Source organism: Colwellia asteriadis, assembly GCF_039523295.1.
GTDB lineage: Bacteria > Pseudomonadota > Gammaproteobacteria > Enterobacterales > Alteromonadaceae > Colwellia > Colwellia asteriadis.
In genome coordinates this window covers 1-115,343 of record NZ_BAAAFA010000005.1, presented here as the reverse complement: position 1 = coordinate 115,343, position 115,343 = coordinate 1, and the positions used below count along the sequence as shown (strand labels likewise).

Annotated in this window: 105 protein-coding genes, 8 tRNA genes, 2 pseudogenes and 1 riboswitch; of the genes and pseudogenes, 53 read left to right on the top strand and 62 right to left on the bottom strand. The window is 38.3% G+C overall.

The window, feature by feature from the left end:
- Positions 1-183: 183 nt before the first annotated feature.
- Positions 184-1,485: a CinA family nicotinamide mononucleotide deamidase-related protein gene (locus ABD005_RS08455; RefSeq protein WP_343816938.1), complete on the bottom strand. Its 1,302-nt coding sequence runs from the start codon at positions 1,483-1,485 to the stop codon at positions 184-186.
- A 136-nt stretch (positions 1,486-1,621) separates the two neighbouring features.
- On the opposite strand from ABD005_RS08455, the gene ABD005_RS08450 reads away from it, so the two are divergent.
- Both ABD005_RS08450 and dapA read left to right on the top strand, forming a co-directional pair.
- Positions 1,622-2,020: a hypothetical protein gene (locus tag ABD005_RS08450; RefSeq protein ID WP_252738928.1), complete on the top strand. Its 399-nt coding sequence runs from the start codon at positions 1,622-1,624 to the stop codon at positions 2,018-2,020.
- A gap of 62 nt (positions 2,021-2,082) precedes the next feature.
- Positions 2,083-3,003: a 4-hydroxy-tetrahydrodipicolinate synthase gene (gene dapA / locus ABD005_RS08445; RefSeq protein ID WP_343816936.1), complete on the top strand. Its 921-nt coding sequence runs from the start codon at positions 2,083-2,085 to the stop codon at positions 3,001-3,003.
- 55 nt (positions 3,004-3,058) lie between these two features.
- On the opposite strand, the gene ABD005_RS08440 is transcribed toward dapA, so the two are convergent.
- On the bottom strand, positions 3,059-4,006 hold the full coding sequence (locus ABD005_RS08440; RefSeq protein WP_343816935.1) for an RluA family pseudouridine synthase: 948 nt from the start codon (positions 4,004-4,006) through the stop codon (positions 3,059-3,061).
- A 155-nt stretch (positions 4,007-4,161) separates the two neighbouring features.
- Here ABD005_RS08440 and ABD005_RS08435 point away from each other — a divergent pair, with 155 nt between their 5' ends.
- Positions 4,162-4,506, top strand: a complete 345-nt coding sequence (locus ABD005_RS08435) for a ribonuclease E inhibitor RraB (protein ID WP_215980629.1) — start codon at positions 4,162-4,164, stop codon at positions 4,504-4,506.
- Positions 4,507-4,538: 32 nt separating this feature from the next.
- Positions 4,539-4,754, top strand: a complete 216-nt coding sequence (locus ABD005_RS08430; protein WP_343816933.1) for a hypothetical protein — start codon at positions 4,539-4,541, stop codon at positions 4,752-4,754.
- A gap of 12 nt (positions 4,755-4,766) precedes the next feature.
- Here ABD005_RS08430 and ABD005_RS08425 read toward each other — a convergent pair whose 3' ends face one another.
- Both ABD005_RS08425 and purL read right to left on the bottom strand, forming a co-directional pair.
- Positions 4,767-5,453, bottom strand: a complete 687-nt coding sequence (locus ABD005_RS08425; protein WP_343816931.1) for a nitroreductase family protein — start codon at positions 5,451-5,453, stop codon at positions 4,767-4,769.
- 464 nt (positions 5,454-5,917) lie between these two features.
- The gene (purL, locus tag ABD005_RS08420) at positions 5,918-9,892 is read right to left on the bottom strand and encodes a phosphoribosylformylglycinamidine synthase (protein ID WP_425544889.1); all 3,975 of its coding nucleotides are present in this window, start codon (positions 9,890-9,892) and stop codon (positions 5,918-5,920) included.
- Positions 9,893-10,160: 268 nt separating this feature from the next.
- Here purL and mltF point away from each other — a divergent pair, with 268 nt between their 5' ends.
- Positions 10,161-11,648 (top strand): membrane-bound lytic murein transglycosylase MltF, encoded by a 1,488-nt coding sequence (gene mltF / locus ABD005_RS08415; protein WP_215980626.1) that lies wholly within the window; start codon positions 10,161-10,163, stop codon positions 11,646-11,648.
- A 210-nt stretch (positions 11,649-11,858) separates the two neighbouring features.
- Complete coding sequence (locus ABD005_RS08410; protein WP_289847623.1) at positions 11,859-11,984, top strand: hypothetical protein; 126 nt, start codon at positions 11,859-11,861, stop codon at positions 11,982-11,984.
- 29 nt (positions 11,985-12,013) lie between these two features.
- Here ABD005_RS08410 and ABD005_RS08405 read toward each other — a convergent pair whose 3' ends face one another.
- From ABD005_RS08405 to ABD005_RS08385, 5 genes are all read right to left on the bottom strand, one after another.
- Positions 12,014-16,276, bottom strand: a complete 4,263-nt coding sequence (locus tag ABD005_RS08405; protein WP_343816929.1) for a response regulator — start codon at positions 16,274-16,276, stop codon at positions 12,014-12,016.
- Positions 16,277-16,528: 252 nt separating this feature from the next.
- Positions 16,529-17,056, bottom strand: a complete 528-nt coding sequence (gene tadA, locus ABD005_RS08400) for a tRNA adenosine(34) deaminase TadA (protein WP_343816927.1) — start codon at positions 17,054-17,056, stop codon at positions 16,529-16,531.
- Positions 17,053-18,210, bottom strand: a complete 1,158-nt coding sequence (gene hemW, locus ABD005_RS08395; RefSeq protein WP_343816925.1) for a radical SAM family heme chaperone HemW — start codon at positions 18,208-18,210, stop codon at positions 17,053-17,055. Before hemW ends, tadA begins: the two co-directional genes overlap by 4 nt.
- Before the next feature lie 37 nt (positions 18,211-18,247).
- A complete protein-coding gene (gene rdgB / locus ABD005_RS08390) occupies positions 18,248-18,847 on the bottom strand; it encodes an RdgB/HAM1 family non-canonical purine NTP pyrophosphatase (RefSeq protein WP_215980622.1) in 600 nt (199 codons plus the stop codon).
- A 244-nt stretch (positions 18,848-19,091) separates the two neighbouring features.
- A complete protein-coding gene (locus tag ABD005_RS08385; protein ID WP_343816922.1) occupies positions 19,092-19,961 on the bottom strand; it encodes a LysR family transcriptional regulator in 870 nt (289 codons plus the stop codon).
- Between the two features lie 115 nt (positions 19,962-20,076).
- Between ABD005_RS08385 and ABD005_RS08380 the strand changes: the two genes are divergently transcribed.
- The 6 genes from ABD005_RS08380 (at position 20,077) to ABD005_RS08355 (ending at position 26,380) form a co-directional block, all read left to right on the top strand.
- The gene (locus ABD005_RS08380; RefSeq protein WP_343816920.1) at positions 20,077-20,646 is read left to right on the top strand and encodes a cytochrome b; all 570 of its coding nucleotides are present in this window, start codon (positions 20,077-20,079) and stop codon (positions 20,644-20,646) included.
- Between the two features lie 100 nt (positions 20,647-20,746).
- Positions 20,747-21,334 carry a YceI family protein gene (locus tag ABD005_RS08375; protein WP_343816918.1) on the top strand — a complete coding sequence of 196 codons (588 nt, stop codon included), beginning with the start codon at positions 20,747-20,749 and terminating at the stop codon, positions 21,332-21,334.
- Positions 21,335-21,812: 478 nt separating this feature from the next.
- Entirely contained in the window at positions 21,813-22,160 is a 348-nt protein-coding gene (locus ABD005_RS08370) for a winged helix-turn-helix transcriptional regulator (protein WP_343816917.1), read from the top strand.
- Positions 22,150-23,121, top strand: a complete 972-nt coding sequence (nudC, locus tag ABD005_RS08365; RefSeq protein WP_343816915.1) for an NAD(+) diphosphatase — start codon at positions 22,150-22,152, stop codon at positions 23,119-23,121. The genes ABD005_RS08370 and nudC overlap by 11 nt, the downstream gene beginning before the upstream one ends.
- A gap of 151 nt (positions 23,122-23,272) precedes the next feature.
- A complete protein-coding gene (locus tag ABD005_RS08360) occupies positions 23,273-24,649 on the top strand; it encodes a DNA recombination protein RmuC (protein ID WP_215980616.1) in 1,377 nt (458 codons plus the stop codon).
- 162 nt (positions 24,650-24,811) lie between these two features.
- On the top strand, positions 24,812-26,380 hold the full coding sequence (locus ABD005_RS08355) for a M28 family metallopeptidase (protein WP_343817182.1): 1,569 nt from the start codon (positions 24,812-24,814) through the stop codon (positions 26,378-26,380).
- Positions 26,381-26,509: 129 nt separating this feature from the next.
- Here ABD005_RS08355 and ABD005_RS08350 read toward each other — a convergent pair whose 3' ends face one another.
- The 3 genes from ABD005_RS08350 to ABD005_RS08340 form a co-directional block, all read right to left on the bottom strand.
- Positions 26,510-26,830: a hypothetical protein gene (locus ABD005_RS08350; protein WP_343816913.1), complete on the bottom strand. Its 321-nt coding sequence runs from the start codon at positions 26,828-26,830 to the stop codon at positions 26,510-26,512.
- Positions 26,831-27,037: 207 nt separating this feature from the next.
- Positions 27,038-27,667 carry an outer membrane beta-barrel protein gene (locus ABD005_RS08345; RefSeq protein ID WP_343816911.1) on the bottom strand — a complete coding sequence of 210 codons (630 nt, stop codon included), beginning with the start codon at positions 27,665-27,667 and terminating at the stop codon, positions 27,038-27,040.
- Positions 27,668-27,839: 172 nt separating this feature from the next.
- Positions 27,840-29,183 (bottom strand): sodium-dependent transporter, encoded by a 1,344-nt coding sequence (locus ABD005_RS08340; protein WP_343816909.1) that lies wholly within the window; start codon positions 29,181-29,183, stop codon positions 27,840-27,842.
- 197 nt (positions 29,184-29,380) lie between these two features.
- Between ABD005_RS08340 and ABD005_RS08335 the strand changes: the two genes are divergently transcribed.
- Both ABD005_RS08335 and ABD005_RS08330 read left to right on the top strand, forming a co-directional pair.
- A complete protein-coding gene (locus tag ABD005_RS08335; protein ID WP_215980611.1) occupies positions 29,381-30,073 on the top strand; it encodes an MBL fold metallo-hydrolase in 693 nt (230 codons plus the stop codon).
- Positions 30,066-30,920: an ion transporter gene (locus ABD005_RS08330; protein WP_343816907.1), complete on the top strand. Its 855-nt coding sequence runs from the start codon at positions 30,066-30,068 to the stop codon at positions 30,918-30,920. Before ABD005_RS08335 ends, ABD005_RS08330 begins: the two co-directional genes overlap by 8 nt.
- A gap of 66 nt (positions 30,921-30,986) precedes the next feature.
- Here ABD005_RS08330 and ABD005_RS08325 read toward each other — a convergent pair whose 3' ends face one another.
- On the bottom strand, positions 30,987-31,433 hold the full coding sequence (locus ABD005_RS08325) for a YaiI/YqxD family protein (RefSeq protein ID WP_343816905.1): 447 nt from the start codon (positions 31,431-31,433) through the stop codon (positions 30,987-30,989).
- Positions 31,434-31,865: 432 nt separating this feature from the next.
- On the opposite strand from ABD005_RS08325, the gene ABD005_RS08320 reads away from it, so the two are divergent.
- Positions 31,866-32,258 carry an MGMT family protein gene (locus tag ABD005_RS08320; RefSeq protein WP_343816903.1) on the top strand — a complete coding sequence of 131 codons (393 nt, stop codon included), beginning with the start codon at positions 31,866-31,868 and terminating at the stop codon, positions 32,256-32,258.
- Between the two features lie 150 nt (positions 32,259-32,408).
- Here the strand turns inward: ABD005_RS08320 and ABD005_RS08315 are convergent, their stop codons facing one another.
- Positions 32,409-32,897: an Hsp20 family protein gene (locus ABD005_RS08315; RefSeq protein ID WP_343816902.1), complete on the bottom strand. Its 489-nt coding sequence runs from the start codon at positions 32,895-32,897 to the stop codon at positions 32,409-32,411.
- Between the two features lie 192 nt (positions 32,898-33,089).
- Positions 33,090-33,737 (bottom strand): thiol peroxidase, encoded by a 648-nt coding sequence (gene tpx / locus ABD005_RS08310; protein ID WP_343816901.1) that lies wholly within the window; start codon positions 33,735-33,737, stop codon positions 33,090-33,092.
- 172 nt (positions 33,738-33,909) lie between these two features.
- Between tpx and ABD005_RS08305 the strand changes: the two genes are divergently transcribed.
- A complete protein-coding gene (locus ABD005_RS08305) occupies positions 33,910-35,055 on the top strand; it encodes a response regulator (protein ID WP_343816899.1) in 1,146 nt (381 codons plus the stop codon).
- 51 nt (positions 35,056-35,106) lie between these two features.
- Positions 35,107-35,553 (top strand): annotated as a pseudogene (locus ABD005_RS08300) (diguanylate cyclase); the annotation flags it as partial.
- 129 nt (positions 35,554-35,682) lie between these two features.
- On the opposite strand, the gene lnt reads toward ABD005_RS08300, so the two are convergent.
- From lnt to miaB, 5 genes are read right to left on the bottom strand one after another with little or no spacing between them, the layout of a single operon-like run.
- On the bottom strand, positions 35,683-37,308 hold the full coding sequence (gene lnt / locus ABD005_RS08295; RefSeq protein WP_343816897.1) for an apolipoprotein N-acyltransferase: 1,626 nt from the start codon (positions 37,306-37,308) through the stop codon (positions 35,683-35,685).
- The gene (locus tag ABD005_RS08290; protein WP_215980604.1) at positions 37,301-38,176 is read right to left on the bottom strand and encodes a CorC family transporter; all 876 of its coding nucleotides are present in this window, start codon (positions 38,174-38,176) and stop codon (positions 37,301-37,303) included. The genes lnt and ABD005_RS08290 overlap by 8 nt, the downstream gene beginning before the upstream one ends.
- 25 nt (positions 38,177-38,201) lie before the next feature.
- A complete protein-coding gene (ybeY, locus tag ABD005_RS08285; RefSeq protein ID WP_343816894.1) occupies positions 38,202-38,687 on the bottom strand; it encodes an rRNA maturation RNase YbeY in 486 nt (161 codons plus the stop codon).
- Positions 38,687-39,805 (bottom strand): PhoH family protein, encoded by a 1,119-nt coding sequence (locus ABD005_RS08280; RefSeq protein WP_425544888.1) that lies wholly within the window; start codon positions 39,803-39,805, stop codon positions 38,687-38,689. The genes ybeY and ABD005_RS08280 overlap by 1 nt, the downstream gene beginning before the upstream one ends.
- A gap of 44 nt (positions 39,806-39,849) precedes the next feature.
- Complete coding sequence (miaB, locus tag ABD005_RS08275; RefSeq protein ID WP_215980602.1) at positions 39,850-41,292, bottom strand: tRNA (N6-isopentenyl adenosine(37)-C2)-methylthiotransferase MiaB; 1,443 nt, start codon at positions 41,290-41,292, stop codon at positions 39,850-39,852.
- Between the two features lie 261 nt (positions 41,293-41,553).
- Between miaB and ABD005_RS08270 the strand changes: the two genes are divergently transcribed.
- Positions 41,554-42,780, top strand: coding sequence for an FAD-dependent oxidoreductase (locus tag ABD005_RS08270; protein WP_343816892.1), 1,227 nt, complete (start codon positions 41,554-41,556; stop codon positions 42,778-42,780).
- A gap of 299 nt (positions 42,781-43,079) precedes the next feature.
- On the opposite strand, the gene ABD005_RS08265 is transcribed toward ABD005_RS08270, so the two are convergent.
- From ABD005_RS08265 to lolB, 16 genes are all read right to left on the bottom strand, one after another.
- Positions 43,080-43,163, bottom strand: a tRNA-Leu gene (locus tag ABD005_RS08265).
- A 62-nt stretch (positions 43,164-43,225) separates the two neighbouring features.
- Positions 43,226-43,300 (bottom strand) — tRNA-Gln (locus tag ABD005_RS08260).
- 43 nt (positions 43,301-43,343) lie between these two features.
- Positions 43,344-43,420, bottom strand: a tRNA-Met gene (locus tag ABD005_RS08255).
- A gap of 60 nt (positions 43,421-43,480) precedes the next feature.
- Positions 43,481-43,565 (bottom strand) — tRNA-Leu (locus ABD005_RS08250).
- A 43-nt stretch (positions 43,566-43,608) separates the two neighbouring features.
- Positions 43,609-43,683, bottom strand: a tRNA-Gln gene (locus tag ABD005_RS08245).
- Between the two features lie 40 nt (positions 43,684-43,723).
- Positions 43,724-43,798, bottom strand: a tRNA-Gln gene (locus tag ABD005_RS08240).
- Positions 43,799-43,842: 44 nt separating this feature from the next.
- Positions 43,843-43,927, bottom strand: a tRNA-Leu gene (locus ABD005_RS08235).
- A 51-nt stretch (positions 43,928-43,978) separates the two neighbouring features.
- Positions 43,979-44,055, bottom strand: a tRNA-Met gene (locus ABD005_RS08230).
- Positions 44,056-44,272: 217 nt separating this feature from the next.
- Entirely contained in the window at positions 44,273-44,614 is a 342-nt protein-coding gene (locus ABD005_RS08225; RefSeq protein ID WP_215980600.1) for a DUF3718 domain-containing protein, read from the bottom strand.
- Between the two features lie 193 nt (positions 44,615-44,807).
- Positions 44,808-45,899 (bottom strand): redox-regulated ATPase YchF, encoded by a 1,092-nt coding sequence (gene ychF, locus ABD005_RS08220; protein ID WP_215980599.1) that lies wholly within the window; start codon positions 45,897-45,899, stop codon positions 44,808-44,810.
- A 136-nt stretch (positions 45,900-46,035) separates the two neighbouring features.
- Positions 46,036-46,620: an aminoacyl-tRNA hydrolase gene (gene pth / locus ABD005_RS08215; protein WP_215980598.1), complete on the bottom strand. Its 585-nt coding sequence runs from the start codon at positions 46,618-46,620 to the stop codon at positions 46,036-46,038.
- A 33-nt stretch (positions 46,621-46,653) separates the two neighbouring features.
- Positions 46,654-47,268 carry a 50S ribosomal protein L25/general stress protein Ctc gene (locus tag ABD005_RS08210; RefSeq protein ID WP_215980597.1) on the bottom strand — a complete coding sequence of 205 codons (615 nt, stop codon included), beginning with the start codon at positions 47,266-47,268 and terminating at the stop codon, positions 46,654-46,656.
- 469 nt (positions 47,269-47,737) lie between these two features.
- A complete protein-coding gene (locus tag ABD005_RS08205; RefSeq protein ID WP_343816888.1) occupies positions 47,738-48,889 on the bottom strand; it encodes a DUF418 domain-containing protein in 1,152 nt (383 codons plus the stop codon).
- 499 nt (positions 48,890-49,388) lie between these two features.
- Entirely contained in the window at positions 49,389-50,333 is a 945-nt protein-coding gene (locus ABD005_RS08200) for a ribose-phosphate pyrophosphokinase (RefSeq protein ID WP_215980653.1), read from the bottom strand.
- Positions 50,334-50,477: 144 nt separating this feature from the next.
- Positions 50,478-51,386, bottom strand: a complete 909-nt coding sequence (gene ispE / locus ABD005_RS08195; RefSeq protein ID WP_343816886.1) for a 4-(cytidine 5'-diphospho)-2-C-methyl-D-erythritol kinase — start codon at positions 51,384-51,386, stop codon at positions 50,478-50,480.
- A 49-nt stretch (positions 51,387-51,435) separates the two neighbouring features.
- On the bottom strand, positions 51,436-52,125 hold the full coding sequence (lolB, locus tag ABD005_RS08190; RefSeq protein WP_343816884.1) for a lipoprotein insertase outer membrane protein LolB: 690 nt from the start codon (positions 52,123-52,125) through the stop codon (positions 51,436-51,438).
- 357 nt (positions 52,126-52,482) lie between these two features.
- Between lolB and hemA the strand changes: the two genes are divergently transcribed.
- From hemA to kdsA, 7 genes and pseudogenes are all read left to right on the top strand, one after another.
- Positions 52,483-53,751 carry a glutamyl-tRNA reductase gene (gene hemA, locus ABD005_RS08185; RefSeq protein ID WP_343816882.1) on the top strand — a complete coding sequence of 423 codons (1,269 nt, stop codon included), beginning with the start codon at positions 52,483-52,485 and terminating at the stop codon, positions 53,749-53,751.
- A 104-nt stretch (positions 53,752-53,855) separates the two neighbouring features.
- Positions 53,856-54,944, top strand: coding sequence for a peptide chain release factor 1 (prfA, locus tag ABD005_RS08180; RefSeq protein ID WP_215980592.1), 1,089 nt, complete (start codon positions 53,856-53,858; stop codon positions 54,942-54,944).
- Between the two features lie 14 nt (positions 54,945-54,958).
- Positions 54,959-55,819 (top strand): peptide chain release factor N(5)-glutamine methyltransferase, encoded by an 861-nt coding sequence (gene prmC, locus ABD005_RS08175; protein ID WP_343816880.1) that lies wholly within the window; start codon positions 54,959-54,961, stop codon positions 55,817-55,819.
- Between the two features lie 238 nt (positions 55,820-56,057).
- A complete protein-coding gene (locus ABD005_RS08170; protein ID WP_215980590.1) occupies positions 56,058-56,423 on the top strand; it encodes a SirB2 family protein in 366 nt (121 codons plus the stop codon).
- 19 nt (positions 56,424-56,442) lie between these two features.
- Positions 56,443-57,294: a SirB1 family protein gene (locus ABD005_RS08165; RefSeq protein WP_215980589.1), complete on the top strand. Its 852-nt coding sequence runs from the start codon at positions 56,443-56,445 to the stop codon at positions 57,292-57,294.
- A 28-nt stretch (positions 57,295-57,322) separates the two neighbouring features.
- Positions 57,323-57,479: pseudogene (locus ABD005_RS18215) on the top strand (DUF819 family protein); the annotation flags it as partial.
- 35 nt (positions 57,480-57,514) lie between these two features.
- A complete protein-coding gene (gene kdsA / locus ABD005_RS08160; RefSeq protein WP_343816876.1) occupies positions 57,515-58,357 on the top strand; it encodes a 3-deoxy-8-phosphooctulonate synthase in 843 nt (280 codons plus the stop codon).
- Between the two features lie 82 nt (positions 58,358-58,439).
- Here the strand turns inward: kdsA and ABD005_RS08155 are convergent, their stop codons facing one another.
- Positions 58,440-58,718, bottom strand: coding sequence for a hypothetical protein (locus tag ABD005_RS08155; protein WP_215980587.1), 279 nt, complete (start codon positions 58,716-58,718; stop codon positions 58,440-58,442).
- A 315-nt stretch (positions 58,719-59,033) separates the two neighbouring features.
- On the opposite strand from ABD005_RS08155, the gene ABD005_RS08150 reads away from it, so the two are divergent.
- The 4 genes from ABD005_RS08150 to rlmM are packed head-to-tail and all read left to right on the top strand — an operon-like array spanning position 59,034 to position 62,152.
- Complete coding sequence (locus ABD005_RS08150; RefSeq protein ID WP_215980586.1) at positions 59,034-59,966, top strand: transcriptional regulator GcvA; 933 nt, start codon at positions 59,034-59,036, stop codon at positions 59,964-59,966.
- The gene (locus ABD005_RS08145; RefSeq protein ID WP_343816873.1) at positions 59,966-60,643 is read left to right on the top strand and encodes an alpha/beta family hydrolase; all 678 of its coding nucleotides are present in this window, start codon (positions 59,966-59,968) and stop codon (positions 60,641-60,643) included. Before ABD005_RS08150 ends, ABD005_RS08145 begins: the two co-directional genes overlap by 1 nt.
- The gene (locus ABD005_RS08140) at positions 60,630-61,043 is read left to right on the top strand and encodes a DUF423 domain-containing protein (RefSeq protein ID WP_215980584.1); all 414 of its coding nucleotides are present in this window, start codon (positions 60,630-60,632) and stop codon (positions 61,041-61,043) included. The genes ABD005_RS08145 and ABD005_RS08140 overlap by 14 nt, the downstream gene beginning before the upstream one ends.
- Entirely contained in the window at positions 61,040-62,152 is a 1,113-nt protein-coding gene (gene rlmM / locus ABD005_RS08135; protein ID WP_343816871.1) for a 23S rRNA (cytidine(2498)-2'-O)-methyltransferase RlmM, read from the top strand. The genes ABD005_RS08140 and rlmM overlap by 4 nt, the downstream gene beginning before the upstream one ends.
- Before the next feature lie 159 nt (positions 62,153-62,311).
- Here the strand turns inward: rlmM and ABD005_RS08130 are convergent, their stop codons facing one another.
- From ABD005_RS08130 to ABD005_RS08110, 5 genes are all read right to left on the bottom strand, one after another.
- On the bottom strand, positions 62,312-63,319 hold the full coding sequence (locus ABD005_RS08130) for an isocitrate dehydrogenase (protein WP_215980582.1): 1,008 nt from the start codon (positions 63,317-63,319) through the stop codon (positions 62,312-62,314).
- A gap of 420 nt (positions 63,320-63,739) precedes the next feature.
- A complete protein-coding gene (locus ABD005_RS08125; RefSeq protein WP_343816868.1) occupies positions 63,740-64,144 on the bottom strand; it encodes a DUF3192 domain-containing protein in 405 nt (134 codons plus the stop codon).
- A gap of 32 nt (positions 64,145-64,176) precedes the next feature.
- Positions 64,177-65,049, bottom strand: coding sequence for a flap endonuclease Xni (gene xni, locus ABD005_RS08120; RefSeq protein WP_343816866.1), 873 nt, complete (start codon positions 65,047-65,049; stop codon positions 64,177-64,179).
- A 3-nt stretch (positions 65,050-65,052) separates the two neighbouring features.
- Positions 65,053-66,399, bottom strand: a complete 1,347-nt coding sequence (gene ppnN, locus ABD005_RS08115) for a nucleotide 5'-monophosphate nucleosidase PpnN (protein ID WP_343816864.1) — start codon at positions 66,397-66,399, stop codon at positions 65,053-65,055.
- Between the two features lie 72 nt (positions 66,400-66,471).
- Positions 66,472-68,109: a GGDEF domain-containing protein gene (locus ABD005_RS08110; protein WP_343816862.1), complete on the bottom strand. Its 1,638-nt coding sequence runs from the start codon at positions 68,107-68,109 to the stop codon at positions 66,472-66,474.
- Positions 68,110-68,385: 276 nt separating this feature from the next.
- Between ABD005_RS08110 and ABD005_RS08105 the strand changes: the two genes are divergently transcribed.
- Positions 68,386-70,188: a M61 family metallopeptidase gene (locus ABD005_RS08105; RefSeq protein ID WP_343816860.1), complete on the top strand. Its 1,803-nt coding sequence runs from the start codon at positions 68,386-68,388 to the stop codon at positions 70,186-70,188.
- Between the two features lie 124 nt (positions 70,189-70,312).
- Here the strand turns inward: ABD005_RS08105 and queF are convergent, their stop codons facing one another.
- Positions 70,313-71,182, bottom strand: a complete 870-nt coding sequence (gene queF, locus ABD005_RS08100) for an NADPH-dependent 7-cyano-7-deazaguanine reductase QueF (protein WP_343816858.1) — start codon at positions 71,180-71,182, stop codon at positions 70,313-70,315.
- A gap of 54 nt (positions 71,183-71,236) precedes the next feature.
- On the opposite strand from queF, the gene syd reads away from it, so the two are divergent.
- Positions 71,237-71,824, top strand: coding sequence for a SecY-interacting protein (syd, locus tag ABD005_RS08095; RefSeq protein WP_343816856.1), 588 nt, complete (start codon positions 71,237-71,239; stop codon positions 71,822-71,824).
- 76 nt (positions 71,825-71,900) lie between these two features.
- On the opposite strand, the gene ABD005_RS08090 is transcribed toward syd, so the two are convergent.
- Positions 71,901-72,251, bottom strand: a complete 351-nt coding sequence (locus ABD005_RS08090; protein ID WP_343816854.1) for a hypothetical protein — start codon at positions 72,249-72,251, stop codon at positions 71,901-71,903.
- A gap of 182 nt (positions 72,252-72,433) precedes the next feature.
- Here ABD005_RS08090 and ABD005_RS08085 point away from each other — a divergent pair, with 182 nt between their 5' ends.
- The 6 genes from ABD005_RS08085 (at position 72,434) to ABD005_RS08060 (ending at position 76,773) form a co-directional block, all read left to right on the top strand.
- On the top strand, positions 72,434-72,808 hold the full coding sequence (locus tag ABD005_RS08085; RefSeq protein ID WP_215980573.1) for a DUF3192 domain-containing protein: 375 nt from the start codon (positions 72,434-72,436) through the stop codon (positions 72,806-72,808).
- Positions 72,809-73,012: 204 nt separating this feature from the next.
- Positions 73,013-73,684 (top strand): GNAT family N-acetyltransferase, encoded by a 672-nt coding sequence (locus ABD005_RS08080; protein ID WP_425544892.1) that lies wholly within the window; start codon positions 73,013-73,015, stop codon positions 73,682-73,684.
- Between the two features lie 62 nt (positions 73,685-73,746).
- Entirely contained in the window at positions 73,747-74,367 is a 621-nt protein-coding gene (locus ABD005_RS08075) for a DUF1294 domain-containing protein (protein WP_343816850.1), read from the top strand.
- 192 nt (positions 74,368-74,559) lie between these two features.
- On the top strand, positions 74,560-74,751 hold the full coding sequence (locus tag ABD005_RS08070) for a DUF3185 family protein (RefSeq protein WP_215980570.1): 192 nt from the start codon (positions 74,560-74,562) through the stop codon (positions 74,749-74,751).
- Between the two features lie 447 nt (positions 74,752-75,198).
- Positions 75,199-75,552, top strand: coding sequence for a hypothetical protein (locus ABD005_RS08065; RefSeq protein WP_343816848.1), 354 nt, complete (start codon positions 75,199-75,201; stop codon positions 75,550-75,552).
- A gap of 861 nt (positions 75,553-76,413) precedes the next feature.
- On the top strand, positions 76,414-76,773 hold the full coding sequence (locus tag ABD005_RS08060; protein ID WP_343816846.1) for a hypothetical protein: 360 nt from the start codon (positions 76,414-76,416) through the stop codon (positions 76,771-76,773).
- Positions 76,774-76,897: 124 nt separating this feature from the next.
- On the opposite strand, the gene trpA is transcribed toward ABD005_RS08060, so the two are convergent.
- Genes trpA through ABD005_RS08030 form a run of 6 tightly spaced genes read right to left on the bottom strand, consistent with a single transcriptional unit; the run spans position 76,898 to position 83,803 of the window.
- Complete coding sequence (gene trpA, locus ABD005_RS08055; RefSeq protein ID WP_215980565.1) at positions 76,898-77,746, bottom strand: tryptophan synthase subunit alpha; 849 nt, start codon at positions 77,744-77,746, stop codon at positions 76,898-76,900.
- Positions 77,746-79,008 carry a tryptophan synthase subunit beta gene (gene trpB / locus ABD005_RS08050; protein WP_343816843.1) on the bottom strand — a complete coding sequence of 421 codons (1,263 nt, stop codon included), beginning with the start codon at positions 79,006-79,008 and terminating at the stop codon, positions 77,746-77,748. Before trpB ends, trpA begins: the two co-directional genes overlap by 1 nt.
- A 1-nt stretch (position 79,009) precedes the next feature.
- A complete protein-coding gene (trpCF, locus tag ABD005_RS08045; protein ID WP_215980563.1) occupies positions 79,010-80,425 on the bottom strand; it encodes a bifunctional indole-3-glycerol-phosphate synthase TrpC/phosphoribosylanthranilate isomerase TrpF in 1,416 nt (471 codons plus the stop codon).
- Between the two features lie 4 nt (positions 80,426-80,429).
- Positions 80,430-81,479 (bottom strand): anthranilate phosphoribosyltransferase, encoded by a 1,050-nt coding sequence (trpD, locus tag ABD005_RS08040; protein ID WP_343816841.1) that lies wholly within the window; start codon positions 81,477-81,479, stop codon positions 80,430-80,432.
- Entirely contained in the window at positions 81,466-82,125 is a 660-nt protein-coding gene (locus ABD005_RS08035; protein WP_343816839.1) for an aminodeoxychorismate/anthranilate synthase component II, read from the bottom strand. The genes trpD and ABD005_RS08035 overlap by 14 nt, the downstream gene beginning before the upstream one ends.
- Positions 82,118-83,803, bottom strand: coding sequence for an anthranilate synthase component 1 (locus ABD005_RS08030; RefSeq protein ID WP_343816837.1), 1,686 nt, complete (start codon positions 83,801-83,803; stop codon positions 82,118-82,120). The genes ABD005_RS08035 and ABD005_RS08030 overlap by 8 nt, the downstream gene beginning before the upstream one ends.
- Positions 83,804-84,172: 369 nt before the next feature.
- Between ABD005_RS08030 and rnm the strand changes: the two genes are divergently transcribed.
- The 7 genes from rnm to ABD005_RS07995 all read left to right on the top strand — a co-directional run bounded on the left by rnm (position 84,173) and on the right by ABD005_RS07995 (position 90,399).
- On the top strand, positions 84,173-85,078 hold the full coding sequence (rnm, locus tag ABD005_RS08025; protein ID WP_215980559.1) for an RNase RNM: 906 nt from the start codon (positions 84,173-84,175) through the stop codon (positions 85,076-85,078).
- Between the two features lie 73 nt (positions 85,079-85,151).
- On the top strand, positions 85,152-85,772 hold the full coding sequence (locus ABD005_RS08020; protein ID WP_215980558.1) for an L-threonylcarbamoyladenylate synthase: 621 nt from the start codon (positions 85,152-85,154) through the stop codon (positions 85,770-85,772).
- A gap of 120 nt (positions 85,773-85,892) precedes the next feature.
- Positions 85,893-86,987, top strand: coding sequence for a 23S rRNA pseudouridine(2605) synthase RluB (gene rluB / locus ABD005_RS08015; protein WP_343816835.1), 1,095 nt, complete (start codon positions 85,893-85,895; stop codon positions 86,985-86,987).
- A 42-nt stretch (positions 86,988-87,029) separates the two neighbouring features.
- Positions 87,030-88,172 carry a ribonuclease D gene (rnd, locus tag ABD005_RS08010; protein WP_343816834.1) on the top strand — a complete coding sequence of 381 codons (1,143 nt, stop codon included), beginning with the start codon at positions 87,030-87,032 and terminating at the stop codon, positions 88,170-88,172.
- Positions 88,173-88,411: 239 nt separating this feature from the next.
- Positions 88,412-88,708 carry a YcgL domain-containing protein gene (locus ABD005_RS08005; protein WP_215980556.1) on the top strand — a complete coding sequence of 99 codons (297 nt, stop codon included), beginning with the start codon at positions 88,412-88,414 and terminating at the stop codon, positions 88,706-88,708.
- A gap of 2 nt (positions 88,709-88,710) precedes the next feature.
- Positions 88,711-89,766, top strand: a complete 1,056-nt coding sequence (locus ABD005_RS08000) for a lytic murein transglycosylase (RefSeq protein WP_343816832.1) — start codon at positions 88,711-88,713, stop codon at positions 89,764-89,766.
- A gap of 114 nt (positions 89,767-89,880) precedes the next feature.
- Positions 89,881-90,399 (top strand): YcgN family cysteine cluster protein, encoded by a 519-nt coding sequence (locus ABD005_RS07995; RefSeq protein WP_343816830.1) that lies wholly within the window; start codon positions 89,881-89,883, stop codon positions 90,397-90,399.
- A 16-nt stretch (positions 90,400-90,415) separates the two neighbouring features.
- On the opposite strand, the gene ABD005_RS07990 is transcribed toward ABD005_RS07995, so the two are convergent.
- Positions 90,416-91,486 (bottom strand): ABC transporter substrate-binding protein, encoded by a 1,071-nt coding sequence (locus ABD005_RS07990; RefSeq protein WP_343817177.1) that lies wholly within the window; start codon positions 91,484-91,486, stop codon positions 90,416-90,418.
- 301 nt (positions 91,487-91,787) lie between these two features.
- Here ABD005_RS07990 and ABD005_RS07985 point away from each other — a divergent pair, with 301 nt between their 5' ends.
- Positions 91,788-93,128 carry a DEAD/DEAH box helicase gene (locus ABD005_RS07985; protein WP_343816828.1) on the top strand — a complete coding sequence of 447 codons (1,341 nt, stop codon included), beginning with the start codon at positions 91,788-91,790 and terminating at the stop codon, positions 93,126-93,128.
- A gap of 10 nt (positions 93,129-93,138) precedes the next feature.
- A complete protein-coding gene (locus tag ABD005_RS07980) occupies positions 93,139-93,789 on the top strand; it encodes a hypothetical protein (protein WP_343816826.1) in 651 nt (216 codons plus the stop codon).
- A 156-nt stretch (positions 93,790-93,945) separates the two neighbouring features.
- Here ABD005_RS07980 and ABD005_RS07975 read toward each other — a convergent pair whose 3' ends face one another.
- Positions 93,946-94,863, bottom strand: a complete 918-nt coding sequence (locus tag ABD005_RS07975; protein ID WP_343816824.1) for a GGDEF domain-containing protein — start codon at positions 94,861-94,863, stop codon at positions 93,946-93,948.
- Positions 94,864-95,260: 397 nt separating this feature from the next.
- Here ABD005_RS07975 and ABD005_RS07970 point away from each other — a divergent pair, with 397 nt between their 5' ends.
- The gene (locus tag ABD005_RS07970) at positions 95,261-97,228 is read left to right on the top strand and encodes a monovalent cation:proton antiporter family protein (protein ID WP_343816822.1); all 1,968 of its coding nucleotides are present in this window, start codon (positions 95,261-95,263) and stop codon (positions 97,226-97,228) included.
- A 36-nt stretch (positions 97,229-97,264) separates the two neighbouring features.
- Here ABD005_RS07970 and ABD005_RS07965 read toward each other — a convergent pair whose 3' ends face one another.
- The 10 genes from ABD005_RS07965 to ABD005_RS07920 all read right to left on the bottom strand — a co-directional run bounded on the left by ABD005_RS07965 (position 97,265) and on the right by ABD005_RS07920 (position 107,927).
- Positions 97,265-98,416 (bottom strand): patatin-like phospholipase family protein, encoded by a 1,152-nt coding sequence (locus tag ABD005_RS07965; protein ID WP_215980548.1) that lies wholly within the window; start codon positions 98,414-98,416, stop codon positions 97,265-97,267.
- 157 nt (positions 98,417-98,573) lie between these two features.
- The gene (locus tag ABD005_RS07960) at positions 98,574-98,933 is read right to left on the bottom strand and encodes a DUF3718 domain-containing protein (RefSeq protein ID WP_252738924.1); all 360 of its coding nucleotides are present in this window, start codon (positions 98,931-98,933) and stop codon (positions 98,574-98,576) included.
- Positions 98,934-98,991: 58 nt separating this feature from the next.
- A riboswitch (cyclic di-GMP riboswitch) is annotated at positions 98,992-99,088 on the bottom strand.
- A gap of 76 nt (positions 99,089-99,164) precedes the next feature.
- On the bottom strand, positions 99,165-99,821 hold the full coding sequence (locus tag ABD005_RS07955; protein WP_343816818.1) for a 3-oxoacid CoA-transferase subunit B: 657 nt from the start codon (positions 99,819-99,821) through the stop codon (positions 99,165-99,167).
- Between the two features lie 2 nt (positions 99,822-99,823).
- Positions 99,824-100,561, bottom strand: a complete 738-nt coding sequence (locus tag ABD005_RS07950; RefSeq protein WP_343816817.1) for a CoA transferase subunit A — start codon at positions 100,559-100,561, stop codon at positions 99,824-99,826.
- A 35-nt stretch (positions 100,562-100,596) separates the two neighbouring features.
- Positions 100,597-101,529, bottom strand: a complete 933-nt coding sequence (locus ABD005_RS07945) for a hydroxymethylglutaryl-CoA lyase (protein WP_343816815.1) — start codon at positions 101,527-101,529, stop codon at positions 100,597-100,599.
- A 2-nt stretch (positions 101,530-101,531) separates the two neighbouring features.
- Positions 101,532-103,595 (bottom strand): acetyl/propionyl/methylcrotonyl-CoA carboxylase subunit alpha, encoded by a 2,064-nt coding sequence (locus ABD005_RS07940; protein ID WP_343816814.1) that lies wholly within the window; start codon positions 103,593-103,595, stop codon positions 101,532-101,534.
- A 5-nt stretch (positions 103,596-103,600) separates the two neighbouring features.
- Entirely contained in the window at positions 103,601-104,458 is an 858-nt protein-coding gene (locus ABD005_RS07935; RefSeq protein WP_425544891.1) for an enoyl-CoA hydratase/isomerase family protein, read from the bottom strand.
- 69 nt (positions 104,459-104,527) lie between these two features.
- On the bottom strand, positions 104,528-106,144 hold the full coding sequence (locus tag ABD005_RS07930; protein WP_343816811.1) for a carboxyl transferase domain-containing protein: 1,617 nt from the start codon (positions 106,142-106,144) through the stop codon (positions 104,528-104,530).
- Between the two features lie 145 nt (positions 106,145-106,289).
- Complete coding sequence (locus ABD005_RS07925) at positions 106,290-107,459, bottom strand: isovaleryl-CoA dehydrogenase (RefSeq protein WP_343816809.1); 1,170 nt, start codon at positions 107,457-107,459, stop codon at positions 106,290-106,292.
- Between the two features lie 66 nt (positions 107,460-107,525).
- On the bottom strand, positions 107,526-107,927 hold the full coding sequence (locus ABD005_RS07920; protein ID WP_343816807.1) for a MerR family transcriptional regulator: 402 nt from the start codon (positions 107,925-107,927) through the stop codon (positions 107,526-107,528).
- A 358-nt stretch (positions 107,928-108,285) separates the two neighbouring features.
- Between ABD005_RS07920 and ABD005_RS07915 the strand changes: the two genes are divergently transcribed.
- The 6 genes from ABD005_RS07915 to ABD005_RS07890 all read left to right on the top strand — a co-directional run bounded on the left by ABD005_RS07915 (position 108,286) and on the right by ABD005_RS07890 (position 114,655).
- Positions 108,286-109,485, top strand: a complete 1,200-nt coding sequence (locus ABD005_RS07915; RefSeq protein WP_343816806.1) for an acetyl-CoA C-acyltransferase — start codon at positions 108,286-108,288, stop codon at positions 109,483-109,485.
- 152 nt (positions 109,486-109,637) lie between these two features.
- Positions 109,638-110,795 (top strand): acyl-CoA dehydrogenase family protein, encoded by a 1,158-nt coding sequence (locus ABD005_RS07910; RefSeq protein ID WP_343816805.1) that lies wholly within the window; start codon positions 109,638-109,640, stop codon positions 110,793-110,795.
- A gap of 67 nt (positions 110,796-110,862) precedes the next feature.
- Positions 110,863-111,651 carry an enoyl-CoA hydratase gene (locus ABD005_RS07905; RefSeq protein WP_343816804.1) on the top strand — a complete coding sequence of 263 codons (789 nt, stop codon included), beginning with the start codon at positions 110,863-110,865 and terminating at the stop codon, positions 111,649-111,651.
- Positions 111,652-111,735: 84 nt separating this feature from the next.
- On the top strand, positions 111,736-112,902 hold the full coding sequence (locus ABD005_RS07900; RefSeq protein ID WP_343816803.1) for an enoyl-CoA hydratase/isomerase family protein: 1,167 nt from the start codon (positions 111,736-111,738) through the stop codon (positions 112,900-112,902).
- 53 nt (positions 112,903-112,955) lie between these two features.
- Positions 112,956-113,852: a 3-hydroxyisobutyrate dehydrogenase gene (gene mmsB / locus ABD005_RS07895; RefSeq protein ID WP_343816801.1), complete on the top strand. Its 897-nt coding sequence runs from the start codon at positions 112,956-112,958 to the stop codon at positions 113,850-113,852.
- A gap of 32 nt (positions 113,853-113,884) precedes the next feature.
- Complete coding sequence (locus tag ABD005_RS07890; protein ID WP_215980534.1) at positions 113,885-114,655, top strand: SDR family oxidoreductase; 771 nt, start codon at positions 113,885-113,887, stop codon at positions 114,653-114,655.
- The last annotated feature ends 688 nt before the right edge of the window (positions 114,656-115,343 follow it).

The following is a 115,343-nucleotide window of genomic DNA, read 5'->3' as shown; positions in this document are numbered from 1 at the left end:
CTGATACTAAATAATTAGTTATATTTTAATACGTTAAAGTTACGTCAGTATAAGCTAATTATGAATATTTTAGTTTAATATATAAAGAATTAATGAACTAAGCAATATTTGTGCTTTATTAATCAATTGACTTTTTTATATTAGTTCAATTTTTACAGATATTCCTAACTTATTGTGCTTAAGTTATTGCTTTGCTTGAAAAGCACGCTCTTTAATATAACAAGGCGTTTGTGTTGTCTTATTTAATTTTCTTCTGATGAGGTCTAAGGTAATATTGGCTGAGTAGTGCTGAAACTTTTGCCGAGTGTAAGGTAATAACAAACACTCACTTTGTATAGCTTTTTTACTGCCCCAAGCGATCCAAATCGTACCTACAGGTTTATCTTCACTGCCGCCATCGGGACCTGCAACACCTGAAACCGCAATAGCTAAATCAGCAGAAGATTTAGCTAACGCACCTTGTGCCATAGCCTCTACAACTTGTTGACTTACTGCGCCGTATTGTTCGATGAGTTTTGAAGGTACATCAAGCATTTCTGACTTAGCTTTATTACTATATGTTACATAACCAGCCTCAAAACAAGCTGAAGCGCCACTTACACTAGTAATTAAGCTTGCAATTAATCCACCGGTACATGATTCTGCGGTTGTGATTGTTAACTGCTTCTCGGTGAGTTTTTTCACTAAATGCTCAGCTAATGTAAAAGGTTTTTCTTTTACTTGTGCAATAAAATTATCGCCAAGTACCCTTAATAGCTTTTCTTGCCATAAATCTTTTAATTGAGTGGCTTCTTGGCTGTAAGTTGATAGTTTAACTTCAAGTAAAGGGCTACCCGCACGAAACCCTATTTCAATACTTTCGGGCCAATCGGGTAGTGCTTCATTGATGAGTTTTTGCAATGATGACTCGCCGATACCAAAGACTTGTAAACGAGTAACATCACAAATTAAATTATCGGGTAATTGTTGTTTAATATGCGGCTTTATTTGTTCTGCGAGCATGATTTTTAATTCACTTGGCACTCCGGGCGTGCAATAAACAATACAATTTTGAAAAATTAGGGAAAAGCCAACAGCGCTGCCGTTGCGATTGCTGATAATATCACAGCCTTTAGGGAGCATAGTTTGTTTTAAATTGGGCGCATTTAGTTCAGAGTTACGCTTATTACACCACGCAGTTACATGAGCGAGAGCTTCTGGATGCTCTGTTATGGTGGTATTTGTAGCTTTGGCTAAGGCTTGAGCAGTTAAGTCATCAATCGTTGGCCCTAAGCCACCATTAATAATTAAAATATCAGCTTGGTGAGTTATTGTTATTATTTCAGCAACCAGTAAATTGAGATCATCGGCAACCGTTGTTTTTTTACTAATGGTTAACCCCAGCTCTTTAAGCTCGTGAGCGATCATGGCGGAATTACTATCAACAATATCACCGGTCATTAATTCATTGCCGGTTAGCAAAAGTTGTACTTGGGGAGCTGACATTTTTATTCCTTTCTAATTATCTTGTAATCTGGGTTCAGATTACTTAACTATACATTGTTTTTATCATGGATAACCTAGATTGGCACTAGATTTTAGTTTACTCTACAGGTCTTTATATATCAGCAATGACTCCATTATGATGACAAAAACACCTAAGCAATATGCTCGCTCATTATTGTGTGGTTGTTGGTTTAGCACAAATACCACCAATGAAGGGCTAAAAAGTACCGAATATTCAGAGATTTTACCTGATGGTAGCTTTGAGTTTACTTTTTCTCGCTTTGATAGCAACAACCAGCTTATTGAAAAAGTTACTGAGCTAGGTGATTGGGGATTGGTAGGTGATATTCACTTTACAATTACTAAAGATGAAGTTATTGATGAGCAACTTTATGCTGCTGATTTGAATGATGAAGGTAACTATCAGGCGTATCGAGTATTACAGCTCAATCATCAAATTTTCGAATATCAACATATTCTCACGAATGAAACCTATATTATGCGGCGCGTTGTTGATAACATTGGGCATTGTTAATTTATAACCAAGTATTGGTTATTCTCCCCGAAAGCTAAAAACATTAAATATTAGAGAACGTAATGAAACGATTACAAGCAGCAAGTTTAATTACCGCAATTAAAACACCATATGATGACAAAGGTGAAATATGTTTAACAACTTATGATGCCTTAGTAGCCCAACAAATAGCTGCAGGCGTTGATGGTATTATTGTTGGCGGTACAACAGGTGAAGGGCACTTACTTAGCTGGGAAGAGCACATTATATTAATTGCTCACAGTGTTCATAAGTTTGGCAAAGACCTCATTATAGTAGGGAATACTGGAAGTAATAATACGCGTGAAGCTATCAAGGCAACCATTAACGGATTTTCTGTGGGTATGGATGCGGCATTACAAATAAACCCTTATTATGGCCGTACCTCTATGGTTGGGGTCAGTGAGCACTTTAAACAGTTATTAGCGATAGGGCCAGCATTTATTTACAATGTTCCTGGTCGTACTGGTCAAGATATTACACCAGATATTATTGAACCATTATCAAAGCATGAAAACTTTATTGGCGTAAAAGAGTGTGCGGGTAATGAACGTATTGCTTATTATGAAAAGCAAGGTATTGCTTGTTGGTCTGGTAATGATGATGAAAGTTATGTTGGACGACATACTCATGGCTCTCATGGCGTTATTTCTGTTACCTCAAATATTGTGCCTGGCTTGATGCGCCAATTAATGGATAAAGACAATTTAGCTGAAACAGCAAAGTTAAACCAACAACTTCAAGGGTTAATGCAATGGCTTTTTTGTGAGCCAAACCCTATTGCAATCAATACCACATTAATGATGACAGGCGCGGTACCAAAAAACTTCCGCTTACCGTATCAGGCGTTAACATTAGCGCAAAGACAGCAAGGTTTTGAGTTATTAAAGGTGTTAGAAACTAAAGCCTTGGTTGGCGATAGTTTATCGCTACTCGATGATAGCGACTTTAACTACTGTATTTAAGCTTAACGTGTAAATTACAATCACAGTAGTTTAATTGATGAACATAACGCCTCACCTATAAGTGGGGCGTTAACGTTTCAGGCAACTCAAAAAAGTATTCTTTATTAACTACAGGGGAGCCTTTAGCGAGTAAAGGGCAGTTAAAGCGTAAACTTACCGCACACAGCTGTAAATTTTGAGCTTCATCTTCGGTGGCCTTACCATGTAATCGATCACCAACCACTGGCATGCCGATGCTGGCGGCATGAATTCGAATTTGATGTTTACGACCGCTATCAATTTTTACTTCAATCAGTGATTGATCACGCGCTTGATCATAAGCCAAGCAGGTAAATGTACTGCGTGATTTTTTACCATCAATTGGCATCTCAATTATTTCGGGTTGCACTTTATTATTATGATTACCGTGCACAATAATATGATAGGTTTTTTCTAAGGCGTGGTGTTCAAACATTGCCGATAAGGCTCGGGCAGCTTTTTTAGTATGAGCAATTAATATTAACCCTGTTGCAGCTCTATCTAAACGATGAACAATAAAAGCAGGGCGCTCATCAGGTAAGTTAGTTTGTGCAAATCGAGCAATAGTACAATGATCACTCCATTTTGATCCCTGTGACAACATACCATAAGGTTTATACCAAACGCTGTAGTCGGTTAAGTCGGCGATTAAAAGAGCTTTGGGCACAGCGCTTGAAAGTACGTTGCGATTAAAGTAAAAATGAAGCTGATCACCAATATTTAGTATTTTTTTCACTCTGCGTAAGCGCTGTGTTTGCTTTTTGTTTTTTATGGGGGTTAACCACAAGGCTCCTTTCGATATTGCCTGTTTGATTTCTGTTTTTGATAAGCCAATCTTTGTTGATAAACATTGCGCTTCTAAGATATTAATAGCGCTACTGTTTTCTGAGGTTACGATAATGTGCCATTCAAACTTGTCATTATTGTCTGTGACGATGATAGGCGTAGTCTTTTGATGATTCATATGAGCGTTATTTACAGACATAAGTAATAGCGTAACAAGGATAATCTCCCTATTTTACTAGGTTTCTCTGCTTATCAAAGCTAAAATAAGCAAATAGTAAAATTAATTATCGATAAGTTGTTATACATAACAACTTATCGATTAAAGCCAAATAAAACCCATGAAGAGAAAATAATATGAACCGTGATGAAGTGCTTTTTCCTGAAGATGAAATAGGAAATACCTTATGGCAAATGCAGCAAAGTGGCGAAGATTTAACAATTGAGCGTGAAATAGAGTTTTCAGTGTTATTTCCAACGCAAGCGTTAGCACTACAGTTTGGGCAGTTGTTGTTAGAGAATAATCAAAAGCTGTCTTTTACTCCATTTGAAGCTAATGAGTCATTGCCTTGGGAAATAACGGCTTACCCTTGTATGCCGGCTAGTTATATCAATATTAGTGGTTATCGCGAACTATTAGAAACGAGTGCAGCTCCCTTGAAAGGGCAGTTTGATGGTATGTACTTTACGGCAGCTAAGTAACCTGAGTTCAGGTTAAGTAATATTGAGGTTATATGAGTATCGATCTTAAACAGTTTGCCGCTTTACAAAAAAATAGCAAAAACTCTTTCTTTGCCCAAAAAAAGCTATTGCAACAAGTTATGTCGGGAAAAACTGTACTTTGCGCTACATGTCAGCAACCTTTAAAATTACTAACACCAGCGCAAGCTGAGCCAACCGGTGTTAGCTGCGCTAAAGGTTGTACCGATATTGCCTTAGATTTTGCTTAAACCTATCAGCGTTTATAAAAAAGTAGCGATATCGGTTAAAGATTTTTTCACTTGGGCGTGCGCCGGTATGGTTGCATCTGCAGCAGGGTAGCCGGCAATAAGTAGCATATAAGCACGCTCGTTATCGCCGCGCTGACATACTTTATTTAAAAATGACATATGTTTTGGTGTGTGAGTTAAGGTGGTTAATCCTGCATTATGTAATGCCGTAATTAAAATTCCGGTCGCGATACCGACAGACTCGTGCACGTAGTAATTTGTTTTTTTATCTTCTTCATTGTCGGTATTAGTGATCCCGCCTTTCTTTTGGCTAAATATCGCAATTAGCCAAGGGGCATGCTCTAAATAAGGTTTATTGGCATCAGTTCCTAAATCTTTCAGTGCATTAAGCCACTCTTCTCCTGCGCGACCTTCGTAAAAACCACGTTCATGGTGCTCGGCTTGCTCTCTAATTTGCTTTTTTATCTCGGCAGAGCTCACGGCAACAAAATGCCAAGGTTGATGGTTAGCACCACTTGGTGCTGTACCAGCAGCCTTTAAGCAATTTTCAATAATTTCTTTACTTACTGGGCGATCACTAAAGCTGCGAATAGAATGGCGACGCTTTATGTCGTTATAAAAGCTTTGTGAGCGTTCAAGCATTTCTGCTTCTGGGTATTCAATGTAATCGCTAAGGGGAGAGCAGTCATGTTCCTGCATAAGGGAATGTCCTTTTTGTTTTAGTTATGATTATGCGCTCTTTACAATATTTTAACGACTTTCAAAAGGCAACAAAAAGACAATAAAAAACCGACAAACCTCAGAGAGGTTGTCGGTTCATTAATCTGATTAACGTATATTCAAAGTTAATCAGAACATCTTGAAGTTGATTAGGTTAGTTTCACGAAGGAAGCGCAGAGTTGCGTTAGTCAATACTCCGTACATCCTGTACTTCGCCTTACAGGCCGCCTTTGGAGTTCAAATTATTTCCCGAATAATTTGTGAATACTTCCCACGATGAAATTACCGTTAATAAAAAACCGGAAATCTCTTAACAGAAATTTTCCGGTTTAAATTTATTGTTCATTTTGCAGTTAGCTGCTCAAGGTTCAAAGAAGAAGGACGGAGTTGACGCATGTCAATGAGTACTTCTGATGTAGAACCTTGTTCAGCTAGCAATAAAATTAACCTATAAATGCGCGGGCGTTACGGAACATGCGCACCCAAGGCGAATCTTCACCCCAGCTATCTGGGTGCCAAGAGTTAGCAACTGTTCTAAATACACGCTCAGGATGTGGCATCATAATAGTTACGCGGCCATCGGTAGTGGTTAACGAGGTAATACCGTCAACTGAGCCGTTCGGGTTAGCTGGGTAGGTTTCAGTCACTTCACCGTAGTTATTTACATAACGCATTGAAACCGTACCTGAGTTGTTTGCTGCATCAATTGCTGCATCAGATTTAAACTCAGCATGACCTTCACCGTGAGATACGGCGATTGGCATACGTGAGCCTTCCATACCTTTAAATAATACAGATGGGCTTTCTTGAATTTCAACTAATGAGAAACGTGCTTCAAAACGCTCAGATTTGTTTTGTACAAAGTGAGGCCAGTGATCTGAGCCAGGAATGATGTCTTTCAAGTTAGACAGCATTTGACAACCATTACAAACACCTAATGAGAAAGTATCTTCACGTTCGAAGAAAGCTTTAAACATTGCACGGGCATTTTCATTAAATAAGATTGATTTCGCCCAACCTTCACCAGCACCAAGTACGTCACCGTAAGAGAAACCACCACAAGCAACTAAACCGTTAAAGTCGGCTAAATCAGCACGGCCAGATAAAATATCAGACATATGTACGTCAATAGCAACAAAGCCAGCACGATCAAATGCAGCCGCCATTTCTACATGAGAGTTAACACCTTGCTCACGTAAAATAGCAATACGTGGATTGTTACCACTAATCGCATCTTTAGCAATTAAATCAGCAACAATATCTTCGTTAATATCAAATGTTAACTCAGTGTTTAAACCTGGGTCTTCAGTATCAAACTTAACGTCATGCTCTTGCTGTGCACATTCTGGGTTATCACGAAGTGACTGCATTCTGTAAGTTGTTTGCGCCCACACTGTACGGTAGTAAGTACGAGAGTTTTCAAGTACCACTTCACCATCACGAGAGAAACGAATAGTATCTTCGTTGTTTAACGTACCAATATCAGTGCAATAATCTAAAATTCCGTGCTCAGCTAAAATAGCGTGAATAGCATCAACATCGTCTGCAGCAATTTGAATTACGGCGCCTAACTCTTCATTAAATAGTGTTGCTAAGTCGTCACTTGCACCGTTTGATAGTTTAGAAATATCAATATCAACACCTGTGTGACCAGCAAAAGCCATTTCAGTTACGGTTGTGAATAAACCACCATCAGAAATATCATGGTAAGCAATAAGCTTTTCAGCACGAACAAGTGCTTGCATGGCATTGAAGAAGCCTTTTAATACTTCTGCACTGTCAACGTCAGGTGTTTCATTACCAAGCTGTTTGTAAACTTGCGCTAAACATGAGCCACCTAAACGCTTTTTGCCTTTTGATAAATCAATAGCCACAAGACGCGTCTCTTTATTAGAGCCGCCTTTATCTGAACGTAGTTCAGGTGTTACTGTTTTACGGATATCTTCAACAACGCCAAAGGCAGTGATAACAAGAGAAAGAGGAGACGTTACTGATTTTTCAACACCGTTTTCTTCCCACTGTGTTTTCATTGACATTGAGTCTTTACCTACAGGAATAGTTAATCCTAGGGCAGGACAAAGCTCTTCACCAATGGCTTTAACGGCTTCATATAAACCGGCATCTTCACCTGGGTGACCCGCTGGCGACATCCAGTTAGCAGAAAGCTTAATGCGGTTTAGTCTATCACCGTCAGGACCTGCAATATCAGTACCGGCAATGTTAGTTAGTGACTCAGCTACCGCTAAACGCGCTGAAGCGCCAAAGTTTAATAACGCAACAGGTGTACGTTCACCAAGTGACATTGCTTCACCGTGGTATGAGTCTAAAGCTGAGGCGGTAACACCACAGTCAGCCACAGGAACCTGCCAAGGACCAACCATTTGATCACGGTTAACCATACCTGTTACCGAGCGATCGCCAATGGTAATAAGGAATGTTTTTTCAGCGACGGTTGGTAAGCTTAAAATTCTGTCGGCAGCGTCACTTAATGTAACGCCATTTAAATCTAGTGAGTCACCAACAGCTTTTGCTGAGACAACATCTTTAATGATTTTAGGCGTTTTACCTAAAAGTACATCTAATGGTAAATCGATTGGTGTATTAAGTGCTTTGTCATCAGCGAAATGTGAATCTGTTACGGTTAAGTGCTCTTCTTCTGTAGCACGGCCAACGACAGCAAATGGTGCACGTTCACGTTCACAAATGGCGGTAAATTGTGCTAATTGCTCATCTGAAACAGCTAATACATAACGTTCTTGAGATTCATTACACCAGATTTCATGAGGTGCCATGCTACGTTCATCGTTTGGTACGTTGCGTAGTTCAAAAACACCGCCACGACCGCCATCTGATACCAACTCAGGGAAGGCATTTGATAAACCACCAGCGCCAACATCATGAATAAATAAAATAGGGTTTTTATCACCTAGTTGCCAACATTTATCGATAACTTCCTGACAACGGCGTTCCATTTCTGGGTTTTCACGTTGTACCGAAGCAAAATCTAAATTTTCAGCCGATTGACCTGATGCCATTGAAGAAGCAGCACCGCCACCTAAACCAATGTTCATCGCTGGACCACCTAAAGCAATTAGGTTAGCGCCAACAACAATGTCACCTTTTTGTACGTGTTCATCGCGAATATTGCCTAAACCACCGGCAAGCATAATTGGCTTGTGGTAACCACGTACTTCTTTACCGTTGAATGAGTTAACTTCTTCTTCGTAAGTACGGAAATAACCAAGAATAGCAGGGCGACCAAATTCGTTGTTAAACGCTGCGCCACCTAACGGGCCTTCCATCATAATATCGAAAGCCGTTACAATACGACTTGGCTTACCAAAGTCAGTTTCCCACGGTTGAACAAATTCAGGAATACGTAAGTTAGATACTGAAAACCCTACTAAGCCTGCTTTAGGTTTTGAACCAACACCAGTAGCACCTTCATCACGAATTTCGCCACCTGAGCCAGTTGCAGCACCAGGGTAAGGAGAAATAGCGGTAGGGTGGTTGTGTGTTTCAACCTTCATTAATACTTGAATATCTTCATGGTTGTAGCCATAAACGTTAGTTTCAGGATTAGGGAAGAAACGACCGCCTTTATTACCCACCATTACTGCAGCGTTATCTTTATAAGCGCTTAGTACAAAGTCTGTATTAACTTCATGGGTGTTGCGGATCATTTTAAATAATGATTTTTCTTGCTTAACACCGTCTATAGTCCAGTCAGCGTTAAAAATTTTATGACGACAATGCTCAGAGTTTGCTTGAGCAAACATGTAAAGTTCAATATCGTGCGGGTTACGGCCTAGTTTAGTGAAGTTTTCAAACAAATAATTAACTTCATCGTCAGCTAAAGCTAAACCTAATTCAATATTGGCATTAATTAACGCTTCTTTACCACCACTTTCAATATCAATAGCGGTTAATTTGCCTGGCTCTGCGCTTGCGAATAATTGACTTGCTTGCGCGAAATCATTAAAAACACTTTCCATCATGCGATCATGAAGTAACGCATTTAACTGTACTTCTTGTGCTGTGGTTAATTGTGCACCGTTATCTAGGGTAATGTAATAAGCAATGCCGCGCTCTAAACGCACAACGCTATTTAAGCCACAGTTATGTGCTATATCGGTAGATTTTGATGACCAAGGTGAAATAGTACCCGGACGAGGGGTGACTAATAAGAACAAACCAACAGGTTGATGCTCTTCAATTGTTGGACCATAAGTAAGTAATTGCTGTAAAACGTTCTCTTCGCTAGTACTTAACTCTTGATTAAGCTGGGCGAAATGGGCAAATTCAGCATAAATATCGCTAACAGGCAGTTGTAACTGCTCACATTGAGCTAATAATTTTTTAACTCTAAAATCAGAAAGTGCTGGAGCGCCACGAAGGTTTTTAATCAACATCGTCATAGGGTAATCACCAAGTTTTATGTAAGGTTTTGATTAGTTTTTACTGTAAGCAAAGCTCGAGTTAACACTAACCGAAAATTTCGCGCGTATTATAGTTGAAAAATGCGCTTTTGTTAATGGAAAATGCATCGTAAATAACTAAGAAAAAAAAGTACTTGGCTAACAAAGCAATACACGACACAATTGCAGGATGAAAATACAGCTTTTACTAACAAAATTGTCGATTAAACTTCACTTAATTAGGCTAGCTAAGCGAGCATTTACCTTAATGTTTGCCTTTACTTTATTGATGCTGACTGGTTGTGATAAAGAAAATAAGTCAGCGAGCTTAACCCGTATTCTTGAACGTGGTTATATTAACGTAGGGACGATTTATGGGCCGACCAATTATTACCTGCATGCTGATGAAGTGATTGGTTTTGAATATGAACTGGCAAAAAAATACGCCGACTCAATTGGTGTTGAGCTAAAAATAGTACCAAGCTACAGTGTCGACGAATTATTTATTAAGCTTAATACTGGCGAAGTGGATGTGCTTGCTGCTGGTTTAGCTATAACAAATAAGCGCCATCAGCGCTTTCGTTTTGCGCCGAGTTATCAACATGTCAGTCAAAAGTTAGTCTTTAAGCAAGGTAAAGTCAGACCGAGAAAAGTCAGCGATCTTACCGGTAAGTTAATGGTAACTTCTGGTTCGAGCTATGTTGAAAACCTTGAGTATTTAAAATTTACTCATCAAGATCTTAATTGGTTAGAAACTAACGAATTTGATAGCGAAGAGCTACTTGTTAAGGTGCTCAACGAAGAGATTGATTATACGGTAATTGACAGTAATAGCTTAGCGATTAATCGCCGTTATTACCCAGAAATTAGTATTGGTTTTAGTATTCAGCAACCTGAGCCGTTAGCTTGGATGGTCAGTAAGCATAGTAAAGATGATCTGTTAGCGAGTCTCATTGAGTTTTTTGGTCAAGTTCATCATGACGGCACTTTACTTGCCTTAGATGATAAATATTACGGACACATCGAAGACTTTGACTATGTAGATACTCGTACTTTTATTAAAGCGATAGATAAAACACTACCTAAGTTTCAGCCCTTATTTGAAAAATATGCGCAAGACCTTGATTGGCGCTTACTCGCGGCCATTAGCTATCAAGAATCTCACTGGCGTCCTAAAGCACGCTCTCATACTGGGGTACGTGGCATGATGATGTTAACGTTAGCCACGGCAAAACAAATGGGAGTTGTCAGTCGCTTAGATACCGAGCAAAGTATTCGAGGTGGCGCTAAATACTTCAGGCGTATGATTAACAGAATACCAGACAGAATACCTTCACCAGACAGAGTTTGGTTTGCATTAGCCTCATATAATGTTGGCTTTGGGCATTTAAATGATGCGCGTATTATTACGCAGCGCCAAGGTGGCGATCCAGATCGCTGGGTTGAAGTAAAAAAACGCTTACCGTTATTACAACAGAAGAAATACTATAAAAATACTAAATATGGTTATGCGCGCGGTGAAGAGCCGGTACGTTATGTTGAAAACATTAGGCGTTATTACGATACTTTAACTTGGTTGGATGATAAGGCAAAAGCTGAGCAAGAGAAGTTATTGGAAGAAGCTGAGCGTGCGGTGACTATATCTGATAGCAGTAATAGCTCAGTCAATAGTGAAACGGTTAATAGCGAGCCATTAAAAAGTTCAACACAAGATGAAACAGGTAATGATGTTGAGGTAGAAACCAGGACGAATTAATTATCAGGTTACAAAATGTTTTTTAATTAAAGCCCTTTACAACACTGTGGTGAATAATCTGAGCTGTTTATTTTGACTTATGTCATAAAGTTGTCATAGTTGATTGGCATGATGAGCATATTGATATGAGCCTTTAACACTTATGGTATATTTTAGGTTTTTACATCAATAATTTATCTATTACTAATAATACCCAACTAGGTGATTAATATGAGAATTAAAAAACAGCTGCGTAGCAGTCATCGAAGAAAGCAGTTAAGTCGTCAACAACATAAAATGGTTAACCGTCGTCAATTTTACTTTAACCAAAGCACCCTTGAAGAAAACAACCATTAAATCTTGGTTAGCTTTACGCTAACGTTGATTTAGTGCGTTATTTGCGCCTCCTTTAACAGTTTTGTTAAGTTATTATACTCACACACTAGCTGAGTTATTAATGCCTTTGTTTCTACGCTTTTTGCTTCCTTCGCATATTTATTAAACTTCTTTGCTAAAGCCGATAGTTTTTTAGCACTAATATTGGCGGTCATCCCTTGTATTTTATGGCTGACTTCTTGTTGTTGAAGTAAATCATCTTTTGCTACGCTTTGCTCTAGTTCATTGATAAGACTAGGGGTTTCTTCAAGGAATAGTGCGAGTAACTTTTGTTGAATCGCGTCGTTGTAGGTTAGGCGTTTAGCAAAATCATCGCTATCCCAAGTTAAATCAATATTAGTATCTTGAGAGATATTATTGTTAGTAGTCTCATTGTCAGTGGGCACAGTATTTTGCTTTTGAGAGAGGAGTGCGGTTTTATCTTCTATTACTTCCTGTTCGGCCATAGGCGCTAAACTAATACTTTTCGGGTGATACTCGCCTAAGCCGTCATCAATAAATTGCGGCATAAGGTGCATTAAAATTTTCTCTTTTAATGAGACGGAATTAATTGGCTTACTAAGGTAATCTGTCATACCAGCAGCGAGACACTTTTCTTTGTCTCCGGCCATAGCGTTAGCAGTCATGGCAATAATCGTAATATCTTTATTGATTTCACCAGACTTACCTGAGCGAATTGCTTTGGTCGCTTGATAGCCGTCCATTTCTGGCATTTGGCAGTCCATCAGTACAATATTAAAAGGAGTATCTTCATTTGCTGCCTTTAATGACGCTAGTGCTTCTAGGCCATTAGCGGCTATATCGGGTGTAATACCTAAATCTTCAAGTATATGGCGGGCTACTTCTTGATTTATACGGTTATCTTCAACCAGTAGCAACCTACAGTGGGTTAGCTTTCTTATTTCATCATCAGTATTTTGTGTAATACTATTGTTTTCAATGTCTTGCAAATAGTGGTGAGTTATTAATGGTGTTTGCTCGTTCGAGGTTTCATTCTTAGCTAAACATAGTTGTAATGCTTTAAGTAAGTCTCCCGTCACCGCAGGTTTTGGGAAATAAGCGCTAAAACCACGGCTTGCAAAATAGCTGGCATCACCACGAGTTGCCATTGACGTCATCATAACGAGTTTAATATGAGCGAATTTAGGTGTTTCTGTTATTTTCTTAGCAAGCATAGCACCATTCATTTTAGGCATATGCATGTCTAAGAAAGCTATTTTTATTGGGGACTTTTCTTTACTTTTAACTCCAGCGGAAGAGCCTTCTTGCTCTAGTATTACCGATTGATTGAGTAATTGAAGTGCACTTTCGCCACTGTCAGCTTGATGCACATTTGCTCCCCACAACTCTAGTTGCTCTTTGAGTACAAGTAAGTTAGTTGTATTATCATCTACGATTAGAATTTCAGTATTGTTGATAGGGGTTGAGGGCATAACCTCATAAGCGTGATCTGACTCCGATAGCTCAATAGTGAAAGTAAATGTTGAACCTTTATTCAATGTACTCTCAACGCTAATATCACCATTCATCATGGTGCATAACTGCTTACAAATAGCTAATCCTAGGCCTGTACCGCCGTATTGCCTTGTAGTTGAAGCGTCAACTTGTGTGAATGACTCAAAAATAATAGCTACTTTTTTTTCTGGAATTCCTATGCCAGTATCAGTTACTTGGCATTGCAGAAGCAATTTATCACTATTTGCTTCTTTCTTGACTAAGGCTGCAGTAATAACAATTTCACCTTGCTGAGTAAACTTTATCGCATTGCTGGTGAGGTTATGTAAAATTTGTCTTATTCTACCAGGGTCGCCTTTGACATGGCTTTGCTCTATGCCTCTGTTATCTAAAATGATTTCTATATTTTTTTCTTGACCTTTTAATGCAATAGACTCAACAAACTCACCAAATAATTTTCTTAAATCAAAGTCAATAATTTCAAGATCTAATTTACCCGCTTCTACTTTTGAAAAATCAAGAATATCATTAAGTAAATTGAGTAGCGCCTCAGCGCTTGAGTTGGCTAAATTCACACGATGAAGCTGCTCGTCGCTTAACGGGTTGCGCTTGAGTAAACCTAGCATTCCTAAAATCCCATTCATTGGTGTGCGAATTTCATGGCTCATACTGGCTAAAAACTCTGCCTTGTGGCGCGTAGCTTCTTCAGCTATTTCTTTTGCCGCAATATGTTGACGCTCTACTTCTTTACGTTCTGTTACATCGAAATTAACACCAATAATTTGATTTGTTTCACCTGCATCATTTTGCTTGGTTAGCGCCATTGCTTTTATATATCTTATATTGCCATTGTCTTGAATTACTCTAAATTCATGCTCAAATGAACTTTTATTTTTAATGGCATTATTGATGGCGCTGACGGAATCTTCTAAGTCATCAGGGTGTACAGCACTTTTCCAATCTGTGATAGTGTTATTAAATTTGGTTTTGTCATAACCATAGATAATAAACATTTGATCATCCCACTCTAACCTATCGCTAAGAATGTCATATTGCCAAATACCAATATTTGCTGCATGAGTGGCTAAGCTCATTCTTTCATTCACTTCAATTAACTCTTTTTGATGAGCCTCTTTTTCAAGCTCAAGAAGGGCTTCTTTTGATGTATCACGAATTACACCCGTAAATATTATACCTTCTTCATTTTCGGCTTTTGATATCGCTAAGTGTATAGGGAACATCTCGCCTGATTTCTTCTTGGCGGTTAACTTTCGTCCAATACCAATAATACCTGCTAGGCCGGTAGCAAGATAATTCTTAATATATTCATCATGTTTAATGCTGTGATTTGTTGGCATTAATATACTAATGTTTTCTCCGACTACTTCGACTTCAGAATAGCCAAACATCAGCTGAGCAGCGGCATTGAATGAGGTAATGATGCCTTGCTCATTAATCGTAATAAATCCCTCTGCGGTACTATTAAAAATAGCGGTGATTTTGTTGGCTGCTTGCTTTGCTAATAAAGCTGAATGTTGTTGCTCTTTTAAAGCGCTTTGCATTTGAATAAGCAGGTTATGAAAACAACGTGCTAATACGCCCACTTCGCTGTTGCTATCTAGGGGGAGTTTTTGGACACTCGTGTTTTCTTCTAAGGCGCTAATGTTTTCGGTAATTTGCTGTAATGGCGTGGTTATTTTTTTAGCTAAGAATATGGCGATAACTAAAGTAACTAGGGCTAGTATTCCACCTATCAATATACTTTTAACTTTCAACGATTGTAACTTTAACTCTATTTCAGAAGTGTCTTTTAATACCAGTAAGTTAAGCGGGTGAGCACCACTGAATTTATTTAATGCTAAGTGGCGAAAGTGACCAAGATAGCTTTTGTTATCAATGTTCACACGAGTTAAAGACATTTCTGCTAAGTTATTTTCAACAACATTTTTTAAGCTAGGAAAATCATTTTGTAGTAAATGCCGCTCACCTAAATCAAACCCAAAGGTTTTAGTATTATCAGGATGATAAATGAAGTCTCCGGCTTGGTTGGTTAAATAAAAGGATAGTTGCCCCAACATTTTTTCTTTAAGGGTTAAAAAAAACTGATTAAAGTCGAGGTTAATAACAATTATGCCAAAAAACGCTTGTGTGCTTTCGTCAAACACAGGAGTAGCAATACGTAATACGGGTTTGAAAGGGAGCTCGATTCGACCATGGTTTTTTGCCAGCTCTATTTTAGAAAAGTAAACCTCCTCGTCACTTCGTTTCATTGTTGCTTGAAAGTAAGGACGAGTTAATTTTTCTTGTAATGCTTGTTCAGGAGTGATCTTTTGCGGTACATCACTGCGGACATTCGCTAGCTCTAAGCCATTGTTAGCTAAACCAATATAACGAACTTGGTAATAGTAATCTTTATGAGCAATAAACTCCGAGAATATTTGTTCTAACCTACTGCGCCACAATCGCGAGTTTTCTTTATTACTATTTTTTATCGCCGTTATCATCTCTTGAATAGGTGGTGTTTTACTTAAAAAAAGCGTATCTGAATAAGCTTGGCTATAAAGTTGCTCAATAATTGGCTCGACTAAGCTGGTTTCAATTGCTAACTCATGTTCAGTTTGTTTGGTTAATAACTTCTCTGTTTCAAAGTAGAAGAAAAAACTAATAAAAATAGTGGCAATTAATACAACTGCAAACGACATAATAGGTATTTGTTTACTAATAGGGTATTTAGCCCTACCTATCGTCAGTAGCTTTTCTGTATCGTTAGTAGATAGTTGTTGTTTTGATAACTGCATTTATATTATGTATTCGTGTGTTGTTTTTAGTTATTGTGGTTTGTTCGCAGTTATGCACAGGCAGCGCCATACATGCTCATAGAACTTATACAAGGTTAATCTTTATAAGTTAGCACAAGAAATAAGATTAGCTATCAATTACTTAAAAATAAATTACTTAGCGGTATTTTACACCGCTGGGGGAAGTTCGTTTACATGTCTTTGAGAGTAAAATAGCGGGTGAGTAACGTTGAAGCTCGAAGAGTGTGCGTGTTATTTTTTATTTTTAAGTGCTTTCTTCTCAGCACGTCTGCGTTTGAAAAAGTTTGACAATAATTGACTACATTCAGCTTGCATTACACCGATACTCGTTTCAATTTGATGATTAAGTTGTTCATTATTAGTGAGGTTTAAAGCGCTACCCGCTGAGCCTGTTTTTAAGTCAGGGCTGGCGCAAACTAAACGCTTTATTCTGCTGTGTACTAATAAACCAGCACACATAGGGCAGGGCTCTAATGTTACGTACAACGTGCAATCAATTAAACGGTAGTTGTTAAGCTGTTTTCCTGCTTCTCGTATCGCTAACATTTCAGCGTGTGCAGAGGGGTCGTTAGTCATAATTGACTGGTTAAACCCTCGGCCAATTATTTCTCCTTGGTACACGACAACCGCCCCTACAGGAATCTCATTATGTTGTTCGGCTTGTTGTGCTAATGCATAAGCTTGCTGCATAAAGTACACATCATCTTTTTCATGATTGTCACTAGCCACATTTAATGGTTTTTTATTTAATTCACTCATAAGAAAAGTTCTAATAAATCGTTTAAAAAACGTTGTCCGGTTTTGGTAACTTGCCAAAGTACTATGCCGTTGTGATTGCTAGACTCCATTAAGCCTTTTTGTTGCGCGATGAGTAAGGTTGGTTCAATGGTTTCAATACCTAGCCCGGTTGTATTTTGGTAGTCGATTACATTAAAGCTGGTATGTAGTCTGAGTTGGTTCATCATAAACTCAAACGGACGTTCACTTTTATCAACCTCAGTTAAATGATCAAGATGTTCACGGTGTTGATCAAGGTAGCCTTTCGGGTGTTTTACTTTAACGGTTCTATATATTTTTTGCGCTATGGTGTCGGTAACCTTACCGTGAGCACCACAACCAATACCTAAGTAATCACCAAACTGCCAATAGTTAAGATTATGTTGGCATTGATAACCTTTTTTAGCGTAGGCTGATATTTCATATTGAATATAACCCGCTTCGGTTAATAGTTTTACGCCTTGGTCTTGAATCTCCCAAAGAATATCGTCTTGTGGCAGCGTTGGCGGTTTAGAATGAAAAGCAGTATTAGGCTCTATGGTGAGTTGATACCACGATATATGGGTTGGATTAAGGCTAATCGCGGTTTTTAAATCATCTAATGCATTGTCTATAGATTGATTTGGTAAACCGTGCATTAAGTCTAAATTAAAGCTACTCACACCACACTTTGTCGCTAAATCGGCCGCTTTTTTCGCTTGATTACTGTCATGAATACGACCGAGCTTGATGAGCTTATCTGAGGCAAAACTTTGTACGCCAATAGATAAACGAGATACGCCGGCGTTAAAAAAACCAACAAACTTGTCTGCTTCAACCGTGCCGGGGTTCGCTTCTAAGGTTATTTCAATATCAGCTTTATGTGTAAAGCGGGCGAGTACTTGTGTTAACAAAGACTCAATCGCCTCTGGTGAAAACAAACTTGGGGTGCCGCCACCAATAAAAATAGAGTGCAAAGGGCGATCTGTTAAGTTAAAGCGTTGAATATCGGCATCTAAGTCTTCAATGAGTGCTCCAACATAAGCTTGCTCTGGAATAGTATTTTTCAGTGCGTGAGAATTAAAATCACAATAAGGGCACTTTTCAACACACCAAGGGATATGAATATATAAAGATAATGGTGGTGCTTTTAACATGAATAAAGAGCTCTTGAGGTTGTGAATGATTAATAACTTACTTTAAGCGCTGCACTAACTGCTGTAATGCTTGCCCGCGATGACTGAGTTTATTTTTAATATCTCGTGGTAACTGTGCAGAGGTCATTTGTAACTTTTCTTGGAAAAAAACGGGATCATAACCAAAACCTTGATCACCTTGTTTTTCACGGCAAATGCTTCCTTCCCAAACCCCATGACAAATAATAGGCGTTGGATCTTGTGCGTGTTTCATATAAACCAAAACACAATGAAAACGAGCACTGCGTTGATCATCAGGTGTATTTTCTAAAGCATTAAGCAGTTTATTTGTATTATCTTCATCTGTTACATTACCTTGAGTTATATCTTGTGCGTAACGCGCTGAATAAACTCCTGGCGCACCTTGTAAGGCATCAACTTCTAAACCTGAATCATCTGCTATTGCTGGTAAGCCAGTAATACTTGCAGCATGGCGGGCCTTAATAATAGCGTTTTCAACAAATGTAGTACCCGTTTCAGCAACGTCAGGCACATTAAAGTCACTTTGTGGCACAATGCTAATGCCTTGCTCAGCGAGTAATTGAGCTAACTCGTTTACTTTTCCTTGATTACCAGTAGCTAAAACGATTGTTGTCATAGTAGAAAGTACCTTACGTTAACGGGGCGTTTACTTATTACAGTTTGTACATTATAAATAGCTGAAAATTTTTATAAGTATATTTTCTAAGCGTATATTTAACATGCGTATAAATTAAAGCCGCTATTCTACCTTAGATGCCGCCTTATCGCGAAGCATTGTTAGCGATAAACAGAGTTGGTTAATGTGTATCATTCTTTTAATTTTATTAAAGTGTAATCTTGATGATACATTGCAAAAAATCTTAACGTGTCGTTGTTAAGAAGTCATACAAGCAGGTGATACGAGCACTGCGTTTTAAATCCTTATGATAAACAAACCAAATTGACTCATCTTTTTTAGGTAAATCTAAAGGTACAAGGCAAAGGGTAGGGTCTGTTAATGCTTGATATTTAGCTAAGGGACCAATGCCTACACCATTAATAATGGCTTGATAAATATCAGGAAAATTATTGCTTTGAAATGCAATTCTATCTTTATCTATGTGTCCAAGAACATATTGAACAAAGGGGATACGGTGCTTTTCAACAGAAGGTAATACCCATAAATGTTCATTCAGATCAGCAAGTGTTGCTGGTATGCCATATGTTTCAACATAGTCAGAACTTGCGTAATATTGAGTATTTAATGGCATCAATTCTTTGACAATTAAATCGACACCGTTTGGTCTAGGCCCAGCGCGTAACGAGATATGTGCTTCACCAGAGTCTAGGGCGATAATCGTATCGGTCGAGATCAGCTTAATACGAATGTTAGGGTATTCTTGTAAAAACAGCTTTAATTTCAAAGTAAGTACCGGAGAGTATGAACTTACAGTGGTAATTCTAAGCTCACCACTAATATCCCCTTCAACATGTTGGAGTTTGTTTTCTAAGCTAGCAAACTTAGCTAATAGCTCAGGCATTTCATCCATAAGAATAAAGCCCGCGTCGGTTAACTTATAACCTCGTTGATGACGAATAAAAAGCTTAACGTTTAGCGCTTGCTCTAGTTGGTTAATACGCCTTAGTACCGTTGAATGGTTAATATTTAGAGACTTACCAGCCTTGCTGAGGCTCCCATCAAGGGCTACTTGATATGCTGTTTTATAATCATCCCATGAAATATTCTTCATTTAAATTCTTTAGTTGTGCAAATATGCACAACAGTTTCGCATTTATAGTTATATTTTGCTAGCTATAACTTGGTTATGATATGGCAATGTAAACAACTCGGGATAAGGAGCGGGTATGTTAAAAAACTCACCAAATGGCTATGGTTTGATTGCAATTGTTATTCATTGGCTCATGGCAATTACGATATTTTCAGTTTTTGGCTTAGGTCTATATATGGTGGAGTTAACCTATTACGACACTTGGTATAAAGGCTCGTTAGATTTACATAAAAGCATTGGTATGACTTTATTTATAGTGCTATTACTGCGTATGGTTTGGCGCTTCGTTAATGTTACTCCACAAAGCGCAGACAATAATGCCAGTCGTTTTGAAAAGGGTCTTGCGCATTACGGACACATTTTTTTGTATATTTTAATGGCAGTATTAATGTTAAGTGGTTATTTAATTTCAACGGCTGATGGCCGAGCAATTGATGTATTTGGTGTTGTTTCAATACCCGCAATACCGTTTAGTTTTGAAAACCAAGAAGATATAGCCGGTGAGATTCATGAAATACTGGCTTGGGCACTTATTGTATTAAGTGCAGGGCATGCTTTAGCCGCACTTAAACATCATTTTATAAATAAAAATAATACCTTAGTGCGTATGCTTAAAGTACTACCCAGTAATAAATGCTTAAAGTAAGAGCAAAGTAAATAAACAGCAATGCCGTTAGTGTGAAATAGCACGTAACGATAAATTATTAATGCACAATCAATATACAACCAAACGAAAGGAAAACTTTATGAAAAATACAGTATTAGCAAGTGGCTTATTATTAAGTACGTTATTTAGTAGCGTGGTAGCACATAGTGTACAAGCGGCTGACTATAAGGTTGATGTAGAAGGCGCTCATGCTTTTGTTGAATTTAAAATTAAACATTTAGGCTATAGCTGGCTATTAGGAAGATTTAACCATTTTGACGGCGACTTTTCATATGATGCAAAGAGCCCTAACCAAGCGAAAATTAACATTGAAATTGACACTAACAGTATTGACTCTAATCATGCTGAACGTGATAAACACCTAAGAGGTAATGACTTTTTAGATGTTAAAAAATTTCCTAAGGCGACTTTTGTTAGTAAAAGCATCAAGTTTAGCGATGCTGAAAATGCGGTTGTAACAGGTGACTTTACGTTAAAAGGTGTCACTAAAACGATTTCATTTGATGTAGTAAAAGTGGGCGAAGGTCAAGATCCGTGGGGCGGTTACCGCGCTGGTTTTTCAGGGACAACTAGCTTGAAGTTGACAGACTATAATATTAGCTACAATTTAGGTCCAGCATCGACCCATGTTGAAATGGGCTTACACATTGAAGGTATAAGGCAGTAAGTAAAAAAAGCCCCTGTAATACCCTTATGGTGGAAGGGGTTTTTTTGTTTTTATTGTCCATTGCTACAAGTTAGTTAGCATTGGTCAGTATGGCTAAGGTAGCTACCTAAATAACTTACTTTATTTAGGTAGCTTTGCTCCTTGAGTTGTTGCTTTTATTACATCCTCTAACCGTCAAGCACCTTTTTCGTATACAAATATAATCCGCTCAAATGCATCCTCAAAAGTATACTTATTATCTTCTTTAAGTGGCGTTACTTGGCTGTAATTTAAACGACTTCTTGTTTAAAAAAAACATTTTACTTCAAATAAAAGTACTTTTTTAAGTTAACTAATTGTTATTAAAAATAATTATAGATGTTGGCTTATATGTAAACTCTCCGTAAGTTGAATACCCTTGTGCTACTATATTAGTAGCAACCTAGCTACTAATATAGTAGCATCGTTATTGTCGGTAATTTAATAACAGAGGAATATTATGTCGATCCCCATACCCGGAGAACAAGTTCGTGGCTCTAAAACAGGTAAACCTATTATGGCATTACTCGATTTATTGGGGCGTACATGGGCTTTAGGAGTTATATGGCAGCTCAGTAAAGGCAGTGCAACTTTTAGGGATTTGCAGCAGCGTTGTGAACAAATATCGCCGAGTTTATTAAACACACGTTTAAAAGAGTTAAAAGCCCTAAGCTTGGTTGAGTCAACCTCGTTAGGTTATCAACTAACACCGACGGGAGTTGAGCTATTCGCGATTATTACTCCATTAGGTCAATGGTCTGAGTATTGGGCGCAGCAAATAAATCAGGAAAAAGTAGATGATATATAGCAATATGCCTCTTGATAGGTGTACTAATCAACGTAAAAATAAGCGCTGGTTAACAGCTCAATTCAATCATCCTAATACCTTATTTTGTATTGTAAATAATGATATGGGGCTTTTTAGCTGCGACGAAAATAGCACCAAAGCGGTATATTTAACTCAACAGCAACTCAGTAACTTATCTCTGAGTAGTTGCATTTATTTAGGCAAGAAAATTGATACTAATGCGGGTAGCAGTGTAAACAGCAGTGCTGATAGTAGTAGAGCTAGCAATATAGTCAAAGAGTCCGATCAGTCTTTTTTCGCTGTTAACTTAGAGAGTTTACATTTTTCAACACAAGACAGCTTAGCTGTATTAGGACAATGGCAATCATTAAGACAAGTTACCGCTAATTTATCTGCTGCTGATGCCGCCATTCAAGCGTTAGCAAAAGCGTTAATACACTGGCATAACACTCACCAATATTGCGGAAAGTGCGGTAATATCAATCGTTCAACAGAGGCGGGACACGCGCGGCGCTGTAGTGAGTGTCGTAATATGTCATTCCCTCGTACGGATCCTGCGGTTATCATGCTCGTTGAACATCAATTTTCTGATGGTGTTGCCCGCTGTTTGTTGGGGCGACAAGCAAGCTGGAAAGCTGGCATGTATTCAACACTGGCAGGTTTTGTTGACCCTGGTGAGACCCTAGAAGAAGCGGTTATTAGAGAGGTTGGCGAAGAAACAAAGGTTGTGGTTAGCAACCCACAATATATTACCTCACAACCTTGGCCTTTTCCTGCTTCTATTATGCTCGGTTTTACAGCCGTTGCGACATCAACAGCAATAGATATTAGTGAAGATGATTTAGAAGATTGCCAGTGGTTTTCCCGAGAACAGCTCGATAATGTTCAAACCGGCAGTCGAGATTCTATTTCATCCTACTTAATTCATGCTTGGAAAAATAAAAAAATAGGTCAATATTAATGTGATTTCATGAGGAGTAAGTGAGAGTGGTAATGACAAATTGCTATTATCTCAGCTTAAAATTTGATACTGTTAATAAATACAGTGCTTTTGTTGTTGATTAACGTTATTTATTAAGCACTGCGTACTTTCTTCTATATAGGATCAAATCATGACATCTTCTGTTATGCAGCAATTATTGAGCTCCCCTTTATCACCATTCTTGTTTTGCGCATTATTTTTTATATTATCCATTGTGTTACTTTGCACAGTGCTCATCAAACAAAGTAGGCAACGTAATGAGCTAATAGCGTTATATAACCAACAACAACTCAATTGTCTTGAGTTAGTTAAACAATATGGACAAAGCGCCGAAGCTAATTTTTTACAACAGCTTGTACAAATTCAAGAAAAGCAAAAGTTGCAATTAGCGAATACTTTTGAGCAACAAATGGCTGATTTACGCATTAAGCTATTACGCCAGTTTAGTGAGCAAAAAGATCAACTGAACCAAAATCAAAATCAATCGCTTGACCAGTTATTACAACACCTTAATAGCGCAACACAAACCAATCGCGAAGAATTAGCAAAGTCATTAAGCCAAAGTAGCGAACAAATGACAAAACGTATTGATAGTCTTACCGAGTCAACCGACAAGCGTTTACAAGAAATTAGCGGTCAAGTAGAAAAACGCTTAAGTGAAGGTTTTGAAAAAACCACAAAAACCTTTAGTGATATTCTGCAGCGTTTGGCTTTGATTGATGACGCCCAGAAAAAAATTACAGAGCTTTCAAGTAATGTCGTGAGTTTACAAGAAGTGCTAAACGATAAACGCTCGCGCGGTGCTTTTGGTGAAGTGCAACTTAATAGCTTGATTCGCAATGTACTGCCTGAGCAAAGCTTCAAATTACAGCACACTTTATCAAATGGGAAAATTGCCGATTGCGTATTATTTTTACCAAAGCCTACTGGTAATGTGGTAGTGGACTCTAAATTTCCCCTTGAAAGTTACCGTAAAATGATGGACTTAGAGGTTGCGGAGTTAGATCGAAAAGTTGCAATGCGTCAGTTTAAACTTGATATTAAAAAGCATATTAATGACATTAGTGATAAATATTTAATTGATAATGAAACGGCTGATGGCGCCATTATGTTTATTCCCGCAGAAGCTATTTTTGCTGAAATTCACGGTCATCAAGCTGACTTAGTAGAATACGCGAATAAAAAACGCGTATGGATGGCATCGCCAACTACGTTAATGGCTATACTTACTACCGCAAGGTCGGTGTTAAAAGATGAAGCCACGCGTCAACAAATTCATATTATTCAAGCACACTTATCTGACTTAGGGCAAGATTTTAGCCGTTTTAAAAGTCGCTTTGCCAATTTAGCGAAACATATAGACCAAGCAGCGGTTGATGTGCAGCAAATTCATACTTCAGCGAATAAAATTTCCAACCGCTTTGAAAAAATAGAAAAGGTTGAGTTGACACCAAAGAATAGCAAAAGTTCTGAGTTAAAACTGGCTAAGCTGAGTCAGGGTGATTAACACCTGCTGAACTTACTAGCTTTGACGACAAGCTTAAAAACATACTGGTTAACTTACACTAGACGTTTTATACTGTTTCGTCTGATTTATCGAGAAAGTATTATAACAATGAATAAACTTAAAAATTCACTACTGGTTGGCACAACTGCGTTCATCGCTGTTATGTCAGGCACAGTATCGGCAAACTCTTTTGAAAAAAGCTACAACAGCATTAATGCTGAGCAACTAACCGAACATGTTCAAGTGTTATCTTCAGATAAGTTTGGTGGCAGAGCGCCGTCAAGTGAAGGTGAAACATTAACGCTTAACTACTTAACTGAGCAGTTCAAAGCGATTGGTTTTAAGCCAGGCAATGGTGACAGCTTTTTACAAGAAGTACCGTTAGTCTCAATTGAAGCCTCACCTGAAATGGTATTAAGTATTGGTGGTAAAGATTACCAGTACAAAACTGATATGGTGATGGGCAGCAGCCGTATTACAACCTTATCTGAATTGAAAAACTCTGATTTAGTATTTGTTGGTTACGGTATTAATGCGCCAGAATACAACTGGAATGATTATGAAGGCTTAGATGTTAAAGGTAAAACCGTGGTCATGCTAGTTAATGATCCTGGTTATGCTACACAAAACCCGGACTTATTTACCGGTAATGCTATGACTTATTACGGTCGCTGGACTTATAAGTATGAAGAAGCCAGCCGTCAAGGCGCAGAAGGCGCTATTGTTATCCACGAAACTGCTCCGGCGTCATACGGTTGGGATGTGGTAAGAAATTCTTGGTCTGGTCCACAGTTTGGTTTTCAACGTGATGATTTAAATAAAGGTCGTGTTGCTGTTGAAGGTTGGATTAATAGTGAAGTTGCCACAGAGTTATTTGCTAAAGCAGGTTTGAATTTCGAACAAGCGAAAGTAAAGGCGGCTCAAGGTGGATATAACGTTGATATGGGCAATTTAACAGCCTCTGTTACGGTAAAAAACACTATTAAAAAGTCAATCTCTAATAACTTTATTGCCACTTTACCGGGCAGTAAAAAAGCAGATGAACATATCATTTATACCGCGCATTGGGATCACTTAGGCACAGATTTGAGTAAAAAGGGCGATCAAATTTACAATGGGGCAGTTGATAATGCCACTGGTACTGCGGCATTAATTGAAGTGGCCGAAGCGTTTACTAAACTCGATAAACAGCCTGATCGTTCAATTACCTTTTTAGCGGTAACAGCAGAAGAACAGGGCTTACTTGGCTCTAAATTTTATGCAGCTAACCCAGTAATAGCACCGAAGAAAACGGTAGCTAATATTAATATGGATGCGTTAAATGTTAATGGTCGTAGTAAAGATGTCGCTGTTTATGGTTTAGGTCAATCAGAGCTTGATAATTACTTAACTAAAGCGGCTAAAAAGCAAAACCGTATTATTTCAGGTGATCCTCGTCCAGCCAGTGGCATTTATTACCGCTCAGATCACTTTGCCTTTGCCAGTGTTGGTATTCCAGCATTGTATGCAAAAGGTGGTAAACAAGCGGCAGATGCAAAAACTGCAGAGCTAAGAAAAACTTTAGATGCTAAGTTAGCCAAATGCTACCACGGTTTATGTGATGAGTACTCAAGTGATTGGGACTTGTCTGGGGCTGTAGAAGATATGCAGTTATTCTTTGATATCGGTTATGTGTTATCAAATAACGGTCAATGGCCACAATGGAGTAAAACTTCTGAATTTAAACGTTAAATTTAACGAAGAAGTTAGTAAAATAGCTGCTAGAGAAACCATTTTTTAAGCCGAGATCAGGTTAGCTAGCACTTATTATTACATTGATAAATAAAAAATCCTGCACGCATTTGCCTGCAGGATTTTTTATTACGAATTTTTAGCTAATACTTGCTTTAAGCTTTTCAGTAATAGCGTATCTAAAACCTCATTAGTAACCACTCTTGAAATCAGTAAAGCGATAAATACAGCGATAACCATTAGCACAATAGAATAGCCCCAAAGTAAGTAAGTGGCGGTATTGAGCAAGGCAATAAAGAAAATAGGAAAAGCAAAAGTAATTAACGTAAATGGGTTTATCACCCTGTTATCGATAACGTCATTACGTGCTTGTGATAGTAATGAAAATTGTTGATCTCGAGGTAAGCTTTTAATTTCATTAAAATAGTCGATGTATGCTTTAATGTTCATAATGTCCTTATTCTCTTCATCCGTTTAATTCATTGGCTCGGTAATTATTAGTTTATGTTTGATTGAATTCATAGCAGGGCGTACATTACGTTTTTGTGTTTTGCATTAAGATAAATACACAATCCCTATTATTTAAGATACACCCTCTAAAATTATGCTACTTCACTCATATAATGAGCTCGATTTCCAACCATTTAATCATATGAACTAAAAGCGAAAAAGTACAGATAGGCCTAAGTTTTTTGTGGCAATATGAGCTATTTCTGTAGTTTCATAATCTAATGAAAGAGCCACAGAATTATTAAAGGCGTATGCAATACCTAACCCTGTTGTGAGAGATACACCGGTATCTGACTTTTTTTGAGTATCAAGCTCGTTGGAGCTGTTAGTTAAAAAAGTAAAATCGTTATCCCATAATAAGGCACCTAAATGTGCTTTTAAAAATAAATTGTCTGTTATTGGGTAGGTGCCGACTGCTCGTATATCAAGACCCATTGTATCAAAGCTACCTTGGTGAAGTGTTTTCATGGTGCCATTTGCTTGTTCTTCGGTAACTGAGAAATTAGCGCTCCCAAATGATGCTAAAGCACCTTCTATTGCAAGGTAGCGATTAAACTGATGACCTGCAAATAGCTTCCAACCCGTTTTTGAGGTGCTTTCGTGGTATTCAAGCGGTGATAAAGCGCTAGTATCAACTTGAGGGTGAAAATTGATATCATCGTAACTACTATTTTGTAAGCTAACACCAAAGTATGTAAATTGATTTGCATTGTTGGCAAAGACGTTAAGTGATAAGCAACTTAGTGATGTAATAAGTATTGTTTTGAGAGATTTCATTTCTATCCTTGGAGTAAAATTAAGAGCTTGTCGTAGCATTAAATAAATGAGTATTGTAATTATACCTGGGCTTATATCTGGGCTTATATCTAGCGATATTTTGCTCAAAGAGCCTTTGGGTGACTATTACTGATAACCGCTAAATTTATAGCGGTTATCAGTATTGTTAATCTTATTGTTGAAAAGCAACGTGCACAAAAACAATGAGTAGTAATACCGGACAAATAAAGCGTAGGTAAAACCCTAATAGTTTCAGTTTAGGTTGTGCTTTAAGGGTTGCTAAATTGGTGAGTTTATTACCGCGTTGCCAAATCCAGCCAACCACAATGAAATAAAATAGCGACATTAAAGGCTGTAATATTGTCGTTAATATTTGAATCACTAAGCCAAAGAGTTGATCGAAAAATGCAATGAGTAGCATACTTGCGACAAAAACAATCGTCGAAATTATCCATGTTGCGCGTTTACGATTCATCTGTTTATCTTCAACTAAATACGCTACCGGAAGCTCTGTTGAAGAAATAGTCGAAGTTAATGCGGCAATAGCTAATAGCGCAAAAAAGGCAAAAGACACTAATAAACCACCTGTGCCCATTGAGCTAAATAGGGTCGGTAAAATATTAAAAATTAATTGTGCTTTGTCAATTAGCTTACCATCAGCGAAAACCTCTTGCCCGCCATGCTGAGCAACAAATAATGCCGGTATAATTAATAGTCCAGCAATAAAAGCGATAAAAGTATCGAGCAACGTTATTGAAATAACTAAGCCACCGAGGTTTTTGTCTTTAGGAATGTAAGAGCCGTAAGCCATCATCGCACCAACGCCAATAGCAAGTGAGAAAAAAGCTTGTCCCATTGCCGAGACAATTAATGTTGGCTCTGTTATTTGGCTGAAATCAGGTTGTAAGTATAAAGTTAAACCTGCTTGAGCGCCGTCTTGTTGTAAAATATAAACAATTAAGCCAAGTAGCATAACAAGCAGTAATGGCATTAGTCTGGCAGACCAACGTTCAATACCGCCATGTACACCTTGATGAACAATGGCAGCACTTAGCACGATAAAGATAGGGGTAAAAACAATATTACGTAATGTACTTGAGGTTGATAACCATTGAGCAATATCAGCTAAGCCGAGTAGTTGTGCAATTGAGGCCAACGCATGCGCTAACATCCAGCCTGCAACAATAGTGTAAAAACTTAGCATCATAATAGCGCCAATAATGCCAATAATACCGGCACCATGACCTATTTTTTTAAAGCGTTCGCCACAAGCTTTAGTTAGTGCTGAAACAGGGTTAGTTTGTGCTTGGTTACCAATATAAATTTCTGCATAAAGTGCTGGCAGTGCAAGTAAAAAAGTGACAATAAGGTAAACCACTAAAAAGGCACCACCGCCGTTATTTGCAGCTTGGGTTGGAAAACCCCAAATATTACCTAAACCAATAGCAGCTCCTGCGGCAGCAAGAATAAAACCAAGGCGAGAATGAAAAGAGTCGCGAGTTGTAGTGGAAGCCATAGAAATTAACTAAATTACTCAGTAGATGTTAAATTTTGGCAAAGCTTACCGAGATAAAAGACGCAGGGGAAGTTTTTTTTAGTTTTGTTACATTTTACTCGTAATTTGGTGAAATAAATTTATGATACAATCCTAGCCCGTTGCCGTGCATGTACGGTTAACCTTGTTCTGTTTTCATGTAGCTATATAAAACCCTTATGTCAGAAAATACTCTAAATTTTGAAATTATTCCGGTTACACCTTTTGCGCAAAATTGCACATTATTTTGGTGTAATGAAACGAAAAAAGCGGCTGTCGTTGATCCCGGTGGTGATATTGAAAAAATCATTGCTGCCATTACTCGTCATAAATTAACATTAGAGAAAATATTGTTAACCCATGCACACATTGATCATGCGGGTGCTACTACGGCACTCGCGGCACACTATAATGTAGCTATAGAAGGTCCCCATAAAGCCGATCAATTTTGGATCGACATTGTTGAGCAACAAAAAATGCAATTTGGTACGGCATTTTCTTATGCTCAGCCTTTTACGCCAAATCGTTTTTTATCACAAAATGATACCGTAAGCTTTGGCAATATTACCCTTGAAGTGTATTTTTGTCCTGGGCATACCCCAGGACATGTCGTTTTCTTTCATCGTCAATCTAAGTTAGCCCAAGTAGGCGATGTGTTATTTAGTGGCTCAATCGGCCGTACTGATTTTCCTCGAGGGGATCATGCCACGTTAGTTCACTCTATTCGTCATAACTTGTTTCCCTTAGGCGATGATGTTCGCTTTATTCCCGGTCACGGACCTATGAGCACCTTTGGTCATGAACGCCTAACAAACCCTCATGTTAGTGATCGTGCGGTAAATAGCCAAGTAAAAGGACAAACTCATGCCTAGTGTACTTATGAGTGTGCAACAGCAACTCATTCGAGTTAATAACAGTAAAGTATTTCAGTTTTTAGTTATTGCCGTCATTATTATTTCGGCGCTATTAATAGGCGCTAAGACTCACCGTATTAGTGAAAATGCATTGGCAATCTTATTAATGCTTGATGTTGGCGTAACTATTTTCTTTACTATAGAACTCTCTATTCGTTTCTTGGCAGATCCACAAAAGAAACAATTCTTTAAAAATGGCTGGAATATTTTTGACACTATTATAGTCATTGGCAGTTTAATTCCATCTGGTGGAACGGGCATTTTATTAGCACGTTTATTACGTGTTTTCAGAGTATTGCGTTTAGTTTCGATGATACCTGAGCTGCGAATACTGATTAACGCACTACTCAAAGCAATACCCCGTATGGGCTATATCGCTTTGTTAATGTTTGTTATTTTCTATATTTATGCCGCAATGGGCAGCATGTTCTTTAATAGAATTAATGAAGTATTGTGGGGCGATGTTTCTATCTCAATGTTAACGCTATTTCGTGTGGCAACATTTGAAGATTGGACCGATGTTATGTATGAAACCATGGCAGTGTATCCAATGAGTTGGATTTTCTACCTTACTTTCATCTTTTTAACCGCTTTCATTTTTTTAAATATGATGGTTGGTACCGTGTTAGAGGTGATGGGACAAGAGCATGAGTTATATCGTGCTGAACTTCATGGCGAGTCTCCAGAAGGGGCTGAGCCTGCAAGTCGTGCTCAAATTGAAAAATTAGAACATGAACTCGCAGAAATTAAAGCCTTGTTAGTGGCAAAAAGTACAACAACTGATGTGCTTAAAGAGCCGCGTTAACGTTACGTTGAGCGTGTTAGCGTTATTTACTTGTGTTACTTGCTTGTATTATTTCCTCTACAGGCGCTATTGGCTTTTGGTAATGATACGATCTAAATGATTAGCAAAGGTTTGACGGTCACTTTGACTCAGCGCCGCAGGTCCTCCAGTATTAACGCCACTGGCGCGCATAGTATCCATAAAGTCACGAATGTTTAAGCGTGACTTTATGTTTTCTTTGGTAAATAACTCACCACGCGGGCTTAAGGCCTGAGCCGACTTACCAATGACTTCATCAGCAAGCGGAATATCACTCGTGATCACTAAATCTCCCGCGGCTACTTTTTTTACAATTTCATCATCAGCAACATCAAAGCCACTACTAACTTGCATAAAACTAATAAAGGGAGAGGGAGGCACTTTTACATAATGGTTAGCGACTAAAGTGGTGCTAATTTTAGTGCGATTAGCCGCTTTAAATAAAATTTCTTTGATTACAACAGGACAAGCGTCCGCATCAACCCAAATCTTCATTGTTATATTGACCTTATTTATGCGTTACCTGATGGTATAAAATTAGTTAACCTGAGCTCGGCTTAATAAATGTTTCTCTAGCAGCTAATTTTCCTAACTTCTTCGTTAAATTTACTTGCAATAGGCCAGCTATTGACGCGAAATTCTCCTTGAATTAAGAAAAACTATCAAGCTAGCGATTCATAAAAGTAATTTTTGCTGATATTTCAATTTGTTAAATATCTCTTAAACCGAGTTCAGGTTAGTTAACCCGAGCTTAGGTTAGTTAATATGATACCCTAATCAACAGAGACTTTCTTATTTATGCGCCAAGTATTAAGTCAGTTTCTTCTTGAAGTATGATTAGTTAGCTCATGTTAGCAATATTTAACGGGCAAACATGGTTTGTTATAGCTATTAAGTTTCTTTATTAAATGCAGGTGATAATGCTCAATGAAAAATAGCGCAGAAATGAAAGCGATTAATAAGCAAGTTGAGCCCAAGCGACATTATGTGCAAATATGGCAAACGGTGCAGCGTATTCCTCAAGGTAAAGTGGCTTGTTATGGGCAGGTTGCCGATTTAGCTGGGCTACCCGGTAGAGCTCGATTAGTTGGGAAAGCACTCGGTTGTGTTCCCAAAGATGGTTGGCGAAATCAAAACGTGCCGTGGCAACGGGTAATTAACTCCCAAGGAAAAATCTCTTTTGCTACGGGGAGCGAGGCTTTTATTAAGCAGAAACAGTTATTGCAAGATGAGCAAGTAGTGGTAATAGGGGCTAGGATAAAATTAAAAGACTTTCAGTGGCAGCCTGATTTAGTTGAGTTACTATCTCTTGAGTTTTAATCACGTTATATAAAATGATAATCCCTCGTTAAGTATCAACAATATAAAAAAAGCATAAAAAAACAAGTACAAAGAACAAGTGTAAAAAAGCCCAGTAATTCACTGGGCTAAAAAACATTCAGGGAGATTTAAATAAAACCTAAACTCAGGCTAGTTAGTTTGACCGAGTAAGCTTTTGCCATTAATGGCAATTTTTCGAGGTTTTAGTGCTTCGGGTATCTCTCTTTCTAGATCGATATGAAGTAAACCATTTTTCATAAATGCACCGATGACTTTTACATGCTCACCGAGTTGAAATTTACGCTCAAAGTTGCGCTCGGCAATGCCTTGATGTAAAAATTTACGTGGTGCTTTTATCGTACTATCACCCTCTGTGCTTTGATTGTTTTCGTTACTATTATTCGCTTTAGTGCCAATAATAATTAAATGATTATCTTTTGATTCAATATCAATATCTTCTTCACTAAAGCCAGCTACAGCCATTGTAATTCGATATTGATCTTCTGCTAATAGTTCCACATTGTACGGAGGGTATGAAGATTGTTTGTCAGCTCTTGATGCTTTATCAATTAATCCAGCTAAGTGGTCAAAGCCAATAAATGAACGGTAAAGTGGGCTAAAATCTGTTGTAGTTCTCATAATAATTTATCCTAATAAATAGCAATAATGTAAACTAACCTTTCATAATGAACAGGTTGTAATGTATATGAAATCCCTTACGGCGACTTCATAATTAAAGATGGGATTAGGAATTTATTTTTCAAGGATGAAGTACAATAAAAATAAAAAAATTTCTATTGTACTGTTTTATATAGCTATTTAATTTTATTTTTATTGTTCTTCAGCTTCATCAAGCACAATAACAGGGGCAATGTTTTTAACTTTCGTTAATGCTTTATCATAATCAGGGTGTTGTGAAATATTTGCAACTAACTCTTTATAAGCAACCTTTCCTTGCTCATCAATAATGAAAATAGCACGTGTTAATAAACCCATATCTTTAATAAGTAAACCATAGGCTGCGCCAAAATCACGCCATACTGAATCAGATAACACTTTTACGGCATTAACCCCTTCGGCTTTGCAAAAGCGCTTTTGTGCGAACGGCAAGTCGTTGCTAATGGTTAGTATTGTAATATTTTGAGCTAGCTTGGCGGCTTCTTCATTAAAGCGTTTGGTTTGTAATGAGCAAACACCAGTATCTAAACTAGGTACTACTGAAATCAATAATGTTTGTCCTGCAAAGTCAGCCAGCTGAACTGGCGTAAAATTCTTATCAACGACTTTGAAGGCAGGGGCTTTTTCGCCAACATTAACTTGATTACCCAGTAAAGTAACAAACTTATCACCCGCTTTGACTAGGTCTTGGGTGGAAGCCAGTTCATTGGTGTTAAATGAATTAGCAAAGCTTGGTGAAACAAAAAAAATATTGCTTAATAATAAAGCACATACAGAAATCGTAGAGCGAGAAATTTTCATGATTAATTAAATTTGATGTGAATTTGTACCAAGTTTAACCGTTTAGAAACAAAAGTTCTATTTATAGTGCTTTCTCATTGTTTTTTTAGCGTGATACTCTATGGTTATGAATAGGAAGTAAGTTTCTTCTCTCGGTTTTGTTTCGTTTGTCAATTTGAGGATCAAGGTTCATATGACCACTAAGTTATTAATTTGTGATGATTCTAATATGGCGCGTAAACAAGTTGCGCGCTCTTTACCTGATGACTGGGATGTTGATATTAGTTTTGCTAATAATGGTGTTGAGGGAATCAAGGCCATTAAAGAAGGCAAAGGGGATGTATTATTACTTGACTTGAATATGCCAGAAATGGATGGTTATCAAGTGCTTGAAACTATTTTAAAAGAAGATCTACCAACCCTTACGATTGTTATTTCTGGAGACATACAGCCTGAAGCTCATGAGCGTGTTACCGCATTAGGTGCTTTAGATTTTATTCAAAAACCAGTAAATAAAGAAAAGCTTACCGAAGTATTGTTGTCTTATGGGGTATTTACCAAGCCAACATCAGATACTGAAAGCACAGCAGATAAACACCTTAGCGCTGCTCCTGCTGCGGCCGAGCAGTTAGAAAAAGTAGTTAATACTGAAAAGCCAGTTAACACTACAAAAGTTATAGAGCCGCTACATGTTGCTCCTGTTCCTGTAAGTCATGAGCAACCGCCTGAGGAAGTAGAAATTACTATGTCTTCAGATATGCGAGATTGTTACCAAGAAATTGCTAATGTTGCTATGGGACGAGCTGGTGATTTACTGGCAAGAATTTTAAATGTTTTTGTACAGCTGCCTATTCCTAATGTCAATTTTATTGAAGTTAGTGAGTTACGGATGGCGCTAAAAGATATTGAAAGTACTGAAAGTACTTCGGGTATTTGTCAGGGGTTTATTAGTGCTGGTATATCTGGAGAAGCATTATTAATTTTAAATGATTCGAGCTTTAAAGATGTTGCTTCATTAATGAATTATCATTATGAAGAAGATAAAAGTACAGAGTTAGAGTTATTGATGGACTTAGCGAATGTACTGATTGGCTCCTGTTTAAAAGGGGTGTCTGAGCAGCTTGATATTCAGTTTAGTCAAGGGCACCCAGAAGTACTCGGTCAGCATAGAAATATTTCGGATCTTATTGCCAATAATGCCAAAAAGTGGAAAAAAACACTCGCTATTGAAATTAGCTACAGTATTGAAAATTATCCAATTAAGTGTGATTTACTTTTACTGTTTACTGAAAAGTCGATGCAGACTTTAAACAACAAGTTAGCTTATTTAATTGAATAACACGGTGATGAGCATTGATAACATCTGTTCAGTTACCTATAGGAATGTGCTATGTCGTTAGAATCATCTCAGCTTAATGAACTACATTGGCTTATGGAAATGTTACATAACATTGATGTCGGTCTAGTGGTTTTAGACAGAGAGTATAAAATACAAATATTTAATGGTTTCATGGAGAATCACAGTGGTCTTTTACCTAGAGAAGTGAAAGGGCAATGTTTATTTGAATTGTTTAAAGAAATACCACAGGACTGGTTTGTTCGTAAAGCCGACTCTGTTTTTTTATTGAAAAATAAAGCGTTTACCATATGGGAGCAACGACCTTACTTATTTAAGTTTGATAGCTATCGTCCTGTTACGGGTAGTGCTGACTTTATGTATCAAAATACAACTTTTTTACCTTTGCTATCAGCAACAGGCGAGGTTAGTCATTTGTGCCTCATTGTGTATGATGTTACTGATAACGCAATGTATAAACAAAGCTTAGAGCAGGTAAGTCCTGAATCATTAACATAAAGTAGTTTGTTGGTATAAGTGAAATGGTAGCCATAATCTCTATAAAGGAGCTTATGGCTTTTTACTTTAAAAGTCGTTATTACAATTAACGTATTAAGTCAAGCAAGAGAGTTACTTTACTCGTTTTTCAACTGCTTTAGCACTTATCAACATAAAGGCAATAAGTAACCACAGTATTAATTGTGGCGCTTTACTGTATGGTGTTGCACCTTTAACTAGTGCTACTGTTGTTTTCAGTACCGCTTCTTCAAATTGAGGTAATATGGCGGTTACCTCACCTAAATGGTTGACAGTACCTGTTATGCCATTGTTGGTTGAGCGCACTAAAGGGCGACCAAATTCTAATGCACGCATACGTGCTATTTCAAAATGTTGGTGTGGACCGTGTGATTTACCAAACCAAGCATCGTTACTTACCGTTAATATGATGTCAGTTTTAGCCGTTAAATTAGCTGAAAGTTGGTGAGGAAAGGCAACTTCAAAACAATTAAGCGGTAATATTGAAAGCCCTTTAGCCATAATATTCGCTTGTACATAATCTCCGGATGAAAACGATGACATCGCTAAGTTAAATAGTGGCGCTATCGGCCTAAGGAAGTCTTCAAACGGAACAAACTCACCAATAGGTAATAAATGATGCTTGTAATAACGGTTACTATGGTTGTAATAATATCCCTGTTCATCGTCTTCATTCTTTTTACCTAAAACGACAATACCGTTGAAGTATTTTTTACTTTCAAAGTTGTAGTTAAGCAAACCGGTAATAATTGCGCTGTTATTCAGTAAAGCTGACCTATTTACTGTAGCTAAATAATCTTGTGCTGCAGGCTCAAGTGTAGGAATAGCAGATTCAGGCCAAACAATAATATCAGCATCGTAATTAGCCCGGGTTAAGTCTAAATATTTCAGCATGGTTGGCCATTCTTGCTCTGGTTTCCATTTAATTGCTTGGGCAATATTTCCTTGAACTAAAGCAATGGAGGTAGTTTTTCCTGATGGTGATATCCATTGTATGTTTGTAAGGAGTGTCGTTGTTAATGTCAGTACCGAAAGTACAATTAGCGGAGTGATTATAGGCTTTAATAATGCTGTTGAAGTGCTAGGGTTTAGCTGGTTTTCGCCGACTTTATTTTGTGCTAAATGCTGCTTTAATTTATAAGCGCTTAATGCCAAAGTAACATTAATCAATAAAATAAGCGCAGTAATCCCTACTTCACCAATAACGGGAGCAAAAACATTTAATGGACTATCTATTTGACTATAGCCGAGGGATAACCAAGGGAAGCCGGTCAAGACAACTGAGCGTAAGTACTCACAAAATAACCAAAGCGGAGGCAATAGCCATAAGTTGAGTTGTTTATTTGAAGAGAGTCGAGCGCTTAGGTAGGCGGCTAATGTAGGATATAGTGCTAGATACAAACACAGTAGCAACATTAACAATAAGGAAACAGCTAAGGGTAAACCACCAAATTGGTCAATGCTAACATGCACCCAGCTTATGCCGCTCGAAAACCAGCCGAGCGCAAAACAAAGCATGTATTTAGCCGATTTTTTTGGCGGTTGCTTATGAAGTTGATATAAAGCGATGCTTGGGAGGCATAATGCTAACCACCAAAGTGAAAAAGGTGCATAAGAAAAGACTAAGAAAAAACCAGCAAAGAAGCACAGCCAGTTAGTTTTATTAGTTATGTTTGCTTTAGCAACTAAAAGGCGTGATTTTTTTACCTGGTTAGTCACTCACTTTTCCACTGATTTGATGATTTTTATCAACGGTTACTTGTAACATTTGTGTTCTTCGGTTATCCGCGCTAACCACTTTAAACTCAAAGTTACCTAAGGCGATTGTTTCGCCTTTTTGTGGCATATGATTAAACTGGTGAAGAACGATACCACCAATGGTGTCTGCATCGGTTTCATCAAAATCACAGTTGAAATAAGCGTTAAAATCACCTAATTCAGTAAGAGAGCGAACTAAATAAACATTACTGGCTAGGTTTTTAATGTCCTCTATAATTTCATCGTCAGTTTCATCTTCGATTTCGCCAACGATTTGCTCAAGAATATCTTCAATGGTGATAACTCCTGAAACGCCACCATATTCATCTACTACTAACGCCATATGATAACGATTTGAACGAAACTCTTTTAAAAGCGGCTCTACCTTTTTACTTTCAGGAACAATAATGGCTGGTCTGATAATATCAGCTAAATTAAATTCTTCTTCGATAGAGTTAAAGCTAAAGGCCAATAAATCTTTTGCTAATAAAATACCATCAACGTGATCAATATCTTCATTAACTACCGGAAAACGAGAGTGACCCGAGTCTAAAATAATCGGTAAAAACTCATCTAAGCATTGGTTTCTATCGATAGTTACCATTTGCGAGCGAGGTATCATAATATCACGCACGCGCATTTCAGATACACCAAGTACCCCTTCAATCATTGATTTTGTTTCAGGGTTGATCAGATCTCTATCTTGAGCATCATTTAAGATGTCAAATAGCTCATCCTTGTTTTGTGGCTCTGGTGTGAATACTTGAATTATTTTATTCAAGAGTGATTTATTTGCGCCATTACTTGGCTGGGAGTTGTCGTCGCTCATAGAGCTTTTTGTATTCCTTTAATAATTATTGTTCTTCGTAGGGGTTGTTAATCCCAAGAGTGGCTAAAATTTTTATTTCTAATGATTCCATTTCTTCGGCTTCATCATCTCTTATATGATCAAAGCCAACTAAATGCAAGCAGCCATGAATGACTAAGTGCGCCCAATGATCAAATAGCGCTTTATTTTGCACGTTTGCTTCTTTTTTAACAATATCGCTGCAAATGATCAAATCACCAAGCAAGTTTAACTCAATTCCATCGGGTACCTCAAAAGGAAAAGACAGCACATTAGTGGGCTTATCTTTTTCACGGTATTGAAAGTTTAGTTGTTGGCTTTCAGTTACTTCAGCTAACCTGATCGTTAACTCAAAGGCTTGTTGCTGAGAATTATTTTCAGCAAGCTCGCTAAGTGCTGTATCAACCCATAATTGAAATTGCTCTTGGGTAGGCAATGCTTTTTCAGCGCAAGCAACTTGCAAGTCAATGGTGTTATGGACAATATTTGCCATTAATTAGTATCGCCATTACTGGATAACTGTTCACTGTTAATTTTTTTTGCTTGTTGCTCACGATTCAGCTTTTCACGGTTAAGTTTTTGATCATGAGACTCATACGCCTCTACAACGCGAGCAACGACAGGGTGGCGTACTACATCTTTTGATTGGAAGAAGTTAAAGCTAATACCATTAATATCTTGCAGCACCTCAATGGCGTGGCGTAAACCTGACATTTGATGTTTTGGTAAATCAACCTGAGTTATATCGCCAGTAATAACTGCGCGAGAGTTAAAGCCAATACGGGTTAGGAACATTTTCATTTGCTCAACCGTAGTGTTTTGACTTTCATCTAAAATAATAAAAGCATCGTTTAAGGTGCGACCGCGCATATAAGCTAATGGCGCAATTTCAATAACATTACGCTCAATAAGCTTTTCAACTTTTTCAAAACCTAACATCTCAAACAACGCATCGTAAAGAGGTCTTAGGTAGGGGTCTATTTTTTGTGATAAATCACCAGGTAAGAAACCAAGTTTTTCACCTGCTTCAACCGCTGGACGGGTTAATAAGATACGGCGAACTTCTTGGCGCTCTAATGCATCTACCGCACAAGCTACAGCCAAATATGTTTTACCGGTACCAGCAACACCAATACCAAAACTAATATCGTTAGTAATAATGTTTTGCACATAGCTTTGCTGGTTACCATTACGCGGCTTAACGACACCACGTTTGGTTTTGATAGTGATCATGTTGTCATAGTGAGCATCTAAATCTGCGGTATTATGCGCAGGTTTGTGGCTACTATCGCCATCATTAGTATCTTGCTCTAAACAATCAGCCTCTAAAATAGCTAAATGCACCATTTCAGGGGTAATAATTTTACCTTGGCCGTTTACTTCTTGGCTTTCAATATATAAGTCTTTTAATAACGCGACAACAGCTGTGCAATTTGACGGTTTACCAACAACGGTAAAATCACAACCACGATAACGTATTTCTACGCCTAGGCGGCGTTCAATGGTCTTTAAGTTATCGTCCATAGGGCCACATAAATTCGCTTGTCTGTGATTGTCTACCGGCGATAACGAAAAATGCTCGCTACTAAGTTTAGCGTGAGAAGCTGTCAAATTTTTATCCACTTTATAATGAGTTAATATTGGCTATATCGTTATTAAGGAGCGTAAGTACCAACACCTAAATCGTCTACATTTGACGGTTTAGCGTTGTGATGGTTATTCGCTAAGATATCAGCAGGGGAGTGTGCAATACGTAGCCCCATATCTTTTTCTTCACGAACTAGTTCACCACGTAGTGAGTTGGCGTAAACATCGGTAATTTTAACATCAACAAACTGACCTATTACGTGATGCGGTGCGACAAAGTTCACTGTGCGATTGTTTTCTGTTTTACCACGCAACTCCATCGGATTCTTCTTCGAAGGACCTTCTACCAGAATACGCTGTTCAGTATTTAGCATTTGTCTAGCAATACGTAAGGCTTGTTGTGTAATTCTGTCTTGCAAAATTTGTAAACGTTGCTTTTTCACATCATCGCTAATATCGTCAGGTAAATCTGCCGCTGGCGTACCTGGTCTTGCGCTGTAAATAAAGCTGAAACTTAAGTCAAAATCTACCGCTTTAATTAAGTCCATCGTTGCTTGGAAGTCTTCATCAGTTTCACCAGGGAAACCAATAATAAAATCAGAAGACATTGATAAATCAGGACGTGCTTTCTTTAATTTACGTACTTGAGATTTATATTCAAGCGCGGTATGACCACGTTTCATTTGCGTTAAAATACGATCACAGCCACTTTGTACTGGTAAATGTAGGTGATTTACTAATTCAGGTACATCGTTGTATGCATCAATAATGTCATCAGTAAACTCAACCGGGTGTGAGGTGGTATAACGAATGCGATCAATACCATCTATGGTTGCCACTAAACGAACTAAGTCGGCAAAGCGACAAATAGAATCATCATGCATAGCACCACGATAAGCATTTACGTTTTGGCCTAATAGATTAACTTCGCGTACGCCTTGCTCAGCAAGTTGTGCAATTTCATAAAGTACATCGTCCAATGGACGACTAACTTCTTCACCGCGTGTGTAAGGAACAACGCAGAAAGTACAATATTTACTGCAACCTTCCATAATTGATACGAATGCGCTCGCACCTTCAGCTGTAGGCTCAGGTAGACGGTCAAATTTTTCAATTTCAGGGAAGCTAACATCAACAATAGGACTACTGCTACGTTGCAGTTGATTTAGCATTTCAGGTAAACGGTGTAAGGTTTGTGGACCAAAAACCATATCAACAAATGGTGCACGCTGGCGAATAGCATCACCTTCTTGTGAAGCAACACAGCCACCAACGCCAATCAAAAGATCAGGTTTTTTATCTTTTAAGGTTTTCCAACGGCCAAGCTGATGGAATACTTTCTCTTGTGCTTTCTCTCGAATAGAGCAAGTGTTTAGTAAAATCACATCAGCATCTTCAGCTTCTTCAGCTAATGAGAAGCCATGGGTAGAGTCTAATAATTCTGCCATTTTTTGCGAGTCATACTCGTTCATTTGGCAACCCCAAGTTTTTATATATAGCTTTTTGCTCATTTACTTTACTCTTTTCGCACAAGTTAACACCAGGACAATGCTTGATTTAGCCTAGCACTGATAAAAGGATGCGTATTTTATATTAATTTAACAACGAATTCGACTTTATGTGTGTATCAATGCGTAAAAATCTTAATAGCACGATAAAATAACCTTGTATTGACCTAAAACAGCTTAGTGTGAGTTAAATAAGTCGAAATTCATTGGTGGCTTGCGTAGAATATTCGCCATCTAAATTTATCATTATGATGGATCTTTATCATGGAACATTTTGATTGTGTTGTTATTGGTGGTGGCATGGTTGGTGCGGCGAGTGCATTAACGCTTGCTCAGCTAGGTTTACGAGTTGCCGTGGTTGAAAAATATCAACCGAAAGCGTTTTCACCTACACAATCGGTTGATTTACGTGTTTCGGCTATTTCTTTGGCATCAGAAAATTTATTAACACAGCTAGGCGCGTGGTCACAAATAGCACAATGGCGTTTATGTCCTTATAAGCGTTTAGCTGTTTGGGAATGCGAAAATGCTTATACCGAGTTTAATGCGCTTAATATCGAGCAGACACATTTAGGGCACATCGTTGAAAATAGGTTAATACAATTAGCGTTATGGCAGCAAATGACTAGCAATCATAATATTCAGTTATATTGCCCAGAAAGTTTAACCTCATTAACGCAACAGAGCGATAAAGCAACTTTGGTATTAGAGCAAAGCACTATAACCGCTAACTTAGTGATTGGCGCTGACGGTGCTCAATCTAAAGTGCGTCAAATGTCTGGGATTGGTTTAACAGGCTGGGATTACCAGCAATCTGCCATGCTGATTAACGTTGAAACACAACATCCGCAACAAGATATTACTTGGCAGCAATATTTACCTGCAGGACCGATTGCTTTTTTACCTTTATCAACACCAACTACATGTGATGATAAAGGTGAAGTGAGCAATCAACAAATGTCAGGCCAAGCATCGTTAGTTTGGTACCATAACCGCGATGAGATAAAGCGTTTAAGTGCTTTATCTAACAAGCAGTTAACCCAAGAAATATTGAACACTTTTCCTGAGCGTTTAGGTAACGTTAATGTCATTGATAAAGGTGCTTTTGCTTTAACGCGTCGTCATGCTAATACTTATCAAAACAAACAAGTGCTGTTATTAGGCGATGCCGCGCATACTATCAACCCTATGGCAGGACAGGGCGTTAACTTAGGTTTCAAAGATGTCAAAGCGCTACACGAGGTTATTGCAAGTGCAATAGCACATAATGAATGCTGGTATGCACCCGAGGTGCTTGCACGTTATGAAACATTAAGACGTAACGATAACTTGTTAATGATGTCGACAATGGATGCGCTCTATACGGGCTTTAAACACCCATCGCCGTTGATTAAAGCGGCACGTAATTTAGCCTTGTTAGCAATTAACAAGGTGCCCGTAATTAATTCAACGGTAAAAAATAAAGCACTGGCTTATGCTTGTGGTATCTAATGGGTGCTTTTTTGACTAGAGTTCAGGGGTAGAGCACATACATTCTGAGCTCTTCATAAGTTAATAACGGCTAATCACTGATGAAAAGACTAAAGCTATATGACGCTAAGTTATATGGCTTTTTTATTGGGCGATATTTTGATTTTTAGTGTGAAGAGGCATGTTAAGAGGTAACTAAGCACTTTATTAAATACAATCGTTAACTAAAGATAATAAAAATAGCTATCAGAATATGATAATAAATTAGTAGTCTGAGGGGGGGGGGTAAAAAATACAGTAGTAATATATAATAAGATAAATGGTACGGGAGGAGAGACTTGAACTCTCACATCAAAGATACTGGAACCTAAATCCAGCGCGTCTACCAATTCCGCCACTCCCGCGCATTGGATTTCCACACTATTATACTAGTCGCTATCAGACGATAAAGAAAGTTTAAATAGAGTGGCAGGGGTAAGAGGATTTGAACCTCTGAATGACGGGATCAAAACCCGCTGCCTTACCGCTTGGCTATACCCCTGTTATGTCATTACTTTTTATCTAAGTTCACTAGGAAACTTAAATGGTGGCTACACCGGGATTTGAACCTGGGACCCCATCATTATGAGTGATGTGCTCTAACCAGCTGAGCTATGTAGCCTATATAATCTGTTATAAATAACAAAATTATTTTTGGTTAATTTAATAACCTTTAATCAAATGGTACGGGTCAAGAGACTTGAACTCTCACATCTTGCGATACTGGAACCTAAATCCAGCGCGTCTACCAATTCCGCCAAACCCGCGCATTGGATTTTCCATTCATATTGCAATGATTGCAGATATGAATGGCAGGGGTAAGAGGATTTGAACCTCTGAATGACGGGATCAAAACCCGCTGCCTTACCGCTTGGCTATACCCCTCCAGGGTCGTATTTACATTGTCCACTTTTATGAATAAAAGTGGCAGGGGTAAGAGGATTTGAACCTCTGAATGACGGGATCAAAACCCGCTGCCTTACCGCTTGGCTATACCCCTACAATGTATTTACTTTTTACTAGTGCAACTATGTTGCTTTGAAATGGTACGGGTCAAGAGACTTGAACTCTCACATCTTGCGATACTGGAACCTAAATCCAGCGCGTCTACCAATTCCGCCAAACCCGCATTACATTCAAACTTTTAAAGAGGTTTGAACTCTTTCTACTAAAAGTAGAATGGTGGCTACACCGGGATTTGAACCTGGGACCCCATCATTATGAGTGATGTGCTCTAACCAGCTGAGCTATGTAGCCTTACCAACCTGCTCTGCAGCAAGTGGCGCGTATTATGCTAATCTGCTTGGCTTACGTCAACCGTTTTTTTCGAAATTATTGTACTTTTTAATTGTTTGATTATTGCTTGTGCGATTTGGCGTATAACTACGCAATATTAAAGTAAAAACGCCTTAGTCTCATAATAAGAGTAAGGCGTTACTTTTACAGTGTGTTTTAGTTGTGTTAATTACGTTAGTTATCTTTCTTTTGCTTCTTCTGATAAATGAGCGGAGTATTTCGCCAGGTTTTCTATTTCAGGTTTAACGGTTTTTGCTGGTAACTTACCTATTATAAATTCACCTACTTCAAGTGCGTTAGACTTAGCAGCAAATATGAGTAAGTTGTCACCATTACACTCTAAGCCATCATATATATTGCGAATCTTTAATTTATTCTCTTTAAGAAATGAACGTAAACGGCTTTTATCATTGGCTTGAACATACTCACAAATACGTAATGACATACTTGTTGCCTGAGCTGGAGCTGACATCAATGATGCTGTGATGACTGCGACTGATAATAAAGTAATTGTTTTCATTGTTGTGCCTTATTTTTATGAGTTACGTTATGTAAACATTTAAAGTGTAGACCATTATTTTTTTAAAGATAAACTCAAATGAACAGTTTTATCACTTAGACTTTTATTAAACAGGAGGGCAAAAGGTGAGATTAGCAGATACAAAAAAGCTCATCATAAGATGAGCTTTGAAATGGATTACTTGTGGAAGTATTTAAACGTTAAATCGGAAATGAACCACATCGCCATCTTTTACACGGTAATCTTTACCTTCTAAGCGCCATTTACCTGCTTCTTTCGCACCAGACTCACCGTTAAATTCGATGAAGTCGTCAAAAGCAACAACTTCAGCACGGATGAAGCCTTTTTCAAAATCAGTATGAATAACGCCTGCAGCTTGTGGCGCAGTTGCGTTTTGTTTTACTGTCCAAGCGCGTACTTCTTTAACGCCAGCGGTAAAGTAGGTTTGTAAGTTTAATAAACCGTAACCTGAGTTAATAACACGGTTCAGGCCCGGCTCTTCTAAGCCCATTTCTGCCATAAATTCAACGCGGTCTTCATCATCCATTTCAGACAATTCACCTTCAATTTCAGCACAAACTGCAACAACAACAGCGCCTTCTTTATCAGCAATGGCTTGTACTACATCAAGAAATGGGTTGTTTTCAAATCCGTCATCATTAACGTTAGCAATGTACATGGTGGGCTTAATCGTTAAAAAGTTAAGATAAGCCACCGCTGCTTTTTCTTCTTTAGATAACTCTAAAGAGCGGATCATATTGCCATCTTCAACATGCTTTAAAATTTTCTCTAAAACAGGGATTTCAAACTTAGCGTCTTTATCGCCACCTTTAGCGCGTTTAGCTTGACGTTGAATAGCGCGCTCAGCAGTATCCATATCAGAAAGTGCTAGCTCAGTATTAATGACATCAATATCGTCAGCAGGGTCAATTTTATTCGCAACATGAATAATGTTGTCATTTTCAAAACAGCGAACTACGTGACCAATAGCGTCGGTCTCGCGAATGTTAGCTAAAAACTTATTGCCTAAACCTTCACCTTTTGATGCACCAGCAACTAAACCTGCAATATCAACAAACTCCATCGTGGTTGCTAAAACACGCTCAGGTTTAACGATAGCAGTTAATTGATCTAATCTTGGATCTGGTACAGGTACTACGCCAGTATTAGGCTCAATCGTACAAAAAGGGAAGTTGGCAGCTTCAATGCCCGCTTTAGTGAGTGCGTTAAATAATGTTGACTTACCAACGTTGGGTAAACCAACGATACCGCATTTGAATCCCATAACTTTTACCTGCTTATGTTAACGTGAAGTGTAATGTTGTAATAATAGCTGTTGTGGGGTGATGTAATGTTAAGTTGTCTTAGTGTATGAGATATTAATAAGTCATTTATTAATATAAGACGACTAACGTTGTAAATTACTCACCTTTAAAACTGTGCAAACGTTGTTGTGCTTTAACTAGGCCATCTTTTTGCCAAATGTCAAAGCAACGACTTGCTTCATCTATTGCTGCATCTATTAGTGCTTGTTCTGTTTGAGGTGCTTTACCTAAAACATGCCCCGTAACTTTATCTCTATGGCCAGGATGGCCGATACCGATACGTAAGCGAAAAAATTCTTTGTTGTTTGCCATGCGTGCAACAATGTCTTTCAAACCATTGTGTCCACCATGACCGCCGCCTTGTTTAATTTTTACTGTGCCGGGATCCATATCGAGTTCATCATGGGCTATTAGCATTTCTTCGACATTAATACGGAAAAAGTTGGCTAAAGGAGCAACAGCTTGACCACTGCGATTCATGAATGTTGTCGGGATGAGTAAATGAACAAGGTCATTACCAATGAGGCCCTTACCATATAAGCCAGCATATTTTTTTTCAGGGCGAAGTGCAATATTATGGCGCTGTGCTAGTTCTTCTACAAACCAAACACCTGCGTTATGGCGGGTTTTTGTATATTCGGGGCCAGGATTACCTAGCCCCGCAATTAATTTAATAGTCATTATTTATAATAAAGTTATAAATTGATAATACTATTATTCAGCTGCAGCTTCTTCTTCTTCTTCGTCACTTGCTTTGCCTTTAGGAGCATTAGCAGTAACAACAGCTAGATCGTGAGCTTCGCCTTTTGCTAACTCATCAGAAGTAACGCCCGCTGGGAATGTAACGTCTGATAAATGCAATGTTTGACCAAGAGTAAGATTAGCTAAGTCAACTTCGATGAACTCAGGTAAATCTTTTGGTAAACAAGTGATAGCAATTTCATTTACGTGGTGAGAAATGTTAGCACCAGTTTTAGCTGCAACATCTTCGTTAATGAAGTGAATTGGAGCGTTTGCTTGTACTTTATGAGCAGCATCGATACGCAAGAAATCTAAATGCATAACAACTTGCTTATACGGGTGACGTTGCATGTCTTTAATTAAACACTCAACTGGCTTACCAGCAATGTTTAATGTTAAAACTTGTGAGTAGAATGCTTCTTCTTGTTGAGCACGGAAAACGTTTTTGTGCTCTAAAGTTAAAGATACTGGCTCTTGGCCTTCACCGTAAAGGATTGCAGGAACTTTGTTCGCGTGACGTAGGCGGCGGCTCGCACCTTTCCCTAAATCAGTACGTACTTCAGCTTCTAAAGTTAATAAATCAGTCATTTTTAATACTCTTTCTTAGTGTTAAGTTTAAAACTTAAAAATTAATTCTTGTTTTTTGCGACCAAAAACAAGGAGGTATGCCTTATATTTAACAACCTAATTAGACTGTGAGCTAATAGGCTAGATAAAAAAGGCGCGAAATATTAACACTTAAGTTGCACAAAAGCTATGCATAATTTAATTGAGGGTTATTAATATAGTGATCTTTTTACTCTGTGCTATTAATACGGCACCATTAATAGTCTTATTACCTGACCTCGGGATAATAAGTTCATTAAAAACTGCTATTTTCACCACTAACCGTGTTGGACTGATTTGCAATAGACCTGCTATTGATACCTAAGTGCGCCTTACTAGCGCTGAAAGTTCTCAGCACGAGAAGGGAGTCTGAATTATTGTTTTTAATATGAGTATGTTATTAATTCTCTCAACCCGAGTTCAAGTTACCTAAAGGTAGTGACTAATTGATTTAATGGTGGGCATTTTTATTTTTGTACATTCGCTTATATAAACTGTGCTGGCAAGCGTTACGCCAAAGGTACTCTAACGGCCCTTGCTTAAAGTACTGTAAGTAGTAATGTGCAATAAGTATTTGAATTAAAGTAAAGCCACAGGCTATCAGGACATAATCGACTCTTTGAGCGCTCAGGTGAAAGCCCTGATGCCAAAACCGCAATAGCATCGCCATAGCGATAGATTGCAAAATATATAAACTAAAAGCGACTTTGCCGACATTAGATAATACGGCAATAATTTTGTTTTTATGATGACTTAGCTTAATGACAATATGAGCATAGATAAGCGCGACAAATATTGCTGAAGTGCTTGCTAAAATTGAAGATGTTTCATCAGTTAGTGCTGGAGAGTTAAGTAAAATGATAAAATCTATACAGATAAGGCTCAAAGCTGCGAGTGAAATAATAAACAGTTGTGATTGAGTAAATCCTCTTTTGAAGAAGCCAATACGATATAAAAAAGCGCCTAGCATCATCAAACCTGTAACCTGCCAATAAATAAACAAAGGTGAGGTTAATACAATAGAAATAGCAATTCCCCCTTGTATCCATAGTTGATTAAAGTAACCACTAAACCATAATTGATATAATTCATTATATTCTGTGGAGGCTCTGAGCATGGTTTGTTCATCGAGAAAGAAAACCAAAACTAATGTGATAGCAAGGGCTAAAGCGGCGCCTATGCTTAAAAATAAATAAGCTTTACGACGAAGTTTTTTGAGGGGGAGGTTAAGGGAGTTCAGTATAGATAAAGCACATACACTATAGAGTAATAGAATATCACCACCAAAAATAAAGATTCCATGCACTAGACCAAACAGCATTAACCAGTTCATTCGTATGGTTAAAAACGCTTTTGGTGAATATTTTTTCTTCTTATAGGCGTGGTGTTGTATGGCTAGGCCAGCACCAAATAATAAACAAAAAAGTGTTCTAAAGCGGCCGTCAATAAAAACACTATTCAATGCTTCAATTATAGTATCGGTAAACGGCTTAGGTGTTAGCTCGCCGTATCCCGTTATGATTGAACCATGAAAATATATGTTCATAAAAAGAATACCGAGAATCGCTACACCGCGTAATGCATCAATAGACTGGAGTCGCATTTATCATCCTTGTTGATTAGCTTACTTAACTAACCTGAGCTCGGCTTAACAAATGTTTCTCTAGCAACTACTTTTCCTAACTTCTTCGTTAAATTTACTTGCAATAGGCTAGCTATTGACGCGAAATTTGCCTTGAATTAAGAAAAACTATCAAGCTAGAGACTCATAAAAGTAATTTTTGCTTATATTTCAATTTGTTAAATATCTCTTAAACCGAGTTCAGGTTAACTAATATGTTTTGCTAGGCTGGTAAGTTAAGTTACCGAAAATTTCACTTTTTATTGTATTTCATTTTATTGGTCACATGCATGATTATTTTGATTAATAAATGTGAGCCTTTGTAAGTATCTGTTCATTACTAACCATTGCTGCTGGTAACTACTACAACTTGTTGATTTTCAATTAAGGTTATCGCTAAATAGCGGCAATAAAAAAGCAGCCACGAGGCTGCTTTATATAAACGGTTTGGTTTAAATAATGATTAACTAATTAAGCATTACTAATCAAACATTGCCGAGATAGACTCTTCGTTGCTTACACGACGAATAGCTTCACTCAACATACCGCTAAGTGTTAATTGACGAACCATTTTCAGCTCTTTAATTGCTGGCGATAATGGAATTGAGTCAGTAACAACCACTTCATCAATAACAGAGTTTCTTAGGTTTTCTGCAGCATTACCTGATAATACAGGGTGAGTTGCATAAGCAATTACACGCTTAGCGCCATGTGCTTTTAACGCTTCTGCCGCTTTTGCTAATGTGCCGCCAGTATCAATCATATCATCAACAATAATACAATCACGACCTTCAACATCACCAATAATATGCATTACTTGTGCAACATTCGCTTTAGGGCGACGTTTATCAATAATAGCAAGGTCGGCATCATCAAGTAGCTTAGCTACCGCACGTGCACGAACAACACCACCAATATCAGGAGAAACCACTACAGGGTTGTCTAATTCACGGTTTTGCATGTCGTCTAATAAAATTGGCGTACCAAAAGCATTATCAACAGGCACATCAAAAAAGCCTTGAATTTGTTCAGCGTGTAAATCAACCGTTAATACACGGTCAACACCAACGCTTGATAAAAAGTCTGCAACTACTTTTGCGGTAATTGGCACACGAGCACTACGTACACGTCTGTCTTGACGAGCGTAACCAAAATAAGGAATAACAGCAGTAATTCTGCCCGCTGATGCGCGACGCAACGCGTCAATCATCACAATTAATTCCATTAAGTTATTGTTGGTTGGAGCACACGTTGATTGAATAATAAAAACATCAGCACCACGGACGTTTTCATTAATTTCAACACTTATTTCACCATCACTAAAACTACCTACTTTAGCATCACCTAAAGGCATATAAAGGCGATTAGCAATTTTCTTGGCCAGTTCAGGGGTGGCATTACCCGCAAAAATCTTCATGTCAGGCACGGTCAGTTCCTCAGAAACTTTTGACATTAATATGATACTTGTAGAGTTAACAGGAGCGTTTTCTCATTAAGCGGTAAAACTACTTTTAATCGTTAGACTAGTAAAAGCACTAATGAGTAAAAATAGCTAATTGTTCTAAAATTTTTAATTGTTCGTCTTCAGTTTTTCAATAGTGAAGCATAATGGAGACTTATTAACTCCTCTGGCAACAAAAGAGGCTACGTTTTCAGGTAGCTTAGCTTGCAACGCACAGGCTTCATTATAACTGGAAAAGCGCGAAAAAATACAGGCGCCAGTTCCAGTCATTCTGGACGGTGCGTATTCTATCAACCAAGCCAGTAGCTTGGCAACCTCGCTATAGCTATTTATTACAACATCTTGACAATCATTATGGTACGGCGGACAAAATAAATCGTGGCTAAAATCGTTTAACTGTTGATTATTAACGGGCAATTTTTGCGTATCACGTGTTAATTTTTCATGAGTAAAAACGCTTTGGGTTGATATGCTGCATGCGGGTTTAGTAATTAAATACCAACACTCTTGTGGTAATGCAGGACTAAGTTGCTCACCAATGCCTTGAGCGAATGCGGCAAAGCCATGAATAAAAATAGGGACATCGGCACCTAAACTTAGTCCTAAGGTCGCTAGCTCCTTCGTTGATAAACCACATTGCCATAATAAATTGAGCGCAATTAATATTGTTGCCGCGTTAGAAGAACCACCACCTAAGCCGCCACCCATGGGTAATATTTTATTAAGGCTAATTTGTGCGCCATATTGAGATTTACTGGTTGCTTTTAATAACTTTGCCGCCTTTATGATCAGGTTGTCTTCGTTTTTTACGCCTATTATTGGCGTGAGCAAATCAATTTGTTCACTTTCGGTAGCGGTAATGCTTAAGGTATCGCCATAATCAAGAAATTGAAATAAGGTTTCAAGCTCGTGATAGCCATTATCACGGCGACCGACAATGTGTAAAAATAAGTTGATTTTAGCCGGAGACGGAAAATCAATTGGTGTATTTAAATAAGAAGAATGAGCTAGTGTCATAGGGTTACAGTAATATTATTTTGTGGTTATGTTGGGTTTAATTTTTAAATCAAGGGCGTTGGCTTTGCTCGGTATTTAATTGCCAGTCTTTAATTGACAACTTAATTAATAAGTCACCTTTGATAATAGTGAGCTTAGTCGCTAATAAATGGTTACCAAATTTTTTATAACTACCGTAACTTATTTCCCATAAACTTTGATCATAGGTGCTGGTTAGCTTACTGGGTAGTTGCGTTGCGTTATCATAATTGATGATGTCATTTTCTTGATAGGGTAGGCCCTTTACCCAAGAATTTAAGGCAACAATAGGAAGGGTAAGCCCAGTTAAAGAATATATCAGTAGTTGTAAGTTTGTGTCGTAATAGGTTTTACCGTCAAAGGTAAGTGCGTGAAGCCCTTCTTTAGAGGTCAATTGGAGAACATTAATACCTAAATAACTGGTTAAGTTTAATGCTTGTGTACGGTTATCTTCGTTAACTTGCCAAGATAAAGTAGCGCTATTGCGCTCATCTTTTTCAATAAAGGCGATTTTACCACTAATTTGCCATTGTGTGACTTGCGTTAATAATAACGTGCGATCGGTTGCACTATTATAAACTGAGGTCGCTTGAGACGATGGCTCACTTTTATCCGTTAACGTGCTACAACCTGACAAAGATAAGAGTAACAATGCAGGGAGTAAGAATGAATTACGTATTAGTGAATGGCTTCTTTGCAGAGTAGCTAAAGAAAATCCCATGTTATGATTTTTAAATGGGAGAGTTAGATAAGGCATCATCAAGAATTTTCTATAATTTAACAAATAATATAGAGACATTGGAACATAGCTATTTATGCAATTCAATATAAAGGCGTAGCGGTATTGTAAATAGAGATGTAACAACGCTAACAGGCATAATTACTTACCTTATTGAAATAAAATGAGTAATAAGTGAGCTAAATAGAGATAATTAAGCCACTTTTATTGTAGGTCTTTTATTTCAGATCATATTTATATCGTCAATATTGAGTTATACTAGCACAATCAATTAACGCTTTTCTTGTCGACATAGCGTGTTGTTAACTATTTGTCCTGATAAAATGTAGGTTTGTTACTTTGTCCATAGTTGCTGTTGGAATAAATCATAAAACTGCCCCTGTAGCGGTCAGAGAGAAAATATCTTTTAATCCAGATAAACTCTCTGTTGCCCTGCGTGAAATGTTAAATGCCGTGCAATGTCGCGAAGTAGCAATATTATCTACCTGTAATAGAACCGAACTTTATTTAGTACAAGACGGTGACTTTAATGCGACCCAAGAGCGTATTATTCAATGGTTAGAACACTTTCATAACGTTCCTGCTTCTACTATCCTCCCAAGCTTATATTGGCATAAAGACCAACAAGCCGTTAATCACATGATGCGCGTTGCTTGTGGGCTTGACTCACTTGTTTTAGGTGAACCGCAAATATTAGGACAAATGAAACAAGCATACAGCCAAGCAAAATCAGCAGGCTCTATGTCGTTAGTGATGGATAGGCTTTTCCAGCGCACTTTTGGTGTTGCTAAGCAAGTACGAACTGAAACTGAAATTGGTGCCAGTGCGGTGTCAGTAGCTTTTGCCTCTGTTAACTTAGCGAAACACATTTTTGCAAGTCTTGATAAAGCCAGAGTACTTTTAGTTGGTGCAGGCGAAACTATAGAGTTAGTGGCGAAACACCTCTATGAAAACAATGTGGGTAAAATTACCGTTGCTAATAGAACGATAGCACGTGCCGAAGGCATGGCTAATAAAATTGGTGCAGATGTTATTACCTTAGCGCAAATTCCTGAACATATTTGTGATGCCGATATTGTGATTAGTTCAACAGGCTCAACACTACCTTTAATTGGTAAAGGTATGGTTGAACAAGCTTTGTTAAAGCGTAAGCATAAACCTATTTTTATGGTAGATTTAGCGGTGCCACGTGATATAGAAGAACAAGTATCTGAGCTTGAAGATGTTTTTCTTTATACTGTTGATGACTTACAAAGCATTATTGCAAAAAACATTGAAAACCGTCGTAAAGCTGCAGTACAAGCCGAAAGCATTGTTAATGATCAATCTGACAATTTTATGTCGTGGTTACGCGGCTTAAACACCCAAGATACCGTGATTAGTTATCGAAAACAGTGTTTAGATGAACGTGATATTTTGTTAGAAAAGGCCTTGATTCAACTTAAAAGTGGTAAAAATTCAGAAGCGGTTGTTGCTGAATTAGCGACTAAGTTAACCAATAAGTTTATGCATGCTCCAACCAGTGCGCTTCAAACTGCAGCACAAGGCGGAGAGTTAGATAAGCTACTTTATTTACGTGATATTTTTGATATTGAGCCGCTCGACTAACGCTTATTCGTATAATTTTATAATCCCTCATTTTAACGCATCATATTACTGTGTTAGAATAGCGCCAATTTAGTTTTTCCTCATTTTAAAATAAGATTACTTTAATGAAACCGTCAGTTTATCAAAAGCTTGAAGCGTTAGTTGAACGCTTTGAGGAAGTGCAAGCTCTATTATCCGACCCTGAAACAATTGCTGATCAAGACAAGTTTCGTGCGTTATCTCAAGAATTTAAACAATTAGATGAAGTGACATCGGTTTTTAAATCGTATCAAAGCGCTGAAGAAAATTTCGCTACAGCGGAAATGATGCTAAAAGATGATGATCCAGATATGCGTGAAATGGCGCAAGATGAATATAAAGAAGCAAAGCAAGCGGTTAGTAGCTTAGCAGACGACTTACAAATATTATTATTACCTCGTGACCCTAATGACGATAACAACTGTTTTGTTGAGATTCGCGCTGGTGCTGGTGGTGATGAAGCGGCTATTTTTGCGGGTGATTTATTTAGAATGTACAGCCGATATGCTGAAAAGCAAGGTTGGAAAATCGAGGTGATGAATACCAATGAAAGTGAGCAGGGCGGCTATAAAGAATTGATTATGAAGGTAAACGGTGAAGGCGTTTATGGTCATATGAAATTTGAGTCAGGTGGTCACCGTGTACAGCGTGTGCCTGAAACTGAATCACAAGGGCGTGTTCATACATCGGCTTGTACCGTTGTGGTTATGCCTGAAATTCCTGAGTCTGAAGCAATTGAAATCAACAAAGCCGATTTAAAAGTTGATACTTTCCGAGCGTCAGGTGCTGGTGGTCAGCACGTTAACAAAACAGACTCGGCTATTCGTATTACCCATATTCCAACAGGCGTTGTTGTTGAGTGTCAAGATCAACGTTCTCAGCATAAAAACCGTGCGCAAGCTATGTCGGTATTACAAGCTCGTTTACAACAAGCAGAAGATGAAAAACGTCGCAGTGAAGAAGAGTCATCACGTCGTAACTTAGTTGCTAGTGGCGATCGCTCTGAACGTATTCGTACCTATAACTTCCCACAAGGAAGAATGAGCGATCATCGTATCAACTTAACGCTTTATCGCTTAAACGAAGTGATGGAAGGTAACCTTCAGTTAGTTATGGAGCCTATAATGCTCGAAAACCAAGCTGATTTACTTGCTGAGCTTGCCGAGCAAAACTAACCTGAAGGTTGTTTGTGATTTTATCGATTGAACACCTAATAGAGCATGGTCGAGCACAACTCGATTCATGCTCTGATAGCGCTAAACTTGATGCGCAACTGCTGTTATGTTTTGTGCTTGAAAAAGAACGCAGCTATTTATTAACTTGGCCTGACAAAATATTAAGCCAGGCACAATCTTCCCAATACCTTGAATTATTAGCACGGCGTATTAATGGTGAACCTATCGCCTATATTGTTGGCGTGAAAGAGTTTTGGTCATTACCTTTTTTTGTCTCTCCTGCAACCTTAATCCCTCGCCCTGACACTGAAATTCTTATTGAATTAGTGTTAACCCATTATGGTGAAAAACAAAACTTAAACTGTTTAGATTTAGGTACGGGAACCGGAGCTATTGCATTAGCGTTAGCATCAGAGTTACCAAGTTGGCATATTGATGCGATAGATTTTAGCTTTGACGCGGTTGCGTTAGCAAAACGTAACGCTAAAGCATTAGCACTTTCACAGGTTAATATTTACCAAAGTGACTGGTTTAGTAAAGTATCGCAAAGCACTTCTTTTGAGATCATAGTATCCAACCCGCCTTATATTGACGGTAATGATGAAAACCTCAGTGTTGGTGATGTGCGCTTTGAACCTAAGTCTGCGTTGGTGGCAAATGAACAAGGGTTAGGTGATATTGCTGATATCACGGCTAAAGCCGTTAATTATTTAGCACCTAATGGTGCGTTATTTTTTGAGCATGGTTTTGAGCAGGGTAAGGCTGTACGTAATATCTTACGAACGGCTGGTTTTAACGACATTGAAACGGTGAAAGACTTAAATGGCCACGATAGAATTACCTGGGGAAAGCTCAGTATTACCAGTAAAATATAACTCAGTTCATTGATGTTAAAGCCTTTTAATTTTGCCATAGCCACGCACTGATATAACATTAAGTACTATCAGTTAAACTGTTACATAGTTATACAGTTTAGCCAAATAAAGTAGGTAAACTTTACGTCGATTTACTAAATAAAACTAAAAATTACCGCTTGGTTTATCACTTCATAGGGAAAAACTAAGCCGATAAAAATATCTCCATCAAAAGAAAACTATTAAAGAGGGTACCCCATTGAAACATTTACATATGACACTCGCCGCAATTAGCGTACTGTTGTTCGCTTATCGTTTTTTATTGCTATTTATTAATCCGGATAAATTAAATAAAAAGTGGCTTAAAATTTCACCTCATGTTGTTGACACTTTGTTACTCAGTGTGGGGGTCGCATTAGCGATAAAGCTGCATTTTAACCCAATGGAACAAATGTGGTTAGCTGAAAAGCTACTCGCTATGGTTGCTTACATTTTTACCGCTTATTACACGCTTAAATTAGCACGTAATAAAGCAATGCGTGTCTTAGGTTTCTTAGGTGCTATTGGCTGGGTAATGTTAATAGTTCGTTTAGCGATGACTAGAGAAGCATTATTTTTTACCTAAATGAGTAAATAAAGTTGTTATGAATGAATTGTTAATTTCAGAAATAAAATCTGAAGATAAAGAGCTATTACAAAAACTTATTCTCATTGAAGAAGCTGTTTTTGGTGAGCAAGTGCATCAACAAAGTCGTTCATCAGTACAAGAGTTAGCAACTTCAAGTACTGATGCGTCACTTGATGTACTAGAAACTATTATTGATCAATGTGTTGCGGTAATTAATGAAATTGAATCACCGTTAGAGCGCGCCGAATGTTTGCTAAATGAATTGTATTTTCAGCATTTATTTATTGATTATGCTCAAGCTTCTTGGCCCTTAAGTGCTTATCATATCGCTAAAGGGCTGAAACAGCGTTTAATGTCGCCTATCGTAAAAGCGGCTATTGTCGCAGAAATTATTACTGCTTGTGGCTTTGATACTGACTTGGTGTTTGTACCAAATAAAATTATGGTGCGCTTATGCTGCGATGAACAATACGCGATTATTTTTGATGCAGTGACGGGAGAATCCCTTGATTGGACCGAGCTTGATCATCGTTTAGATGACTTATCTGGCGACCCTGGTGACGACAACTTAAAATCAGTAAATGATAAAATAGCTATTGTTGAATACCTAATCTCATTAAAAAGTGCATTAATTCGTGAGCAAGCCTTTGATAAAGCGTTGACATGTATTGATATTATTTTAGGACTAAACCCTGATGATCCTATTCTGCGCAGAGACCGAGGTTTTCTTTTACATCAACTTGATTGTTTCAAAGTTGCTGTAGATGACTACCGCTATTTTGTTGAGCAGTGTCCACAAGATCCAGCCGCTAAGATATTAAAAATTCAACTTGAAAAAATAGACGTACAAAATAATACGTTTCATTAATTTGTACGGAAAATGTTAAGGTAAGTTTATGCAAAACCCTGTGTTAGCTAGTACACCATTGATCACTAATGATGCTGTCGTATTGGGCTTATTAGCACTAATACTCGGTTTTGTATTTTTTTACTTCAAATAGTAAAAATACCTTATGTAAACGTTTCTATAAATACGTACCAGCACTTTACATCAGCATTAACAGCCCTAAGGAAGTTTAGGAAATATTATGACAATTACATCTGTAAAAATAAAAGATATCGACGTAGCAAATAATAAACCGTTTGTTTTGTTTGGTGGTATGAACGTATTAGAGTCGCGTGATTTAGCAATGACCATTGCTGAACATTATGTAGAGGTTACTCAAAAGTTGGGTATTCCCTATGTTTTTAAAGCCTCTTTTGATAAAGCGAACCGCTCATCGGTAAACTCCTATCGAGGTCCTGGTCTTGATGAAGGTTTAAAGATATTTGAAGAAATAAAAAACACCTTTAATGTTCCTATTATCACCGATGTACATGAGCCGTATCAGGCACAGCCAGTTAGTGAGGTGGTTGATGTTATACAGCTGCCAGCTTTTTTAGCACGTCAAACTGATCTCGTCGTTGCTATGGCTAAAACAGGGGCAATTATTAATGTTAAAAAACCTCAGTTTTTAGCGGCTCATGAAATGAAGCATATTATTACTAAGTTTGGTGAAGCGGGTAATGAAAATATTATTTTATGTGAACGTGGTAGTTGCTATGGTTACAATAACTTAGTGGTTGATATGTTAGCCATGGATGAAATGAAAAACTATGCCCCAGTTATTTTTGATGCGACACACGCTTTACAAAAACCTGGCGGACGAGCTGATAGTGCTGATGGTCGTCGTGCACAAGCAGCACAATTAGCTCGTAGTGGTATGGCTATTGGTATTGCCGGATTGTTTATTGAGGCGCACCCTGATCCGTCACAAGCGCGCTGTGATGGCCCTTGTGCGTTACCGTTAGATAAGTTAGCCCCATATTTAGCGCAAATGAAAGCAATTGATGATTTAGTTAAAGGTTTTGAGCCGTTAATTACAGGTTAATATTTGTAATAGTTACAGGTAATAACTAAAAAAGGAGACATATAAGTCTCCTTTTTTGATGTTAGTGTCAGATGTTACACTATTAATCCGCTGCAATTTCATTGCTGGTAATATTCATTGTCTTATTACGTTTAAGTTTCTGCTTTTTAATAGCAAAGCTATTATTTTCAACTTGCTGAGTGTAGTCTGTATCTAGCTTGATTGTTGCAAGTGATGATGCTACCGCTTCGTTAATAAGGTGTATGCTTGTTGGTTTAGTTGGCTCAGCTTTAACACGTTCAGTGGTTGGTACTGCTGCTATTGCACTTGTACTAAATATAAGGCCAGTGAGTAATGTAAGTAATGCGTTAGTTTTTTTCATGATATATGTTGTCCAGTAATTAACCTAATAATAAAACACGTTGTTTAGGTAGATTTCTTAGGACCTTTTCTCTGGCATAGCCCTTTGAAAGAAATACAGCGTATGGGTTGGGAGCACACACTATACTTAACTTTCAAAGAATGTTGAGATGATGTCCTTCATCTACAAGGTGTATATTACGTAAACAACACTAAAAATAAAAATGACTTAATTTAATGTTATTCATTAGAAAAACTAATGTAAAATTGATATGCTGTATTTCTAATTATTTATGCATTTATAATTGTAAATTCCTTGTTAATTTATAGGTGAACCTTGGCTAATAGACTACCGCCACTCAACGCATTGCGAGCATTTGAAGCTTCTGCAAGGCAATTAAGCTTTACGCGAGCTGCTGAAGAATTATTTGTGACGCAAGCTGCAATTAGTCATCAAATAAAAGCTTTGGAAGAGCATTTAGGCATTAAATTGTTTATGCGAAAAAACCGCTCACTGTTATTAACAGAAGAGGGACAATCATATTATCTCGACATTAAAGATATTTTTAATTCACTACATGAAGCAACAGAGCGTTTATTAGTGCGTGGCGCTAAAGGTGCCATCACCGTTAGTTCACAAGCAAGCTTTGCTATTCAATGGTTAGTACCACGCTTAAGTGCTTTTAATGCCTTACACGGTGATATTGATGTGCGAATTAAAGCGGTTGATCAAGCTGAAAACTCACTAACCGAAGATGTCGATATCGCCATTTATTATGGAAGGGGCAGCTGGCCCAATATTTATGCAGAAAAACTTCATACTGAATATTTAATTCCCGTGTGCTCCCCATTATTACTGCAAGAAAACGCCGCCAACGGTAAGCCGCCACTACTTACCTTAGAGGACTTATCTCATCATACCTTATTGCATGATACATCGCGTAAAGGCTGGAAACGTTGGTTTAAACAAGTAAACGTTAAAGGCGGTAATGTTAACCATGGGCCAATCTTTAGTCATTCAACTATGGTGTTGCAGGCTGCACTATATGGCCAAGGTGTTGCCTTGGCTTACAGCGTATTGGCCAAGCCAGATATTGATGCAGGGCGTTTGGTTTGTCCGTTTAATGATGTTTTAGTCAGTAAAAACTCTTACTTTATTGTTTGTCGAGAAGCGCAAAAAGATAATGGTAAAATAGCGGCTTTTAGACAGTGGATGCTTGACATGGTACGTGCAGAGCAAGAACAAATAACTGACGGACAAATTAATTAATGGATATGTTATCTATAGAAATGAGCAGCGAAGAAAGTACCGTTGATGGGGCTATTGCCAATGTTATTTTTGCTCATGGTGCTGGCGCTGATATGCATCATGAGTTTATGGTTGAAATGACACGTTTACTTAACCTAGCAAAAGTTAATGTATTACGCTTTAACTTTCCTTTTATGGATAAGCGTATTGCAACAGGGAAGCGTTACCCTCCCGATAGGATGCCAATATTACTTGCGTGCTACCAAGATGTTATTGATAAGTTCCTGCAAAGTTCATGCGCTCAAGATTTACCGCTTTTTATTGGCGGTAAATCTATGGGCTCTCGTGTTGCATGTACATTGGCTACTAATGTAGAGAATAAAGCTAAATTTTTAGGGGTTTTCTGTTTAGGCTATCCTTTTCATCCAGCGAAAAAGCCTGAAAAGTTACGCTTAGAGCCATTAATTGAAGGGAAATTACCTATATTGATTATACAAGGTGATAGAGATACTCTTGGTAGTCAAAGTGAAGTCATAAGCTATAACTTACCTGAGCACTGCCAAAGTGTTTTTTTAGCCGATGGTGATCATAGTTTAAAGCCACGAGTAAAGTCAGGTTTTAGCTATCAACATCATTTGCAAACAGCAGTCGATACACTTGTTACTTTTATTTTGGAACACAGCCATGTCTGCAAGTAATCATAACAATATCACCAACAATCATATTTTAATGCGCTCGATGATGATTTTTGTTGGTATCAGTGGTTGTTTTTCTGTACTATTCGGCGCTTGGTTAGCCCACGGTGGGCAAAGCTTAGCAAGTAATGTGCAGTCAAGTTTATCTACAGCACTGCAATATCAATTATTTCATACAATTACCTTACTTGTATGTTTGGTATGGGCGAAAATAAAACCGCCTTCTAAACCTGTTATCATCGCTTGTATTTGCTTTTTATTAGGCATTTTGTGTTTTAGTTGCACTATTTATATTAAATTAATTTTTGAAGTACCCTTATTAGGTAAGTTAACGCCTATTGGTGGTATGTCATTTGCGCTAGCGTGGTTAATGTTAGCGTTAGAAGGTAAGAATAACTTATGACCTCCATTGTATTATTTTGTCGCCCAGGCTTTGAGAAAGAGTGTGGCGCTGAAGTCCAAGAAAAAGCTGCTTGGAATGAAATCTACGGCTATTTAGAGCTAAAAAAGAATCAAGGCATTGTTCTTTTTCATCTACATGAAAGTGAACACGGTGAAGTTTTGATGAATAAAGTACCATTGAAGCGCCTTATTTTTGCTCGCCAATGGTTTGTTACGGTTACCGATATAATTGATTTACCTGACTATAATCGAGTAGAAGCGATCACTGAAGCTTTAGGTAATGAGTGGCAATATACCGATTTACGAATGGAAATGACAGATACTAATGATGGCAAAGAATTAAGTAAATTTTGTCGTAAGCTCTCTGTGCCGCTTCGCCAAGCATTACGAAAGAATAAGGTATTAACCGAAAAATCAAAAGCTACTGAGCAAGTTGATGACGACGGCGCTATTTTACATGCGCTTTTCTTTAGTGGTCAGCAAGTGATCTTAGGTTTCTCTTTAACGAGAAATAGCTCTCCTCATATCATGGGGATTCCTCGATTAAAGTTTCCAAGCCTTGCGCCAAGTCGCTCAACTTTAAAACTTGATGAAGCATTTCTTTATTTTATTCCTCGTGAAGAATGGGATACCCGTTTAACATCGGGTATGAATGCGGTTGATTTAGGCTCCGCACCAGGCGGTTGGACTTATCAACTCGTTCGCCGAGGTATGATGGTTACTGCGATTGATAACGGGCCAATGGCTGAGTCGCTAATGGAAACCGGGCAGGTTAAGCATAAAATGATGGATGGCTTTAAATACCTTCCTCAAAAGCAAAACGTATATTGGCTAGTTTGTGACATGATTGAAAAACCACAGCGTGTTGCTAAGTTAATGAGTGAATGGTTATTACATGGCTATTGTAAAGAGGCAATGTTTAACTTAAAGCTACCAATGAAAGGGCGCTACCAGCAGGTATCCGAAGACTTACAAGCAATTAAAGATGCTTTTAATAAGCATAACGTCAAATACGAGTTATACGCTAAGCATTTATATTATGACCGTGAAGAAGTCACCGTACACGCAAGATTACTATCACCGGCACCACTAATTGCAGTTGATCTATAGTTTTTGTATTAGTTGCTGATTCACTCAACGGTATTATCTGGATAACTAATCCACAAATATATAAATAAGCTATAAAAAAACGAGTAATAAATATTATATTTATTACTCGTTTTGATTTTAAAGAGTCACTGTTTTTTCTATAAAGGTAATATAAATAGATTACAGTCTTTCAAGTAAAGCTTCAGTAAAGTCAGTTGTACCGTGCGTACCACCTAAGTCCCCAGTTGTTCTATCACCTGATGCAATAACATCAGTAATGGCTGCTTTGATCTTTTGTGCTTTATCACTCATTCCTAAATATTCAAGCATTTGAATGGCAGCAAGAATAACAGACGTTGGGTTTGCTAAGTTTTTACCTGCAATATCTGGCGCACTCCCGTGAACAGCTTCAAAAATAGCACAATCTTCGCCAATGTTAGCACCTGGCGCCATACCTAAGCCGCCAACAAGGCCAGCACATAAGTCAGAAAGAATATCACCAAAAAGGTTAGTGGTTACAATAACGTCAAACTGCTCAGGGTTCATAACTAACTGCATACAGCAATTATCAACAATCATTTCACTTGATTCAATGTCAGGGTAGCGCTGTGCAACTTCGCGAGCAACTTTTAAGAATAAACCAGAGGTCGATTTTAAAATATTTGCTTTATGTACTGCGGTAACTTTTTTACGGCCTTCTTTACGTGCTGTTTCATAAGCAAATGTTAATATTTTTTCAGCACCTTCACGGGTAATAATACTTTTTGCTTCAGCTTCATTACCGTCTTCACTGGTGATTTGGCCTGCGCCAGAGTACATACCTTGAGTGTTTTCACGCACGGTTAAAATGTCAATATTTTCGTAACGTGCTTTGGTACCTTTAAATGAAATAACAGGGCGTAAATTTGCGTATAGTTTAAATTGCTTACGTAACGTTACATTGATTGAGGTAAAACCTTCGCCAACAGGAGTCGTTAAAGGGCCTTTAAGAGTCACTTTATTTTTAGCAATTAACTCAAGCGTTTCACTTGGCACTAATTCTCCGTGCTTTTCAAGCGCAGTTAGACCAGCATCTGCAAACTCATAGTCAAAATTACATCCTGCTTTATCTAACACCTTAATGGTTGCTTCGATAATACTTGGGCCAATGCCGTCGCCAGGGATAACTGTGATGGTCTGTTTAGTCATTAAATTCACCTTAATTGTGAGTTATAAGTAATCGATACTTATTTGTGTAAAGCTGATCTCTTTTGAGGTTGCATCTATTGGTTAGTGGGGAATTTCAGTTAGCGATGAGGTTTGTGCTTTAGGCAACTAACGACATTTAATACATCTTGCTATGGTGAAAATTAACTCACGATTATGAATGCAATATTGAAGCGTGATCAACCTTAGTATTTTATAGATAGAAAACACTTTCAATCGACTCAAGTTTTTAAGTCGTATAAAAGTGTTTTGTTAGTTGTTTTATACCATGTAAACTTTCTGTTTTCGAGCTTGAAAGTTTACATGGGTTAAGTCATGGCATGGTGCTGCTAATGCTTTCGACTCTATACAGTTATAGTAGAATCATTCAATTGGGCTAGCAAGGTGACTTTAGTCTAAGCGCTAAGTACTTTGCTGATAAGGCGTGATTATTTTCCAATTGTCGGGGTAGTTATTACCTAAACCTATTTCTTTTAAAACACCATCAATAAATAGTAAGAAGGTACACTCATCTTGGGTGGTAATACCGTCAGACTTTACATGTTGAGTTCTATAAAACATTACCTGAAAACGGGTGTCGTCGATTTGCTTAGCTTCTGTAATATCGGGGCTACCAAGCTCTTCTAAAGCATGTTCAAAGGTAAATTCATTCAGCTTTATTTTAGCAATAAACTGTCGATTATAAGCCTCTCTGTCGTCCCACTTCATTTGGTCTGGGCTATCGTCATAGAAAATGACCACTAACATAACAAAGACAAAATATGCAGCTAGAGCAAGTACGATGCGTGTGATTACTTTTTTATTCATGTTGAAAATACCGTAGTGACATTGTTAGCTAGTTAAGCTGTTGGGGCGATTAAGGAAATAATATTAGCATTATTTGGTGCTGAAGTTGAAGGTGGTGTTATGCGAATATCCTTAAGGTTGAAACCTAGAGGGATATCTTGTTGTAATGTTAGCAATTGGCGAGTTAACGTTATTTGTTCACTGCTTTCTTCGAGCTTCTTTTTAATCGTCGATTTTAAGTCGTCACTCATTAAAATATTTTTTAGTGAGCCGTATTCGTTAATTAAATTTGCGGCGGTTACTTGCCCAATACCTGCCACACCAGGTATTTTGTTGGTGTTATCACCAGTGAGCGTCCATAAATCCATTAACTGTGATGACTTTACATTAAACTTACTTTTAACATGAGTTTCATCTAAGTAACGACGGTTAAAGTAATCATAGACATGAATATTAGGGCTAAGTAGTGACAAAAAGCCTTTATCTGTTGAAATAATGGTGACTCTCTGACCATGCAACGCCATTTTAGTCGCTAATGTCGCAATAAGGTCGTCAGCTTCATCTTCGTCAGATGTCAGTGAATCAATACCTTCAGCCATAAAAGCATCTTGAATATGACTTAATTGATTGGCGAGTGATTCAGGCATTTTTTTTCTGCCTTTTTTGTAATCCGCATACAACTTATAGCGCCAACAAGGCTTTTGGCTGTCAAAAACCGCCAACCCATGGGTTGGGTTGTGTTCATTAATAATTTTATTTAAGGCCACCACACAGGCATTTTGAGTATTAAATAACACTTGTTGCTGAGTGTTATTTGATAACTCATCATTAGCACTGTTTTTAGTTAACATAAATGGCCGCTCTTGCACCGCATAAATACGACGAATTAAATTTAAAGCATCAATTAAGATTAAATGAGCGGACACCGATTACTCCTCTATAACGTTATAACAAGGGATATACTCAGTACCCGGTAGTTTCATACGTTGCTGCTCAACAAATGAAGCAAGTAGTTTATCCATTAATGTCATAATTTCTTTATCACCTGATATTTGAAAAGGACCAAGCTCTCGTATTGCTTTGATACCACCCGACTTTACATTACCGGCAACTATACCAGAAAAAACACGTCGTAAATTTGCCGCTAGTTCAGCCGTAGGCAGATCATGACTGATATTCAATGCTGCCATATTTGCATGGTTTGGCTCAAATGGGTGTTGAAAGTCGCTTTCTATTTCTAAAGACCAATTGAAATGGAACGAGTCACCTGTTGCTTTGCGATGTGTTAATACTTGCTCTAAACCTATTTTCATTTCACGGGCAACGGCAGGCGCATCGTTAATAATGATTTTATATAAAGATTGCGCTTTTTCACCTAATGTAGCACCAATAAAAGCGTGGATCTCTTTAAAGTAGGCTTTAGCACTAGCAGGGCCTGTTAAAATAATAGGCAGTTTTTGATCTTTATTCTTTTCATTAAGCATAATTCCTAAAATATACAGTAACTCTTCAGCAGTACCTGCGCCACCAGGAAAAATGATCAAGCCATGCGACATCCTAACAAAAGCTTCTAAGCGTTTTTCTATATCAGGCATTATCACTAATTCGTTAACAATAGGGTTTGGTGGCTCAGCAGCAATAATACTTGGCTCAGTTAAACCGATATAACGACCTGATTTATTTCGCTGTTTTGCATGGCCTATTGTCGCACCTTTCATTGGTCCTTTCATAGCACCAGGGCCACAACCAGTACAAATATTAAAAGCACGAAGCCCTAATTGATAACCAACATCTTTGGTATATTTATATTCATTATGACTAATTGAATGGCCGCCCCAACAGGTGATTAAATTAGGCTCAGTTTCAGGTAAAATAAGATTGGCATTACGCAGTATATCAAAGGTAGTGTCGGTAATATTTTCAGACGAAATAGGCATATTTAAGTAACGACTATTAATAAATAATATATCGCGCAATACTGCTGAAAGGTGCTCTCTAATACCACGAATTATTTTACCGTCTACAAAGGCGTGTAATGGTGGATTGTCTAAATCAATTTTTACGCCACGCTCTCGTCTGATGACTTCAATTTTAAATTTTTTATACTTTTGATAAATGGCTTCGGCATCATCGGTATTCGATCCCGCATTAAGTACCGCTAAAGAGCAGTTACGATAAAGCATGTAAAGCTCGCTGCTGGCAGATAATTGTAATTGGTCTACTTCAGCTTGTGAAAGTAAATTCATATTACCAACAGGGTTAAGTTGAATGTGCATAGAACCTCCTTTTATACGCGCCTTAATATTATTAAATGATTAGCGAGTATAGTTACTGTAATTACGCGTACATTACTTAGAATAAATAACTTGATTTTTACCTTGAGACTTTGCTTTATACATAGCTTCATCAGCACGTTCAAAAGCAAGATGGATATTATCATCGGTACGAATATGGGTGGCACCTATCGATAAGGTGATACTGACTTTATTGTTTTTAAACTTAAAAGGTAAGCGAGCAACTTGTTTATTAATTGTGTTTAATTCATTAATTAAATCAGTTTCTGCTGTTTGAGAGTAAATAAGTACAAACTCTTCACCGCCATAACGACCAACAAAAACATCCTTGGAAACATGTTTTTGAATCGTATTAGCAATCACTTGTAGCGTTTTATCGCCAGCGCTATGACCATAGGTATCATTAATTTTTTTGAAGTCATCAATATCAATAACGACTAAGGCTAATTCAAATGGGCGATGTTGAAAGCGAACCATTGCTTTAGCAAAGTAGTCATCAAATGCGGCACGATTAGCAAGCTTAGTCAAAGCGTCTTGCATGTTTTTGATTTGTTGCTCGGCAAGCTTTTCTTCAAACACACGGCTTTTCTCTTCTAGCTGAGCGACTTTTTCTGCCATTTTAGTGAGTTTTTGACTTAATGCTAATTGACTCTGTTGTTCTATTTTCGATTTGGCTTCTAAAGTTCCTGCGATTTTCTGCAATTTATCATTGATGTCTAATTTTACTTGATCAAGCGACAGTGCCTTTTCAACAGTACCCGTCATATCAACAAGTTGTTTTTGTAGTACAACATTAATTTTATCGTTGGCTAATTGCGAAGACTTTTGTGTTTCGAGCGTCTCTTTTACCGCTAACTGAACACTCGTTAAAGTATCACTAAGTGAGGTTAAAAAAGATTTAGCATTATTTTGTTCATTTTTGAACTCGGCAACAATGACATCAAATATTTCAAGGAAGTGGTTTACGATTTCCTTATTCGTTGTGTCGCCCATTAACTTTTTCTTAATTGCTAATAATTGATTGGTATGTGCTTGAGATAAGTTGAGAGCACTTAACGTTACGGAGATTTTTTCTAATAAACTTTCGTCTAACTCAAAAGTGGAGGCAGTATTACTATTGTTATCAGACGAGGTGTCTAATGTTGTTTGCGCTGAATCACCCGCATTGTTAGGTGTTGTTAATAAGCCATTTGTTGCTGTTTTTTCTTTAGCGCTCAAGGCATTTATATAAAACTCTAATAATTGGCTTAATAAAGGAACATATTGAATTAATGCATCTTTTGTACTTTTAGTTTCTGATAATAATTCACGTAAATTGCGTCGGAGGTCGTTGGGTAAACCATTAACCTTTTGTAAGCTCTCTCCGGCAATATTGAAGCGTTGATGCATTTGTGCAATATTTTTTTCGTTAGTTATTGCATGCTGTTGTAGTAGCTTTGTGATGATTGCGATACTGTTTTCAATGTCAGCTATCGGTGCGGATTTAGTAAATAAAACTCGTAATTTTGCCAAACGATTATCAAGCTCGAGATCGACCCCTTTAGAAACTAATGATAGTTTACTGATAAACTGAATAAGTAGTGTCGATTGAGTTTTGAAATCCTCTTCTAACGTTCTACGTGAGTCTATGGCGCTATCAAGTTTTTTTTGCAATGTGTCTAATTGCGCTTGTCCGACAGAGTTGTCATTCATAAAAAAAGCTTATCCTTAAAGTCCTAAATCTCTGTTTATTCTTTGGGTTTTATCTTGTTTTTCTTTGGAAAGTACTAAATGTTTTAAATTAATATCAAGTATTTATTCACACACATTCAACAGTATAAGACAAATTTAAGCACAAATGCTCTCTTTATTGTATGTCGGGGCAGAAAAAGTCATATTATTTTCTATCGCTACTATCTAATCGTATAAAATTGTTCCAATTAAGCTAGAATAATCATTATTTATCATGCCACCACTTAGGATTTTATTATGGTTTTATGTAAAAGCTTACTGTTCACCTTACTTCTTTATCTTATAGCGTTTAGTGCTAATGCTGAGGTTAATGTTACGATTAATATTGATAACCCTGAACACCACTTAGCAACAGTTCAGGTTCAGTTTAAAGCGTCTGAAACTAAGGATACACTCGTTTATTTACCTACATGGCGCACAGGTAGATATGAAATTTTAAATTTGGCTAACGGTATCAGAAAATTTTCAGCACAAGATGAGCAAGGTAATGCGCTTTTGTGGGAAAAAGTAAGTAAGGATAGTTGGCGAATAAATAACACCCAACATAAAAAGCTAACAGTAACCTACCAAGTTTATGCAAATCAATTAGGTAAAAGAACTCGCCATATTGATGATAGCCACGCCTTTATTGATAACTCGACCGTGGTGATGTATAGCGAAGAAAGTCGTCCGCAAAAACATATCGTGCAAATGGTAGTACCTAAAGCATGGCGCAGTGTTTCAGGGTTGGACTTTGGTGATAATCATCATCAATTTATCGCTAGCAATTACGATGTACTTGTTGATTCGCCTATTGAAAGCGGTATTAATCAATTTTTTGAATTTGAAGTTGATAATCGCCAATATGAATTAGTTATTTGGGGGGAGGGCAACTACGATACTCAAAAAATGTTACAGGATTTAACGGTAATGGTTGAGCAAAGTAAAAGCATTTGGCAAGGCTATCCATTTAAGCGTTATGTTTTTATGGTACACGCCACAAGTGGCGCTCGCGGTGCTACAGAGCATGTAAACTCAACCATTATTCAACGTTCTCGCTATAAATTTTCAGCAAGAAAAGACTATATTGGTTTTATTTCTACCGCCGCGCATGAATTTGTTCATACCTGGAATGTTAAGCAGTATCGCCCTGAAGGGCTTGTTCCTTATGATTATCAACAAGAGAACTACGACAACCTATTATGGCTTGCAGAAGGCTCAACCAGTTACCTGCAATACCAACTATTATTACGCGGTAAATTATTAACCAGTAAAGAGTTCTTTGAAGACTTAGCTAAACGTATTACCAAACATCAACATAAGCCAGGGCGAAATAGCCAAAGTATTGCACAAGCAGGCTTTGATGCATGGATTAATGAAAGCGGAGACTATGGTAATAATCATAGCGTTAATATCTATGCTGAGGGTTATTTGGCCTCTTGGTTACTCGACTTTGATATATTAAGTCGAACTAATTTAGCGAAAAGTTATCGGAATGTGCATAATCAGCTTTATCAACAGTTTAAAATACCTAAAAGTTACAATGAGAATGATATTTTGGCGATTTTAAACCAAGTGACCGGTGAAAATTACCAGCCATGGTGGCAGCAAAACATTACTGGTTTATTAGCCATAGATTTTGATGCGTTGTTAGCAAAAGCGGGTTTGCAAATGAGCTATGGTAAAGCTGGTGCTAAGTTAAAAACACAAATTTGGACAGGCCTGAAAACCGAGCAAGTTAATAGTGGTTTGAAAGTAACGCATGTCGAAAAGCATAGCCCTGCATGGGATGCTGGCTTTACCCTAGACGACATTATTATTGCTATTGATGGTTTGCGTTTAGTCGATAAAGATCTCACAACGCGCTTAGCTGATTTTAATGATGAGAATACCGTAGACATTAGCTTTTTTAGACGTGACGTATTAGCGAGTAAATCACTGGCTTTAGTTAAAAGGCCTAAAGATAAGTTAAAAGTAACTCCATTAGAGAATGCTAACGAGCAGCAAAAAGCATTTTTTACTCAGTGGACTGGGCTTGAGTTTCCTGAGGACAAAAAATAAATAAAACTTAATTGAGTAACTACAATTAAAAAATCCAACCTAATAAAGGTTGGATTTTTTGTTTAAGCTGTTTAAAACTAAAACTAAAACTAAAACTAAAACTAAAACTGCTCGACCATAAACGCTATTGGCGCAATGTTCTATTCGCTGGAGCCGATGTTAAATGGGTACTTCTAAAAGGGTTTATATCTAAACCGCCTCGACGCGTATAACGTGCAAAAACCGTAAGTTGCTCTAATTTTGCGTACTTTTGTAAATCACAAAAAATACGTTCAATACACTGTTCATGAAATTCATTATGTTGTCTAAATGAAATCAAGTATTTAAGTAACTGTGCGTGATTTAATGGAGCACCCTGATAACTAATATATACACTGGCCCAGTCTGGTTGGTTGGTGATTAAGCAGTTCGATTTGAGCAAATGGCTTACAAGCGTTTCATTTATACTAGGTTGGTCATTAGCCTCATGACTTGCTTGTATATTAGTTAACCACTGTGCATTGTATTGATATTCATCCATAGAAATATCTTCATTATCAATACAAATAAGTGAATTACTTGCCTGGTTAATGGCTAAGTTAGGGCAATCATCAACGCTAAAAAGGGCAACCGAAGCTTGCTCGCCAGCCGTATGTGATAAATCAGCAGCGAGAATTTTTTGTACTTGCTCCATTGATGAAAAACGGCTTTGGTTAAAACTATTTAAATACAGCTTAAATGATTTCGACTCAACTAAGTTAGGGCTCGTACAAGGGAACCTAAACTCGGCGACTGCAACCACAGGCTTGCCGTTGGTATTTAGCCAAGAAAGTTCATAACCGTACCAAACATCCTCACCAACAAAAGGTAATGTTGTGTCGGTTAATGATAAATCATCACGATTTAAACTCCGGGGTACTGCTTGCAGTAAATCTGGGTTATATTTACTGCTATATTGAGTTTCTTTCCCTAAAGTTAGCTCGCTTAATGCAGCTGATTTTTCATATTTGCTCATAAAAACTTCTACCGTTAACAATTATAGTATTATTTTAAAGGATCTTAGTCGTATATGACATCATCAAATACAACTTTAGCGCAAGCTGTACTTACATTTGCAGAGCAACATGTTGCTTTACATCAAGAGCGTAACAATAACGAATTACCCAGTACTGAATTTGATGAGCAGTGGTTGTCTCCCTGTATCAGTGAAAAATTGGCCGATGATCTTTGTAGTTGGCAGCCAATAGCCATTGCTAAGCTGGTAGAGCAGAAGGAAATAGCAAAACCGTTATCATTTAATAATGTTGAACAAGCGTTAGACTTAGTATTGCATCAAGATATTAAAACTTATTTTACAACCATCTTTAGTGACAGCATTGAAGCACAATGTGCCGATGGTAGCTTAACGTTATTGTTTGCTTGGAGTGAAGCTGACTTTGAACGACTACAAGAAAATATTATTGGTCATATCATGATGAAACAGCGTTTAAAACAAGCTGAAACGGTGTTTTTTGCTGTAACCGATGAAGAAGATATTATTATTTCACTTGATAATGAAACTGGTGAAGTGTGGGCAGAGAGAGTGGGTTGTAAACCTCATAAAAAAATTGCCGACTCATTAGCTGATTTATTTACTAATGTGTTAACAGTTAGTTAGTTTTGCCTTTACTATTACAGCCAATAAGGCAGTTTATGGAAAGGCGTTTGAGTGCTAAGCACTAAACGCCTTTACTTTATTTTAGCTCTTTAGTTAGCTCTGCTATCATTTGCTTCATTTCACTTAGCTCTTCTCTTATTTGCGTTAACTCATGACTTAGCGCTTTATTAATACTTATTTGAATTCGTTCTTCTAAAATAGCATTGCTGGTTGCGTCATCGTTTTCATGCTTTTTATTTTCTTGGGGAGTTGTCTGCGCAGGAGGAGCGATAAACTTAGGATCATGCTGCCAATTTTTTAGCGTTTTAATCAGCGTAGGTAAAGGAACTGGCTGACTTAACTTAGCCTTAACCAAAGCGACGGTTGGTTTTTTCCCGTCATTAGCAAGTTGATTGGCAAACATTAATATTTCATCAAAAATAGTCATGGCGTTTATTAATAATTACGTGATAAGCAATATAACCATATTTTAGTTAAAAAAGCTAAAATTGTTACATGCCTCTTTGAAGTTTTTTCAATAAATCCCTTAATATCAATGGTTTGTTTTTTGGCAACTTTTTTGCTTTTACTGAAAGTGTACTAACGATAACAACTATAAAAGGAATAACCATGAAAAAGACAGTACTTGTATTATTAGCTGCTACCCCCTTATTATTTTCGCTATCAGGCTGTGTTGTAAAAATTAATGATGACGGCATTAACCATGATTTTGTTGTTGATAGTGAAGACAGAGCTTATAAAAACCGTAAACACATTGCTGCGGTTAACTTAGGAGCCAGTATTGCTGATATTGAAGAAAAGCTTGGTGTTGCTGATTTTTCTGAGACGTATAGTGAAAATGAAAAAACAGTGAAAGTACTTTATTACCGAACCCAACGTAAACATAAAGATGGTTTAACCACTAAAGATGAATGTACCTATTTGCAATTTGTTAATGGTGAGCTAATTAAAACCGGTTATGGTGACGAGTTTAAAAAAAGCTAAATAGAGCTAAATTTAACGCGTAGCATAGTAGACAACTTAGTACGTGATTTTTACCCAACCTATGTGAAGCATCGCTATTTCAGTGATGCTTTTTTGTATGCGCTATTTGTAATTTCAATTGACCTGTTTTTAGTTATGCTGCTAAGGTGGAACTAATAAATATCAAGCTAATCCACCAGTAGAGTAGGAGTTATCATGACAGAAATGGAATCACCAGCAAGTGTTATAAGCAACAATGCTGACAGTGAAAGTGTTGATGTAAAAGCGAGTTACTTAAAAGCTGAAGACTTAAAGTTTGCTGCATCGCTTTTATACCAAGCGTACCATGATGACCCTGTTTTTCTTGATATATTCAATAGTGATAAAGAAGACTACGAGCAGCGTTTACGCGCGGCAATTCGAGAAGAATTAAACGCCTTTTGGCAAGCAAAGCAACCCATGGTCGGTTTATATTTAGGTGACACTATGGTTGGTGTTGCTTGTTTAAATAGTCCAGATGAGTCACTTAGCGTTAATCGCTTTTGGCATTGGCGTTTAAAAATGTTACTAAGTGCTGGTTATTTTAGTACCAAACAAATGATGCAAAAAGAACAAACAGTGCTCGAAGCTGTGCCATTAAAAACTTTTCATTTATTGTCATTTATTGCGGTGCATCCGTTACATCAGCAACACGGTTTTGGTCATTACTTAATGGCAGCGGTAAATACTGTGCTTGACGAGCATACTGATAGCGAAGGTGTTGCTGTTTATGCTACCTCAGGTAAGTTTAAAGCATTTTTCGAAAATGTTGGTTATGAGGTCATTAAAGAAGTAACTGTTGGTAATGTCTCTGGCTCTGTCATGGTACATTATCGTAATAACGAGTTAGTACAATAAGTTACTTAAACAGCAAAAGACAAGTTCATTATGTTTTTCATCGTTAGTTATCGAAGTAACTTATGCGTTTAACAGGCAAGCTACTAAAATGGAGCGAAGACAAGTGCTTTGGCTTTATTGTACCTAATGGTGGTGGCGATCATGTTTTCATTCATAAAAGTGCGTTTTCAAATAAAAAACGCACGCCTCAAGTTAATGACATTCTCACATTTTCGATAGCGAAAGATAAACAAGGGCGTTACTGCGCTGATAAGGCGACTTTTGCAGGCGAAAAGCCCGCAAGTCATGCAGAAAAGCATGTGAATAAGTTTTCGATTTATTTAGCCGTTTTATTTTTAGGGGCTATCTTAGTTGCGTTAATTTTTGGCTACTTACCAATAAATTTAGTATTACTTTATTTAGGCGCGAGTACGCTGTGCTTTGTTTCATATGCGCATGATAAAAACAAAGCAAAAAGGGGCGCTTGGCGCACCCCAGAAAGTACATTGCATTTGCTTGCACTGGCTGGCGGCTGGCCAGGAGCTGCTATTGCACAGCAAACCCTTAGGCATAAATCTAAAAAGGCTACATTTAGGTTTGTTTTTTGGTTAACGGTTATCATAAACATAAGCGCACTGTGTTGGTTAACATCTTTAAATCAAATGGATGAAAGTACTTCATTGCTCAAAATGCTATTTTCATAATTTTTCAGAAAAACTAGGTGACTATTAGTTAGAGCAATAACAGTTAGTTGTTTTCGGGAGTATTTGTAAAAACGGCTAGCAAGTAATTTAGCAGGGTAAATGCAATTGGCTAATTTTAGCCGCTTAGGGTTGTGTTATGTGTGTAGTCAGTTGGAGCACTCAATTATATACTTATAAATTTTAGGAGTTGAGATGAATAACAAAATTATTGGAATAGTCCTTATTATTGTGGGGGTTGCATTAGCTATGTGGGGTTACAATATTTATGATTCTGCTAGCTCACAAGTTACTCGAGCATTAAGTGGGGATACTCCTATTGAGGCTTGGGCGGGAATGGCTGGTGGCGTAATTGCCGTTATACTTGGTATTACAAGACTTAAATAATACCAATAAATGAACACGCAACAAGAGTTTAAAGTAGGCGTTAATAAGTGCAGATAGAAGTGTTTTATGTTATTTCAAATTTATCTGTTACGATAACTGTGTTTCGTTTAAACGGTTAACTGGAGGCTGTGATGAAAAAATGTCATAAAAAAGGTATCGGTTTAAGTTTACTATGGGCTTCTGCAATTTTGTCCTCTGCTATTCTTGACGCCCCGCAGCTATTAACGCTAATAATTTTGCCTGTGTTAGCCTATATGTCAGTAATGCTTATAAATAAAGACCATCAGTCTTAATGTTTGTATTTCAACGGTTTGATGTAAGTGGCACACTACAAGTGACAAAAAAGGACGTTAACAGTTAAGCGTCACTTTGCGGCGATAACCAATAAATTGTTTGTACTTAATAAGGCATTAATAATAAGGCATTAAATTTTTAGTGGATTTGAGCATGAATCAAATAAGAGGTTTTGCTTTTTCATTTGTAATAGTCATTATTACATTTGTAGTTTCAGCGATAGCTGCTGGTATCCTAGCTGATTTTATGGGAGTTTGGAAAAAACCAATAATTGGCTCAGTTGCGGCTTCTTTAGTGGTTTTATCTGGTTATATCACTGCGCCTAGTCACAAAACGAAAGTAGCAACTGCTTGGTTGATTGTTGGAGCTATTGCGGCTTTGATCTTATCGAGTACTTCGCCATACCCAGAAGATAAACCCACTTTATTTCCTTTATATGCGACTTATGCTAGTGGCTTTATTACGTTATTAATATGTATTATTTGGCATAAAAAACATAACCAATGAACCTCACAGAACCAATTTGGAATATCATTTTTTCTCGCGCTTCTAAAAGATCTACACTCACTTAAAACGTTATCGGCATATGTGCTATTTTTTTTGTAAGACATGTCTCACAGTGATGTGCGATATCATGGCAATTGTCGCTGTAAAATAGAAGCTTAATTATTTACTGTTATGATTTTAAAGGCTTTTTATTTTTTCATTGAAAGTTGCACTTATGTTACATCTAAATAATTTTATTCTGGTTACTACTAACCATAAATTTTAAGTGTAATATTAATCATGTCAGGAAGACATAGGGCAGGAAGCCTTAAAGCAATACGCTGTCATGGATGAGATAGTAGCTACGGGGATGTTGTTACTACAAATGGAAAATACTTGGAAAGTATAACGCTTAATGATTAAGCAAGGCAATAAAATGGATGCCAAGGATACTTCGGGACGAAGCAATAAGGATGTTACGGAATAGTAAACTTAAGGAAAACCTAAAGCAGGATGCTTTACTCATTTAGGTAACTAACTGAGACAGGTTTAAAGGAAGACTTTATGGATGAAGTCTAATAGCAGGACGCTATAGGGAAAGCTAAACAAGGATGTAGCTTGATAAGGATTATCAAGGTCAGGAAGACATAAGTTTAGGATGACTTACTTAGGGATATATATTTAAGGAGCTACAAGGATTGTATTCAAGGAAGAAATGAGAATATAAATATAAGTGCAGGATGCGCTATATAAGCTAGATACAGAAATGCGACTCTTTGAGTCGCATTTTTTTTATGTTTTTTCTGTGCTTTTGATATTAGTATGTTATTAAATATCTTAACCTAAGCTCTGGTTTTTAGGCCATGTTACCGTGATAACACTATGTTGATACTTTTCTCTAAAATAGCGCAACAATTACATCCATACCTGCGATCAGTTCATTTATTACTAATGGTACTTATTGTATTTTTAATTACGCAATTTATACCCGCTTTGAAAAGTGAAAGTATCGGTGATACTCATACCGTGTTGAGCTTTCTTTTATGTTTATGGTTGTTACTTGTTCATACTATTACGGTTGTATTTAATGATTTTCCTGATTTAACGGGTGAGCAAGCTTCACGCTTTAAACGCTATAAAATAAAGCTGCAGCGGGCAGGTTATTATATACTGGCGCTTGTTTTCACCTTACTAACACTAGTCATTACGTTCTTAACGTTTAGGTTGATTAATGTGCTATAGCGCATCAGTTTTGGGAAAAACATTTAGCCGATTAATCGTTGGTAGGTTTACGTATAGATAGCAAAAAGGAGTACCAAGACTCCTTTTTGCTGAGCTTAAAAAGTATTAACTAACCCTATTCAGGTTAACTACTTTTAGTCGCTGCTTTCATGTTTGTGACAAAACTATGTAGTTGAGTTAGCATCTGTTGATTGTCATGTAAATTATCTTCAATTATTTTAACCACAGCTGAGCCGCTAATAGCACCAGAAGCACCAGCGAGGAGCGCGGCTTTAACTTGCTCAGGAGTTGATATCCCAAAACCAATCACAGGTGGTGCTGCGCGATATTGTGTTAACGCAGCAATGAGGTTATCGGCTGCAGGTGCTGCTTGTGTTGACTGTACATTAACCCCTGTTACGCCAGCACGGCTTAACACATAGGTATAGCCACGTGAAAAAGAAGCGACTTCTTTTAATGTATCGCTACTAGCATTGGGGGGGGCAATAAAAATAGGCGCAATATTGTGTGCTAGTGCCGCTTTTCTAAACGGTAAGCTCTCTCTTATTGGTAAGTCGGCAATTAAAACCGAGTCAACGCCTGCTTCACTCATATCTCGATAAAAATTATCTATGCCACGAGCAAAAACAAGGTTGCCATACAATAGTAAACCAATAGGGATGTGTGGTGCATAGGCTCTAACTTGCTTAATTATTTCAATACAGCCGTCGGTATTCATACCAGCGCCTAAGGCACGTAATGCCGCCATTTGTATTGTTATGCCATCAGCACTTGGGTCTGAAAAAGGAATACCTAGCTCAAGCGCATCAGCACCGGCATCAATTAAGGTTTTAATCACCGCAAGTGATTGCTCTGCATTAGGATCACCAATGGTAACAAAAGGAATAAACGCTTTTTCATTTTTTTCGCGTAATGCTGAAAACGATGCTTGATAGCGACAAGTGGCATCATTATGTTGTGTTGAATTATTCATTACGCTTCACCTCTATGTTTTACGGCACCTTGCTCTGCTGTTTCAGGAGATAATATGGCATGCACATGAGCTAAATCTTTATCGCCTCGCCCTGATAAGTTAACCAAGTAAATAGTTTCTGTGGTTGCTTGCTCTGCCATTTTTAATGCTTGAGCCAGTGCGTGAGATGACTCTAGCGCAGGAATAATACCTTCGCTTTTAGCTAATGCTTGAAATGCATCAAGTGCTTCATCATCATTAATTGGCACATACTGTGCTCGACCGGTTTCTTTTAAGTAGGCATGTTGTGGGCCTACTGCGGGGTAATCAAGCCCAGCTGATATAGAGTAAGACTCTTCAATTTGTCCGTACTTATCTTGCATAATGTAAGTGTAATTACCATGCAACATACCTTTAGTGCCAGCAACTAGTGTTGCGCCATGCTCTTTGGTGTTAATGCCTTTACCACCGGCTTCAACGCCAATAAGCTTAACTCCTTCTTCATGAATAAAGTCATTGAACATACCAATAGCGTTAGAGCCTCCGCCTACCGCAGCAATAACGTAATCAGGTAAGCGACCTTCCTCTGCTAATAATTGTACTTTAGCTTCTTCGCCAATCATTTTTTGAAACTCGCGTACTATGGTTGGAAACGGGTGAGGGCCAGCTGCAGTACCGAGTAAGTAATGCGCTTTTTCGTAATTGGCAGACCAATCACGTAGTGCTTCATTAACGGCATCTTTTAAAGTACCAGAGCCTGCAGTTACAGGAATAACTTCAGCGCCCATTAACTTCATTCGAAATACATTAGGTTGTTGACGCTCGCAATCAACAGCGCCCATATACACTTTACATTTTAGCCCTAATAACGAGCAGGCAATTGCGGTTGCAACACCATGTTGACCAGCACCCGTTTCAGCAATGATTTCTGTTTTTCCCATGCGTTTTGCTAATAGGGCTTGACCTAATACTTGGTTAGTTTTGTGTGCACCACCGTGTAATAAATCTTCACGTTTTAAATAGATTTTTGCTAAAGGGTTTTTAACAATATTACGACAACAGGTTAATGGTGTTGGGCGACCAGCGTATTTAGTGAGTAAGTTATTGAACTCGGTTAAAAACTCTTCGTCAGTTTGCGATTCAATAAATGCTTGTTCAAGTTGCTCTAATGCCGGTACTAATAGTTCACCCACATACATGCCGCCAAACTCACCAAAATAGGCGGGTAGGGTTTCTTTAGGAATAGTGCTAGTTGCACCTGTGCTTTGGGTTTCTTGAGTCATCTTAATAATTCCTTATGCGCGAAAAAACTTGTTGTAGTTTTTCGTTTGATTTTACGCCAGGACTAGTTTCAACACCTGAGTTGATATCTAGGCCAAATAAATCTAAATGTGTTAACTGAGCTAGAGCTAAGTCAATATTATCGCTATTTAATCCACCGGCTAATAAACTGGTAGATAAGTCTTGTGTACTTTGTGCTAACACTTGCCAGTCAAACGCTTGTCCGCTACCTGGGCTTTTACCGTCTAACACATGATGAGGAACGGTCGCGTTTAGCGTGGGCACATCAGAGGTTACAGCGCTTGCTTGCCATATTTCACATAATTGGCAGTTATTGTCATTTAAAGCGGTTCGTAATGCTGCGATATAATGTTCATCTTCACTACCGTGTAGTTGAACAGCGCTTAAATTTAGGCTTTGAGCTAAATCAATGATCTCACTTGGTTCGTGATTCACAAATATACCCACATATTCAAGTTGTGGTTTGGCGTCAATAATGGCTAATGCTTGTGCTTTGTTAATGGCACGGGGTGATTTTTCAGCAAAAATTAATCCGCCATAACGTGCGCCTGCATTAGCAACATTTTCAATATCAGTGATATTAGTGAGACCACATACTTTGTTATTACCAAAAATGAGTTTTCGACAAGCTAAGTCAATGTCGTTAAATGGGTTGTTATCCATTGCCATTAACGAGCTGCCCACTAAAAATCCATCAACCGCAGGAGCAAGTTCTCGCACTTGCGCATTATTATAAATACCTGATTCTGAAATAATAATGCATTCATCAGGTAGGGTTGGCGCAAAGTCGAAGGTGCGGCTAATATCGGTACTTAAGTCACGTAAATCACGGTTGTTAATACCAATCATTTTAGCGCCTAAGGCAATAGCACGGTCTCGTTCTTCTTCATTCGATATTTCAGTCAGTACTGCTAAATTATATTGCGCTGCTACATTAGCGAGCGTGGTATATTCTTCATCAGACAACACACTTAACATCAGTAATACAGCATCAGCGCCGTAATGTCGGGCTAAATAAACCTGATAAGGGTCAATGAAAAAGTCTTTATTTAGTACGGGGCAAGTAACGGTTTGGGTCACTAAGGCTAAATAATCAAAGTTACCTTGAAAATACTTCTCATCGGTTAATACTGAAATAGCCGCGGCGTATTTATCATAAGTTTGGCAAATAGACTTCACATCAAAATCAGGACGAATAAGCCCTTTTGATGGTGATGCTTTTTTACACTCTAAAATAAACCCCGCTTCAGGTTTTTCTGGTGTACGTTTAAGCGCCGCATACATATCTTTGGTTGTTGGTTGAAGCGCATCTATAAAGCTGGCTAACGGCTTTGCTTTTTTTAAAGCGTCAATTTCAATACGCTTGTCTAGTACTATTTTTTCTAAAATATTTGCCATGTGCTTATTTCGCTCCCTCGGTCACTTGAGATTGGGCTGAATTTGATAAGTTAACCATTGCCATTAATGTATTTAAACCTTGGCCTGACGCTAAAACATTGCTTGCTAATTGTGCTGCAGCAGCTAAAGAGTCGGCTTTATCGTGTAAGTAGAGTAAAGCGGCACAGTTGATAATTACCGCAGCATTATGGGCGGCTTCTCCTTGTCCCGATAAAATGGCTTTAATTGTTTGGGCGTTCTCTTGTGGACTGCCACCTTTGATATCTTCCAATGAGTATTGTGCTAAACCAAAATCATCAGGAGAAAAACGGCGATGAATTAATCCACCTGCTTTTATTTCAATAGCTTGAGTCTCACCGTGTAAAGCTATTTCATCTAAACCACTACCATAAACAACAAAGGCACGTTTAACGCCGGTTAATAAAAGTGCTTGCGCGATAGGCTCTAATAACTCAGGCGTGTAAACACCGAGTAACATAATATCAGGCTTAGACGGGTTAACTAACGGTCCTAAAATATTAAATAGGGTACGAATTCCCATGCTTTTACGCACTGGCGCGGCATATTTAAAGCCAGAATGATAAGCGGGAGCATATAAAAAACATAAGTTGGTTTCGGTTAAACAGCTATTGGCTGTTTCAGGACTCATGTTTAGGTTTACACCAAACGCTTCAAGCAAGTCGGCAGAGCCAGACATACTTGAAACACTTCTATTACCGTGCTTTGCGACTTTAATGCCACAGGCGGCAGCTAAAATAGCGGCGGTAGTTGAAATGTTAATAGTGTTAGCGCCATCACCACCAGTACCAACACAGTCAGCTACGGTAATATTGCTATCCCGGTTTGGAAAAGAAGTAGCAGCCTCTCTAATTGCCATTGCAGCGCCGGCAATTTCAGCAGGTACTTCACCTTTTATTTTTAGCGCTGTTAATACACTGGCCAGTAAGGCGGGTTCAATATTTCCTTGGAGCACTTGCTCAAAAAAAGCAGTAGTTTGTGCTTGCGTTAAATTTTGACCATCGACTAAAGCCGCAAGTAGGTTATGCTGAGCCATGAGCTACCTCGTTATTCGTTTTAGTTAAAAAGGGGCTGTTAAGCGTGCTTTGCAAAGCTAATAAATGTTCAATGCTTTGTGCTAAAAGTGTACTACCAAAGGTGGTAAGAATAGACTCAGGGTGAAACTGAAACGCTAACACGGCGTCATCTTCATTACTAATTGCCATACACATATCTTGATAGTGAGCAATAACATTTAAGCTGGTAGGGATTTCTTTACCAACCAGTGAATGGTAACGGGCAACCGGTAATGGGTTTTGAATTCCTTTAAAGGCGCCACTTGCACTATGTTCAATATTTGAGGCTTTGCCATGAACAATTTCCTCAGCGCGATCAACTCTACCGCCGTAATGTTCGATTAGGGCTTGGTGACCTAAACAAATACCTAGCATGGGTATTTTACCTGCACATAAAGCAATAAGCGCCATTAAACAACCAGCGTTTTTAGGCTCTCCAGGGCCTGGAGATAACACTAACATTACGGGCTCACCGGTGTTTTTAGTATGTTCTAGCATTTTATGGTAAATGAAATCTGCGCTTAGGGTATTGCGATAAACGTTAAGCTCGAAACCTAAACAATGAAATTCATCAACTAAGTTATACGTGAACGAGTCAAGGTTATCGAGCATGAAAAGCTTAGTCATGAGCATGCTCCTTAGTAGGGGTCGTCGTGGTATTTTTTGAGCTAGCAACACTTTCTTGGTTGGCTAACTTAATGGCGTTAAGTACCGCTTGTGCTTTTTGTCTGGTTTCATTCGCTTCGCTGATAGGGTCTGAGTCATAAACAACGCCAGCGCCAGCTTGTACTTGCGCCATATTATTTTTAACAAACGCAGAACGAATAACAATACAGGTATCCATTTCACCAGTGCCGGTAAGGTAACCTACAGCGCCGCCATAACTGCCGCGTCGTTTGCCTTCCACTTCGCGTATTAATGACGTGGCTTTAACTTTAGGTGCGCCAGATAATGTGCCCATATTCATACAGGCTTGGTATGCGTGCAATGCGTCAAGCTCTGTTTGCAAAGTACCACAAACACGAGACACCAAATGCATAACATGAGAATAACGGTCTACTTTTAATAAATCGGCAACATAGCGCGTACCAGGCTGCGATACTCGGGCAATGTCATTACGTGCTAAATCAACAAGCATAATGTGCTCAGCGGATTCTTTTTTATCTTGGCGTAGTTCTAATTCAATACGGCTATCTAAGTCTAAAGAGATATTGCCTTGGCTATCAAAGCCACGTGAACGTGTACCTGCAATTGGGTAAATTTCAACTTGTCGGTTGCTTGATTGGTACTTTATGGCCGACTCTGGCGATGCACCAAAAATACAAAAATCACTGTCTTTAAGGTAGAACATGTAAGGGCTTGGGTTACTTAACTTTAACGCTTGATAAGCGGCAATCGGGTTATAACAAGGTAAAGTAAAAGTGCGAGAGGGCACTACTTGAAAAATATCACCGGCGCGGATGTTTTCTTTGAGTTTTTCAACAATTTGACAATAAGCATCATCACTAATATCAACGGTTAACTCAGGTACTGTCGTGTTTTCATCAACAACTTGATTAATCAATACGTTCAGAGATTTTACTTGCTCTGTTGAAATATCATGGCTTAAGGCCGCAGTTATTTGTGCTAAACGGGTTTTAATTTGTTGTTCGCATTGCTGGTTTAAGTCGCTGCTGTTAGCTGACTCGCTATTTGACGGCTGTTGGCTAAAAATATTACCGATTACTTCAGTACTTTGTTTTTCATGATCTATAACCACTAACGTTTCGGCTAAATAATAAACAAAGTCTGGGCAAGTATTTTCGCCCTCGTTAACCTCTGGTAAGTCTTCAGCAATTGCCATTAAATCAAAAGCAAAAGCGCCACCAAGAAATACAGCGAAAGGGTGGCTTTGGGCAGTAATGCATTGATTAAAGAGGCGTAAACTGTGTAATGAGTTGACCGCGTTTAAGCGCTCTTTTTCATCTAACTCGTTAGGTACAGCTGCAAAGGTAACAGTTAACGTTTGTTTGTTATTTGATAAGTGATTCTTAAGAATTGCATCGCCATAAGCTTGTAATTGTTGCTCGGCAAAAGCAATGGCAACTTGACCGTTTAAAGAAAGTGCTGAGAAGGTCACAGTATTACCATGACAAACTATTTTTACGGCGGCATCGGTTAATAATAAGCTCTTTAGTAAATGCTTTTTATCTATTTCAGCTGACTCGAGTAAAATATTATGATCTTTGTTGTGACATAATAATTGATAAACACTCAGTGGATCACTTTGATAGCGTGCGCTATCGGTAATGGTTTCTATATTCATGATATTTTTCTTCTAAATTATGTAAATTGGGGCGTTGTCATCCTGCATAAATTGGCAAAAGCCACCAAATAAACCATGTTTTTGTTTTGTTCATTGTTTTTCTCGTATTGTTATCGCTAATGCTAAAAAGTAAAAAACCCGCTAATAGGGCGGGTTTTTTGGTAATGTGTTTTATCTTATTTATAGATACACGCAATTATCACAACCCGTATTATGTTGAGTTATGCCACCACCATGTTGTCATTTTAATTGCTGTTTTCATCTAAGAATAACCTTTTGCTTGTATCTTTATAATGCACTTATCAGTAAACTTATAGGTACTGCCTAGAATCATCTAGATAAGCTTTAATTCCTATAGAAGACAATATTATGGCGCTACTGTCAACCATTGATTTCCCACATTTGATCATTGAAACCCAAGGCTATGCGCATAAACGTATTGATTTACATAGCCACACTAATTGCTCAGATGGCGGATTGTCGCCACAGAGCTTAATAGATAGGGCACAGAACTATCAAATTGATGTGCTAGCGATTACCGATCACGATACGGTAGCTGCACTTGATATAGCTGATAATTATATTGCAGAAAAAAATGTTCCACTAAAACTCATCCACGGTATTGAAATATCTACCGCGTGGCAAGGGTTTGAAATTCACATTGTTGGTTTGAATATCGATAAAAGCAACAACGAACTCACACAATTAATTAGCGACCAACAAGCGGCTCGTGAGTTACGTGCGACCACTATGGGTGAAAAACTCGCAAAATGTGGCTTTCCTAACATTTATGATGATGCTAAAGCATTGGCAGGCAAAGGCTCTATTACTCGCGCACACTTTGCTAAGGTGCTTTATCAGCAAGGCCATGTTAGTAATATGCAACAGGCATTTGACAAGTATATTGGTAAAAAAGGCTCTAAGGGACAGCGAGCTTACGTTAAACCTAACTGGTGTAGTATTGAAGAGGCGGTGCGTGTTATTCATGCCGCAGGCGGTACTGCGGTGATGGCGCATCCCATACGTTATGATTTATCGGCTAAGTGGCTCAGGCGCTTAATTGTTGACTTTACCCATGCCAATGGTGATGGCTTAGAGGTGGTTTTACCACAGATGTCACCTGAACAGCGAAAAAAAATGCTAGAATATTGTTTAGAATACAATTTATACGCATCGATGGGCTCTGATTTTCATTACCCAAGTAAGTGGAGTGATTTAGGGCGCAATTTAACTATGCCAGTGGGTGCTAAACCTATTTGGGCGCTATGGCATTAATGTTAATTTTACCGATAAATAATATGAAAGCAGTATTCGCGCTAATTATCATTAAAAAGAAAAGGAAACTATCATGAGTCAATTTTTTTATGTACATCCTGATAATCCGCAAGGGCGCTTAATGAAGCAAGCCGCAGAGATCATTAATCAGGGGGGCGTGGTGGTTTATCCTACCGATTCTGGCTATGCACTTGGCTGTCACTTAGGTGATAAAAAAGCACTAGAGCGACTTTGTCGTATTCGAGATATCGATAAAGAGCATAACTTTACTCTAGTCTGCAAAGACTTATCACAAATCTCAGAATATACGCGTGTTGATAATAGTGCTTTTAGGTTACTTAAAAACAATACTCCTGGAGCTTATACCTTTATTTTTAAAGGTAGCAAAGAAGTACCTAAGCGCTTGTTAAACCCAAAAAAGAAAACCATAGGTATTCGAGTTCCTAATAATACCATTGCACAAGCCTTGTTGAGTGAACTGGCAGAGCCTATAATGTCTACCAGTTTAATTATGCCAGGCCAAACTATGGCTGAGTTTGATCCTGAGCAAATACGAGATTTATTAGAACACAGTGTTGATTTAATTATTGATGGTGGTCATTTAGGTGAGCACCCAACTACAGTCATAGATTTTTCTAATGACGATATTGAAATTATTCGAGTTGGTGAGGGTGATCCGTCGCCGTTTGAATAACCTTATTCAACTATCGTATTGCGTTTTTCGCTCATTAAGGTGAGTGATTAGCAATACACCAATAAATGAGTCAGAAGTAAGCTTCAAGGGAGCCACTACTGACGTAATCGAGAAAATAGCATGGCTGTTGATAAGCAAAAAGCAAATAAAGATAACGCAAGTAAAAATAAAGCAGATAAAAACAACGCTGCTGATAACAAGTACGGCAAACGCGGCAGTGATAAAAACACTACCGCTAAAAAAGGTACTGTTAAAGGCGCGGCTAAAAAGTTAGTGGGAAAAAGTGGCCAACAAGGTAAAAAAGTTGCGCCAAAGCCAGTTAAGGTAAACTTTCAAACGGCTTCAAACACCGATTCAGAAAAAATTCAAAAAGTCCTCGCTCGAGCCGGTAAAGGCTCACGTCGTGAATTAGAAACAATGATAACCGAAGGCCGTGTCAGTGTTGACGGTAAATCAGCGTTTCTAGGCGATCGTATCAAAGGTACAGAGCAAATAAGAATTGATGGTCACTTAGTAAAACTAACGGCACAAAGTGATGATATTTGTCGCGTACTTATTTACAACAAACCTGAAGGTGAAATGTGTACGCGTAAAGACCCTGAAGGTCGACCTACGGTTTTTGATCGTCTGCCACCATTAGAAACTGGGCGCTGGGTTGCGGTTGGCCGTTTAGATATTAACACCTCGGGTATGCTGTTATTTACTACCGATGGTGAATTGGCAAACCGTTTAATGCACCCATCTCAAAAAGTAGAGCGTGAATACGCTGTACGTGTGTTTGGGGAAATTAACGAAGCGATGTTACAAACCTTACGAACAGGTGTTACTTTAGATGATGGTCCTGCACGTTTTCAAAAAATCACCTACCGTGGTGGTGAAGGCCGTAATCACTGGTTTCATGTAGTGTTATCTGAAGGACGTAACCGCGAAGTACGTCGTTTATGGGAGAGCCAAGAAGTACAGGTTAGCCGATTAATTCGTGTCCGTTATGGCGACATGGAAATGCAACGTCAACTGCCTTTAGGTGGTTGGAAAGAGCTTGGCTTAAAAGATGTAAACTATTATCGTAAGCTGGTTAACTTAACGCCTGAAACACAAAGTAAGGTAAAAGTTGACGAAAAAGCGATGGATAACGCTAAAAGTCGTCGTATTCGTCGCTCAGTTAAAAAGCATCAACAAAGACAAAGTCAAAGTACTCGTCGTCGCCATAAATAGCACTTTGTTAATTCTCATTATTACCATTAGAAATACTATTACATGCCTTATCAGTTAATTGAAAACCAACGCGAATTAAATGAATTATGTGAACAACTATCAGCGGCTCCATTGCTTGCTGTTGATACTGAGTTTGTTCGTACACGGACTTTGTACGCTAAGCTAGGACTGTTACAAGTATCTGATGGTAATGTGGTTGCTTTGATAGACCCGATCGCAATCGCCGATTTATCACCATTTTGGCAATTAATGCGTAATGAAAAAATAACTAAAGTGCTCCATGCTGGATCTGAAGATTTAGAAGTGTTTTTAACCTCAGGTAACTGTAAACCGGTTAACTTGATTGATAGCCAAATTATGATGTCATTTTTAGGGCATGGTCTATCTATGGGCTATGCTGCTATGGTTAAACACTTCCTTGATCTTGAACTTGATAAATCAGAATCACGAACCGATTGGACCAAAAGACCCTTAACAGCAAAGCAGTTATCTTATGCTGGCGCAGATGTTGAGCACTTGTTTGCCTTATACCCCAAGTTATTGGCAGCGTTAACGCAAGCGGGTTATGTAGAAATAGCCCAACAAGAAACGCAATCTTTAATTGAGAAGAAATTCACGCCTATTGATGATAGCCAGCTTTATCTTAATATGAAAATGAACTGGCGTTTAAATACCAAACAACTTAATACCTTAAAGTTTCTTTGTCAGTGGCGCTATCAACAAGCCAAAAGTCGTGACTTACCGTTAGGTTTTGTGGTGAAAGACACAACGTTAATGGCCGTGGCACAAAGTAACCCTGATAGTTTGCAAGCGATGCAAAAAATTGAAGGGGCTGAAGTACTTGATGTACGCCATCAAGGTAAGGCTATGTTGGCTGTGTTAAAACAAGCCGAGCACAGTGACGTTAATTCATACCCAGAAAAAATAAAGCGTTTAGATGACTACCCCGGTTACAAACAAATTTTTAAGAAAGTTAAAACCTTTATTACCCAGCAAAGTGAATTACATCATATTCCGCTTGAGTGCTTAGCCTCTAAAAAGCAAATAAATCAGTTTTTAACATGGCATTTCAACCTAAACCGTGCTCAAGAGCTAGAGTCCACTGTGGAATTGCTTAGTGGCTGGCGTAAAGCGTTAGTGGGTGAAGTGCTGATTAACTTTGCGAATAACCAGTTTAACGTCTAGTAAGCGACAATTTTGCTAAATATCTTTTAAACCTGGTTCAGGTTAAATAATGTATGCGAAACATTCGTCGAAACACTCGAGCAACATAACAGTTAAATTACATATTCCACCTAATAAATTCACTCTGCTTAACGTAGACTCTATTAGGCTGAAATATATTTACGATAAGCACTGAACATAAACAGATGCTCGTGATATATTTATCTCGTTAACTTACTTATCCGATATAGGTCTCCATTATGCTATGTGCAATTTATAAAAGCCCCAAAAAAGATCAAACTTACCTTTATGTTAAGTCACGAGATGACTTCTCTAGTGTGCCAGAAGCGCTCATGATTACTTTTGGCACACCACATTTAGTCACCTTAACTAACTTGGCCACTAAGAAGAAATTAGCGCTGGCTGACTTAGAGAAAGTAAAAAGTAGTCTTAACGAGCAAGGATATTATTTGCAACTTCCACCACCGAAGGAAGATTTACTAAAAACACATAAAGCGCAAATGACAGCTCAAAATGAATTAAGCACTAAGGAATGATGATGCGATTTAACCTAACTAAAATAAAACAAGCTTTAACGGCACTCGTTTTAGCAACCAGCGCCATGTCGACTCAAGCGTTAGCTGAAAAAAAAGAGCTAACAGAAGAGGGCTTTGCATTGTATGTTACCGAACTAAAAAATGAAGCGATTAAGCAAGGTTTTAGTGAAGCATTAGTTAATAATAGTTTTGCCGATGTTAAGTTTCATAAGCGAGCGGTCAAGGCAGACCGAAGCCAGCCTGAAAAAGTAGAAACCCTAGATACTTACTTACCAAAGCGCGTGCCGCAATGGAAAGTTGATAAAGCACGAACTTTGTATAAACAACATAAGGACTTGCTTAATGATGTTGCTGAAAAGTACAGTGTTCAGCCACGATTTATTGTTGCTTTATGGGGATTAGAAACAAATTTTGGTAGTTATACCGGCGGTTACAATGTTATTTCAGCGTTATCTACATTAGCGTATGAAGGGCGACGCGAAACCTTTTTTAAAAAGCAGCTTATGGCAGCATTAACAATACTTGATGAAGGACATATTAATATTGATAACATGAAAGGCTCTTGGGCTGGTGCTATGGGACAAAACCAATTTATGCCTACGTCATTTTTAAGTTACGCGGTTGATGGCGACGGTGACGGAAAGAAAGATATTTGGCAAAACCAAGCTGATATATTTGCGTCAATGGCCAATTACTTACAAAAAGAAGGTTGGAATGATGAGCTAACTTGGGGTCGACAAGTTAAATTGCCAGAAAACTTTGACACATCGTTAGCTATTCCTAGAAATACCGGTAGTCGTAAAAACTGGTTAAAAGCTTGGGGTGACAGTGAAAAAACCTTGAGTGAGTGGCAGGCATTAGGAATACGCCGTGTTGATGGTACTAACTTACCACATGTTGATATTAAAGCTGCATTGGTTTTTCCTGATGATGAAAATGGTCGAGTGTACTTAGCTTATGATAACTATAAGAGCTTAATGCATTGGAATTTATCATATTATTTTGTTAGCTCTGTTGGGCTTTTATCTGATCGTATCAAGTTCCCGCCCGTTCAGTAAACTGTTATAATAAAGGCATCCTGGAGCGATGCCTTTTTTTATGTCTGAATTTTATCTACTCAGATCATTAGGCTCTCGTACTATCTTTTGTCGAATATAACTTGAACTAATATCATGACTAATACCCAAGCAGAGCAACCTTTTTGGCAGCAAAAATCATTAAAAGAAATGACCAAGAGTGAATGGGAGTCATTATGTGACGGCTGTGGCAAATGCTGTTTAAACAAATTTATTGATGATGAAAGCGCTGAAGATGAAAACGAATTATTATCGACAGATCATATTAATGAAGGTGAGCAAGTATATTATTCAAACATTGCATGTCAGTTGCTTAATGAAAAGACTTGTCAGTGCTCTAAGTATGAAGCACGAACAGAATTAGTGCCTGAATGTATTCGGTTAACACCCAAAAATATTGAAGCGGTATTACTAATGCCACCCAGTTGTACTTATCGTCGTTTGCAAGAAGGGCGAGATATTCCATCATGGCACCCACTGTTACATAAAGGTAAAAAATCTGCCATGCATAAAGCGGGCATGTCGGTACGCGGTAAAATTCTAAAAGACGATGAAGTGAGACTTGAAGATTATGAGAATCACATTGTGACTTGGCCGCTTGATGATATTGACTAACTTATTTATAAATTAACTATGGTAATAATGCTCCAGGGCTAAAAGATAAGTATATTTTTTGTAAGCCCTGGTGATTGTTATCACTAAATTTAATGTCTAAATCTTTGTCTTTAAAGGAGTATTGCTCAAACTGTTTTATTAAACATGCATGACTTAATTCTTGTTCGCAACGTTTTGCAACCTCGGAAAATACATGGGCATTTATATAACCTTCTAGCTGCACTCTATTTAATTTATTTACTCCCGCTTTTGTCATATCATTTTTAAACCTTTGACAGATAGTCCACCGACATTCACTTGGATCGGGGAAAACCTCCGTTATCATCACACGGCTATTATATTTGAGCCGAGAGTATACTTCGTGACTGGCTATAAACGATAGGCTGGTAAACAGTACGTCAATTTTTTCTTGAGCGGCAGTGTTGATTAAGTGACTAAAGGGCTCGTAAGTACCAATAAAAATAACCGCATCAATAGGTTTTGTTTGTAGTTTTTTAATAACATGACTCATATCTCGAGTATTTCGCTGGTAACGAGCATTCACAACAGGCGTTATATTGTAGCGACTCAATTCTTTGTTTAAAGCTCGTTGAGCAGCTAAACCAAACTCGTCAGCTTGTATTACTAAAGCAATGTTTTTATAACGCTTTTTATTGATTAAATAGTCTATTTGGGTTTGTGCTTCCTGTAGGTAACTTGCTCTTAAATTAAAAATGTTTTCTTGAATTGGGCGGCGTAAAAAGTCAGCACCAGTAAATGGCATCAGGTAAGGTATACCGGTTTTTTTTAATATTGGGAAAATGGCATAGGATGTTGGTGTACCAACGTAACCAAATAAAGCAAATATTTGTTCTTGTTCTATGAAAGTCCTAGTATTAATTACCGTTAATTTAGGCTCATAATTATCATTTAAGCTAAGTAACTCAACCTGTTTCCCATTAATACCGCCTTGTAAGTTGAGTTGTTCAAAATAGGTTTGAGAGCCAAGGTATAACTCGGCTCCTAAGGATGCAACAGGGCCAGCTGTGGCATTAGACATGCCAAGCTTAACTTTAGTGTTGGCCAGCACCGTAGTACTAAAGCACATTATTATTGATAATATAATAGATGATTTGAACAACGTACTTCCTTTAACGACTCAACATAATCACGATAAAATATAATAAAAGCTGTATATACATATAATTAGATAATCTAAGTGTATAAGCCTAGGCGAAACATGCAAGTGAATTATCATTAAAATCAGAATACTCATCATAAGTTGAATATATAGCGGTAATGTTCACGATAATGATGAGGATTATAAGACTAACGTTACTATTTATATTATAATCGCCGCCATATTAAGCTTCACTATTGTAGCTTTGATTTTTGAACTTAGGTGATTTATGAGTGTTGATGCAATTGGCTTGTCGGCTAATTTATTAAAAGCAGTAAAAGCATGTGGTTATAAAAATTTAACCCCGATACAGCAACAAGCTATTCCTGTTATTCGTCAAGGTGTTGATGTTTTAGCGAGCGCCCAAACGGGAACAGGCAAAACAGCCGCTTTTAGTTTGCCTATTCTAGATGAAATAGCTAAAGCCAATAATGCGGCAAATAGCGCAGCTACTGAAAATGATAAAGTCGCGTCAGGGCAAGCTATTCGTGCGTTAATTTTAACGCCTACACGCGAACTTGCTAATCAAATTGCCGAAAATGTTAAAACCTTTAGTCAGTTCCTTCCAATTAGAAGTGGCGTTATTTATGGCGGCGGCAGAATGGCCTCGCAAACTAACATGCTTAAGCAAGGGCTCGATGTATTAATTGCCACGCCAGGTCGTTTGTTAGAGCATTTAACATTACGTAATGTTGACTTATCACAAGTGAAATTTTTAGTACTCGATGAAGCCGATAGAATGCTCGATATGGGCTTTTTAACGGATATTGAAAAGCTAATGGTGGCAATTAAACATAAGCATCAAACATTAATGTTCTCTGCAACATTTTCTGAACGTGTAAAATCACTCGCTAACCAGTTATTAGTAACACCTAAAACAATTAGTGTTGCTAAACAAAATACCACTTCAGGTAAAATTAAGCAGGCCGTTTATTGGGTAAGCGAAGCAAGAAAACGTGAATTATTATCTGAACTTATTGGCGTGAACAATTGGCAGCAAGTATTAGTTTTTGCAGGAACTAAAGAAAGTGCTAACACCTTAGCTAAAGAGCTAAAGCTTGATGGCATTAAAGCGGCGTTGTGCCATGGTGATAAAACACAAGGTGCGCGTAATAAAGCATTAGAGCAGTTTAAAGAAGGTCAAGTGAGAGTATTGGTTGCAACTGATGTTGCTGCTCGCGGTTTAGATATTGATGATTTAGCTTATGTGGTTAATTTCCACCTACCATTTTTAGCCGAGGATTATGTGCACCGTGTTGGCCGTACAGGCCGAGCAGGTAAATCTGGTACCGCTATTTCGCTAGTTAGCCCTAAAGATGAACGCTTCTTAGAAAATATTGAGTTACTTATAGAGCGCAAGTTTGAACGTATTATTGTGCCTGGTTATGAGTTTAACCGCACAGAAGCTGATGAATATCAGCAAGCAACGGTAAAAAAAGAGAGTAAAAATAGATACCGTGCTACTCAAGAAAAAAATCAAGGTATAGCGAAAAAAGAATTGAAGAAAAAAGGACAAGGTCGTGGAGCAAGTGCCACTAAATACAATAATAAAATAAAGAAAAAACGTTAAGTCTTCTACTATGATGCCAGTAATAACAGAAACCCCTTTTGATAAAAGACATTGTTGCTGGTTTTGTGGTGAGCCTAACTCAGGGGAGTTTACTTTCCCTGATGGAGAGCGCTCTGCTTTTAATTGCCCGCACGTTTTATTATCGGTTCCTAGCTGTGATGAGTGTAATAAAATAGCCAAAAGCGCGGCGGTACACTCTATTTGGCAAGTTAATCATTTTGTTAAAAGTAGCCTAATGGTTAGGTACAATAAACACTTAGCCATCGGCATTAATTGGACGGAAGAAGAGTTAGCTACCAGTGAGTTTGAGCATGGGAATTTTGCAGGCTTTGCTCGTAGTGCTTGGTTTGTTTACGAAGTCGCCAGAGGTAGAGTTAATTATCAAAGCTGGCCGCTAGTGATTGACGGAGTTGAATATTATGACAGTGAGCCTACTTTAACGTTTACTTTTGATGATGTGGTTTACCCTTCTTTAGATTATGCTATTAAGCATTACGCAAAAACATTTTTCATTGATCGGCATTACTTCAGTGCGGTGCTATATAAATTATCAAAAGGTGATATTACACCGCGCTATTTTGCGCAAACGGTGCGCTTTTGTCGCTTACTCGTCAATGCTTCTGCAACTGAACGGCAAGTTGCTTTTAAGCAATTGAGTTAGTATTTAGCCTGAACTTGGCTTAATAAATATTTCTCTAGCCGCTTTTTTCCTAATATTTAATATTTAATATTTAATATTTTAAGTTTTATAACTAGTTCGTGAATAATCTTATTTTAACGGGTGTCATTATTTACGAATAGTTTATACATCAATAAGCTAGATCACACTTAAGTGTTGTGCGGTATAAGCTTTCTTTCTATATAACGCTCTGTCAGCGCGCGCAAATATACTTTGTTCACTATCCGCTCTATTCATTAAGGTTGCGCCTAAGCTGCACCCCAAATTGTATTTACTTAACAATATATTCTCATGTAGTGCATTACTTACTCTGTGCTCAATAAGGTTGATTGCACTTTCATTAGCATTTTCAATCAATATCGCAAACTCATCACCACCAAAGCGAAATAAGCTATCTGAGTCACGGATACATAAACGTAAAATGTTTGAGAACTCAATCAGTACTTGATCGCCTACGGCATGGCCATAATTATCATTAATGGCTTTAAACTTGTTTAAATCACCTAACACTAAACCAACCACACTATGATGGCGATTTGCATTGTGCATAGCACGTTTGAGTTGCTCATCAAAATAGCGACGGTTGCCTAAGCCTGTTAGTGCATCTTGCATCGCTAATTGAATGGCGTCGTAATAGCTAATTGCATTCTTTAATGGATAAGACAAACATTGATGTAGTTTGTCTAGTATTTGAATGTTAATAAGGCTCATCGGTGTATTAATGGCATAAGTTAAGGTGCCAATATATGTGTCACTAATTTTTAAATCAAAACGATGTTCATACTTAGCCTTTTTACTGCCATCTAATGCTATGTTTACGGAGTAACTTTTAAAAAACAAACCACTGAAATCTAAATAGCGAGTAGCTTCAATAGAGAAATTATTGAGTAATGACGCTAAGTCTAATGTGGTATTAAATAATTCAACTAACGATAAAGTACGATCAGCACTAAAAAGCGCTTCATATGTTTGTTTAGCTGCTAGCTCATCGGCTGGTGATGTACTTAATGTTGAAAATGATGAAAACCTATTATCCAATACATTTAAAGTCTGCATGCATATACCTCTGGGTTCAGCTTTTATTCGTCAGGGTAACGCCAAGGTATTTATAATGGTGTTAATAATCTGACGTATTGAGTTAATAGTTGTAACCAAGCAAGCTTTAAGCCAATTTTAAAATATAAGCTAAAGCTAAAAGAATAATTTAGATGTGGCTTGTGTGTGATAACTTAAGTCATTGAAAAGTAATTTTGTTTGTGAGCTAAAATTTAGTATGTACCTGAAGCTATAGACTACAATATTAAGATGTTATTGGGTTTGTACTAACGTCAAATTATTAGTAAGTAGTAAGCGGCAATAGTTTGCCATAGGTTATTTTATGCCTATAACTACTATTTATTACGCGTATAGCTCTACGGATGAACATTTTTACAATATAACGAAAGGATAATACGTGAGCGGATATTTTGATATTTTAGCTATTTTAACTTGTGCCGTTTTTGTGGTCTGGCTATTTCGCCGCTTAAAGCTGCCAGCTATTCTCGCATATTTGGTTGCTGGTATGTTAGTGGGCCAATATGGTTTTAATATTGTTAATGATCAGAAAAGTTATGAACATTTTGCTGAGCTCGGTATTGTCTTTTTGTTGTTTACCCTTGGTCTTGAATTTTCATTACCCCGCCTAATCGCTATGCGACATATAGTGCTATCTGTTGGTAGTTTACAAGTTGTCCTATCGTTAATTGTTTTTATTCTTGCTGGGCTGTTCTTTGGGTTGAGTTTTGCGGGCGCTTTTGTGGTAGCTAGTGTATTAACATTATCATCAACTGCGATTGTTATTAGGCAGCTTAGTGAAAGTGGCGCAATGCAGCGTAAGTCAGGGCAGCTCTCTGTTGCGGTTTTACTTTTTCAAGATGTTGCTGTTGTTCCGTTATTAATTATTATTCCTATGTTGGCGCTTGATAGTCAGGGCTCTATGGTGTGGGCGTTATTGCTTGCCATGGTTAAAGGTGTTTTTGTCGTAGCGCTACTTTTACTTATCGGTAAATGGTTACTACCTAAAGTATTTAATATTATTGCGCAGGTGAGAACCGATGAGTTGTTTGTATTAACGACCCTGTTGGTCACTTTATTAGCTGCGGCTTTTACTCAATGGTTTGGCTTATCTATGGCTTTGGGGGCTTTTTTAGCAGGAATGATGCTAGGTGAGAGTGAATATAAACATCAACTTGAGGCTGATATAAGGCCGTATCGCGATATTTTACTCGGACTATTTTTCATTACCGTTGGGATGAAACTTGATGTTGGATTATTACTCTCTTCACCGCTGAGTTTATTAGGGCTAATTATTAGCTTTATGCTAATTAAAATATTGATTATTAAGTTCTTAGCAATGAGGGCAGGAGAGTCCGCTAAAGATGCTTGGGCGTCGGGTTTAATACTCGCTCAAATGGGGGAGTTTGGCTTTGTACTTATTGCCTTAGCCGATCAAAGCCAAATTTTATCATTACGTGAAGCGTCGATGTTATTAGGTGCTGGCGTACTGAGTATGGCTATTACACCTTATATGATAAATAATGCACGCGCTTGGTCATTATTTTTAAGCCAAGAAAAGTCACCCGATACTGAAGACTTAATACAGCTGCCTGAGCATTTTAGCCTTGAAAATCACGTGGTTATTTGTGGTTTTGGTCGTGTAGGGCAAACGGTTAGTCGTTTTTTAAAACAAGATAACATTGATTTTGTCGCTATTGACATAGACCCACTTAGAACAAGAAAAGCGCGAGAGGCGGGTGAGAAAGTATTATTTGGCTCCTCTCGACAAAGCGAAATACTTAATGCCGCCCACTTGACCAAAGCTAAGTTAGTAGTGATTGCTTTTGGTGAAGACAAGCAATCTTTAGAGGTAGTACAAAAAATAAGGTCTATGTCAGCAGATGTCCCTATTCTGGTCAGAACACGTAATGATGATCAACTTAATATACTACAAGCTGCTGGCGCTAATGAAGTGGTGCCCGAAAGCTTAGAAGGTAGTTTGATGTTAGTTTCACAAGTACTTTCGTTAACGGGTGTGCCTTTTTCTCGTATTATGCGCCGAGTACAGCACGAGCGCAAAAATCATTACAATCACCTTCATGGCTTTTTTCAAGGCGAACAAACAGATATGAGTTCAGCTGTCATAGATAGGGTTGAATTTGCTCATGCAATTCTAATTAACGAAGACTCCTTTGCGCAAGGGCAGTCTATTGAGGCACTTAACTTATCAGCCCAAAATATCCATGTTGTAAGTTTACGCCGAGAAAATAAAGAAATTGAAATGTCTGAAAGCCATACCATTTTACAAGCCCAAGATACACTGATTGTGCGCGGTAAGCCTAAAAGCATAGAGCAAGTAGAACGTTTTATTCAAAAAGGTCATTAAGCACAATAGGTGTATGATTTTATTGGTGATAAAATTCTAAAGGTCAAGGAATGCTCGTATAGAACTTTCTTTTTGCATTGCATCCTCAAAACCAAGTTTAATCAGCTCACTACAAAAATTTTTATCAAAGAGTAAATAACTCATAATACTTGAGTCAGACTCACTCTTAATACCTGAGCTTCTTAGTAGTAACCGAATCGAGAGCGGTAAATCTTGATAATAGTCGCTAGCAATTGCGTTAAAATTATGACTTGGGTTGACGACAAAACTGTCAATATGCTGCAACCCTTCATTTTTAGCGCGCACTTCTTGAGGAATGAGTTGTAAGGTTGCATTAATTCTCGACATTCTTTCAAGGTCGCTACTCATAGTGTCAGAAAATATAGAGTCGAGTAAGTGCCCTGCTACTGTTGCACCTGTTGGTGGGTGAGGGTTGTTTTCATTAGGGTGTATTAGTTCTTTTGGTTGTTCGACGCCAATAATAAATAATCGTTTAGCGCCTAAATGTATTGCAGGGCTTAACGGTGAAAGTTGATGTACAGACCCGTCACCAAAATATTGGTTTTTAATTTTTACTGATGGAAATACCATAGGAATAGCGGCCGAAGCCATTAAATGTTCAGTGTTTAATTGGCTTTTTTCACCTTTTCGTTTCACACGCGACCAAGGCTGTATATTATCCTTTCCTTGATAAAAGCTAATAGAATCGCCGTTACTATAGCTAGATGCCGTAACTGATAATGCAGATAATGTTCCTTGAAGTATATTTCTATCAATTCTCCTAAAGTCGATCAAGCGATTAAGTAAGTGTCTTAATGGTGCGTTATTTAATAAACTGTGTGATGATTTATTTGCGTAATCCGCCTGAAAGCTAGCCAGCATGCCATAAGCAATGTGACCATAAACCCTTGTTGGATCACAGTGATAAACTTGGGAAATATTAAAGTTTTTCCAAACCCATTCAAGCTTTTTAACCCCCAATTGAAAGCATGAGGTATAACAAGCAAGTGCTGTTGAGTTGATTGCTCCGGCTGATGTTCCACAAAGAATGGGGAAGGGACTTGGATGATTACGAGGCACAAATTTAGCGATAGCAGATAATACACCGACTTGATAAGCAGCGCGTGCACCACCGCCAGTTAATACTAGAGCATGTTGACTATGGTTTTTATTTCGTTTACTACTCATCGATTATTTTATTATTAACACTACCTAACTTCATTGTAAGTTGTAGATAAAAAAAAGCCAGCAAATGCTGGCTTTTTAAGTGACATAGAATTATTTACCAGTGAAACATTCTTATACTTTGTTACTACAAAACATTAACGTTTACTTGAAATAATTTTTAGCTACTAACACGATCGTTAGCAGCATCGATCAACGGTTGTGATCCTGTTTGAATAAGCGCTAAATTAGCTGATACAACTTTCTTTGGTAATTTTGAAATCATCAAAGAGCCAGTCTCTACTGAGCCTGACGTTGCTGCAAATTCTAACAAGTTCTGGCCATTACATTGAACGCCATCAAAAATACTACGTATTTTTAATTTATGAGACTTTAAAAAAGAACGCATACGTTTTTTGTCATCAGCAGCGACATAGTCGCATAAGCTTTGAGCTATATTAGCAGCCTGAGCTGTTGGTGCGTTAAATGTAAACGTTAATGTTAAAGCTGTAATGGTTGAAGCTAGTAATAATTTTTTCATTTTAATAACCTTAAATAATTGAGTTAATAAAAGAAAAAACCACAGGATGTACCCTTAACGAGGTAACTCCGCTGTCATAGGCTTAGCAGTATTACTAAACCCTTAGACCGGTGGTTTTGCGTAGCACGTTTTCGCGAGCCTTGCCTTTTCTTTGTCGAAGTTAAGTATCACTAAATTTTGCCGAAAATGCAAGTTTAGCGGATACTTAGCTCTTATTGAGTCTCATGTTTACTAAAATTTCATTTCAGGTATATTACCGTTTACGATGAGCTCACCTTCGGTTAATTTAATAATTTCTTCTACGGTAACGCCAGGTGCACGCTCAAGTAAATGAAACTTACCTTGTTTTATTTCAATAAAGGCAAGATCAGTAAGTACTTTTTTAATACAACCTTTACCGGTTAACGGTAAAGAGCAATTATTAAGCAGCTTAGATACACCATGCTTCGATGCGTGAGTCATAGTTACAATAATATTGTCTGCGCCTGCAACTAAATCCATAGCACCGCCCATGCCTTTAATTAGCTTTCCTGGGATCATGTAAGAAGCAATATTGCCATGAACATCAACTTCAAAAGCGCCTAGTACCGTTAAATCAACATGACCACCACGAATCATGGCAAATGACTCGGCAGAATCAAAAATAGAAGCACCTGTTGCCATAGTAACGGTTTGTTTGCCAGCATTGATTAAGTCTGCGTCAATTTCACCTTCTGTTGGGAATTGTCCCATACCCAGTAAACCGTTTTCAGACTGTAACATTACTTCAATACCTTTTGGCACAAAGTTAGCAACAAGTGTTGGGATACCAATGCCTAAGTTGACGTAATAACCGTCTTTTAATTCTTGGGCAACACGTTGAGCAATTTGCTCTCTTGATAAAGCCATGGTTATTCTCCCTGATGCTTTGGTTGGGCAGTTTCTGAGTCTGCTGGGCGAGTAGTACGTTGCTCAATGCGCTTTTCAAAACTGCCTTTAATCACACGATTAACGTAAATACCTGGAGTGTGAATTTGATCAGGGTCTAATTCACCTACTTCAACAATTTCTTCAACTTCAACTACCGTAATTTTACCCGCAGTCGCTGCTAATGGGTTAAAGTTACGTGCTGTTTTTCGAAAAACTAAATTGCCATACCTGTCGGCCTTCCATGCTTTAACAATAGCAAAGTCGCCAGTAATCGCTTCTTCTAAAATATAGTCTCGTCCGTTAAAGCTTCGCTCTTCTTTGCCTTCGGCTACTGGAGTGCCAACCCCTGTCGCTGTAAAAAATGCAGGAATACCAGCGCCGCCAGCACGCATTTTTTCAGCTAATGTTCCTTGTGGTGTTAATTCTACTTCTAATTCACCTGCCATCATTTGGCGTTCAAATTCGGCATTTTCACCAACATATGATGCAATAATTTTTTTTATTTGACGGTTAGGTAGGAGTACGCCTAACCCAAAGTCATCTACGCCACAGTTATTTGAAACCAAGGTTAAGCCTTTAGTTCCTTTACGCTTTATTTCGGCGATAAGGTTCTCTGGAATACCACATAAACCGAAACCGCCAGCAATAATGGTCATGTTATCGATTAACCCTGCCATGGCTTCTTCGTAGCTTGACACTACTTTGTCAAATCCTGCCATTTTTCTCTCCTGAGTAATTAGTTATGAACTCTATTTTATTGAGCTTTAGCTAGGTAGGCGTTAGATACTTTTGATATGGGGGCCTTACCTAGTTTATCGCTGATAAACCATCCTGCGCTGAGCAGTTTATTGAAATCTATATTTGATTCTATACCTAAACCATTTAATAGGTAGACAACATCTTCCGTTGCAACATTGCCAGAAGCGCCCTTAGCATAGGGACAGCCGCCTAAGCCTGCAATAGCCGAGTCAACGACATTTATACCAAGCTGAAGTGCTGCGTAAATGTTAGTTAACGCTTGGCCATAGGTATCATGAAAATGAACTGCTAGTTTAGCCATTGGTACACGTGCGCTAACTGCCTGTAACATCTTTGTTACACTCGCTGGTGTGCCTACACCTATAGTATCGCCAAGTGATACCTCATAGCAGCCTTTGTTGTATAAGGTTTGAGCAACCAAAGCGACGGCATCAGGGGAGATGTTTCCTTCGTATGGGCAACCTACAACACAAGAGACATAACCGCGTACTTTAATATTGGCATTTTTAGCGGCGGCTAATATTGGCTCAAAGCGTGTAATGCTTTCCTCAATTGAGCAATTAATGTTTTTTTGGCTAAAGCTTTCTGATGCTGCTGCAAATATTGCTACTTCATCAGCTCCCGCTGCCATTGCCGCTTCAAACCCTTTCATATTTGGTGTTAGTGCGGCATAAGTGACACTAGGTTTACGTGTTAATGTTTGAAAAACTTCAGTGGAAGTTGCCATTTGTGGCACCCATTTAGGTGATACAAAACTACCACTTTCTATATAACTCACACCTGCATCTGCAAGTTGAGTTATTAAAGAAACTTTATCTTGTGCTGAGATAGGAATAACTTCATTTTGCAAGCCATCACGTGGGCCTACCTCAACAATTTTAACGAATGTCGGTAATGTAGGTGAGCTGGTTTGAGTTATATCATTCATTATCAAAGCTCCTTGTTAGTAGGGCTGTTATCACTGCTAAAAGCAAGTAAAGCAGCACCACCATCAACCATATCTCCAGTGTTGAAAAATACTTCGTTAATGGTGCCATTGCAGGGAGCTTTAATGGTGTGTTCCATTTTCATGGCTTCCATAATCATTAATGGTTGATCTTTGGTAACATTATCTCCTGCGTTAACTAACACGCTGATTATAGTGCCATTCATTGGGGCATTTAAGCCGCCATGAACACTTGCTTCATTGCTTTGTCCACGATCGGCTACTACTTGGGTAAAGCTATATACGCCATCTTCTTGATATAAATTAAGGCTATTATCACTTTGTGCAATCACTGTTTGACTACGGTGACCATCAATAACAGCAATGATATTTTCACCCATTAATTCACCTTGGCAGATAAATTTTTGGCTTGTGTCACTGCTGTCACTTTGAATGTAGATTATAAAGTCGCGCTGCTCTGCTCGACTTTGTTGCTCAACATTAATATGAAATGTCTGCTCGTCATAGGCAAGCGTAAAACGGTGATGGTGTAGCTCGTTTAAACGCCAAGCATCGCTATGATGCCAAGGGGAGTGAGGGTCTGAGCTTTTTAAAGCGCTTTTCTTTGATTTTTGCGCGAGTGACAACACTAAAAATAATGCCGCAATGGGTAGTTTATGCGTTATTTTCATGCACTCATCGGTTGTCGTTGCTTGGTGAAAAATAGCACTCTGATTTTTTTCAATAAAGCCGGTATCAATTTGCTCTCGCTGAAATGCTTGCGTTGTCGCAACATTATATAAAAAGTCGATATTGGTAGTGACGCCATCAATGCGGTATTCTCTTAATGCTTTGGTTAGGCGTTGTAAGGCTTTAGCACGGCTCTCATCCCATACAATTAATTTAGCAATCATCGGGTCGTAAAAAACACTCACCTCATCGCCTTGCCTAACACCAGTATCAATACGCACATGCGAACTTTCTATTGGCGTTTTTAGTAGGTTTAATGTACCTGTGGCAGGAAGAAAGTCATTATTTGGGTCTTCAGCATAAATACGTGCCTCAAATGCATGGCCGTTCAGGGTTAGTTCTTGTTGTGATTTGGGGAGCTTCTCACCAGCGGCAACACGCAATTGCCATTCTACTAAATCTTGTCCAGAAATCATTTCTGTGACGGGATGCTCTACTTGCAAACGGGTATTCATTTCCATAAAGTAAAATGAGCCATCAATATCAAGTAAGAATTCCACAGTTCCTGCGCCTTGATAGCCAATAGCTTGCGCTGACTTTATTGCCGACTCACCCATTTGAGCGCGTAGTGCTTCGCTCATGTTAAATGCTGGTGCTTCTTCAATCACTTTTTGATGACGGCGTTGTACCGAACAGTCTCGCTCAAAGAGGTAAACAGCATTATTATGGTTATCACAAAACACTTGAATTTCTACATGACGAGGTTGGGTTAAGTACTTTTCAACCAGCATAGTATCATCGCCAAAAGATGACATTGCTTCACGTTTTGCTGCGGCAAAACCGTCACTAAATTCATTTTCAGACCAAACTTGTCGCATGCCTTTACCACCGCCGCCAGCGGTTGCTTTAAGTAGTACTGGATAACCCATGTCATCAGCTGCTTTTTTTAACACCCGTTCGTTTTGATCATCACCATGATAGCCAGGCACTAAAGGAACTTGTGCTTTTTCCATAATATTTTTAGCAGCAGATTTTGATCCCATCGCTTCAATGGCGCCAACAGGAGGACCAATAAAAGTAATGTTTTGCTCGCTACAAGCACGACAAAAATCACTGTTTTCAGATAAAAAACCGTAACCAGGATGAATGGCTTGGGCGCCTGTTTTTTTCGCAGCAGCAAGAACTTTATCGCCTAATAAGTAGCTCTCACGCGAAGGCGAGGGACCAAGGTAAATCGCTTCGTCTGCCATATGTACATGTAAAGCGTCTTTATCTGCATCAGAATAAACCGCAACCGTTAGAATTCCCATTTTTTTGGCGGTCTTAATAATTCGACAAGCAATTTCACCACGGTTGGCAATTAATATTTTAGTAAACATGAGGGTTATCCTTTGCTCTTATTTTCGGTAACAGGTGAGGTAATAGCGTGTTGCCATGCGGGTGCGCGTTTATCAAAAAAGGCACTTAAACCTTCTTGTCCTTCAGCAGAGACTCTTATTTTTGCGATACGCTCACTGGTGTCGGCAAGCAAATTGTTATTAATGGGCTGGTAAGCAACATCAAAAATAAGCTGTTTGGCTTGTGCCATGGCATCAGGGCCATTATTAAGCAGTTTTTTCACCATAGCATTTAGCGCATCGTTTAATAACTCAGGCTCTGTAACCTCATCAACCAAACCAAGCTGTAGTGCTTTGTCAGCAAAAAAGCGTTCGGCAGTTTGAAAGTAACGTCGCGATGCTTTAACCCCTATTGCGTTAATAACATAAGGACTGATGGTTGCGGGTATTAATCCTAGTTTGACTTCACTTAAACAAAAGCTGGCTTTATTACTTGCAATAGCAATGTCACAGCAGCTGACTAAACCAACAGCACCACCAAAAGCGGCTCCTTGTATTTTTGCAATGGTCGGTTGTGGTAAAAAGTTAAGCGTTTTTAACATGACGGCTAATTTATTGGCATCGTTTAAGTTATCTTCATAGCTATAGCTTGCCATTCGCTGCATCCACGCTAAATCAGCACCTGCGCTAAAGCTTTTACCGTTGGCTTGTAAAATAACCACGCGAATATCATCACGTTTTGCTATTTCACTAAAGGTGGCGGTTAATGTGGCAATAATGGTATCGTCAAAGGCATTATGCTTATCAGGGGTGTTTAACGTGACATAAGCGACGCCGCTGTCATCTACGCTAAACAGTACTGCACTTTCACCTTCGTTAGATATTTGATTTGCAATGTTATCAATCATTTTATTGTCCTCAACACTGATGAGCTAACCGATGTACATTCTGTTAGCTAAATCGGCGGTAACTTATTACATTCTGAAAATACCAAACTTGGTGTCTTCAATGGTTTTATTAAGCGCTGCAGAAATAGCTAAACCCAACACTTTACGTGTATCGGCAGGGTCAATAATACCGTCGTCCCATAAACGTGCTGAAGCATAATAAGGGTGACCTTGATGCTCGTAGTCATCAATAATAGGTTGCTTAAACGTTTGCTCTTGCTCTGCTGACCAAGACTCACCGAGTTTAGCTTTTTTATCGCGAGTGACTTGTGCCATAACACCAGCGGCTTGTTCGCCACCCATTACTGAAATACGCGCATTAGGCCACATAAATAAGAAGCGAGGATCATAAGCTCGACCACACATACCGTAATTACCCGCGCCAAAGCTACCACCAATTAGTAAGGTAAACTTAGGTACTTGAGCGGTTGCAACTGCGGTAACCATTTTAGCGCCATGCTTGGCAATACCACCAGATTCATACTGTTTACCCACCATAAAGCCGGTAATATTTTGTAAAAATACCAATGGAATTTTACGTTGTGCACAAAGTTGAATGAAATGAGCGCCTTTTTCGGCTGATTCACCAAAAAGCACGCCGTTATTTGCGACAATGCCAACACTATAACCGAATATTTTTGCAAAACCACAGACAAGGGTTGTGCCATACAACGCTTTAAACTCATCAAAATTACTGCCGTCAACTACTCGAGCAATAATTTCGCGGACATCGTAAGGTTGCTTCGTCTCTTTTGGGATAATGCCGTAGATTTCTTCGCATGCATAACTTGGCGCTTCTACACTATCTAATGCGTGCAGGTGCATATTAATAGGTTTAATGCGATTTAAATTTTTTACTGCAGCTCTTGCAATATCTAGTGCGTGGTGGTCGTTTTGAGCATAGTGATCAGTAACGCCAGAGGTACGACAATGCACATCAGCACCGCCTAAGTCTTCAGCGCTAACTTCTTCCCCCGTTGCTGCTTTTACTAGTGGTGGGCCAGCTAAAAAGATAGTGCCTTGCTCTTTAACAATAATTGACTCATCAGCCATGGCAGGAACATAAGCGCCACCGGCAGTACATGAACCCATGACTACGGCAATCTGTGGAATATTATTAGCAGACATATTTGCTTGATTGAAAAAAATACGACCAAAATGTTCTTTATCAGGGAAAACATCATCCTGATTGGGCAGGTTAGCACCGCCCGAGTCCACTAAATAAATACACGGTAGGTTATTCTCTTGAGCAATAGCTTGTGCTCTAAGGTGTTTTTTGACCGTAAGAGGGTAGTAAGTGCCGCCTTTGACGGTGGCGTCGTTGGCAACAATGACACACTCTTGTCCTGATACTCGACCAATGCCGGTAATAATGCCAGCAGCAGGTACATTATCGTCATACACTTTATAAGCGGCAAGTTGTGATAACTCTAGAAAAGCTGAACCTTCATCTAATAACGCATTAATGCGCTCGCGTGGTAATAGTTTACCCCGTTCCAAGTGGCGCTGACGACTGCGTTCACCACCACCTAATTTAATCTCACTGAGCTTATTGCGTAAATCATCAATTTGAGTTTGCATATGCGCAGCATTATCAGAAAACTCCTGACTTCGAATATTGATTTTTGAAATTATTTTTGCCACGGGAAAGCCCTATTATTTAATTGGTTTTATTAAAAAAAAATTACCTTAGTAATGATTACTTAACCTGCTCTCGGCTTAACAAATGTTTCTCTAGCAGCCATTTTTACTAACTTCTTTGTTAAATATCTCTTAAACCGAGTTTAGATTACTTAGATTCGTTGAATAATTCACGACCTATCAACATACGGCGAATTTCAGAAGTACCGGCACCTATTTCATATAGCTTAGCATCACGCAGTAAACGCGCGACTGGGAACTCATTGATATAACCGTTACCACCTAAAATTTGAATTGCATCAAGTGCCATTTTGGTCGCTAGCTCAGCACTATATAAAATAACGCCTGCTGCATCTTTACGTGTAGTTTCACCACGGTCACAAGCTTGTGCCACATTATATACGTAAGAGCGAGCGGCATTCATTTGGGTGTACATATCAGCAACTTTGCCCTGAATTAATTGAAACTCGCCAATGGATTGGCCAAATTGTTTTCGGTCGTGAATATAAGGAATAACGTTATCCATACAAGCGGTCATAATGCCCAATGGACCACCAGAAAGTACTACGCGTTCATAATCTAAGCCGCTCATAAGTACTTGCACGCCACGACCAACTTCTCCGAGAACATTTTCTTCAGGTACTTCACAGTCTTGGAAAACCAACTCACAGGTATTTGAACCACGCATACCTAATTTGTCTAATTTTTGATGGCGTGAAAAGCCAGGGTAATCACGCTCAACAATAAAAGCGGTCATGCCTTTTGAGCCAGCGTTAAGGTCTGTTTTGGCATAAATAACATAAGTGTGAGCGTCAGGGCCGTTAGTGATCCACATCTTATTACCATTGAGAACGTATTTATTGCCTTGCTTTACTGCACTAAGCTTCATGCTAACAACATCCGAGCCTGCGTTAGGCTCACTCATTGCTAGTGCGCCAATATGTTCACCAGAGCAAAGTTTTGGTAAGTATTTTTCTTTTTGTGCTTGGCTACCGTTGCGATTAATTTGGTTTACACAAAGGTTTGAATGCGCGCCATAGCTTAAACCTACCGAGGCACTGGCACGGCTTATTTCTTCAATGGCAATAACATGTTCCATATAGCCTAAACCGCTACCACCAAATTCTTCAGGCACGGTAATACCTAATAAGCCCATGTCTCCAAACTTACGCCATAAATCATTAGGAAACTCATTATCAATATCAATTTTTTCGGCACGAGGGGCTATTTCATCACGGGCAAATGCATTCACTTGGTCGCGAATCATATCGGCGGTTTCGCCTAAATTAAAATTAAGAGAGCTGTATCGTGAAATCATGGTGTTTCCTCATTTATGTTCTGTAAGCTTGTTATTTGTTATTTGTTATTTGTTATTTGTTATTTGTTATTTGTTATTTTCTAGTGATGATAAAATATCTTTACAGTTATTCTCTAAATCATCGAGTTCAATCAATACGGCGTTTATATCATCAAGCTGCTGTTTTAAATCAGATTTTTTGTCAGATATTAAAGACATAATGCTATTGAGTTGAGTTGCACTGGTTTTATCCACATCATAAAGCTCAAATAGTCGTCCTGTTTCAGCTAATGAAAACCCTAATCGTTTACCACGTAAAATCAGTTTAAGGCGAACTCTATCGCGTTGATTATAGATACGGGTTTGCCCTTTTCTTGAGGGGGCAATTAATCCTTGGTCTTCGTAAAAACGTATGCTGCGGGTAGTAATGTCAAATTCTTTTGATAAATCACTAATGGAATAGCTGAGCGAACTTATCTTTTTAGTCATCTACTTCTTCTCAAAAATTGTATTTATTGATTTATCTTATATGAAGTTTACGTTAACGTAAAGTTGTGCGGTGTTTTGTTAATAGAGATACTTAGTTTTTTAAGCTTGCTGTATTAATGCTGTGTTAGTTCTTAATTTTAGTGCTGTCTAGGGATAAGGTCAGACTAATGCTATATATTTTAAGCTATTGCTTGAGTTTTTAAGTTCAATCAACTTTACATTTAACTGTAATTATCTTCTTACAGTTTGGCTGAGAACAAAAGAATCTCTTAGTAAGTTTACGTTGGCGTAAAGCAGTGATTAAGTTAGTCTTGATTAAATCAGTATTTTTTATGTAACCTTTTTGTTGGAGAAAACAATGTCATTATCAGATCCTATCGTGATTGTTTCTGCGGTTAGAACCCCTATGGGGGGCTTTGGTGGGTGCTTATCTGCCGTTAGTGCACCTGAGTTGGGCGCAAGCGCAATTAAAGCCGCAGTAGCGCAAGCCAATATAGCGAATGATCAAGTTGATGAAGTGATAATGGGCTGTGTTTTACCTGCGGGTTTAAAGCAAGCACCTGCACGTCAAGCATCGATTGCTGCTGGTTTAGCGTTATCTACGGTATGTACCACCATAAATAAAGTGTGTGGCTCAGGCATGAAAGCGGCAATGCAAGCACATGATGCTTTATTAGCAGGCAGTATTGATGTTGCTGTTGCTGGCGGCATGGAAAGCATGAGTAATGCACCTTATCTATTACCTAATGCCAGAAGTGGAATGCGTATGGGGCATGGTCAAGTGCTCGATCATATGATGCTTGATGGCCTTGAAAATGCCTATGATGGTATTTCAATGGGCTGCTTTGCTCAAGAAACGGCTGATGCCTCAAACTTTACGCGTGAAGCCATGGATGAATTTGCGATTCGCTCTTTATCTCGTGCTAATGCGGCGATTGAAAGCGGTGCATTTAAAAATGAAGTGACCCCCGTTACGTTCATTGAGCGACGTAAAGAAGTCACAATTGATACCGATGAACAACCAGGTAATGCACGCCCTGATAAAATACCATCGCTACGCGCCGCTTTTAAAAAAGACGGCACTATAACTGCTGCTAACTCTAGCTCTATTTCAGATGGTGGTGCTGCTTTAGTGATGATGAAGTTATCTGAAGCAACAAAGCGTGGCTTAACACCGCTTTGTAAAGTAGTTGCCCATGCAACTCATGCTCAAGCGCCAAGCGAATTCACCGTAGCGCCAGTTGGCGCAATGACCAAAGTGCTTGCGAAAGCTAACTGGGAAACTTCAGAGGTAGATCTTTTTGAAATTAATGAAGCTTTTGCCATGGTAACTATGCTTGCTGTGAAAAACCTTTCGCTTGATATCAATAAAGTAAATGTTAATGGTGGAGCTTGTGCATTAGGTCATCCACTGGGCGCTAGTGGTGCTCGTATTATGGTTACATTAATTCATGCGCTTAAAAATAAAGCGTTAACTGAAGGTGGTAAGCCAAAAGGTGTTGCTTCTTTATGTATTGGTGGTGGTGAAGCAACAGCAATCGCATTAGAAGTTATGTAGTTACCAGTTATGTGGTATGGAGCAATTTATTTGTTAGAAGTATTTATTGATTAACGTTAACTGCGTGCTTTTTCTTTAACTTGAACCATACCACAAAGATGAATAACTACTTACTGAATATATGAATATGCTTTTAACGATAGGAATTATTGATGAACTTTGACTTAACACAAGACCAACAAATGTTTGCTGAAACGGCCAAACAGTTTAGTGACAGCGAACTATTACCTTACGCAGCCCAATGGGATCAAGAGCACTTTTTTCCCAGAGCAACTATTAGCAAAGCGGGTGAACTTGGCTTTTGTGGTCTATATGCGCCAGAAGAAGTCGGCGGCTTAGGATTGAGTAGATTAGATTCATCAATTATTTTTGAACAACTCGCCATGGGGTGTACCACTACCACAGCGATGTTAACTATTCATAACATGGCAACGTGGATGATTGCTACTTGGGGCACAAAAGCCGTTAAAGATACTTGGTGCGCTGAACTTGTCACGGGTGAAAAACTCGCTTCATATTGTTTAACTGAACCGGGTTCAGGCTCAGATGCCGCATCATTACGTACCAGTGCTAAAGCTGAAGGCGAACATTATATTATTAATGGTTCAAAAATGTTTATTTCAGGCGCTGGTGAAACTGACGTGTTAGTGGTTATGGTTCGCACCGGTGAAGCTGGGGCAAAAGGGGTGTCTGCCGTCGTTATTCCTGCAGATGCACCTGGGGTTATTTATGGCAAAGCAGAAGAGAAAATGGGCTGGAATGCCCAGCCAACCAAACAAATAACCTTTGATAATGTCAAAATACCTCGTGAAAACTTACTTGCTAATGAAGGCGATGGTTTTACTTTAGCCATGAAAGGACTTGATGGCGGTCGTATAAATATCGCGACTTGTTCTATTGGTACTGCGCAACAAGCACTCAATACTGCGATGTCTTACATGCAGGAACGTGAACAATTTGGCAAACCTATTGCCGCCTTTCAAGGTTTACAATTTAAATTAGCTGATATGGCTACTGAGCTTGTTGCAGCTAGACAACTTGTTAGGCTTGCAGCCTATAAATTGGATCAAAACGATGCTGAAAAAACCGCTTATTGTGCGATGGCAAAACGTTTTGCAACCGATATTGGTTTTCAAGTGTGTGATGCTGCATTACAAATTCACGGTGGCTATGGCTACATTAAAGAATACCCATTAGAGCGCCACTTTAGAGATGTACGTGTTCATCAGATTTTAGAAGGCACTAATGAAATTATGCGCGTTATTATTGCTCGTCGCTTATTAACGGAAGGAGCAGGGCAGCTGCTTTAGCTTTTTTTAGTATTTTTAGCGAAATAATTGCCTGCATATTTACCAAAAATTTAGGAGAAAAAGTTACATGTCTGAGTATTCATCACAATATTTAAAAGTAGAGGTTGTTGATCACACCGCAGTGGTTACCTTTAATAACCCTCCAGCACACACATGGACAGCACAAAGTTTAACTGATTTACGTGACTTGGTTTTAGCCTTAAATGAAGACAAAAATATTTATGCCTTGGTTTTAACGGGTGATGGTGAAAAGTTTTTTTCAGCGGGTGCAGACTTAAATGTTTTTGCCGATGGTGATAAACAAGTTGCTGCGCAGATGAGTAATATTTTTGGTCAAGCGTTTGAAACTTTATCTGACTTTAGAGGCGTTTCTATTTCAGCAATTAATGGCTACGCCATGGGCGGAGGTTTAGAAGTTGCGCTAGCATGTGATATTCGAATTGCTGAAGCGCATGCTGTTATGGCGTTGCCTGAAGCAACGGTAGGTTTATTACCTTGCGCTGGTGGTACACAAAATCTTGCATTACTTGTAGGAGAAGGTTGGACTAAGCGTATGATTTTATGTGGCGAGCGCCTTAATGCTGAAAAAGCATTATTGATCAATTTAGTTGAAGAAGTCGTTGCTCAAGGTGAAGGTAAAGCTAGTGCTCTTGCTCTTGCTGAAAAAGTTGCCAAACAGAGCCCAGTAGCGGTAACTGCTTGTAAGCAGTTAATTCAAAAAAATCGTGTTATGCCTATTAATCAGGCATTAGTACACGAACGTCAGGCTTTTGTTGATTTATTTGATTCACACGACCAAAAAGAGGGAGTGCAAGCCTTTCTCGAAAAACGAAAACCCGTTTGGCGAAATAAGTAGTACTGCTTATATACAATGCCAATAAAGCGTTGAGTAGTTGAAAGTACCGAAAAGCCAAAACTAGTAACATCAAATAGGAAAATTATGACGGACGTAGTTATATTTCAAGAGTTGAGCTGTGATAACGGAAAAAAAATAGGGGTTATTACACTTAACTCTCCCAAATCACTCAATGCACTTAGCGGTGAAATGATAGCATTACTTTACCCTAAGTTATTAAGCTGGCAGCAACAGCAAGATATTGCCGCGGTCTTTTTACAGGGTGAAGGAGAAAAAGCTTTTTGCGCAGGTGGCGATATTGTTCATTTATATCAGGCAATGAAAGAGCATGTTGCCACTCATGACGCGAATACAGCAACTGATCAATTAACGACGGATAATCACTTTTCTCCCATTATTACAGAATATTTTACGCAAGAATATCAACTAGACTTTTTAATCCATACCTTCAACAAGCCTTTTATTGTTTGGGGAAGTGGTATTGTTATGGGCGGAGGGCTAGGTTTAATGGCTGGTGCTAGCCATCGTGTGGTTACGGAAAGTTCACGTATTGCTATGCCTGAAATTAGCATCGGCTTATTCCCTGATGTCGGCGGAAGTTATTTTCTCAATAAAATGCCAGTAGGCTGTGGTTTGTTTTTAGCATTAACAGGTGCCTCTATTAATGCTGCGGATGCTAAATATTGCCAACTTGCCGATTATTTTATTGAACAGCAACATAAAGAAAACTTGCTTGAGCAACTTAAAATGATTAATTGGGGAGAAACTATTCCGCTTAATCACGATAAAACATCACAGCTTCTACAAGAGTTTGAGCAAAGTTGTGTAAACAAACTACCTAGCTCGCCTATAAAGTCACATCAAGCATTGATCAGCCAGCTTGTCGATAAAAGCACATTAATTGATATTGTTAGCGCTATTGATGCTATTGATAGCGATGATAAATGGTTAAGTCGCGCTCAACAGTCATTACAAAAAGGCAGTATGTTAAGTGCTCAATTAGCGTATTCGCAATTGCAGCGTGGTAAAGGTATGCCATTAGCCGACTGTTTTAAAATGGAGTTAAACTTAGCGGTAAAATGTGGTTATTTTGGCGAGTTTTTAGAAGGTGTACGCGCTTTATTAATCGACAAAGATAACACACCTCAATGGCGTTACTCATCGGTTGATTGTATTGAAAAATCCGTACTAGATTGGTTTTTTGACTCGGCTTGGTCAAAAGAAACACACCCACTGGCTAAATTAACCTAGTAGACGGTAAAACCAAAAAATTATTAAACATACAAGAGGTTAAAGGGAACATTATGGCGAATATTGCTTTTATCGGTTTAGGTAACATGGGTAGCCCAATGGCTATTAACTTAGTGAAAGCAGGCCACCAAGTCTGCGTGTTTGACTTGGCTGATGAGGCGGTAAGTAAAGTTGTTGCTGCTGGCGCGGTAACTAAAAAGACAGCTGCCGAGTGTGTTCAAAACGCACAGTTTATTATTTCTATGTTGCCTGCCGGTAAACATGTTGACGCGGTATATTTAACCGAAAAAACAGGACTTATTAATTATATAGAGCCAAACAGTTTAGTTATAGATTCATCAACTATTGATGCCGCTACTTCATGTAAAGTTGCCCAAGCGCTAGCTCAAAAAAAGATTGGTTTTGTTGATGCCCCGGTTTCAGGAGGCGTTGGTGGGGCTGTTGCAGGAACATTAAGTTTTATGGTTGGTGGTAGTTTAGCTGAGTTTGAACAAGCTAGCCCAATACTTGAAGCAATGGGAAAGAATATTTTTCATGCTGGTGAACATGGCGCTGGTCAAATAGCCAAAGCTTGCAACAATATGCTGCTATCAATATTAATGATTGGTACCAGTGAAGCATTACAGTTAGGTATGGCGAATGGCTTAGATCCTAAAGTCTTATCTAACATCATGAGTAAAAGCTCTGGCAGTAACTGGACCCTTGATGTTTATAACCCTTGTCCTGATGTTATGGATAATGTTCCTTCTTCAAATAACTATCAAGGCGGCTTTATGGTTGATTTAATGGCTAAAGATCTTGGTTTAGCGATGGAAACCGCGTTGGCAAGTCATTCATCAACCCCTTTGGGAGCCTTAGCTCGGAGTTTATACGCTATGCATGCCAATACAGGCAATGGCAGTAAAGATTTTTCCAGTATATTTAATGTATTCAATTTACCGAGCAAATAGTACTTATTAGACAATAGCGAGTATCTCATCTTATGAATTTAGAAAATAAAACAATTGTTATCACTGGTGGCGGTCAAGGCTTAGGGTTAACTATGGCGATTCATTTCGCAAAGTCAGGCGCTAATATTGCACTGATTGACTTAAATGAAGAGCAATTACAAGAAAGCGTTAAGCAAGTACATGCCGCAGGGCATGAAAATACTCAAGTAAGGTATTACCTTGCTAATGTAAGTCAGGAAACTGCAGTAGAAGAAGTGTTTAAGCAAATCAATCACGACTTTAATGGCATTGACGGATTAGTAAATAATGCAGGTATCTTGCGAGATGGTATGTTCGTAAAAGCTAAAGATGGCGTTGTCAGTAAAAAAATGTCATTAGAGAGCTTTCAATCGGTTATTGATGTCAATTTAACTGGCGTATTTTTATGTGGCCGTGAAGCTGCAGTGCATATGATAGAAGGAAATAAGTCAGGGGTGATTATCAATATGTCATCAATTGCCCGTGGTGGTAATATCGGACAAACTAACTATGCTGCTGCTAAAGCTGGTGTTGTTGCCATGACTACTACGTGGGCAAGGGAGCTTGGTAGGCACGGTATTCGTGTTGGAGCTATTGCACCAGGTGTTATACGTACTGCAATGACCGATGCTATGAAACCTGAAATGCGAGATAGACTGGAAAAAATGAAACCTGTAGGGCGGTTAGGTGAAGCAGAAGAAATAGCTCACACTGCAAAGTACATCTTTGAAAATGACTTTTTTACGGGCCGAGTTGTCGAAATTGATGGCGGCCTTTGTATGTAGCTAGCTACCTTTTAAGATAAACACTGCAAGTGAAGAGTGTTTTTTGAACAAAATACTCTTTTTTGTTTGTTAAATAAGCATTCAAAACAAAAAAATCATTAAAATGAAAATAACCCTTGCGCATTCAAGTTAGCTCTCTATAATGCGCTCCAGTTCCAAGGGGTTCAGCCAAAAAGAAGCCCGAAAGAACTGTTTTGATAGCTTATCTACTCGTATTATCGAATAAACAAGCCACTTAACGTTTACTTTTAAATGATTTTAAAATTAATTTGAAATTAAAGGTTGACATCAAAACTCGGAGGCGTATGATACGCATCCTGCTTCGGGGCTACGGCAACAAGCACGCTACTTACCAGTAGCGATGATAATGAGCGAATGTGACTCTTATCTTCTTCTTTAACAATTAGTTATCATGCAATTTGTGTGAACACTCACTTTATTGATGTTTTACTTAAGTTCTTAGCTTTTATAAGCGGAACAAAAAAACGCTTCAATGAATGATGTTCATGCAATATTATTTATAAGGTACGAATATATACTTATATATGTAATGCGATATCAACTTCTTTTATTAGGAATTGGTATCACGACAGAATTCATTGAGCAGCATCTTAGATGCACAAACGATTTTTAATTGAAGAGTTTGATCATGGCTCAGATTGAACGCTGGCGGCAGGCTTAACACATG

Coding starts and splice junctions, on each gene's coding strand:
- ABD005_RS08455 (WP_343816938.1), bottom strand. CDS start 1,485: ATGTCAGCTCCCCAAGTACAACTTTTGCTAACCGGCAATGAATTAATG.
- ABD005_RS08450 (WP_252738928.1), top strand. CDS start 1,622: ATGATGACAAAAACACCTAAGCAATATGCTCGCTCATTATTGTGTGGT.
- dapA (WP_343816936.1), top strand. CDS start 2,083: ATGAAACGATTACAAGCAGCAAGTTTAATTACCGCAATTAAAACACCA.
- ABD005_RS08440 (WP_343816935.1), bottom strand. CDS start 4,006: ATGTCTGTAAATAACGCTCATATGAATCATCAAAAGACTACGCCTATC.
- ABD005_RS08435 (WP_215980629.1), top strand. CDS start 4,162: ATGAACCGTGATGAAGTGCTTTTTCCTGAAGATGAAATAGGAAATACC.
- ABD005_RS08430 (WP_343816933.1), top strand. CDS start 4,539: ATGAGTATCGATCTTAAACAGTTTGCCGCTTTACAAAAAAATAGCAAA.
- ABD005_RS08425 (WP_343816931.1), bottom strand. CDS start 5,453: ATGCAGGAACATGACTGCTCTCCCCTTAGCGATTACATTGAATACCCA.
- purL (WP_425544889.1), bottom strand. CDS start 9,892: ATGACGATGTTGATTAAAAACCTTCGTGGCGCTCCAGCACTTTCTGAT.
- mltF (WP_215980626.1), top strand. CDS start 10,161: ATGTTTGCCTTTACTTTATTGATGCTGACTGGTTGTGATAAAGAAAAT.
- ABD005_RS08410 (WP_289847623.1), top strand. CDS start 11,859: ATGAGAATTAAAAAACAGCTGCGTAGCAGTCATCGAAGAAAGCAGTTA.
- ABD005_RS08405 (WP_343816929.1), bottom strand. CDS start 16,276: ATGCAGTTATCAAAACAACAACTATCTACTAACGATACAGAAAAGCTA.
- tadA (WP_343816927.1), bottom strand. CDS start 17,056: ATGAGTGAATTAAATAAAAAACCATTAAATGTGGCTAGTGACAATCAT.
- hemW (WP_343816925.1), bottom strand. CDS start 18,210: ATGTTAAAAGCACCACCATTATCTTTATATATTCATATCCCTTGGTGT.
- rdgB (WP_215980622.1), bottom strand. CDS start 18,847: ATGACAACAATCGTTTTAGCTACTGGTAATCAAGGAAAAGTAAACGAG.
- ABD005_RS08385 (WP_343816922.1), bottom strand. CDS start 19,961: ATGAAGAATATTTCATGGGATGATTATAAAACAGCATATCAAGTAGCC.
- ABD005_RS08380 (WP_343816920.1), top strand. CDS start 20,077: ATGTTAAAAAACTCACCAAATGGCTATGGTTTGATTGCAATTGTTATT.
- ABD005_RS08375 (WP_343816918.1), top strand. CDS start 20,747: ATGAAAAATACAGTATTAGCAAGTGGCTTATTATTAAGTACGTTATTT.
- ABD005_RS08370 (WP_343816917.1), top strand. CDS start 21,813: ATGTCGATCCCCATACCCGGAGAACAAGTTCGTGGCTCTAAAACAGGT.
- nudC (WP_343816915.1), top strand. CDS start 22,150: ATGATATATAGCAATATGCCTCTTGATAGGTGTACTAATCAACGTAAA.
- ABD005_RS08360 (WP_215980616.1), top strand. CDS start 23,273: ATGACATCTTCTGTTATGCAGCAATTATTGAGCTCCCCTTTATCACCA.
- ABD005_RS08355 (WP_343817182.1), top strand. CDS start 24,812: ATGTCAGGCACAGTATCGGCAAACTCTTTTGAAAAAAGCTACAACAGC.
- ABD005_RS08350 (WP_343816913.1), bottom strand. CDS start 26,830: ATGAACATTAAAGCATACATCGACTATTTTAATGAAATTAAAAGCTTA.
- ABD005_RS08345 (WP_343816911.1), bottom strand. CDS start 27,667: ATGAAATCTCTCAAAACAATACTTATTACATCACTAAGTTGCTTATCA.
- ABD005_RS08340 (WP_343816909.1), bottom strand. CDS start 29,183: ATGGCTTCCACTACAACTCGCGACTCTTTTCATTCTCGCCTTGGTTTT.
- ABD005_RS08335 (WP_215980611.1), top strand. CDS start 29,381: ATGTCAGAAAATACTCTAAATTTTGAAATTATTCCGGTTACACCTTTT.
- ABD005_RS08330 (WP_343816907.1), top strand. CDS start 30,066: ATGCCTAGTGTACTTATGAGTGTGCAACAGCAACTCATTCGAGTTAAT.
- ABD005_RS08325 (WP_343816905.1), bottom strand. CDS start 31,433: ATGAAGATTTGGGTTGATGCGGACGCTTGTCCTGTTGTAATCAAAGAA.
- ABD005_RS08320 (WP_343816903.1), top strand. CDS start 31,866: ATGAAAAATAGCGCAGAAATGAAAGCGATTAATAAGCAAGTTGAGCCC.
- ABD005_RS08315 (WP_343816902.1), bottom strand. CDS start 32,897: ATGAGAACTACAACAGATTTTAGCCCACTTTACCGTTCATTTATTGGC.
- tpx (WP_343816901.1), bottom strand. CDS start 33,737: ATGAAAATTTCTCGCTCTACGATTTCTGTATGTGCTTTATTATTAAGC.
- ABD005_RS08305 (WP_343816899.1), top strand. CDS start 33,910: ATGACCACTAAGTTATTAATTTGTGATGATTCTAATATGGCGCGTAAA.
- ABD005_RS08290 (WP_215980604.1), bottom strand. CDS start 38,176: ATGAGCGACGACAACTCCCAGCCAAGTAATGGCGCAAATAAATCACTC.
- ybeY (WP_343816894.1), bottom strand. CDS start 38,687: ATGGCAAATATTGTCCATAACACCATTGACTTGCAAGTTGCTTGCGCT.
- miaB (WP_215980602.1), bottom strand. CDS start 41,292: ATGAGCAAAAAGCTATATATAAAAACTTGGGGTTGCCAAATGAACGAG.
- ABD005_RS08270 (WP_343816892.1), top strand. CDS start 41,554: ATGGAACATTTTGATTGTGTTGTTATTGGTGGTGGCATGGTTGGTGCG.
- ABD005_RS08225 (WP_215980600.1), bottom strand. CDS start 44,614: ATGAAAACAATTACTTTATTATCAGTCGCAGTCATCACAGCATCATTG.
- ychF (WP_215980599.1), bottom strand. CDS start 45,899: ATGGGATTCAAATGCGGTATCGTTGGTTTACCCAACGTTGGTAAGTCA.
- pth (WP_215980598.1), bottom strand. CDS start 46,620: ATGACTATTAAATTAATTGCGGGGCTAGGTAATCCTGGCCCCGAATAT.
- ABD005_RS08210 (WP_215980597.1), bottom strand. CDS start 47,268: ATGACTGATTTATTAACTTTAGAAGCTGAAGTACGTACTGATTTAGGG.
- ABD005_RS08205 (WP_343816888.1), bottom strand. CDS start 48,889: ATGCGACTCCAGTCTATTGATGCATTACGCGGTGTAGCGATTCTCGGT.
- ispE (WP_343816886.1), bottom strand. CDS start 51,386: ATGACACTAGCTCATTCTTCTTATTTAAATACACCAATTGATTTTCCG.
- lolB (WP_343816884.1), bottom strand. CDS start 52,125: ATGGGATTTTCTTTAGCTACTCTGCAAAGAAGCCATTCACTAATACGT.
- prfA (WP_215980592.1), top strand. CDS start 53,856: ATGAAACCGTCAGTTTATCAAAAGCTTGAAGCGTTAGTTGAACGCTTT.
- ABD005_RS08165 (WP_215980589.1), top strand. CDS start 56,443: ATGAATGAATTGTTAATTTCAGAAATAAAATCTGAAGATAAAGAGCTA.
- kdsA (WP_343816876.1), top strand. CDS start 57,515: ATGACAATTACATCTGTAAAAATAAAAGATATCGACGTAGCAAATAAT.
- ABD005_RS08155 (WP_215980587.1), bottom strand. CDS start 58,718: ATGAAAAAAACTAACGCATTACTTACATTACTCACTGGCCTTATATTT.
- ABD005_RS08145 (WP_343816873.1), top strand. CDS start 59,966: ATGGATATGTTATCTATAGAAATGAGCAGCGAAGAAAGTACCGTTGAT.
- ABD005_RS08140 (WP_215980584.1), top strand. CDS start 60,630: ATGTCTGCAAGTAATCATAACAATATCACCAACAATCATATTTTAATG.
- rlmM (WP_343816871.1), top strand. CDS start 61,040: ATGACCTCCATTGTATTATTTTGTCGCCCAGGCTTTGAGAAAGAGTGT.
- ABD005_RS08130 (WP_215980582.1), bottom strand. CDS start 63,319: ATGACTAAACAGACCATCACAGTTATCCCTGGCGACGGCATTGGCCCA.
- ABD005_RS08125 (WP_343816868.1), bottom strand. CDS start 64,144: ATGAATAAAAAAGTAATCACACGCATCGTACTTGCTCTAGCTGCATAT.
- ppnN (WP_343816864.1), bottom strand. CDS start 66,399: ATGCACATTCAACTTAACCCTGTTGGTAATATGAATTTACTTTCACAA.
- ABD005_RS08110 (WP_343816862.1), bottom strand. CDS start 68,109: ATGAATGACAACTCTGTCGGACAAGCGCAATTAGACACATTGCAAAAA.
- ABD005_RS08105 (WP_343816860.1), top strand. CDS start 68,386: ATGGTTTTATGTAAAAGCTTACTGTTCACCTTACTTCTTTATCTTATA.
- queF (WP_343816858.1), bottom strand. CDS start 71,182: ATGAGCAAATATGAAAAATCAGCTGCATTAAGCGAGCTAACTTTAGGG.
- syd (WP_343816856.1), top strand. CDS start 71,237: ATGACATCATCAAATACAACTTTAGCGCAAGCTGTACTTACATTTGCA.
- ABD005_RS08090 (WP_343816854.1), bottom strand. CDS start 72,251: ATGACTATTTTTGATGAAATATTAATGTTTGCCAATCAACTTGCTAAT.
- ABD005_RS08085 (WP_215980573.1), top strand. CDS start 72,434: ATGAAAAAGACAGTACTTGTATTATTAGCTGCTACCCCCTTATTATTT.
- ABD005_RS08080 (WP_425544892.1), top strand. CDS start 73,013: ATGGAATCACCAGCAAGTGTTATAAGCAACAATGCTGACAGTGAAAGT.
- ABD005_RS08075 (WP_343816850.1), top strand. CDS start 73,747: ATGCGTTTAACAGGCAAGCTACTAAAATGGAGCGAAGACAAGTGCTTT.
- ABD005_RS08070 (WP_215980570.1), top strand. CDS start 74,560: ATGAATAACAAAATTATTGGAATAGTCCTTATTATTGTGGGGGTTGCA.
- ABD005_RS08065 (WP_343816848.1), top strand. CDS start 75,199: ATGAATCAAATAAGAGGTTTTGCTTTTTCATTTGTAATAGTCATTATT.
- ABD005_RS08060 (WP_343816846.1), top strand. CDS start 76,414: ATGTTGATACTTTTCTCTAAAATAGCGCAACAATTACATCCATACCTG.
- trpA (WP_215980565.1), bottom strand. CDS start 77,746: ATGAATAATTCAACACAACATAATGATGCCACTTGTCGCTATCAAGCA.
- trpB (WP_343816843.1), bottom strand. CDS start 79,008: ATGACTCAAGAAACCCAAAGCACAGGTGCAACTAGCACTATTCCTAAA.
- trpCF (WP_215980563.1), bottom strand. CDS start 80,425: ATGGCAAATATTTTAGAAAAAATAGTACTAGACAAGCGTATTGAAATT.
- trpD (WP_343816841.1), bottom strand. CDS start 81,479: ATGGCTCAGCATAACCTACTTGCGGCTTTAGTCGATGGTCAAAATTTA.
- ABD005_RS08035 (WP_343816839.1), bottom strand. CDS start 82,125: ATGACTAAGCTTTTCATGCTCGATAACCTTGACTCGTTCACGTATAAC.
- ABD005_RS08030 (WP_343816837.1), bottom strand. CDS start 83,803: ATGAATATAGAAACCATTACCGATAGCGCACGCTATCAAAGTGATCCA.
- rnm (WP_215980559.1), top strand. CDS start 84,173: ATGGCGCTACTGTCAACCATTGATTTCCCACATTTGATCATTGAAACC.
- ABD005_RS08020 (WP_215980558.1), top strand. CDS start 85,152: ATGAGTCAATTTTTTTATGTACATCCTGATAATCCGCAAGGGCGCTTA.
- rluB (WP_343816835.1), top strand. CDS start 85,893: ATGGCTGTTGATAAGCAAAAAGCAAATAAAGATAACGCAAGTAAAAAT.
- rnd (WP_343816834.1), top strand. CDS start 87,030: ATGCCTTATCAGTTAATTGAAAACCAACGCGAATTAAATGAATTATGT.
- ABD005_RS08005 (WP_215980556.1), top strand. CDS start 88,412: ATGCTATGTGCAATTTATAAAAGCCCCAAAAAAGATCAAACTTACCTT.
- ABD005_RS08000 (WP_343816832.1), top strand. CDS start 88,711: ATGCGATTTAACCTAACTAAAATAAAACAAGCTTTAACGGCACTCGTT.
- ABD005_RS07995 (WP_343816830.1), top strand. CDS start 89,881: ATGACTAATACCCAAGCAGAGCAACCTTTTTGGCAGCAAAAATCATTA.
- ABD005_RS07990 (WP_343817177.1), bottom strand. CDS start 91,486: ATGTGCTTTAGTACTACGGTGCTGGCCAACACTAAAGTTAAGCTTGGC.
- ABD005_RS07985 (WP_343816828.1), top strand. CDS start 91,788: ATGAGTGTTGATGCAATTGGCTTGTCGGCTAATTTATTAAAAGCAGTA.
- ABD005_RS07980 (WP_343816826.1), top strand. CDS start 93,139: ATGATGCCAGTAATAACAGAAACCCCTTTTGATAAAAGACATTGTTGC.
- ABD005_RS07975 (WP_343816824.1), bottom strand. CDS start 94,863: ATGCAGACTTTAAATGTATTGGATAATAGGTTTTCATCATTTTCAACA.
- ABD005_RS07965 (WP_215980548.1), bottom strand. CDS start 98,416: ATGAGTAGTAAACGAAATAAAAACCATAGTCAACATGCTCTAGTATTA.
- ABD005_RS07960 (WP_252738924.1), bottom strand. CDS start 98,933: ATGAAAAAATTATTACTAGCTTCAACCATTACAGCTTTAACATTAACG.
- ABD005_RS07955 (WP_343816818.1), bottom strand. CDS start 99,821: ATGGCTTTATCAAGAGAGCAAATTGCTCAACGTGTTGCCCAAGAATTA.
- ABD005_RS07950 (WP_343816817.1), bottom strand. CDS start 100,561: ATGGCAGGATTTGACAAAGTAGTGTCAAGCTACGAAGAAGCCATGGCA.
- ABD005_RS07945 (WP_343816815.1), bottom strand. CDS start 101,529: ATGAATGATATAACTCAAACCAGCTCACCTACATTACCGACATTCGTT.
- ABD005_RS07940 (WP_343816814.1), bottom strand. CDS start 103,595: ATGTTTACTAAAATATTAATTGCCAACCGTGGTGAAATTGCTTGTCGA.
- ABD005_RS07925 (WP_343816809.1), bottom strand. CDS start 107,459: ATGATTTCACGATACAGCTCTCTTAATTTTAATTTAGGCGAAACCGCC.
- ABD005_RS07920 (WP_343816807.1), bottom strand. CDS start 107,927: ATGACTAAAAAGATAAGTTCGCTCAGCTATTCCATTAGTGATTTATCA.
- ABD005_RS07915 (WP_343816806.1), top strand. CDS start 108,286: ATGTCATTATCAGATCCTATCGTGATTGTTTCTGCGGTTAGAACCCCT.
- ABD005_RS07910 (WP_343816805.1), top strand. CDS start 109,638: ATGAACTTTGACTTAACACAAGACCAACAAATGTTTGCTGAAACGGCC.
- ABD005_RS07905 (WP_343816804.1), top strand. CDS start 110,863: ATGTCTGAGTATTCATCACAATATTTAAAAGTAGAGGTTGTTGATCAC.
- ABD005_RS07900 (WP_343816803.1), top strand. CDS start 111,736: ATGACGGACGTAGTTATATTTCAAGAGTTGAGCTGTGATAACGGAAAA.
- mmsB (WP_343816801.1), top strand. CDS start 112,956: ATGGCGAATATTGCTTTTATCGGTTTAGGTAACATGGGTAGCCCAATG.
- ABD005_RS07890 (WP_215980534.1), top strand. CDS start 113,885: ATGAATTTAGAAAATAAAACAATTGTTATCACTGGTGGCGGTCAAGGC.